The sequence below is a fragment of the Chryseobacterium ginsengisoli genome, from assembly GCF_039542325.1.
Lineage (GTDB): Bacteria > Bacteroidota > Bacteroidia > Flavobacteriales > Weeksellaceae > Chryseobacterium > Chryseobacterium ginsengisoli.
On the sequence record NZ_BAABHX010000003.1, the window covers coordinates 230686 to 346028 of the forward strand.

The following is a 115343-nucleotide window of genomic DNA, read 5'->3' on the forward strand; positions in this document are numbered from 1 at the left end:
AGAAGCAATAACGGAAATATTACAGAAATTACTGAACCTGAAGTTGATAACGAATATGTCTATCAGTTTTCGGATCTAATTTTAAATGATTACACAAAAAAAGTCACACGAGCCGGAGAAGAAATTTCATTGACGTCTACAGAATATAAATTGCTGATGTATTTCCTTAATAATCCCGAAAAAGTAATTTCAAGGACTGAAGTTCTGGAAGCTGTTTGGGGTGTAAACTACGAATTGGGAACAAATGTTGTCGATGTTTATGTAAATTATTTAAGAAAAAAGCTGGATAATCAGGAAGATAATAAACTGATTCATACTGTAATAGGAATGGGTTATGTATTAAAAAAGCCTTAATGAATGTTTAATAGAGTTGTCACAAATCAGACCAAAACAATGGTGCTTCTGATGTTGGTTTTTACTGCTATCATATTGTTGTTCAGTGGATTGGTGTATTTTTCGATTGTCAACTTTTCGCATCAGAGATTTTACGAATTATTAAAAATAAGAACAACAACGATCGTTCAGATTGAAAAAAGCAAAGACGATCTTGATCTTCCGGAAAATTATATTTTAAATAGTTTAAACGACGAAGAGCTTCCGATGGAACGAGATTATGTTTTCGCAATTCCGACAGACTCCAATTATAAACACATTTCTCAGGAGGTTCATATTCCGGACTATTTTTTCAAGAGTATTGTAAAAAACGGAGAATCGAATTATAATGATAAAGAATTTTATTATATCGGTCAGACTTTCAGGCATGATGATAAAAATTATATTGCAATAGCTTCTGCCAAAAACCATTATGTGGTTTATTATTTGGGCTTTTTGAAGCGTACTTTGATAACCTGTATCGTACTTTCTCTGTTTTTCAGTATGATTTTCTCTTTTTATTTATCTAAAACTTTATTTAAGCCAATTCTAAAAATTACAGGAAAAGTAAAACAGATAAGCTCTGAAAACCTTCATTTACGCCTTGAAGCCCAACCGGATAATAAGGAATTAAACGAGTTGATAGACACCTTCAACGGAATGCTGAACCGTATCGAAACATCATTTGAAACGCAAAATCATCTTATTGGAAATGTTTCCCACGAATTGAGAACGCCTTTGACTTCAATTATGGGAGAAGCAGATGTTGCGCTTTCCATTTCCAGAACAAATGGCGAATACAAAGAAACACTGGGAATTATTCTTGATGAAGCCGAGAAATTAGACAAAAAGATCAAAGCTTTATTAATGATTGCCCAAACCGGATTCGATGGAAAAATCCAGAAAATAGATAAAGTGAGGATCGATCAGTTACTTTGGGACGTTATTGAAACATTAAGAAAGATTGATTCGAGAAATAATATCTATCTGGATATAAGCATGTTACCGGATAATCCGAAAAAACTGAAAGTTCAGGGGAATGAACAGTTATTGCATCTTGCAGTTACAAATATTATTCAGAATGGTTGCAAGTATTCTAATTTTCAACAGGTTAAAGTTTCTCTAGGCGCAACAGATACAGATGTTTACATCATCGTAAAAGATAACGGAATCGGAATTCCTGAAGAGGAAATGAATAAAATTTATGACCCGTTTTTCCGTGCATCGAACACTAAAAACTATGAAGGCTACGGAATCGGACTTCCTTTGGCAAGAAATATCGTAAGAATGCATCAAGGCGAGTTGATTGTAAGTTCTCATGAAAATCAAGGGACAACAGTACAATTGCGTTTCCCTAATTTTTACAGTACGCAGACTGAAGAAAAGCTAATGTAATTAAGATGCTTCGACAAGCTCAGCATGACATCGCTAAAAATATTCTGTTTAATCAAACATTTAGTATTAGAGATGTCATGCTGAGCTTGTCGAAGCATTTCACATAAAATTCAGTAGAAATCTTTTCCGCTATATTAACCATCATTAACAGTTTTCTAATCTCATTTTAATCTCATTAATCACATTTTAATTCCGTTCCAAAGGGCTTTTAATCTGGTCGCTTTAGTTTTGTATCATCGAAAAAGATAAATACGAACCTAAATCTTAAAAATATGACCAAAACGATTTTAATAGCCACAGATTATTCTCTTGAGTCTTTAAATATTTTGAAAAAGGTAATGAGAGAGAAAGATGCATCGGAAGACCAAAATCAATATAATGTTCTTTTGGTTTCAGGGTATGATATGGGAGATTCCATCAGAGATCTTTTGTTTAATACGAAAAGTACAATTTTCAACAAGCTTAGACCGCAGGAATTTTGCGATGCTTTTGGAATTATCAAAAATAAATATCCTCAATTGATCAATAAAATTGTCTGCGACATTTTCACGGGAAGCTTCCAAAGAACTTTCAATAATTATGTGAAAGCGGAAAATATTGAGGAAGCTTATTATTCTCCATCTATCAAAAGCAAAGGAAACGGAAAGTTTGACTTAATTCCTTACATCAAAAAATGCAAAGATCTTGAAACTCACGAAATTTCGGTTGAGGTTCGTAAAAGTCTTCCGGAAAAAGGAAGATTGGCGGAGATTTTTGTGGAAGCTTAAAATAATAAACTTTAAAAATTTTAAAAAATGTTAAGGAATTATAGTAACAGCAGAACGTTGGGAGACAACATTAGACTGGGAACGCTGACTGCCTTTACGGCGGGTACTATAAATATTGCTTCTCTACTAATATTTCTTTCGTTTACGTCGAATGTGACGGGACATTACGCCATTTTGGCGGCAGAGATCAGTAAAGGAAACTGGTCGCAGGTTGCAGTGGTGGGATTATGGATTTTTCTCTTCTTTTTAGGAGGTTTTGTATCCAATTTTATTGTTATTACTTTCAATAAAAAAAGTAAATATTTTGCTCATTCGATGCCTTTGATTCTGGAAATCATCTGTTTATTGTTTGTCGGAATTTACGGACAGTTTTATTATCAGAAGACATTGGAGGAAACGGAATATTTGGTTGCATTAATGTTATTCGCAACAGGTTTGCAGAATGGTTTAACGGCAAGTATTTCCAATTTCTCGGTAAAAACTACTCACCTTACGGGTACTACGACCGACTTGGGAATTTTGTTCTCGATGTTTACTCAGAAAAAATTTAGAAAGAATGGTGAATTAGTAGGAAGGGCTAAATTATTGTTGAGTATTATGTTTGCCTATGTTTTGGGAGCTGTTTTCTCGGGATTAACATATTATTATCTTGAATTCAGGGTTTTCTACGTGATTAGTTTGTGTTTGTTGGTTGTGATCGGGTATGATGCTTACAAAATTCACATCAGACATTTCCATACACAATACAGATACAGTAAGATTTATAAAAAGCCAAATTTAATTGCTTATTTGTATGACAAAATCCATGGAATTCCTGAGATTAAAACAACAATTAATGGGAAAAGAGACAAGAAAAGAAAGCTTGTGTTTGAAGATTAGAAATGATGAAGTTCGGGTTTTAGAGTTTTTAGATTTGAGTTTTAAATCACAATAAATCATAAATACTTTTTACACAACTGCATTTTACAAAAGGACAATATTAAATAAGAGATATAAATATCAGTATTAATTTTGTGTAAACTAGCTGTGAATCAATCCTCTAATTGTATGATGCAATTGGGGGATTGTGCTTTTTAGGAAATGTTGATAAACAGGACAATTTGGCTAAAATTGTGGTATGGCTAGGTTGTTGATATGTTGATAATTAAATTTTAATTCAGGCATTTATAGTTTTAATTCTTGTTTTGAATGACTATTTTTGTAAGTTGATTTACGTTTTTTATGTCAGATATTATTCAGCTTTTACCGGATCATGTAGCCAACCAAATTGCGGCAGGAGAAGTGGTGCAGAGACCTGCGTCCATTGTGAAAGAACTTTTGGAAAATGCCATCGATGCGGACTCTACGAAAATTGAGTTGATCGTAAGAGATGCGGGGAAAAATTTGATCCAGGTTGTTGATGACGGAAAAGGAATGTCCGAAACAGATGCTAGAATGGCATTTGAGAGGCATGCTACTTCCAAAATCAGAGGAACAGAAGATATTTTCAAAATTGCTACGAAAGGTTTTCGTGGCGAAGCTTTGGCTTCAATCGCAGCAGTTTCTCAGGTTGAATTAAGAACGAAACAGAAAGATGCAACGATCGGGACAAGTATTTATATTGAAGGAGGAGTTTTCCAGTTTCAGGATCCGACTCAGACCGCGGAAGGTTCCAATTTTTTGGTTAAAAACCTTTTCTATAACGTTCCGGCAAGAAGAAAGTTCCTTAAAAATAATAATATTGAATTCAGACACGTAATTGATGAATTTCAACGAATTGCGCTTGCTCATGAAACGTTGGAATTTTCATTATTTCATGATGATGAAGCGGTTTTCAGATTAAGAAAAGGAAGTCAGATGCAGCGTATTGTGGATATTTTCGGAAGAAAACTGCAGCCGCAATTGATTCCCATTAAAGAAGATATTATTTGGTGTAAACTTCACGGATTCGTTGCTAAACCTGAAGGAGCAAAGAAAACTAGAGGCGAACAGTTTCTTTTCGTTAACGGAAGATATTTTAAAAGTCCATATTTTAATAAAGCAGTTCAGGAAGCATTCGAAGGATTACTTTTGCCGGGATATATTCCAACATTTTTCCTTTTTCTGGAACTTGATCCCGAAAAGATTGATGTAAATATTCATCCGCAGAAAACGGAAGTTAAATTTGAAGATGAACATTTGATTTTCGCCTTACTTCGTTCCACAATAAAGAGATCTTTAGGAATTTATAACGTTTCACCAAGTCTTGATTTTGAAAGAGATCCTGAATTGGATGATATGATGCAAAAAACTTTTCCAAGTAAGGGCAACAGCGCAGGAGGAAGTGGATTTCTCAAAATGCCTGAAATTATCGTTGATAAAGATTACAATCCTTTTTTAGAAGAAAGAGGAGTGAAGCAGGCTGAAATTCAGAATCTTTCGGAAATGTATCATCAAAATATAACTGCGGAACCATCAAAGATCAATTTATTTGAAGATGAGGATTTTGATGAAGATCTTATGAGACTGCCTAACGGATATTGGTTATTCAACAAAGGTGACAGAACGCTGATGCTGGATTTGGGAAGAATGCACAGATTGCTGGTTTCCGAAAATACAAGACCTGTAAAAAAAGGAACAACAAACAGCCATGCATTGCTTTTTTCTTTGGAGTATCACATGAACGAAATTGAGAAAAATAAATACAAATCGATAAAAAAATACCTTCCGGAACTTGGTTTCGAGACAAGTGTTGCTCATGAAAGTGTCTTAAGAATTGATGCCGTTCCTGAAGGATTGAAAGAAACTCAGGTGATGAAATTCCTTGAAAATCTTTTTGAAATTCTGGAATACAAGACGGAAGAAGAATTTTTGCAGTTCTATCAAAATCAGTGGAATAAATTGCAATCAAAATCAAGGTTTGATTTCATATATAAAAATGATGCAGAACAATTGATTAAAGATTTTACAGCATTAGGTTTTCCGGAATTTTTACCAAATGGGAAAAGATGTTTTTTTGAAGTTCCATTTAATGATTTTAAGAATAAATTTTAGAAAATATGTTTAACAATTTGCCACCGCTTACGAGAAATATTATCATTATAAATATTGTTGTATATATCATTACAAATTTTTTCTTGTATGCTTTGAATAAGCCGGAATTATATAATATGCTATCTGCATACTATCCTTTTTCCCCTTTCTTTAAATCCTGGCAGATTATTACCTCTATGTTTATGCATGCTCCGTTTGCTGATGGTTCGGGATTGATGCATATATTTTTTAATATGTTTGTTTTGTATAATTTCTCTTTTTTAGAAAATATTTTAGGTGGAAAAAGATTCCTGATTCTTTATTTTTTGAGTGGAATTGGGGCTTATGCTTTATTTAATGCTTGGGAATTTGTACAGGTGGAAATGTTTGCGAGACAATTAGAAAGTTTAGGATTTAATATTTATGATTATTTTTCAGGAACCAATATGCAACTGAAAGGGTCTTCACAATCAATTGAAACGCAACAAACTTTAATAAGTAATATTATTAAAATAATTTCGAGCCCTCTTTTAGGTGCTTCAGGTGCTATTTTTGGGGTTGTGTCAGCTTTTGCTACAATTTTTCCGAATGCGAGAATGCAGATTTTATTTATTCCTTTTCCTATAAAAGCAAAGCATTTTTTAATATTCAGTGTTATTATTTCTATTTACTTGGGATATAATGGGGATGATAGTGGAACGGCTCATTTTGCCCACGTTGGTGGAGCTTTGGTTGGATTCATTTTGGCAAGAATTTGGAGAAAACATTTAAATAGATTTAATCCTCAATAGGATTTATGAAAATAGTTCGTCTCATTCTCCTGATTTTACATATAGGAATTTTCTTTCTATTGGTAGGAATGTTGCTAAATGCTTATGTTCCACCGAAGGTTTTTCCTTGGTTTAATTTGCTTTCTTTAGCTTTTCCGGGATTAATATTTGGATATGTTGTCATTACACTTTTCTGGATTTTCAGTTGGAAAAAACGGGCTTTTGTATTTCTGTTCTTAGGATTATTTTTTTTCAATTCTACAATGAGGTGGGTGAATTATTCCCCAACGAAGAATGAAACTCCCGATTTGAAGGTGATTTCTTTAAATGCTAAAAATGGAAATCTTGGAGTGAAAAACATTGAATCTTTTGTAAATGCCCAAAAAGCTGACGTTGTTCTATTACAAGAATATGGAGGAAATAGAGATTATCATTTTGAAGGGCTAAAAAGATTTCCTGATACGGCTATAGTTGCTGTTTTTTCAAAATTTAAAATTATTCAACATAAAGGATTGGTTAAAAGTAATTTTGATCATACTAATGTTTATGTAAGCCAAACAGATATTGATGTAAATGGAAACATCTGTCGTTTTATAAATGTTCATCTTCAGCCATTTAGATTTGAAAAAAAAATGATTAATCTTGGGGAAAATGATAAACAGGGAGAAGAAAAGCTGAAAAACATTGTTAAAAGGCTAATTCCTGTTTTCAAGATACATCAAGATGAAGTTGCAAATGTCAAAAAAGCTGTAGAAAATTCACCTTATCCTGTGATTTTGGCTGGAGATTTTAATTCTGTTCCAAATTCTTACGAATATTATCATCTTTTAAATGGGATGCAGGATTGTTTTGTAGAAGCAGGAAAAGGTAGTGCAACAAGCTTTCATGATTATAAATTTCCGATAAGGATAGACTATATTTTTGCTTCGAAATCTATCAAACCAATTAGTTATAAAGTAGATCGATCTGTGAAGATTTCTGATCATTTTCCTGTAATTGCGACTTTTAAACTGGAAAAGTAAATCACAAAAACAGTTAAAGTTTTTACCTTGGTAGGATTTTTGATGAAAAAATATGGTACCCTTAGACTGTATTCATGAAGCCGAGCCAGATATTACTATTCGCACATATTGCCGTTGCTGTTTTACTCCTATGTACATTAGGAAATGCTTGGATTCCGCCCAATTTTTTGGGTAATCTTAATCTTCTTTCTCTTGGGTTTCCCTATTTAATTTCACTTTACGTCATATTTACCCTTTTTTGGATTGTTAAAAGAAAAAAAGTTGCCATTGCTTTTGTTTTTGGGATTTTTCTATTTTATAACCCCATCCGAAGATGGATTAATTTCACACCAAAAACAGAAAATTTAAAGTCGATAAGAGACATTAAAGTGATTACTTTTAATGTAAAATATGGTGATTTTGGTTGGGATAAAGTAAAAAAATACATTACGGATCAAAATGCAGATATTATCCTGGTTCAGGAAAGAGATACGAATCGTGCTTTGAGACAGGATCTTGTGAAATATCCTTCAGTTATTTTAAAAACGAAACATAAGATTGTAAGACAGGAAGAATTAATTACCGACAAATCCAGAGGAAATTCTTTTTATGCAGATGTTGATATCAATGGAAAGATCATAAGAATCGTCAATGTTTATCTTGAGCCATTCAGATTACACAAATCTATGCTTCAGTTTGATGGTTTGGGAAAGGAAGTTGGGAAAATCAATACACTCCTTTCTCATATGACTCCAACGTTCAAGGCTCACGAAGATCAGATCAGGAAAATAAGAAAAGTAGTGGATCTTTCACCATATCCTGTTATTTTAGCAGGTGACTTTAATTCTGTGCCCAATTCTTATGAATATTATAATTTGGGGAAAGACCTACAAGATGCTTTTTTGGTGGCTGGAAACGGAAGTTCTTCAAGTTTTCACGATTATAAGGTTCCTTTGAGAATTGATTACATTTTCAGTTCAAAATCAATCATTCCTTTAAGCTATAAAGTTGATAATTCTGTACAATTATCGGATCATTATCCTGTAATTGCAGAATTTCTACTAAATTAGTTCCATGAAAAATTTACTTTTTGCAGCATTTATTTTTTCGGTATTGATGGTTTCCTGTTCTAAAAAAGAACCAGAAGATCTTTATCCAACCGACAGCGCAAAAGCAAGTTACGATACAGTCGCCATCGATTCTTTTTCAAATGGTGCAACTTCCGTTGATATTGTCCGACAGATCAAAATGTCTTCGCAAAAATATCAGGATTCTGTGAAAGAGGCTTTAAAACTTCAGGAACAAGAGAAAAAGTTGAAAGAAGAACTTGAAAAAGAAAATAAAAAGAAAGCAGACGATGAAAAGAAAAAAGCGGATGACGAGAAAAAACAGAAATCCACTGAAAAACCAACGGCTGCAGAAGTAAAAACCGACTAATATTTATTAAAGAAATACATTTAAAAAATTATAATCGTATGAAAAAAAGCATTTTATCAGCATTAATGATCGCAACTGTAGTTGTATCATGTACAAAATCAACATCAAAAACTGAAAAAATTGAAAATCCGGATGGTTCAGTAACGATTACAACATCTACTGAAAGTCAGACAGGAATTGATGTGGATACTGCAAAAATAAATCAGACAAAAGAAAATGTAAAAGCAAAAGCGGACGAGGCGGGAAATAAAATAGAAGCTGCCACTCAGAATGCTAAGGATAAGATCGATGCTACTGCAGACAAAGCAAAGCAGGATCTTCACAAAGCGGGGCAGGATATTAAATCTGAAGCCGATAAAGTTGGAAAAGATATCAAACAAGGTGCTCAAGACGTAGGAAAAGATGTTAAAAGTACAGCCGCAAAAGGAGCTTCAAAAGTAGAAGAAGGAGCAAAGAAACTGAAAGAAAATTTGAATAAATAATTCATTTTTGATAATAAAAAGAAAACCGCAGTGAATTCTGCGGTTTTTTTATTTGTTTAATTCTAATAGAGGATCAATATATTCTCTGTCATTGCTCAGTCTTGGAACTTTATTCTGTCCGCCAAGTTTTCCTTTGGATTCCAGCCAATTGTAGAATAGTTTTTCTTTGGCAATATGAACAATTGGGCGCTTTAAAGTTATATTATTATAACGCTTTGCTTCATAATCGGAGTTGATGGATTTCAGGTGACCATCAAAGATATCAATAAAACGTTCTAAATCGTGCGGTTTTTCACAGAATTCGAAAATCCATTCATGAGCCCCACCTTCGTTTTCTTTCATGAAAACAGGCGCTCCTGTGAAGTCTGAAACCGCCGAATTGGTAGCTTCACAAGCTTTGGAAAGAGCAGATTCTACATTCGTAATCATTAGTTCTTCTCCAAAAGCATTAATATAATGTTTCGTTCGTCCCGTAATTTTAATTCTGAAAGGATTAACTGATGTAAAAACAACAGTATCGCCAATTAAATATCTCCATAAACCTCCATTGGTAGTAATCACCATTGCGTAATTTTTTCCGACTTCTACATCTTCTAAACTTACAACTTTTGGATTTGAATAATGAAATTGATCCATCGGAATAAATTCATAGAAAATTCCGTAATCAAGCATTAAAAGCATTTCATCACTATTCGGTCTGTCCTGAATTCCAAAAAAGCCTTCGGAAGCGTTATAGATTTCATAGTAATTGATATTTTTCCCGATAATTTGTTTGAACTGTTCTTTGTAAGGCTTAAAGCTAATTCCGCCATGAAAGAAAACCTCAAGATTTGGCCATAATTCTGAAATGTTTTTAACATCGGTTTCTTTTAATACTCTCTGTAAAAGTACCATCATCCAGCTTGGAACGCCCAAAATACTCCCGACATCTTCATTTTTTACTTCTGAAGTGATTGCCTTAAGCTTGCTTTCCCATTCTCCCATTAAAGAAACCTTTTTACTTGGAGTGGTGGTAATTTCTACCCAAAACGGAAGATTATCAATTAAAATAGCAGATAGATCGCCAAATTTTGTATTGAAATCCGCATATAATTCCGAACTTCCGCCTAAACGTAAATTTTTATAATTAAAAAGCTGATTTTCCGGATGATTATTAGCATAAATCGAAACCATATCTTTTCCGGCTTTCATGTGGCAGTATTCCAGACTTTCCGCAGAAATTGGAATAAATTTACTTCTGGCATTCGTTGTTCCGGAAGATTTTGCAAAATGCTTGATATAACCAGGCCAGCTTACATCTTTCTGTCCCTGTCTCGCTTTTTCAATATAAGGCTCCATTTCTTCGTAGGTAACGACCGGAACTTTGTTTTTAAAGTCCTGATAACTCGAAATAGAATTAAATCCATACTTTCTGCCATATTCCGTATCCTCGGCATGAAATAGTTGGGAAAATAAGATACCTTTCTGTGTTTCAATAGGATGATCCATAAAATTCTGAATCTGATCTATCCTTTGTCGGATAAACCAATTGACTACAGTATTGAAAAGTGCTTTTGTTGCCATTTAAACAAATATAATAATTTTTATATTTTGTCAAAATTTAAAAGCGTATTATCTTATCTTTTAAAAATATTAATGAAATTAATCTCAAAGTATTGTTTCAAAAAGAGTTTTCCAAATCCAGATCTTAAATTAATTCATCCCAGGATAATGTCTCTTTATTTGTTTCGCCAGAATTTGTAACTAAAATCTGAACACCATCTTTTGTCATTAAAATCTTAATCATAACATCCGGACTGCCGATAAGATCATCTATATCTTTAATATCATATTTAGAAAGCTCTTCAGTGGTATACATACCTGAAATAATCATAAATACAATGGAATCTACTGTAGAAAGAAAATTATCTCTGCTGATATAGTCTTTATCAGAATCCGCTGTAATGAGTATCTGAACAGATTTGTCGGTTTTATTAGAAAGTAAATTGATTTGTTTAAAGCTGAATTTCTGTGGTGTTACTGTTACTAAATCTTTAAGAAGCTTTTCTTTGTTTTCTTTAGTAAGTTGAGCGTTTCCAAAAGAAAAAAAGAATAAAGAAATTAATAAAATAAATCTTGTTTTCATTATTATGATTTTGAATGTAAATATAAAAAAACCGCTACAAATTTGTAACGGTTTTATATTTCGATTTATTGTTTCTTAGCAATACTCGTCATAAGCAGCCTGAAGGTTTGCGGCAATTGCTCCTGCAGGATTTCCTTCAATGTGGTGTCTTTCAAGCATATGAACCAATTCTCCGTCTTTGAAAAGTGCTACACAAGGTGAGCTTGGAGGGAATGGAGCAAGGTGCTTTCTAGCTTCTGATACAGCTTCTGTGTCGAAACCAGCAAAAACAGTCGTTAAATGATCAGGTTTTTTGTCTCCTGTCAAAGAATATACAACTCCAGGTCTTGCAGCTCCTGCAGCACATCCGCATACAGAGTTGATCACCAATAGAGTAGTTCCTGATTGTTTTAATGCTTCTTCTACCTGTACCGGAGTTGTCAAGTCTTCGAAACCTTTATCTGTAAGTTCAGCCTTCATCGGCAGTACTAAATCTTGTGGATACATATTTTTGTTTTTTGTAAAGTACAAATTTAAGCATTTCTTTACTTTTCATCAATACATAAAAACTATTAATACTTTTGTTAAATAAAATGTATTGAATATTAATTGTTTAATAATATTTGTTTTTTAATACCATTTTTTAGTTAAATATTAAAAATAATTACTAAATTTGAAAAGATTCTGAAAACAATTGACCATGAAAAAACATTTACACTCATCCCTCGATTTTAATCACCCCATTCAATTCTGCCTAAATTGTAGGATTGATTGAATCGTTATCAGAAAATAAATGAAGCCCGAAACTGAAAAGTCTCGGGCTTCTTTAATCAAATCGATATGCAAAGGTTGAATATCCAATATAAATAATTGATAAATGATGATTGAAAATCGATATCAAACATCATTTATAATCTACCAATTATATTATGAAAGCAGCTTCTTCGCCATCTCGGAAATACTTTTTCCGTCTGACTTTCCTGCAAATGTTTTTGAAGCTACTCCCATTACTTTTCCTAAATCTTTCATAGATTCAGCACCGGTTTCAGCGATAATATTTTTCATTTCTGCTTCTAATTCTTCTGCAGAAAGCTGTTTTGGTAAAAATTGCTCAATAATTTTCATCTGAGCATCTTCTACTTCGGCAAGGTCATTTCTTCCCTGTGCCGCAAACTGATCGTAAGAATCCTTACGTTGTTTTACCATTCTCTGAAGAATAGCAATTTCCTGTTCTGCCGTAACTTCTGCTCCTCTAGCTTCTGTTTTCAGCAATAATATTTGAGATTTTACAGCTCGAAGAGAATCCAAAGCAACTTTATCTTTGGCTCTCATTGCTGTTTTTATAGCTTCGCTTATTATATTTTCTAAACTCATGGTTTTGGCTTTAGGCTTTGGGCTATAAGCAATAGGCTAAAAATACTTTTATATAAAAGCTTACGGCTTATTGCTTATCGCTTACTGCAATTTAATCAACGTCTTTATTTAAAAATCTATTTTCTCTGATCTGCATGTTTCCGTTGTTATCAGACAAATAGGTATTAATATTTTGGTCTGATGCATTGTTTCCGTCAATAGAAATATTTTTTCTTTTGAATGCAGGAATAGATTCGAATTCGCTTGAGCTGTCAAAACTCTGATAACGTGAATTGAATTCTTTTAATTTATTTCTTCTTTCGATTACTCTTTCCTGATCAACGGTTTTATTCACAAAAGTGAATTCTTCTTCCGAAGGTTTTGGAGTCTCGATTTCTATTTTATTTTCAACAACGGGTTCTTCCTTTAAATGCTGGAAAAAATGCTCAACTTTTTGAAGAGGCTCTTCTGTTAATTGATTCACTTCATTTGAAGTCGCAAATTCGGCTTTTGGCTGCCCAAAATCAGACTTTGGTTCGTTCTTTACAGGTTCGTTCACAAAGAAGCTGAATTCAACGGGTTTTTCCTCTGAATAAGAGTTGTTGAAAGTATTCGACTGTGGTTCTTCTTTTTTATTATCAAAATCAAACTTGAAAGATTCAATTTCCAAATCATTTGGATCCTCTGCTCCTTCGTCATCAGAAGAGAACAATGTGAAAGACTGATCTTCCTGTTCATCTTCATTTCTCCAGCTCTGATTTGAGTTGTCAGACGTATTTGCTTGTTTATCAAAGAAGTTGATCTCAGTTTTTATCTCCTCACTCTCAATAGTCATTTTTTTTTCAACAGACGTAACACCGAATTTTGGTGTATCGCTATCTTCATCGTCTAATCTGAAAAGGCTTTTTCCGCCGAAATCATAACCTTGTTCGGAAGATGATTCTCTCTGCTCTCTTGTCTTGAAAGGCGATTCTTTCTGGCTGTCAAAATTATCATTTAAGCTGATTCTGATCTTTTCAGTCGGCCCTGCAAACTTTTTATCATCATTTGAAAAACCTGTAGCAATTACAAGAACGCTTACAGAATCTCCTAATTCTTCGTCTGCACCCACCCCAAAAATAATATCAGCAGTATGTCCTGCTTCTTTTTGGATATGATCCATGATTACTCCGATCTCGTCCATCGTCACTTCTTCTGCACCGCTTCTGATTAACAAAAGAACGTTTTTCGCGCCTGTAATTTTGTTGTCGTTCAATAATGGAGAATCCAGAGCTTTTCTTACGGCTTCCTCTGCTTTATTTTCACCTGAAGCAATTCCTGTAGACATCAACGCTGTTCCTGAATTCTGAAGCACAGATTTGGCATCTCTAAAGTCAATGTTTACATCAAAGTAACCTGTAATAACTTCCGCCATCCCTTTTGCAGCGTTTGTTAACACTTCATCGGCTTTTGAGAATCCCTGTTTGAAGCCAAGATTTCCGAATTGCTGTCTTAATTTATCATTGTTGATGACAATTAGTGAATCAACATTATTTCTTAATTTATCAAGACCGTTTTCAGCTTGTTCAAGTCTTCTTTTACCTTCAAAACTGAAAGGAACCGTAACAATACCTACGGTAAGAATTCCCATGTCTTTTGCTACTTTAGCAATAACGGGAGCAGCACCAGTTCCTGTACCACCGCCCATTCCGGCAGTAATGAAGACCATTTTTGTATTCTGTCCCATTGCAGCCTTGATCTCTTCAATGCTTTCAATAGCTGATTTTTCACCAACTTCAGGATCGGCACCCGCGCCAAGACCTTCCGTGATGGTAGTTCCCAACTGTACTTTGTTGGCAACCGGGTTATTATCTAGAGTTTGTGCGTCTGTATTACAAATCACGAAATCTACTCCGTGAATACCTTTTTCGTACATGTGCTTCAGCGCATTGTTTCCACCGCCTCCTACACCGATTACTTTGATGATCGACGAATTTCCTTTTGGCAAATCAAATGAAAATCCTTGTGTACCTATATTTTCCATAACTTTTCTTTTAATAATTGATAATCGATTAATGATAATTGAGCCATCATTCACATCTTATCATTTTATCATTTATATTTTTTACTCTACTTCTTCAAAGAATTTTTTTACTTTTTCCATCAGCGACTGCCCAAAAGTCAGTTTTGCTGCTCGTTTCTGCTGCTGCTCGTTTACAACTTCCTGCTGCTGAAGAGGCTCGGCTTGCTGTACAGGCTGTACCGTTTCAATCGGAGTTGCCACAGTATCAGCTTTTTGTTGCGGCTGAGCTTGCTCCTGAATCATTTCTTCAACTTCAGCAATCTGTTTTTTATCTCTGATCTTCAAACTTTCCATTAATAAACCAATAGAAGTTGCAAATTCAGGTCCTTTAAGATACTGATTTTTATCGTTCGCAATGTATTCATTTGCAAAACCTATTCTACTGTCGAATCCAGTGGTATAATTAGCCAGCTGACGAAGGTGTTTAAGGTTTGATCCACCACCGGTCAGTACGATACCTGCAATTAGCTTTTTCTTCTGTTCAAAGGCTCCGTAGGCTTTTAATTCAGTGTTTACCATTTCCAAAATTTCTTCCACTCTCGCATTGATAATTTGTGCTAAAGTTTTTAATGAAATTTCTTTATCCGGTCTTCCGTGAAGTCCCGGAATGGTAACATATGTACTGTCTTTTTCCAATTCAGGAACTGCAGAACCGAATTTTACCTTTAATTGTTCGGCATGTTTTTCAATAATTGAACAGCCTTCTTTGATATCCTCCGTAATAATTCCGCCACCGTAAGGAATGACGCAAGTATGACGAATGATATTATCTTTAAAAATAGCGATATCTGTTGTACCACCACCAATATCTACAATAGCAACACCTGCTTCTTTTTCTTCTTTTGTAAGAACGGCTTCTGAAGAAGCCAATGGTTCCAAGGTAAGAGCTTCCATCTCCAATCCTGCTTCACGAACACATCTTGCAATATTTCGGATGCTTCCCATCTGTCCAACTACAACGTGGAAATTTGCTTCCAGACGTTTTCCGTGCATCCCGACAGGTTCCTGAATTTCACCTTCGGAATCCACTTTATATTCCTGGGGAAGAACATGGATAATTTCTTCTCCGGGAAGCATGACCAGTTTCTTGACTTGATCTTTTAATGCTTCTATGTCGTCATCTGTAATAAATTTATCAGGATGTTCACGCATAATATAATCGGAGTGCTGCAGAGAACGGATATGTTTTCCTGCAATCCCAACCGTAACTTTACGGATAGGAACTCCAGCGCTGGATTGTGCCTCAGACACAGCAGCTTTGATTGAATTAATAGTTTGCGAAATATTATTCACAATACCTTTGTGAACACCAAGACTCTTAGCTTTTCCAACACCGAGAACTTCTATCTTCCCGTGTGCATTCCTCCTTCCGACAATCGCGACAATCTTTGTTGTCCCAATGTCCAGACCTACTGAATACTCTTGATTTTCCATTTTTTATATCGATTTGATTTTTATTCTATTTTAACTTTTGCCTTTGTCTTCGGCTTTGCTGCCGTTGGTTTCTTCTCTGTTTTCTTGTTTTCTTTTGGCTTGGTTACTGTTTTTGGTTTTGTGTTTTGTTTTGGTTTTAATGGAGTTGAGCTTGGTTTTTTAGTTTCTTTTTTGGGTTCAGACAATTTTGGCTTATCATCTGTTTTTTTTACAGGAATCACTGGCGTTTTTGCCAGTTCTTTGTTTCCTGCTTTTAAAATACTGTCGTTTTCTTTAAAATAAGGATTTAGAGTTGTTACAATCTGATTCTGGTATTTCACAGAAACCATGTTGTATTTTTGCGGATCCTGATATACAAGATATTTCTCTACAAAAGTTTTAAAACCTTTTACTTTAAAGTCGATATTATCTAAATCTCCTATTTCTACTCTGTAATTTCCTTCGCTTGTCAGAAGATTATAATCGCCGTTTTTATCTTTTGAAATTCCGATAAAATATTTTTTGCTGAAATCATCTTTATCGATTTTTTCAACTAATTCTGCCAGTTTTTCATATTCGTCTTTTTTCACATTGCCCGTCACAAGCATACAGGGATGAGAATATGTTTTTGAGATAGGGAATTCGATACCTCTTTCATCAACATAAAAGTCTCTTCCTTCTTTATTTAACCTGAAAATCGGCACTCTTTGCTTAATGTCTAAATTTAGCTTTCCGTTTAAATTTAAATAAACATTTGCGCTGTCAACTGCCGAAAGATTATTAATCTTCTTTTCCAAAGCCGGAATATTTAAATCACCAACTTTTCCTGAAGGATTTTCTTTTTTTACAATCTCACGGATATCTTTTTCATCGATGAAATAGACAGGAGTTTTGTCATTCATTTTTACAGAAATCTCATTGTCCGTAATCTTCTGTCCGCTGAATTTCTTCAAAGAGAAACTCAACAGGAATCCTAGAATGATTACTGTAATGGCAATTTTTAATATTCTGTATTTATTTTTCATTTTGTCTATTAGCTTTTTTAACGCTATGTTCGCAAGGATTTATTTTAATTTTATTACTTATTATTTTCGTTCGCAAAGGCGTTTCACTCAGCAAATGATAACTGAAAATATTTTTACAATTTTAGTTTTTACTTATATGTGATATTTAAATCAATCTTTTTATTCTATAATTTGTTTACTGCTCTTTTTACTCCGTCTTTAAATAAAGTAGAATAAAAATTTAAAATCATTCCCAATTTCATTTCTGTAACTCTTAAATAATTAAGAAGTTGAAAAAAATGATATCTATTAATTTCCGGAACTGCTTTTACTTCTATAATTACTTTATTTTCAATCAATAAATCAACTCTAAATGCTTTATCAACAATCAAACCTTCATAATTGATGCTGATGTCTTTTTGACTTTCAATGCTAAGTCCACTATTTTTCAATTCGTAAATTAAACATTGTTCATAAACATTTTCATAGAGCCCAATTCCAAGTTTACGATGCACTTTCATCCCTGCATCAAAAACTACGTTTGATATTTCATTTTCTGTCATTTGTGTGTTTTTAATTACTCTGAAATGATATTTTCAGTTATCATTTGCTGAGTGAAACGCCTTTGCGAACGAAATTAATACGCCTTCCAAAAAATTTCATTGCGCTCGTTTGCGTTAAATTTATTTTATCTAATTTTTATCCATCCACTCACAAATAGGATCATACAGCGTATCAATATTTCCTGCGCCTACTGTAAGAAGGATATCAAAATCTTTTTCTTTTATTTTATCAAAAGCTTCACTTAAAGTTGAAACTTCCTTTTTATCTAAATTCACTTTTTCCAATAACCAGCTTGAAGTAATGCCTTCAAAATTTTCCTGAAGCTCTCTTGCGGGATAAATATCAAGCAAAATCAATTCATCTGATTGGCTTAAACTTTCTGCAAATCCATCTGCAAAATCTCTCGTTCTGCTGAAAAGATGAGGTTGAAAAGCCACCAATAATTTCTTTTCCGGATAAAAAGTTCGGATTGAGCTCATCACCGCATTGATTTCTGTCGGATGGTGCGCATAATCGTCGATATAAATTTTACCGTTTTCGTATCTGTGTTTGGTATATCTTCTTTTAATTCCTTTAAAATTGGCAATCGCTTTTTTCAAAGTTTCAAAATTGACTCCTAAATTGTTTAAAATAGCTAACGCAACCGTCGCATTTTCAACATTGTGGATTCCCGGAATATCCCAGACAAAATCTTTCACCGTTTCCGTTGGAGAATGAAAATCAAAATAGATCTTATCATTCTCCATTCTAAGGTTATCTGAGTAATAATCAGCTACTTCATTTACAGCATAAGTAAGATGAGGTCTTCCGATTTCGATTCCTTTTCTTACAAACAGCTGTTTGTCATTCGGAACTAAAGCTGCAAATTGTTTAAATCCTTCTTCAATTGTATTTTTATCACCATAAATATCCAAATGATCTGCATCTGTAGAAGTTATCACTGCCCAGTCCGGAGAAAGATTCAGGAAACTTCTGTCATATTCATCTGCTTCAACCACAGAATATTGTGAACCGTTATAAAGGAAATTTGATTTAAAATTCTCAGATATTCCACCTAAAAAGCAAGAAAATGGCAAATCTGCTTCTTTGCACAAATGAGCAACTAAAGTAGATGTTGTAGTCTTCCCGTGAGTTCCTGCAACAGCTATACAATCTGTATTTTCTGTAATTAAACCTAAAACTTTTGCACGCTTTAATACTTCAAATTGATTGTCATTAAAATAATCTAAAATTCCCAGTTTTTTAATTGCCGGAGTATAAATTACCAATGTATTCTCTTTCTGAAGCGAAGTGATTCTTTCATCAATAACATCTTCAAAAACAATATCAATTCCTTCGTTTATCAAAGCCGTTGTCAACTTGGTATTGGTTTTATCGTAGCCCAGAACTTTTTTGCCCGAAGCATGGAAATAACGCGCCAAAGCACTCATTCCGATACCTCCGATTCCAACGAAGTAAAAATTTTGATATGTTTCTAAATTGTTCATTTTTAATTAAAATTTTCATTTTGTCATTCCGAGGAACGAGGAATCTCAACCTTGCAGATAGATTCTTCACTTCACTGCGTTCCGTTCTGAATGACAACCTTTATATTTATTTTATCACTTTAAAAATCTCGTCCACAATCTCTTTTGCAGCATTTGGCTTAGCAAAATATTTCAGATTTTCAGACATTTCCTTTCTTACATTTTCATTTTCGCAGATTTCTAAAAGAGTGTTCCAGAATTTTTCCTGCATTTCAGAGTCTTTTACCATTCTGGCTGCGTTTTTTTCAACCAGATTCATGGCATTTTTGGTTTGATGGTCTTCCGCTGCAAAAGGGAAAGGAACCAATAAAACTGGCTTCTGTGCCACCGCCAACTCTGAAATGGCAATTGCTCCCGCTCTCGAAACAATCACATCTGCTGCAGAATAGGCTGTTTCCATATCTTTAATGAATTCTTTCAACTGAATTTGAGATCCGAAATCCGAAATTCGAGATTCATTGCTTAATTCTTTATAATCCAGTTTGCCAGTTTGCCAGATCAATTGATAGCCTTTTTCTTTAAGGTTTTCTAAATTGTCTTTCCAACCGTTATTTAATGTTCTTGAGCCTAAAGAACCACCGACAGATAAAATAGTCAGTTTGTCTTGAGCCAGTCCCATTTTTTCTTTTGCTTGAGTTGCTTCCTGCATTCCTGAAATGATATTTTCACGAATCGGATTACCCAAAAACTTTATCTTTTCAGCCGGAAAACCTTCCACTTTCGGATAGGCTGTAAAAACGGCTTTTGCTTTTTTACTTAAAATTTTATTCGTTACGCCTGCATGTGCATTTTGCTCCTGAATAAAAATCGGAATTCCCATTTTGCTTGCTTCATATAAAGCGGGTCCACTTGCAAAACCACCTGTTCCAACCGCAAAATCCGGAGCAAAGTTTTTAATAATCTTTTTAGATTTAGATAAACTTTTTAAAATCTTAAAAGGCAGACCTAAATTCGACAACATATTTCCTCTGTCAATTCCGGCAATATCAATTCCTTCAATTTTATAACCAGCTTGCGGAACTTTTTCCATTTCCATTTTTCCGTTGGCTCCGATGAACAAAAACTCTGCATCAGGAAATCTTTTTTTGATCTCATCTGCAATGGCAATGGCAGGAAAGATGTGACCTCCTGTTCCGCCGCCGGATAATAATACTTTTAGTTTTTTGTTCATCTTTACGCTATATCGTTTATTTCTGCTACGCTTTGTTTTTTGCCCATTCCTTCTTCATCATAAATCTGTATTCTGGAGCTTATATTTAAAATAATTCCCAACTGCAAATATGTTACCAACATTGATGTACCTCCGTAACTTATCAAAGGAAGCGGTTGCCCTGTAACAGGGATCAAATTAACAGCAACTGCAATATTCACAGAGAGTTGTATAAAAATCATCACACCAAGACTGAGAACGAGCAAAGACCCGAAAAATGCAGGCATCTTGCTGGCTATCATTACGATACGAATAATCATTATTAAATATAAACTGACCAAAAAAACAGCCCCAATTGCTCCATATTCTTCTACAATAACTGCAAAAATAAAGTCGGATGCAGACTGTGGAAGCATTTGTTTTAAAGCACTTTTTCCCGGTCCCATTCCGGTAACTCCACCGTGAACGATGGCTGCTTTTGCCATCATCACCTGATAATTTTTTGCTTTGACACTTTCATCATCAACATCGGCTGTTTTTGCTTTGCTTGATGTAAATGTTTCGATTCGGCTCATCCATGTGTGAACACGGTTTCCGCCAATCAGGTTTGTATTTAAAGCAACTAATAAAAACAAAACAATGGCTATAAATGATGCAGAAATAAATCCTGCAATATATTTCCAGTGTAATTGTCCGATAATCAAAACGATAACGGAAACCATTAAGATCATTAATGCCGTAGAACCGTTATCTTTTGCAACCAATACGAAAACCAATAAAATAGGTCCGAAAATGTACATGATGTTCTCAATCGGAAGCCTTTCGCGAGTGATTTTCTTGGTTAAATATCTGCACAGATAAATAATCAACATTAAAAAAGCAAATGACGAGGGTTGAAATGAAATCGGCGTCCCTGGAATTTTTAACCATCGGGAAGCACTCGCTCCGTCGATTGTTTGTCCGGTAAACATGGTGATAATCAGCAATACAACCATCAAACCAAGCATAATGCTGCTGAGTTTTCCGATGTACTCGTATTTCACCATTCCAACTACTCTCATGATTCCCAAACCTAAGACTACAAAGAACATATGTTTGATAACGTGACCTGTTGTAGTCCCGTTATTAACGATATATTCCAGATTCGAACTTGCAGAATATACAGGGAAAATGGAGAAGATGGAGATCACAATGATGACCATCCAAAGCACTTTATCGCCCTTTAGAAATTCAAATCTGTTTTCTGTGTCTTGTTCGTTCATGTTTTTTAATGAATAATGAAAAACTAATCATGAAAAATTCGATTTTCACTTTTAATTAATCATTGTTAATTCTTAATTTTTTAGCACCTGCTCTTTAAACTGATTTCCTCTGTCTTCATAGCTTTTAAATAAATCAAAACTTGCGCAACAAGGAGAGAGTAAAACCGTATCTCCTTTTTTAGCTAAAGATTTTGAAATCTCAACCGCTTTTTCCATGCTTGAGGTATCATAAATAAACTCTTTCTTAAAGAAGTTTATAATCTTTTCATTATCAATTCCTAAGCAAACAATTGCTTTTACCTTTCTTTTGACTAAATCCTCAATTTCAGTATAGTCATTTCCTTTATCTAAACCTCCAACAATCCAAACAGTCGGAGTTTTCATGCTTTCTAAAGCGTAATATGTTGCATTTACGTTGGTTGCCTTGCTGTCATTGATGTATTTTACGCCATTAATTTCAGTGACAAGCTCCAATCTGTGTTCAACTGCCTGGAAAGTCATTAATGAATTTCTAATGCTTTCGTTATTGATTTGCAATATTTTACCGGCAATCGATGCAGCTAAGCTGTTTGCAACATTGTGGGTTCCTAAAAGAGATAATTCGTCAATTTTCATTGAAAAATCATCCTTTAATTTTACCTCAATTTTATCTTCATTAATGAAACCTCCTTCAGACAATTTTTCTTTTGTTGAAAAAGGAATCATTTTCGCTTTAATTTCTAATTTCTCAAGAATGTTTTTACTCATTTCATCATCTTTATTATAGATGAAAAAATTATCATTCTCCTGATTTTCAGCAATTCTGAATTTTGCTAACGCATATTCTTCATAATTGTAATTGTACTGATCCAAATGATCCTGTGACAAGTTCAATAATAAAGAAATATAAGGTCTAAAATTCTGAATATCATCTAATTGAAAAGAACTTACTTCTAAAACATAATACTCATGGTTTTCATCGGCAACCTGTTTTGCAAAGCTGTATCCAATGTTTCCGCCCAAACCTACATTTAATCCGTCATTTTTCAGGATATAGTAAATCAAAGACGTTGTTGTTGTTTTTCCGTTACTTCCAGTGATGGCAATAATTTTTGCGTCTGTAAATTCCGAAGCAAATTCAATTTCAGAAGAAAGTCTGATTCCTTTCTCATGAATTTGTTGGATAATTCCTGCTTTTTTCGGAATTCCAGGGCTTTTTACAATCCAGTCTGCGTTTAAAATTCTTGCTTCGTCGTGACTTCCTTCTTCAAATTCAATTTCATTTTCGATCAGAAACTGCTTATAATTATCTTTGATGGCGCCTTTATCCGAAAGAAAAACTTCCAATCCTTTCTTTTTCGCCAAATAGGCAGCTCCACAACCACTTTCTCCTCCTCCTAAAACAACTATTTTCATATTATTTGCTTTATGCTGTAGACTCTAAGCTTTAAGCCTGATGCTTATCGCTTATTGCTTACTGCTGATTTTTATCTCATCTTCAACGTAATCAAGCATACAATTGCCAGCATTACTCCAATGATTATCATTCTGTTAACGATTTTACTCTCATGAAAGCCTCCCTTCTGATAATGGTGATGTAAAGGGGACATTCTGAATAATCTATTGTTTTGGGCATATTCCATCCCGAATTTTCTTTTTCTGTATTTGAAAACCACTACCTGAAGCATTACAGAAATGTTTTCAATCAGGAAGATTCCGCATAATACAGGAATCATTAATTCTTTTCTTAAAATAATAGCTAAAACGGCAATTACTCCACCCAACATCAAACTTCCGGTATCGCCCATGAAAACCTGAGCCGGATAAGTGTTGTACCAAAAGAATCCGATCACGGCTCCTACCATCGCGACAACAAAAATTGTAGTTTCGCCCATATTTGGAAGAAACATAATATTGAGATAATCCGCAAAAATGATGTTACCCGAAACATAGGTGAAAAATGCTAAAGCTAGGAGTATCACAGTGCTTGTTCCTGCGGCGAGACCGTCAATTCCGTCGGTAATATTGGCTCCGTTCGAAACTGCTGTCACGATGAAAATAACAATTGGAATGAAAACAATCCAAGCCCATTCGTGAGCATCTTTATCATTCATCCAGAATAACATTCCGCTGTAATCGAATTCATTATTTTTAGCAAAAGGAACGGTAGAAACGGCAATTTTTTCTGTAGGCATAAAATTCTGCTCTACATTATTTCTGTTAACCACTTTCGCATCTGCATATTTTCTTTTAACGGTAATGTCGGGATGGAAATACATTGTAACTCCGACGATTAACCCTAATCCAACCTGTCCGACAATTTTAAATTTTCCACTTAAACCGTCTTTATTTTTCTTAACCTTTTTTAAATAATCATCTATAAAACCAATTGCCCCCATCCAAATGACAGTAACAATTAAAAGAACAATATAAACATTGGTAATTCTTGTGAATAATAAAACAGGAATCAAAGTTGCTAAAATGATGATAAAACCTCCCATAGTAGGTGTTCCTTCTTTTTGCTTTTGTCCGTCTAAACCAAGATCACGAACCAATTCGCCCATCTGTTTTGCTCTCAGATAGTTAATGATTCTTTTCCCATATACAAGCGCAATGGTTAAAGACAGCAAAACAGCCATTCCCGCTCGGAAGGAGATGTATTTCAACAATCCCAATCCCGGAACGTGAATTCCCATGCTGGTAAGATATTCGTATAGGTAGTATAGCATTATTTCAAATTTTAATAAATGATAATTTTACTTACTCATTAATTTCCAAAGTTCATTGATAGTTTCTTTGTCGTCAAAATGATGCTTTACACCATTAATCTCCTGATAATTTTCGTGACCTTTTCCTGCCACAAGAACAATATCTTTAGGTTCTGAGAATTTTATCGCCATTTTTATGGCTTCTCTTCTATCTGGAATTGAAGTGTATTTGCTGAAGTTTTGAGGTTCAACACCGGCTTCAATTTCTTTTATAATTACTGCAGGATCTTCCGTTCTCGGATTGTCTGAAGTGATGATTGCCAATGTAGATTTTTTCGTGGCAATATTTCCCATTTCAGGTCTTTTTGAATGATCTCTGTCGCCTCCGCAACCGAAAACAGTGATTAATCTTTCATTTTTTGTTCTGATATCATTAATGCTGTCCAGGATGTTTTCCAACGCATCCGGAGTGTGTGCATAATCTACAATGAAGAAAATTCCGCCATCTGATTTGAAAGTTTCAAATCTTCCTGAAACTCTTTTTAATTTGCTGATGGCCTGAAGAATTTCGTCTTGCTCAAAGCCAAGTTCAGAAGCAATTCCGAAAACCAATAATAAATTGTAGACATTGAATTTTCCTGTTAATGTTGTCCAGAATTCTTTTCCATTGAAATTCAATAACATTCCGTTGAAATCAACTTCCAATGATTTTCCGTGAAAATCTGCCATTGTTTTCAAAGCATAAGACTTCTTTGTAGCCTTTGTGTTTTGAAGCATGACATTTCCATTTTTATCATCAACATTCGTAATGGCAATCGCGGTATCTTCTAATTGATCAAAAAATCTTTTTTTCGTTTTTAAATATTCATCAAAAGTTTTGTGATAATCTAAATGATCGTGAGTAAGGTTTGTAAAGCCTGCAACTTTAAAATGAAGCCCTTCAATTCTGTTTTGAGCAATTCCGTGAGAACTTACTTCCATGAAAGCAAAATCACAACCTTCTTCAACTGCCTGAGCTAAAATTTTATTAATTGTAATAACATCTGGAGTCGTGTGAGTTGCCGGAATTATTTTATCTCCAATTCTGATTTCAACCGTAGAAAGTAAAGCTGAATCGTAGCCTAAATTTTTAAATACATCAAAAAGCAGGGTAGAAACAGACGTTTTTCCGTTTGTTCCTGTAACTCCGATTAATTTTAATTTTTCAGAAGGATTTCCGTAGAAATTGGAAGCTAATTGTCCCAAAGTTTTAGAAGAATCTTTTACTTTAACATAAGTAATATTTTCATCCAAATTTTTAGGAAATTCTTCACAAACGATTGCTTTTGCTCCTTTTTCAACCGAAGATGCAATAAATGAATGTCCATCCACAACCGTTCCTCTCATTGCGATGTACAAAGAGTTTTCCGTAACCTTTCTGCTGTCGAAAACCAATTCGGAAATCTCACGGGTATCGTCACCGTGAATTTCTAAAACTGGAATTCTTCTTAATAATTCATTTAGCTGCATTTCTTTGATGCTTTTGTTTTCAAATATTTTCATTTAATAGGACTTCATCCTATTCTATTTTAAATCGTTCCTTCAGGACTCTTTATTTTAATTCTGCAGAGACAAATAAATTCTCTGATTTTTACTTATTACTGTTCCTTCCAATGGGAATTGTTCTGTAATTCTTCCAACCCCTTTGTAATCGACACGATATCCTAAATTTTCCAATTGTGGGATCACGTTTTTACCGATTAATCCTACCACACTTGGCATTTGTTTATTATTAACTGCAACTTTCACATTGGGTTCAACCATTTTGTTTAGGTTTACCTTTCTGTCAACAAGCATTTCTTTTTCTATATTTTGAGGTGTTTTTAGGAATGTTTTTCCTGCAATTTCCTTAAATACCGGCGCTGAAACTGTTCCTCCATAAAATCCTTTTGCGGTATTTGGCTCACTGATCATAACGTAACACGTATATTTCGGATTATCAGCTGGGTAGAAACCTGCAAATGATGCACGATATTTCATCGGACCAGGCAACCAATATTCAAATCTTGCAGTTCCTGTTTTTCCTGCCATTTTTAAATTTGGCGTGAAAATACTTTTCCCTGTTCCTTTTTCAACGGCTTTTGTTAAGGCGCTGGTCATCATTTTAATAGCTTTTTCGGAAGCCATTTTATCAACCATTACTTCAGGTTTTGCATTATACATTACCTTTCCGTCTTTCATGATTTTGTCGATGAACAGAGGTTTTAGCATTTTGCCGCCATTAGCAACTCCGTTGTAGAAAGTTGCTAACTGTAATAAATTTATGTTTGATGAATATCCGTATGCAATTGACGCTAATGTTGCTGCATTCCATCTTTTGCTTTCCGGAGTTACAATTCTAGGTTTTGTAATTCCCGGAAGTTCAATATCCATTTTGTCGAATAATTTCCAGCGTCTTAAATGATCAAGGAAAATCTGTGGTTTTTCAGCGTAATATTTTGTAATTAATTTCGCTGAACCAACGTTGCTCGATTTTGCCAAAACATCACTGATGTCATAAGTTCCTCCACCGTGACCGTCTGAAATTCTCTGTTTTGCATAAACCCAAACTCCGTTTCCAACATCTACAGTTGTATTTTCATCAATAAAACCGTCGTCCATTGCAGCTAAAAGGGAAATTGTTTTGAAAGTAGATCCAGGTTCGATATTATCTTTTAAGGCATAATTGTATGAATCAACATAGTTTCCGTCGTCATCTCTTCTTAAATTAACCATTGCACGAACCTTTCCCGTCCCAACTTCCATCACAATAACAGTTCCGTGTTTTGCCTCGAAATTGATAAGCTGTTTTTGAAGAGCAGAATGTGCAATATCCTGAATTCTAAGGTCTAAAGTCGTATAAACATCTTCACCGTCAACAGGTTCCTGAACTTTCCAGTAATCAATTGGTTTCCATTGAGATGAATTGATTCTTTGCTCTAATCTTTTTCCGTCAGTTCCTTTTAAATATTTTGAAAAAGCCCCTTCAAGACCTGCTTTTACTTCACCTTCATCCATTCCGATAGTTCCGGCTCCGATTTCTGAAGTTGCCAATTCTCTCTTGTAATTTCTGTCTACAATAAAACCTCCTTTATTTTTACCTCTTTTAAAGATCGGGAATTTTCTGATTCTGTCATACTGATCGAAATCAAGACCCTTTGCCAATGTATAATATTGGTTTTTCTTTTTTCTCTGCTCGTCAAATTTTCTTTTAAATTCTAATGATGGCTTTCCGAACATTTTGCTTAAAGAATCCGATAATGCACTGATATTGTTGCTGTAAACTGTATCTTTCATTGTTTTAAAATCAAGATAAATATCATAACGCATCACCGTTGTTGCCAGAATAGAACCGTCTGAAGCGAATAAATTTCCACGAGCCGCCTTTAAAGTTGCAGTACGGTAATTTTTATTGATGTAGTCGTCCTTAATTTCCTGAACATTCGTGTTTTGAAGAATAATAATCCTTGCAAGGAACATTACAAACACGCACAAAGCCACCACTGCAAAGAGGTAGCCCCATCGTAAAGTATTTTTACGCTTATTGTCGTATTCATTTTGCTTTTGCATCTGTACTGTCCAGTTTTATTAGCAATTTATGAGGGTGATTTTCCAGGGTCATTAATGAATCCTTGGCAACTTCTTTCCCCAACTCTGATTCCATTTTTACTTTGATCAGCTTACTTTGAGCGTAAGCGTTTCGTGATTTATATTCTTCTGTTTCTTCTTTTAAAGCGTTGACAATTTTAATCTTTTTATTGACGAGATGATTGCTGTAAATCATTGCCATCATCAAAACAAACAACAGGAGAAAATACTTGTAATGTACTTTTATCTCATCACGGTTCAGGAAATTTCCTTTTATAATATCTATAAAAGTTAATCTCTTCTGAGGACGATTTGTTGTTGCTCTTTTTGCCACGCTTTTTAATAATTGATCAATGATAAAATATAATTGATACCATCACCTATCATTGATTATTTATCATTTATATTTTTATTCCTGTTCTCATTTTAGCACTTCTGGCTCTTGAGTTTTCTTCGATTTCCTTATCGTCTGGAATGATCGCTTTGCTCTTTACCAACTCAAATGCTTTTTTATAATTTCCGTAAATGTCTCTTTGAGGTTCTCCCTCAAACATTCCGTTTTTCAAAAATCTTTTTACAAGTCTGTCTTCTAAAGAGTGATAAGAAATAACAACCAGTCTTCCTTCAGGTTTTAAAATATTATATGCCTGAACAAGCATTTCCTTTAAAACTTCCAACTCCTGATTTACTTCAATTCTAATTGCCTGAAACAACTGAGCATAAAATTTATTCACTTTATGCGGAGGAAGATAGCTGAATAATTTTTTCAGATCTTCTGTTGTGTTAATGCTTTTTGTTTTTCTGTGATGAACGATATCTCTTGCTAATTTTCTCGCTTCTCTCAATTCACCGTAATAATAAAAAATATCTGCAAGCTGCTCTTCATCATAATCATTGATAACTCTTTTAGCATCAAGACCCTGCATTACATTCATTCTCATATCTAGCGGAGCATTGCTTCTTGTAGAAAAACCTCTTTCTGCTTCGTCAAACTGATGCGAAGAAACACCAAGATCCGCTAGAATTCCGTCAACCTGAGGAACTCCGTACATGAGTATAGAGTTTTCTAAGAATCTGAAATTCTGATTAATCAATGTAAATCTCGAATCATCAATTGTATTTTTAAGAGCGTCTAAATCCTGATCAAAACTGAACAGTCTCCCTTTATCCGAAAGTCTGCTCAATATTTCTCTTGAATGGCCACCGCCACCAAAAGTACAGTCCACATACGTTCCGTCTGGATTCGTTACCAAATCATCAACACTCTGCTTCAGCAAAACGGGGTTATGATACATGTTAAGTTGTGTTTTTTTACGCTTTTATTTTAAATATTAATAATCGCGTGGTTATTCTTCATCGAAAGCGCCCATCACATCTTCGGCAAGGCTTGCAAAATCATCTTCATTAATGGAAATTACCTTTTCATAGGCATCTTTGTCCCAAATTTCAAACAATTCTCCTGCACTTGTAATCACAATATCTTTCTGAAGATTTGCGAAAACGGTGAGATCTTTCGAAATCTGGAGTCTTCCAGCATTATCCAATTCTACAGTTTTTACACCTGCCGTAAACATTCTAATGAAATCAGCATTCTTTTTAATGAATCTGTTCAGTTTATTAATCTTGCCCATTACTTTATCCCATGCATTCATAGGGTAAACTTCCAGACAAGACTGGAACACAGATCTTTTGACTACAAATGCCTTGTCGTCGAAGTTTTCCATCTGCTTGGTAAGAGATGAAGGAACTTTTAAACGGCCTTTGTCGTCAATTTTACACTCATATGTTCCAATGAAACTTTTCATTTGGAGCAAATTTATATAATAATTTCCAAATCCTCCCACTTTTTACCACTTTTTACCTTAATGTTAATAAGTTTTATTAAAGATTGAATTTCGGGGCTGTAATTGCTTGATATGTTTGCTGTTGAGAAAGCTATTATTCAGACCATAACAAATAGATTTTCAAAAAAACAGTTAAAAAAGAGTTTGGTATATTATTTTTATTTTAAATTAGGGTAATCAAAATATTTTTGAGGTTTAATTTGTATTTTTGCAAGGCTTTATTAAGGCATTTTATGATATTTAGTACAAAAAAAGAAAAGAAATATACTTTTGTAGAGGCGGGAGAAGGACATCCATTGGTGCTGTTGCACGGTTTAATGGGTGGTTTGAGTAATTTCGATAAGATGGTAGATTTTTTTTCGAACAGGGGATTCAAGGTTTATGTTCCTCAGTTGCCGATCTACGATTTGCCGGTACTCAATACGAATCTTACCACAATTGCAAAATATATTGTCAAGTTTATAGAAAGTAACATTTCCGGACCTGTAACTATTGTTGGAAATTCAATGGGAGGTCATATCGGATTGATTTTAACTCTGGCAAGACCGGATTTGGTTAAAAATCTTGTTCTTACAGGAAGTTCAGGTTTATACGAAAGAACTTTCGGAGATAGTTTTCCGAGAAAGAACGACCGTTCCTATATAAGAAAGAAAACAGAAGAGGTTTTTTATGATCCGTCTGTTGCAACAGAAGATTTGGTAGATGAAGTTTTCGGGGTTGTAAATGACAGAATGAAAGGCATCAAAACCGTAATGTTGGCAAGAAGCGCTATCAAACACAATATGTTGAACGATCTTCCTAAAATTCTGACACCTACGTGTCTGATTTGGGGGAAGCAGGATAATGTAACACCTCCGGAAGTTGCAGAAGATATGCACAAATTTATCCCAAATTCAGATCTTTTCTGGATCGATAAATGTGGTCACGCAGCGATGATGGAAAAACCAGATGAATTTAATGAAATTCTCTATAGCTGGGTAAAAGATAAAGTTTAAAAATAAAACATAAATGACCATTAAGAGCTTTTCTTAATGGTTTATTTTTCTAAAAAAGATTCTAAAAATGGTTATTAAAACAGCAACATTTGTAAAAAGCAGCGGAAAATGGCAGGATTGCCCCGAACCGAATATGGCGGAATATGCTTTTATCGGAAGATCTAATGTTGGAAAATCATCATTAATCAATGCAATGATGAATCATAAAGATTTGGCTAAAACTTCCGGAACTCCGGGAAAAACACAGCTTATTAATCATTTTTTAGTTAATGACAGTTGGTATTTGACGGATTTACCGGGTTACGGATATGCGAAGGTTTCTAAGTCGATCAGAAAAGATTTTGAAAAACTGATCACGAATTATATTTTAAACAGAAAAAATTTAGTTAATCTTTTTGTGTTGGTAGATTCCAGACATACACCTCAGCAAATCGATTTGGAATTTATCCAGTGGTGCGGAGAAAGTGGAGTGCCGTTTTCAATCGTTTTTACAAAAGTTGATAAGTTGAAACCAAATATTGCCATTAAAAACGTAGAAAATTATAAGGCTGAACTTCATAAAACATGGGAAGACTTACCGGAAATCTATGTGACTTCGGCAGAAAAGAAAACAGGCGGTGACGAAATTCTGAACTTCATCCAAAAGACAAACGAATTTTTAACAAATAATCACGTAAGTTTCGATGAGTAATATTATTTGGAAAATCAAAACTTTCGATGAGTTTACGGTTCCTGAATTATATGCCGTTTTAAAAGCAAGAATCGATGTTTTTGTAATCGAACAAAATTGTCCTTATCCTGATTTGGATAATTATGATCAGAAAGCAATCCATATTTGGGCGGAAGAAGACGGAGAAGTTTTAGCCAATTGCAGGATTTTCGACAAAGGAATAAAATATGACGAAACATCAATCGGAAGAGTTTTAACAACAGAAAAAGCAAGGGGTAAAAGTCTTGGGAAATTATTGATAAAATATGCTGTTGAAACCATCGAAAACCGTTTCCATACTTCTGAAATGCGAATTTCTGCACAGGATTATTTATTGAAATTCTATTCTGATTTTGGATTTGTAGATACAGGGAAAAAATATTTGGAAGACGATATTCCGCATACGGAAATGTTGAGAAAATAAAGAAAAGCGAGGAAATTATTCTTCGCTTTTTTTATGATTCATTTATTTCCTTTTATTGAGATAACATTGTTGGATTTTCGCAAAGGCGCAAGGATTTGAAATTATATATTTTATAAAAGGCGCAAAGATTTTATCTTCGATAAAATTGATTGAAAATCTTTAATTTTCTTACGCCTTAAAGCGTTAAATTGATAATAGACCTTGCGTCTTTGCGAAAACCAACAAAAAAGGTTTTATTTTCCGGTAATAGCTTTTAAAATAATAGGTTCAAGATTCGACGGAAGATCAGCTGATTTGATCTGATAGTTTTTGATTTTCATTTCTTTAAACCAGTTTTCCCAGTATTCTTTAATGACAGCTTCTTCAAACGGATTTCCTTTTTCCGGATTGATTCCCAAAACAATTACTTCGAGATTGCTCAGATTATCGTTGGCTTTTACGAAACCGAATTTGTTTTTTTCAATAGTATTTTTAAAATCAGAAGTAGTAAGATTATTTGATTTAATCAATTTGGTTGTCAGATAAGACGTTTTATTTTCTTCTGCAAATTTCGTATTTTCATGATACATATATCCGTCTGTTAAGATGAATAAAATGTTTCTTTTATCGTTTTTTATGCAATAATCATTGACTTTGTTTTTGAAAAATTCCCAAATATCAGAACCTACATAATTTCCGTCGTGAATGGCTGACTGATAAATATTTAAAGGCAATTCAGAATATTTTTTTTCGACAGAGGCGAAATAATCTTTGCTTGTATTTTTATCGAAAGCAACTTTAAGGTCTTTTGTAAACTGATTCATTTTAGGATCCAAAGGTTCGGGATTGAAGAAAACCTGCATCTGATCGTCGTAAGTAATGATCTTTTTTGATTTAATATGATTTAAAAATCCTTTTTCAATGGCTTTGATATATTCCGTATCTCTTTGAAAATATTCCATCGTTGGATTTGGATTGGTTTTAGGATCAATTCTATCGGATAAATCAATTAAAATGCTGACATTGATGTTGTTTCGATCAACAATAATTGAATCTTTTTTACCACCTTCTCCATCTTTTATGGAATCTTTGCAGCAAGAAATCAAAGAAATAATCATTAATAAATAAAATATTTTTTTCATAATCTATGATTTATAAAGATGATAGATAAACTAAATTTTGATTGTCAGAATTTGCTCCTACAGTTTCCAGATTAGTATTATACGTTTCAATACATCCATCAATCATATTCTGTTTTTCAGTTCTTGAAACCGCTATTTTTTCCCCGATAAAAGTTACCCAACCCTGAACATATTCCGATGCATATAATTTATAATCTTTAGTCGGAATGATAACTCCATCGATAATATTCTGCAATTCTTCAATTCTACCTTTTGTTTTGATAATCAGTTCTTTTGTATTTCCAATGTTGGCAAGGATTTCCTCGATTTCATTTTTCAGAACATTTATTTTTTCCTGAAAAAATTCGATTCTTTTCTGTCTGATTTCCTGTTCGTTTTTGATCTTATCTTTTTCTTTATGTTCTTTCATGACAAAGTCAAAAACCAATCCCCAGATAATATAAACAATGAATCCTGCGAAAATAATTTCCCAAAACTGATTTTGGGTAAAAGCGATTTTAAGATCGAATTGAGGAGACTCAATAGTTTTTTCTATGTCATATTTTTTTGTTTCAATTTCATATGCCAAAATCACATCGAAAATAAAAGTCACAATAAGTAATAAACTGAGTTTGATATAATTGGTTCTGTTTTTATTTTCACCGAACATATGAATCAAAAAACCAAATCCAAGAAAGACAAAAGGAATTAAAACGACAAAAGCAGCTTCAGTAAAACCGTCATTCAAAGCTTTATCTAATGCTTGTGGATCAAAGACACTTTGTATCACAGTACTTTTTGGATCAAAAGTTTTAAAAAATGCAGAATAAGAAGTTGAAATGTAAAATATTCCTAAATATAAAGTAATAGGAAACAAAAGAATGAAACCAATCCAAAATTTAGTGGATGCTCCTCTTGTCGCTTTTACATTATATTTTTCAGGATTTCGGGGTAAATCGATGATTTCAGATTTTAAGGTTTCAATGGTATGTTGATGATTTTCAACTTCTGTGTTTTTAGTCTTTAAAAGTTCTTCTTTGGTTTCCTGTGAAACAGTTAAGGCTTTAATTTCTGTTTCTCTGTTTTTTTGTTCGTTAATGTAAGATTCTTTTAACTGATGCTGCTTTTCAACCATTTCTTTTTCCTCATTTTGAAATTTTGAGTAAACAGCATCAAGACAAATTGATAGGGTAGAGTGGTTTCCGCTTGTTCTGGAACTGTCTCTGTAACCCGATTCATGATAGGTTCTCTTTCTGCTTTCTTCAGAAGATTCTTCGTTTGGATCTACTTCATTTGATGAAGGTTGTTCCGGTTTGGGTTCTATCGGAACGGATTTTAGTTTGAATAAGTTTTTTATACTGGTGGTATCCATGGTGTTTTAGTTTTTTAATTCATATAAAATTTCACTTTTATTCTTTCCGATTTTTACGGCTTCTATCAGATAATCAACAATGGCGGTAACGTTTTCTTCCAAAAATCCAAACATCAAGACGTACTTTTCCATCGCAGAATATTCGTTTGGCGAAACTATTCCGTCTGCCCAAATCATTACCGTGAGATCATACAGATAATCTACTTTTTCTTCGATAGTTTGCGGAATCAATGATTTTAAATTGATTGGATTTAAAAGAATCTCGTCCAGATTTTTAGATGAAATTCCTCTTTCCTCGGCACATTTATAAAGCATTTTCAATTCTAAGGCACTGAAATCATCATCACAGATTGCCATTTGATAAAGCCTTAAAAAATGAGCCTTAAGATTTTCAGTTATTTGATTGTTTTCCATGTCATTTTTTTAGTCTTCTTTTGGTTTTTTAGGATTGATAATTCTGTCCCTTGAAACAGTTCTTTGGTGTATTGGTAATGAATGCTCTGATGTTTCTTCGGTAATTTCTTCTTCCTTTTTTTGTTCTAACTTTTCTATGAAATTGATCAACAGAAATAAAATTCCTGTAATCGTATCAATCGGAATCCATACGCTTTTCCGATACAAATAAATTGGGAAAATAGGATTGAAAAGGATGAGTATGACAAGAAAAATTATACTGAAATAATGCTGTTTAGAGCTTAAAGTATTATATAAAACCAATAAAGCTCCGATGGAAACAAGAATTCTGAGAAAAGTATAATATTCGATGGGAAGCCTGAAAATACCGATGAAACAACAGAGCGCACAGAAAGTGAGAAATGGTTTCATATTTAAATTTTTAAAATCCTGTTTTAAAATTGTATTTGTAATTAAAACGGCTTTCAGACATGAACAGAAACGCGAAGAAATCTATAACAGAAATAATGACAGGAATGAAAGTCCAGCAAAATAGCAAGTAAAGAATTCCCATAATGTTCTGTCCCAGATAGAATCTGTGAATCCCTATTCCTCCTAAGAAAAAAGTAAGCAGTACGGTGGTAGATTTTGATTTCATAATTTTTAAACTCTTGATAAAATTTTATTCTTTTTTTCTTCAAATTCTTCCGGAGAAATAATTCCGTTTTCCATTAAACCTTTTAATTTTTGTAAAAGCGCAAATGGATCTTCATTTTCTAGTAGCAAAGGTTTTTGCTGTTGCTGAAATTGTTGGGGATGTGTAATAATCGGAGTTGCATTATTTACTGTAACACCACCGGCTGAAGCTCTTCTGGTTTCCAAATCCTTTTCCCTTCTAACGCCTCTCATTTGTTCCTCAATTTCCTGGGCATATTGATAAAGTTTTCGGGCTTGGTTTTTTGGAAGATAATCCATCATATTGGTGAAATTTCTTGTGGTTTTCATCATAAAAGTTGAACCGACAATTCCTTCCTTAATATGACATTCTGCAACATCTACCCAACTGTAATCCTGAAAATCCATAGAAAACCCGAAATTTTTAGGTCTGCAGAAAATAATTCGCCTGTTGGTAAGTGCAATGCAATCTGGAGATAAATTGAGAATAGGTTTCTTCTGAACCGCAATATATTCTACAGATTCCTGAGAAGTGAGAAGACTGTTGATTCTCCCCAAAAGCTTTTCTACGGCTTTTGGGTCTTGTTCTTCATTTAAAAATTTCTTTAAGTTCATGTTATTTTGTTTTTAGTTATTTTACATCTTTATAAAAAACATATCCTATTTTTCCGCTTTTTTTAATTTGTACTTTGTACCACGAATCCAATTTTGAAAGCTGAATCAGTTTTGTGTTTTTGGGCACACTTGCAATTACTTTAGATTTTATTGACGGTTTTTCATAAATATTGGTTATCGCAATTCCTGCAATATATCTGTTGTTGGAATTGACATTGACGTTCACCTCATCAATAAAAACTTTGGGAGGTTTATTGGATTTTATCTTTGAAGATTTACGCGATTCTGAAGTTTTGTGTTTCTTCGATTTGCTTCTTTTTGAAGAGCTTTCTGAAGAAGAACTTCTTCCCGAAGAACCACCGCCGCAAACTCCACAGGTTCCGCCACCGCTGCAATGTCCGCATCGTGAACAGTTTGAGCAAGCGGTGCAATATGCAGAACCTGTACATCTTCCGTCGTGTCCGATGTTGTCATTTGCTTTTACACAAGAATTTAAAAGAAATAAAGTGAAGGTAATTATGATGAATGGTATTAGTTTTTTCATGGTTAGTTGTAATTTTCTAATGTTTGATGAAGCTGATTTCTGAAATTGTAGATTTCATCGAGAGTATTTAATAAAACCTTTTCTCCCGCTTCTTTGCCGTTGTGAAAAGTTTCCAGATATTTATTAGCGGTATTAAAATGGAGTCTGCAAAGAGGTTTTCTGTTGTTATCATCCAATAAATCCCGAAGTAGGACAAGGTATCTCTGTAAGCAATTCTTGCAGAAGGAATTTTTTCTCTTAGAATAGCTTTTACAATCTGAAATCCTTCTAATTCTTCTTCCGTGGTTACGATTTTAGAATCATTGTTTTCATCGATGGGCTGAGAATTTTTCACATCATCTTCCCGTTTTTCAATTTGCTCATTAATGCTTAAAGCGGATTTTAGCCTGAAACTGATGGATTCATTAATAGAAGTTGTTAATGCTTTTTTCGCATATTCTTTAAAAGAAACCATTCTGTTTGCTGTTAAAGGTTTTTCAAAGAATCGGTTGACCAAAAGTTTTACCAGTTCATCAGATGGATTTTCGATTTCTTTTTCGAATTCTTTTCTGATGGCTTTGATATATTTTAATGCTTCTGCGGAATCCAGAATGCTTTCCAGATTGTAATCTTTTTTGGTAAAACTTTCAAGAATTTTAATCGAACTGTCTTTTAAATCTTCAATATTAATCGTGAAAAAAGGTTTTTCATCCATAATATTGGGCTTCTCAAGATCTGTATAGAAATTATAAACGATTCCGTTGGTAAGAACGCCGAATCTCGTTTTAGAAACATGATAATATCTGTGAAGCTGAGAATTATGAGCGTCCGCACTTTCCTTCCAGTGTTTACATTCTATGATGAAAATAGGCTCGTCATTATTTTTTATAACGTAATCTACCTTTTCACCTTTCTTTGTTCCGATATCGCAAACGTGTTCAGGAACGACCTCTGTCGGATTGAAAATATCATATCCTAAAATTTGAATAAAAGGCATGACGAAAGCATTTTTTGTAGCTTCCTCTGTTCCGATCTGTTCTTTTAAACCAATAACTTTTTGATGCAGTTGCTCAAGTTTTATTTTAAGATCCATAATTTTTAGTTTTTAAGAGTTTCATCAACGATTTCTGCAGTTGGAGCATTAGATTTCACAGAATGAATTCCATTTTCCATCGCTGTTTTCGAAGCGTAAAATTGGCTCTTCCCAATAATCTCTCCGTTTCTGGCTTTTAAGACAAAATAATCTTTACCGTTTACCGCAACTCTTTTATCGTATCGGGAATCGTCCTGAGAATTGATTCTCACAGATTCTATTCCTTTTTGGCAAGATGCTTTCTGAACATAGCCTTCGCTAGTTAAAATGATTTCTCCGTTTCCGGCTTTTAGATTGAATTGATACTCATTGTTGATTCTTTGAGTGATTACAAATTTTCCCATGATTGTTTTTATTTAACATTCCAAAAGTATAACCCTTTAAATTCCAATCCTTACGGTTTTCCGTAAAACCGGCAAAAAACAAAAAAACCTCTCAAAAAGATGAAAGGTTTTAAAATAAAATTTTAGAAGAATATATTTTTATGAAAGCTTGAGATAAGAAAATTCGTCAATTCGAATTTTTTCATGATTAAACAACGTCAAAAAGTCTCTCATGATACTTTTTACCTCTTGCTTGATTCTTTGAGTATCTCGCAAGACTCTTTTTGCTTATCGCTTGACAGTTTTTGTGTCACGCTTGAGTCTTTTAATGTCTCGCGTGATTCTTTTTATATCAAACTTGATACTTTTTGCTTATTGTTTGACTCTTTTTGTGACACGTGTGATTCTTTTAGTATCAAGCAAGATACTTTTAGTATCTTGCGAGACTCTTTGAGGCTATCGTTTGATACTAAAAGAGTCAAATTGTCAGCTTTTTATCTTAATGTTATGATGTTAAATAATCCCGATGTCCTTACAAAATGCAACCAATTGTTCGTTGCTGTTGACTTCAAGATCTTCTTTTAAACTATTTAATTTTTTCTCAACACTGCTCAAACTGTATGGTCTAATATCTTTTTCTTGAAGATGAGTTGGAATGTTTTTCTGCAAAATTCCTTTAGAGAGAAGAGAAACCAGTGTAATATCATAAGCCGAAAATTCATAACTGTTGAATTTTTTTACGTCCTGCTTCATATCAAGAGATAAATAATTTTCGTCGATATAAACAGATGCGATGGATTTTTTCAGTTCCTTAGAATCATTTCTGGCTTTTCTGACATAACCGTTGATTTCATATTCCTTGAAAAGCGAATTAACAACTGCTGATTTATGTTCGGCAGAAAAAACAATAACTTTTAAAGAAGGCTGAATTTCTTTTATTCTCTGAATTAATTCTCTTCCGTCTTTAATTTCCTGCTCCCGATGGTCTTCTTCATAATAAAGGTCGGTAATCAGAAGGTCGTAAGGTTCATTTTCACGGATTGATTTCTGGATTTTTGCCAATGCATCATCACAATAATAGACATAATCAACATTCGGAATGTTGAGATCCTCCAATGTTTTCTGTACAGACAAATTGATGCTTTCGTGGTCTTCGGCAATTAAGATTTTTTTGAACATTGTTTTTAGTTTTTAATGAGCGGGAAATGAAATGTTAATCTTCAGTCCCTTTTCTATTTTGGTGTCAAAAATAATCTCTCCGTCAATAGTTTCTATACGGGAAACCGTAGAAGAAAGTCCGTTCTTATAAATCACATCTCCGGAAATCCCGATTCCGTTGTCGGTATAAAAGATTTTGATGAGGTTATTTTCTCTTTCGAATCTGAAAACTACGCGATCCGCTTTGCTGTGTTTTTTCATGTTGACAAGCAATTCACGGATGACTTGATAAACTTCTTCCTGTGTAGATTCTTTTAATCCTTTCCAGATACTTTCATCATTTCCGGCAAGATAAGTGTTGACATTTTCATTGTTGAATGACCCAATTAAGCCTGAAATTTTTTCGCTAAAATCTTGATCATCATTTTTCGAATCCATTTTTTCGTAGGAAATATCTCTCGATTTTTCGTAGACAAATTCCAGTTCATCAAGTGCTTCATCTTTATCAAAATGTTCCTGATTTTCAATCTTCGTCATTACCTGATAAATCCCGTTAGCAACGACATCATGCACTTTTTTCGATATTTTGAGTTGTGTGTTTTTGACTTCTAGTTCTTTTTCTTGTTCGAGACGTTTTTTTCTTTTTTTGTACCAGAAAAAAGCAACAATTAAAAGAATTGATAAAATTATTAAGACTACATTTCTATATAAAATATCAATTTTATTTTCAGTATCACGAAGTTTTAAGCTTTGATTTTCTGCATTTTTTTGTTCTACGTCATATCTAACTACTGCAAATTGATTCTTTGCCTTACTTCTTGAAATTTGTACAGAATCATTCAATGTTTGAAATCTGACAAAATATTTAAGATAATTTTCTTTATCTAAGTTGATTATTTTTTGTAATGCCTGTAATTGATCTTCTTTGCTGTCGTTTTTGGTTGCAACTTCTAACATTTTTTTTGCATAATAAAGCGCCTTATTTTTGTCCTTTATCAAAAAATAATTGGAGATTGTTGCGTAACTAGAATTCTCTCCATACAAATCGTTTTGTTGTTGCCTAATTTTCAACGCTTCATAAAGCTCGGGTAACGGATCATAATTTGGATTATCATTATATTTGGCTCGAGCTAAATTATTTAATGCTTTTGCATAATTAGATTTCTCCTTCGTTTGAAGAGCCTTTACAAAATTTAATTGTGCTTCTTTATATTTTTTTAAACTTATTAATACATCGCCAAGGTTATTATAATATGTATATTTATTTTCAGGATCATTCGCATATTTAATTGCGCTATTATAGAACTTTACAGAGTTGTCAAAGTCATAAAGGTAGGAAGAGCAAATTCCTATGTTGTTGTAGCTTGCAGCTAATATCCATCTAGTTAAACTATCTTGAACGTTTTTAAGGAATTTATTTGCCTCAAGTGAAGTTTCAATACTTCCGTAATAATCACCTTTATCATGTTGTAAAATAGCCATGTTTACTAATGACTTTCCAACTCCTGCAGAATCTTGTATTTCTAAATATGAATTTTTTGCTAGGTTGAAATAGTAAAATTTAGAATCTTTTTTTGTTTCCTTTGCTTTTTTGTAATAAATATCAGCAATACTTTCTTTTTGATTGTTAATGTTTTTTTGAGCACATGATGAAAGCAATATTAAAAAAATTAATAAAAAGTAGTTTTTCATAGTTGTTGTCAGTTTTATGCTACAAAGTAATAAAAAAGAGCAGATTAAAACAATCTGCTCTGTTATTATTAATTATGGATTTGTAAATGGAGGAGGTGTTTGTCCTGTATTACCTCCTGTACTTCCTCCATTTCCTGGTCCATCTGGATCTACTCCGTTCCCCGGATCAGTTCCGCCTCCTGGATTTGTCAATTGAGTGGTTGGCTGTCCGTTATTATCGTGATTACATGATGATGTATTTGCATTATTATTCCCGAATGCTAATGAAATTAGCATCAATATTAGATTTAGCATTTTTAAAAAATTTTGAGATTGTGAAATTTTTTCTTCCTCTCACGAAGTATTTTTCGTAAGCTGTACACTGTTAAAATTTCGAAGCGCTTCTAAAATTTTTTGGGAAGTTGAACCTTCAAAAACGGAAGAGAAACATCTGCTTCCCAACCCGGAGTTTTCTTCCGTTTTATCTGGTGATTTTTGAAATCAGTTTTGTAAATTTGTTTTTTGTCTTTTGTTTTAATTGTTTGTTTATCAACTGATTTCTGATTACAAATTTCTAGGAATTGGAGGGAATAATTGATGACAAGACAAGGACAGTGAATGACAATGAAGGACAGGAGTTCGTTACGGAAAACCGTAATGCAGTATGATAGAAAATCAAGTATTTTGTATTACCCTTAAAAAAAACTAATTATGTCCAAGAAAAAACTACTAATCCATGAAGTATTTAAACGAATTAGAAAAAACTCAGAAAAAAACACAAAAGGCGGTTTGTCTTCCGACCTTTCTAGCTATCTCGACGAAAAATTAGGCTTTATTATTTCAAAAAGAACACTCATTAGGTATTATGAAGCTTATATAGAAGGCGATGAAGATATTGATATAGAACTATATATACTTAATAGGCTAAGTCAATATTTAGAGTTTGATGATTATGAAGATTTTTCTACGACGATTGAAAAGGAAGGAGAAAATGCTAGTACAACAACCGTGAAAATAGGTGTTGATAATGAAGAAGTTTCTTCAGTAAATGGTATACCAAATGTTAGTGTTATTATCAATAATTCAAACTCAAACAAAAATGATCAGCATTTCAAAATGCCGGAGTTTATAAAACAAAATGGATTAGGCGTTTTAGAAATGACTTTTGTTTTATTTCTAGTTACCGGAGGTGTGGTTTTTTCTAATAATAAAAATTCTCGCCTAGGAATTACGTCAGGTTGGGGTTCTCCCGCCACAGACAAACCTTATATGTATTGGGATAAAGACCGCTACATGGCAACAGACAGCAGTTCACTTCACTCTCGTGTTGAGGTAGTACCCATGAGTGATTTTGCTTTTATTAATCTCAAAAAAATTACAAGACCAGATACGCTTACTGTTGAAAATGCGATGAAAAAAGTTTGGTATAATAAAAGTAACAATCATGTAGAATTCTTTACAAGCTTTGGTAAACATCCGGAAAACGGAAAAGCTTTAAAGGATGTTTCAGAACATATACTCGAAAACTATGCAGGATTAAATGCAGAATTAGAAGAATAAATTTCCTTTACAATTATTTAAAATTTAATTAAAACGATTTGCTGAATATTCCTTTAATTTCGTCTATTTTAAGATGAATAAAGGAATATTCTCATTTTTACTGTTTACTTTTTCTGTATTTTCTGCTCAACAGAAACCTATACAGATTGCTTTTCTTTCGGATGTGCATTTTCAGGATTTGTATGGAAGTTTTTCAGATAATGATTTTAAGGGAACCATCAATCCCAAAACCGGAAAACCAACCATTCTGAGAACGATGGATGCTCAATTGCATTCAACCAGAATCTTCAATGAAAATTATTTTGCTTTCTTAAAAGCGTTAGATGATATTGCAGAAAAAGGAATTAAAATTGTCGCCATGCCCGGAGATTTTTCGGATGACGGACAAGCATATAACATTCGTGGATTGCACAAAATTTTGGATCAGTATCACAAAAAATACGGGATCAATTTTTATATTACGACGGGAAATCACGATCCGGTTGGTCCGTTTCGACAGGATGCCGGAAAAGATGATTTTCTCGGACAGGACGGAAATGCACTGGGAATTTACAGCAAAGAAAATATCGGAAAAGTAAAAAATAATATCATTACAAAAGATATCGCAGAATCAGGATATCTGGAAATTTTGGATGAATTAAAAGACTTTGGTTTTTATCCCAAAAAAGAGGATTTGTTTTGGAGTACACCTTTTGATTCCGATTCTTTTACAAATTACTCTTATGAAAAAGCTTTGCAAAAAGCTGATTATTCCAAAAGAATGTATGAGGTTGCAAAAGGTTTTTCTGTTCCGGATTTAAGCTATGTTGTAGAACCCGTGAAAGGAGTTTGGATGATTGCCATCGACGGAAACACCTATATTCCGAAAAATCTTAATGAAAATCCGAATAATCCTTCAAATTATAAAGGAGCAAGCATTGGTTACAATAACGTCTTGATGAATAAAAAACATCTGATCAATTGGGTGAAAAAAATTACACAAGAAGCAAAAGCTAACGGAAAAACAGTCATCGCATTTACACATTATCCAATGATAGATTTCAATGATGGAGCAACAAATGAAATCAAAAATTTATTGGGCGAAAAAAAATGGCAGTTAGAGCGGGTTCCGGATGAAGAAGTCGCGAAAGCTTTTGCAGAAGCCGGTTTGCAGATTCATTTTGCGGGGCACATGCACATCAACGACACAGGAATTCGAAAGTTTGGAGATAAAATGTTGGTGAATGTTCAGGTTCCGTCATTGGCAGCTTATCTTCCGGCATACAAAATTCTTACTATCAAATCTCCTGAAAAAATGGAAGTCCAAACGGAAGTTTTAAATGATGTTCCCAATTTTGATGAGTTATTTCCATTATATGAAAAAGAATATGAAGCCTTAAAAAAAGATAACGGTAAAATCCTTTGGAATAAAGATATTTTGCAGACGAAAACATATCATGATTTTATGTTGTTTCATTTAAAAGAGCTGGTTCGTTTGAGAATGATTCCGGATGATTGGGACAAAGATTTCATTGAAAAAGCAAAAGCGTTAAATGGACAAGATTTGTTATTATTAATTTTAAATAAAGATCAATTAAAAGAAAAAGAAATCACTCCGGAAGCCTTTCAAATATGGAATTTTGAAGACCTTTTATTAGATTTATATAAATTCCAATCTGCTGATGAGTTAGCAAAAAAAGATGTTCCGAAGGAAAAGTTGCAGCAATATTATATCTTAGAAAAATTGCTTCAAGAAAATCAATCGCAGGATCCGTTTATAGTAAAGCTAAAATCTATCTTTAAGATTCTGTCATTACTTTCCAGTGGAGACCCTTCGAATCATTTTGAAATAGATCTGAAAAAGCAGGAGATAAAAAGATTGTAGTTTTTTCTCACGGATTTTGCAGATGGCGCAGAAGTTTGTATTTTAAATCCTTCGACTGCTTCGCGCTCAGGATGACACCGCTACAAATTTATCGCTAAAAAATGCAGTATAAAAAAACAGATAGTATTAGAAATGTCATCCTGAGCGCGAAGCAGTCGAAGGATCACTAATAAGTAATCCAAAATCAAAATTTCATCATAAAAAATCGTGACCATTTGCGAAAAAATTCGTAAAATTTGTGTTTAAAAATAGAAAAACAGAAAAGACCATCAGAAATCTGACAGCCTTTTCATTATAAATCTAATCGTAAAAAATGTTCTATTTTCCGTTCACAGGATTTTTCCTTTCGTAAGTATTGTTATCAAAACTAATTTTATAGTTTGACTTAAATAATTTACTTGGCTGATAATAATCTGTTGTAATCACTTGCGCACCGCTTTCTTTTGCCTTTTCAAATCTCGAGTAATCTTCTTTTCTTGCTTCCATCGTATCGGCGTCGGCTCTGGTTCTGATGATGTAGCCTTGTTTTACCATTTCAGAAATTTTCGGACTTGGATCATTCATGAATAATACAGCAGATTCAGGAGTTCCAGGATTTGAATTTGTAAAAACCATTCTTCCTTTCAAAGAAGGATGTCCTTCCATATAAATGTCTCTGTTTTCGCTGTTATTATCTAAAACAAACAGAAATTTTCCTTTCGCATCTTTCACTTTTGGCCAGTTTTTATTTAAAACAGCTTCATTTAATGTTTTATAAGAACCTCGAATATCATCGGGAATGATGATTTTATTTTTACCTAAATACTTTTTAAGCTCATTATCCAGATCATCAAAAAGTTTTGAAGTATAATGCTCCGGTTCTGTTCCGAATTGATTGGCTTTTCCATCTTTCGGTTCAAGGGTAATAAAAACAGGATCATGATCGGGATGTGCATCAGACCATTTTTTCAGGTCTTTCAGGCAATCTTCTAATGTATAATATTGAGTTTGATAATCAATATCTGTAATGTGGATCATTTTATAGCCAGGCTTTTTCATTTTTCCTTCAGGATCGAAAGGCTGAGTTGTTTTTACCAGATCTAAAATTTTCGGATGCGCATATTTTCCGCCTTTGCTGTCTGCATAAACATCTATTTCAAGATTTCTCAGTCCCAAATCCAGTTGTCGGGGAATTGGAATGTGTTCATATTGAATTCTCGGAAGAAAATTCAGTGAATCTTTTTTAGATAAATAACTGTAAACTTCCGGAAGGATTGCTTTTTTATAAGAATTGTGAGAACCTATCACCTGAATTTCATTGATTTTCAAATCATTTAGATTCTGAGACTGCGACGAGAATAGATTTAATGAACATAAATATATACCTAAGAAAACTGCCTTTTTCATTACTTCAATTTTTGTAATGGCGAAATTAGTGAGTCTTTATTTTTAAGAGATTATATATTATGTTAAGTCTTTTTTAAGATTGTGTGAATAGTAAAAATCAGCTATTTGTAAGTGTTTGATAATGAATCGTGTTTTATTTTCTCAAAATGGGATATTTATGTTTTATTGACTTTAAGATAATATTATGTTAAAACGATTTCAGGTTAAACGTTTTTACTTTGTATGCCGAAATAAAAACTAAGACGGGCAGAAATGAAAACCACTGTTGCGGGAACAACAGCGGCTTTTTATTAAGCAACGTAAACGTCATACAATTACTTTACTTAATGATATGTACCACAAAATTAATTTTTTTAAGTTTAAAAAACTAATTCCGATCGCATTGATTTTCCTGGTGGCAAACCAGGCTCATGCAGAAGGATTTTCGGCAAACTATTCTGTTTCCTCAAAGGTGAATGAAACGATCACCGGAACAGTAACAGATCAGGATGGTTCTACAGTGGAAGGGGCGAAAGTCACTGTTGTAGAAACCGGCGCTACAACAACTACCGATGCTTTGGGAAATTTCAGTATTTCAGCGAATATCGGACAAACGCTTTCCATTTCTTATGATGGGTATGCGACACAAACAGTAAAAATTTCTAGTACTTCAGTTTCTGTTAATTTAAAGTCTAAAAAAGAAGCTACTTCTATTGAGGAAGTAACTTTGGTAGGTTACGGTTCTCAGAAAAAATCTGATTTAACGGGAGCTATAAGCCAATTGAAAGCAGAAAACTTCAAAGAAGGGATGAATGTTTCTGTTGATAACCTGATGCAGGGAAAAGTCGCAGGTGTTCGTATCGTTCAAACAAGTGGTGAACCAGGAGCAGGTGTAAATGTTTCGATAAGAGGTATTGGATCCATCAGAAGCGGAAGTACGCCTTTATTCGTTGTAGACGGTGTTCCGTTGAATAATGATCCGGTGAGTGCATCAAGTCCGAATGTAGGTTTAGGAAATACAACCGCAAAAAATCCTTTGAACTTTTTAAATACAAGCGACATTGAATCAATCACTGTATTGAAAGATGCTTCTGCAGCAGCTATTTATGGAGCGAGAGGTTCAAATGGTGTTGTTTTGGTAACGACAAAAAGAGGGAAGAAGGGAGAGCCTATGTTTACGTATGATACCTATTTAGGCTTTTCTTCTGTCATTAAAAAATTAGATTTATTAACTGCTGATGAATACAGATCTGCAGGAATTGATAAATTGTACGATCACGGCGGAAATACAGATTGGCAGGATGAAATTTACAGAAATGCAGTTTCATCGAATCATTCGGTTTCATTTTCAAAAGCTACAGAAACGGGAAGTTATTTTGCGTCTCTTTCTCACATGGATCAGGATGGTATCGTTCTGAACAGCAGTTTCAAAAGAACGACAGCTCGTATTAACGCAGAAGAATCTTTTCTTGATAATAAGCGATTAAAAATTAAAGTAAATCTTACAGCAAGTGATATCAGAGAAACAGGAATTCCAAATGGTGGAAATGCCGGATCTGATGGTCAGCTGATTATCCATGCATTGATGGCGAATCCTACGCGTTCTGTGTATGATGAAAACGGAAATTACACCAATTTCAACATGAATGCTCACTACAATCCTTTGTATTTATTGAGTGTTTATAAGGATAAAACAAATACATTCCGTGTATTGGGGAATACCGAAGCAACCTTGAGAATCTTACCGGGATTGAATTATAAATTTAATTTAGGGATAGACAAAACAATGTCTGAAAGAAATACAACAATGTTTCCTAATATTACAGACAGAACACCTAAAGGTGCATATGTTCAGGCAAATTTAGATTCTTATAATGTGCTGTTGGAACATTATTTAACGTATGATCTTAGCTTAAATAAACACAATTTCAGTTTATTAGGAGGTTTCTCTTATCAGAAATTTAAAAATAACGCAACGTATTTTGGAGTAAGAAATTTTGGAGATCAGGGATCAGGAATTCCACCGGAAATTAATCCCGGATATTCTGGAGAGGCTTTCATTCCGGGAGCAGGAACATCTCAGGAAAACGAATTACAGTCATATTTTGGAAGGGTAAACTATAATTTTGATAAAAAATATTTCTTAACGGCTTCATTAAGAGCCGATGGTTCTACGCGTTTTGGAGATAACAACAAATACGGATATTTCCCTTCTGCTGCTGTAGGATGGACAATCTCAAAAGAAAATTTCCTGAGAGATTCTCAGATTATTAATGAACTAAAATTAAGGGGAAGTTGGGGACAAACCGGAAATCAGGAAGTTCCGAACAAAATTACAAAGGCAAGTTATTCATTGGCACAGTCTGCGGGATATTATTTGTATGATAATTTAAATTTGATCAACGGAGTTTTGATCAACAGAACAGCATATCCTGATCTGAAATGGGAAACTGTGGAACAATCGAATGTAGGATTAGACTTTAGTTTGCTTAAAAATAAGCTGTATGGATCTTTGGAATATTATCATAAATCAACCAAAGATGCAATTTTAAATATTCCGTCTCCTGTATTGAGTCCAACAACTATGATTTGGAAAAATTCTGATGGTACTATTGTGAATAAGGGTATTGAATTCTCTTTAGGCTATGAAGTTATCAAAAATGAAAATTTCACATGGAATCTTGATGTAAACGGAGCAACGGTAAATAATAAAATTACAGGTCTTCCGGTTTCAGAAATTTATTCAGGAGAAGTTTCAGGACCGGGACTTTCAGGAGTTACAGCAAATATCTATAAAAATGGATATGAAGCAGGATCTTTTTATATGCTGAATTATTTGGGAGTTGATGCCAACGGAAAATATATTTATGAAGATGTTGACGGTGACGGAACAATCGGTCAGAAAGATAAAAAGATATTTGAAGGACCTATTCCGAATTTTACTTTCGGGATCAATTCTTACATGAAATACAAGAAGTTTGATTTTGCTTTCTCATTCATTGGGCAAACGGGAGGTTATCTGGTGAATAATACAGCGTTGGATTTAAATATCAATAATTTAGCTTCAGACAGAAACGTTTTGAAAAACTTTTACGAATCAGGAGCAAGCCCTACAAACCAGCCGCAATTATCTTCTTTATATCTTGAAAAATCAGACTTTATCCGTTTGAACAATGTAAGACTGGGATATACTTTTGATATGAATCAATTGAAATTCCTGAAAAGTATTAATCTTTACGTAAGCGCACAGAATTTATTTACGATTACCCACTACAGCGGTTATGATCCGCTTGTTGATACAAGCAAGCAGGTTGGAGGAAACCAGTCTTTGGGAATTGATTATACGACGTATCCGTCTGCAAAAACTTTCATTTTGGGAGCAACTGTTAAATTTTAATTTAAGTTAAAAGAAATCATGAAATATAATTTTTTAAATATTAATAAAATTGTTTTATCCATTGCTGTATTATCTTTAATCGGCTGTACAAATTTGGAAGAAAAACTACTTGATGAGGTTCCGAGTTCTGTAAATGCAGATCCTGAAGCTTCTCTTGCTGCAGCCTACGGACAGCTTGGTGACGGAACTTTTGTAGATCACGGAAGTGTATTCGCTTTACAGGAATATTCTACTGATGAGGCAATCTTACCAACAAGAGGAAGCGACTGGGGAGATGGCGGAAAATGGAGAGCAATGCACGAGTTTACTTGGGATGCAAATAATGATGTGGTAAAAACAACGTTCAACCAATTAACTTTAGGGATTACAAAATCTTTAACGGCAATCGGAAGTATCAACGCAAGTAATATCAGTAACAAAGCTTTATTTTTAGCTGAAGCAAAAGGATTATTGGCATTTTATACCTATTCAACAATCGATTTGTATGGACAAGCTCCTTACAGAGATCCGAATAATGTAAATGCACCCATTGAGATCAAAAAAGCAGAAACGACTATTGATGCTTTAATTACTGAAGTGGAAGGGCTTATTCCAAATTTAGCAGATATCAAAACTCAAAATACCCACGCTGGAAGATTTACAAAACAGGCAGCTTATGCTTTATTGGCAGATATGTATCTGAACAGAGCGGTTCTAAAAAACAAAACAGCAAGTAGTTTCAGTTTTACAGAACAAGCAATTAATGGAGGAGGAACTGATATGGATAAAGTAATTCAATATTCAAATTTATTGATCAATAATCCACTTTTTAGCTTAGAATCAAACTATTTCCACAATTTTGATATCAATAATGATACAAGCAAGGAAATGATCTTCACAATTGTTCAGAAGAAAAACTCCAATAGAAATGCGGATAATGATTTGGCTTATATGTCAATGGAAAGAATCCAGAAGCCATCTCCTGATAACAGAGGTACGAACGCAAACTGTGTTACTCCCGAATTCTATTATTCATGGAACGGAAATCACGATGATCCACGCTTCCAAAGAACATACCAATATGAAGACGGAACATGGTTTAGAAATGACGGAACAGACGTAAGCGTACCATCAACAAGCAAAGTGGAAGGAACAGGAAAACCTTGGTTCCATTTCAACAGAGGATTGCAGGTTGGTCAGCAATACGGACCAAAAATTCTTGCCAGTGGTAACTTTGATGTGACTGCAGACGGAAGAATTAAAGTATATAAATTATTCACTGAGAAAACGCCGACACTTGCTGCAGATTTCACTCCTGAATTGAACTTTGATAATCCTTCAGAAGCTGTATTTACACAAGCTCAGATCAACAGAGGAGTAAGAAACTTCAAGTTTGAATTTGATCCGGGTTACGGAAACAACGGAACAAGCGGAATGGATGTGCCATTATACAGATTAGGAACGATTTATATGATGAGAGCGGAAGCTTATTTCCGAAATTCAAACATTGCTGCGGCTTTAGCAGATATTAATAAATTGAGAACCAGCAGAACCAACGACGCTTTGAAGGGTAATGCGCCTGGTGTTGCTATTACTTCTTTAGATGCGAATACAATGATTAGAGAATCAGGTTATGAATTGTATTGGGAAATGTACAGAAGAAAAGCGATGATCAGATTCGGAAAGTTTGATTTGGCGGGAACAGCAAAACCTGCAACTCAGCCTTACAGAAGAATTTTCCCGATTCCTCAGGCAACGCTTGATGCTTCTAAAGAGTTCTCACAAAACCCTGGATATTAAATTTTTTCCTCTTTATAAAACGATTATTTTTTACAACAAAGCGAAGAGAAAATCTCTTCGCTTTTTGTTTTTGAATACATTTTTGTAAAATATGTAAGCCTTTGTCTGAAATGTATAAGCCTTTGTCAAAAGTATATAAGACCTTGTCCGAAATAGATATGATATCGTCCAGAGTAATTAAGCCCTTGTCTCAACTTGATAAAGCTTTGTCTAAAGTATATAAGACATGGGTAAAAGTATTTATGACATTGTCCAGACTATATGAAGCCTCGTCTAAAGTACATAAGGCATGTTTTAAGATAATTAAAAAAGCTGTCTCAAATGTGAAACAGCCTTTTAATTATTTATTCTTCATTCAACATTCCAAGTTCTCCGAAATGTTTTTTAAACTTCTGGATTTTCGGACCTACAACCGCGCTGCAATAAGGCTGTGTCGGATTTTCATTGTAATATCCTTGATGATATTGTTCGGCTGCCCAGAATTTGTCGAATTTCGTTAATTCGGTCACATAAGTTCCTGCCCATCTTCCTGATTCCTGAGATGTTTTGATGGCTTCTTCTGCTTTTGCTTTTTCAGCATCATTTTTATAGTAAATAACAGAACGGTATTGCGTTCCGATATCATTTCCCTGTCTGTTTAATTGTGTCGGATCATGAAGGAAAAAGAAAACATCCATCAATTGTTCATAAGAAATTATTGCCGGATCATAAGTGATCTGTACGACTTCTGCATGACCTGTTTCTCCTGTACAAACTTCCTTGTAAGTCGGATTATCTTTATGTCCTCCCGAATATCCTGAAATTGCAGATTTCACACCTTTCAGCATATTGAAACAGCTTTCCACACACCAAAAACATCCACCTCCGAAAGTAATCTGTTCTAAATTATTGTTATCCATTTTAAGTTAATTATTGTATTTAAGTGTTTTTCTCTTTTAATGATTCTTTAATTGAGAAAAAGTCAATCAAAAATAAGGAAAAGTTTTTCATTTGATGATTCCTTAAGCCTTCTAAACTGAAATTACACGTATAGATTTAACAAATAATTACAATAAAAAAACAAACAATCCCAAGAGTGGAATTGTTTGTAATTTTTGGTTTCTGTTTAAAGCGCTGAAATTTTTTACATTTTTATTTGATGATTTGGGCTTTTAATACAGTATGAATTAACCAATTTCTGTTTAATTTTTTAATTACTAACTTCACACTGATTCTTGTGGCAATTCCATTTGTATCCTTCAGGACAACTGGTATCACCTAAATAATAGCTAGCTTCTTTACAGTCGTCCAAATCCTTTATAACTTGTAGAACCGAACGCTCACCACCCAAGATGCTTTTTTTATCCTCTCTGTTTAATAATTTAATTCCTTTTAGATTTTTAAGATTTTTCATTTTGTCTAGATTTTAAATAATAAAATATCTCAAACATTTTAAGACAATTGAGATTTTTGTCTGACGGATTCTTGCAAGAAATCTTTGACAAATATTGAATAATCTGACAGAAAAAAATAATAAACAAACTGATTTTATAAAAATTGTAAGTGATTTTTTAGAAATAATCAGTCGAAAGTTTATCCGTAAGTTATTGGTTTTTAATTTTTTGTTTTTGTTTTGAGCTTTTTAAGATATGTATTTGTAAAAACTGAAGATTCCGAAGAAGGAAAAATTAATTTTACAGCAAATAATTTTATATCACGATGAATAAAAACAATTCGAATGTAAACGGACTAAAGAATGCGTCTGTTTTGTCAAGAGAAAAATGTTCAAAAATTATGGCAGGACTGGTAAAAGAGTTGCCGACTATTCCTGAAGAAGGCGGACCTTCCGGTTCTGCTGCAGGAGGAAGTGGTGGATCGGGACAAACTACATGTGGTGTTGCTCCGCCAATAGATGACCCATTGTATCCATTGTGGGTTCAATGTATGTGGGATCGTGCTCATCCTTTACAAGCAGGATATTGTGTTCTTCCTTAAAATTATTCTTTATTAAGCTGCTCAATAAACTGATAAGGCGTAATACCTTTTAAGCTTTTAAAAATTCTGGAAAATGAAGTTCCGTTTTTATACCCGGTCATTTCTGCTAAAGACTGGATCGTGTAATTACGGAGCTTTTTATTTTCTATAAGTTCATTTACAATATGATCTACTCTTAGTTGATTGGTGTAATCTCCGAACGACACTTCTTTGTGCTTATTAATGAAGCTTGAAAGATAGCTTGTGTTGGTTCCTATTTTTTTCGCAACACTATATTGGTCGTATTCCTGTTTTAGAAAATACTTTTCTTTTTCTAATTTGGTAAGCCCGTCCTGTATTTTCTTCTCATTTTCGTCCGTTAATATTATTTGTTGTTTCGAAATAACAGGAGAGTTGCTGACTGTAATATTTTCAATATTGTTGTTCTCTTCATATTGCTCAATGATTTTATGAAAATTTGCAATTGCCCTTTTCTTTGTTTTTATCTGATAATAAATAATTCCGGAAAGAACAGCTAAAATCAGACATGAAATAATAATCCAGAAGAGAATATTTCTTTCATGATTGTCTATTTTTTCCTTTAAATGGATAACCTCATCGTTAATATCTTTTTTATGCAATTCTTTGTAAAGTGTTGCGAGATCATTTTTTTCATGAGCATTTTTTTTCTCATACAACTCAATAAAAAGATTGGAATAATATTGCGCAGAATCCTTTTTGTTTTCCTTTAAATATATTGAGGATAAAAAATTTTGACTGAAAATGTATTCATTATTTATGATTGAATCCTTCTCTAAAGTTCTCGTGAAATCGAGAAAGTATTTTTTAGAATTTTTAAAATCATTGGATTCGTAATACGTTGAAGCGATATTATATTTAAGTTGATCTATATATTCCTTGGATTTCAGACTGTCGTAAATTTTCAGGCTTTTAAAATAATAATCGTTTGCAGTTTTGTACTTTGATTGATGCTCATACAATGCTCCAATCTTTAAATAAGTCGTTGCGGTAAGGTTTACGTTTTTGGTTGCTTTTAAGAGGGTATTAAAGTTCGCCAAAGCACTGTCGGCATACTTTTTATGATTTGTTGGATTTGAGATGAATTTATTCAGATATAATAAACCCAGATTAGAAAAGTTATTTTCATAAAGGATCGGGTAATAATCTTCAGCGTATAATCTTTTGTTTTTTTCTAAAAGCAATAATACTTCTTTGGTTTCTGTAATAGCTTCGTCTGTTCTTTTTAAGTTGGTTTTAATTGTCGCGATATTTCCTTTTACCTTAATAATCTGCTGAATATCTTTATTCTTTTGAGCGAATTCATGAGCTTTTATAAAGTTTTTTAATGCTTCAATGTTCTTCAGATTGGTTTTGTCGGTATTTCCTAAAATATTGTAAATATTGGATAAATCCTTGTAATTGTTTTTATCAGTAGGCGAAACCTTTTTCAGAAAATTATTGATATGATTTACATATTCTTTATCGTTGAAATTTGAGTTGGTAACTGTTAATAATTGTCTTTTCGCGGTATATGCAAAAGCAAGATCTATCGGTTCCTTAGAAGAAAAAACTTTATTCACGTATACTAAAGCGCTATCTGTTCCTATCGTTGGGTAAAGAAAAAATTTATTTTTATAAAGAGCAATTTCCTGTCGTGTTTGTGAGAATGAAAATATGATAATTAAAGAAAAAAGGAATGTGAAAAATCTTTTCATCATGGATTGTTTCCGGCAAATGTAATAAAAATCATTCCTTCAAATAATTTTAATAATTCATATTTATCTAAAATTGATTTATAATAGAGAATTTCAATATACTGAAAACAAAAAAGCAACCTTAAAGAAGGATGCTCAATGTTATTTGAAACAGGATTCAGTTATTTTTCCCAAACTAAAGCACTTGCGCCAAGAATAGCTGCATCTGCTTCGTCCAGTTCACTGAAAACCAATTTTACTTTATTTCTGAAAATCGGAAGAAGATTTCTTTCCATATGAAGTTTTGCAGGCTTTAAAATAAAATCTCCTGCCTTGATAACTCCACCAAATAAAAGAATCGCTTCCGGAGAAGAAAACATTACGAAATTCGCCAATGCTTCTCCTAATTTCTGACCTGTATATCTGAAAACTTCAATAGCAATTGGATCACCTTTTACAGCGCACTCATAAACCGTTTTAGAATTGATTTCTTCTTCAGGAAACTGACTCAACATCGATTCCGGGAATTCCGCTCTCATTTTCTTTGCCGTGATCGCGATTCCTGTTGCAGATGCATACGCTTCAAGACTTCCTTCAGAACCTGTACTCCAGTGTTTTCTTCCACCTGGCTTTACAATTGTGTGACCCAATTCTCCTGCGAATCCGTCATGTCCGTAGATCAGTTTTCCACTGGATACGATTCCGCTTCCTACACCTGTTCCCAGAGTGATCATGATGAAATCTTTCATCCCTCTTGCAGCTCCGAAAAGCATCTCACCAAAAGCAGCTGCATTAGCATCATTGGTCATTGTCGCAGGAAGACCGAATTTTTCAGTCATTAATTTTCCGAAAGGAATTACGCCTTTCCAAGGTAAGTTTGGAGCCTGTTCGATTGTTCCTGTATAATAATTGCCATTAGGAGCACCGATTCCGATTCCGTCGAAGGTCCTCTCTTTACTGTGCCTTTCAATCAGGGGATTGATATTTTCGTACAAAGCATCAATATACTCTTCTACAGTTTCGTAGGCATCTGTACGCAGATGTCCTTTTTCAAGAACTTCACCTCGGTGGTTTACAACTCCAAATTTTGTATTCGTTCCGCCTATGTCAATACCAAGGGCAACGTTTTTTGATAAATCGATTAATGACATTTCTATTCTAAAATTCTAAAAGGTTAAAATTATAAAAAAGATTGTATTCTGAGACGATTAACCAAATATTTATTGAAAAAAAATATTATGTTGTTTTTAGGGTTTTCTTTTTTCTTCTTCCCCACCAAACTAAAAAGCCAGTGACTGGTAATGAGGCACATATCAAACTTACAATGAATGCAATGATCTTTGTTGGAAGTCCCAAAATCGATCCGACATGGATATCATAATTCGCTCCCACAGTTTTTTCACCGAAATTTTTGTCTTTCATGTCGTGAGTATGAAGCAATTCGCCTGAGTTTTCATCAAAAATTAAACTACTGCTTTTGTGATAAGAATATGATAAGTGTTTTACGTAAACCTCAAAATTCGGATGCTCGTGATCGTCCATATGTTCATGACCAAGATCAATAGAGAAACCATAAGAATTCGGATATTTAGCTTTAACAGTATTGCTTATTTTATCCAAAGTTCCTTCTGTCCTTAATTCAATCGGAGCTTTTGTTTTAATAGAAGAGAAATCAGGATAAGCTGTTTTTCCACCTGAGAAAATAAAATAAAATGCTGCCTGAACAACAAAAAATGCATAAAAAAGTCCTGTCAATGAGAAGATTAATGCAAAAATAGAAGCGTAAAATCCTAAGATGTTGTGAAGGTCGTAATTTTTTCTTTTCCAGCTTTTTACGTTCTGCCATTTGAAAGAGAAACGTTGTTTTCTTGCTGCTTTATTTTTAGGCCACCAAAGAATAATCCCTGAAATTAGCATAATAACAAAAATAATTACAGGAATTCCGACAACATAGGTTCCCCATTCCTGTTTTAATAAATAACTCCAATGGATCATTTTTACGATCTGGAAAAAGCCGTTTTTCTCATCATAAACTCTTAAAACCTTTCCGTTGTAAGGATTTACATAAGCTGCTTTATAAATAGGAAATTCATCAAAATAATTCCAGCCTTTCGGGTTGTGTTCGTACCAATAAAAAAGATAAGACATCTTTTTGTCAATCGGAATATTCACCCAATGAACAGGATATTTTTCTTTCACCTGCTCTACGACAGATTTCTCTAAAACACGGATTGGAAGAACCTGTTTTTGCTCGATATTCTGTTCGTTGTGATAGATGACATCTTTACGGGTAATATTTTCAATTTCATCTTTGAAAACATATAAAGCTCCTGTAATGGAAATAATGAAGATTAAAAACCCAATACCCAGACCAAACCACAAATGCAGTTTTCCTGTCCATTTTTTGAATGTGCTTGGCTTTTTCTTGTAATGCTTCTTCTTCATAGTTTCTTTAAGTTTGGCAAAGATAAGATTTTAATTTTTATTTAGAATGTTTATAAATTGGGTTAGGCTTTTTCTTTAAAGGCAAGGTGGGACAATGTCTTATTGTAAAAGCTTGTGTTTGATTTTAAGATTGATAAAGACGTTTTATTTAATTTCGAAATACAAATTGTGGGTCTGTTAAATGAAACGCCTTTAGTTTTTATTACTTATTTTCTTCAAACTATTTCCGTCCACTTTGTCATCCCGTAGGGATCTAAGCATAGTATTAGAAATTTAAATGAATTATTTGTGCCTAGATCCCTACGGGATGACAAAGTGGATGGGTATTTAGATTTAAAAAACTCAATTAAAATTTATATTCAACCATAAAAGTCCCTCTCATTCCCAATGCATTGGTAAAATCGGCATCTCTTGCTCCCCACCAAGCAATGGCAGGCTGATAAACTTTGTTGAATACATTTTCAACGCCTAAGGAAACTTTCCAGTTTTTGTTGACGTCGTAGCTCGATTTAAAGTTGAAAACCGTGTATTCCGGAACTTCTCCTTCTCCGTAAACATACAATCCAGTTTTTGCATTCGGATCGAATCTATCCTGTCCGAAAGCATGAAGCATATCAAGTCCGACAGATAGTTTTTGGATAGGTCTTACCTGAACGTATGCCAAAACTTTTGGGGCAGAAATTCTGCTATTGTTAATCTTTGTTGAATAATCCCCGTCGTCTTTTGGAGAAGTAATTCCTTCCATCCAGCTGTAACTTCCACCGAAATTAATCCAATTTGTCGGGTTGAAATGTAAGAAACCTTCAACTCCATACACAACTTCTGGTGCTCTTTGAATCGTCAATGCTCTGTCCGGACTTTGGATGAAAGTTGCTCCTAATTTTGAAGTACTCACATAAGAAGTTACTTCGTAATTCAGCCATTTTGTGATCTGTCCTGTTGCTCCCAATTCGTAATTATTAACGATGATTGGTTTTGTTTCAAGATTAGAGATCGTATCGGAAGTTGATGTTCTCAAAATTCTTCCCAGTTCATTAATTGAATAAGCCTGAGAAAAACTTCCGAAAATATTGATCATCGGATTGATGTTGTAACGAAGTCCAAGGTTTGTAACCAAAGCATTATATTCAAGATTTCCTCCTGTCACGAAGATACTTTTTGTAAATGTTCCGTCTGATTTTACGGTTGAAAGAGTGTTGAAATCGTCGACTTTCACCTTCATATTTTCATATCGAAGACCTCCTTTGATGGTAATTTTCTTTAATAAATCAATTTTAACCAAAGCAAAAGGTGCGATGTTTGTCATATTCATATCGGGAGTCCAGTAACGACCGTCTTCCAGCTTCTGAACAGTTTGATCATTCAGAATATCAACCCCGTAGATAACTTCTGCCTGAGAATTCTGTGCATTCCAAAGTTGGGTGTCAAAATTGGCTCTTGCTCCATATTTTTTAGAAATTACATTAGACTGACCTCCATTTAGGAAAGTATCGCTGTATCCATAAACGGTTCTGAAATCCTGCATGTAAAGATTTATATTCAAAGAAGTTCCTTTCCAGATATTTTTATTGTCGTAGCTTACTTTTAAGTTATGATTTCTCGGCGTTCCTTGTGGAGTTGTTTCCAACCCTTTTCCTAAGCCCTCTCCGATTGTAGGAGTTACGCCATATTTTCCTGTTTTTAAACCTAAATTTAAATCAGATTTTGATGCGTAGCCAATGTAAGAGGCTTCAATTCTTTGATTATCATTAATGTTATAGCCTAACTTTAACATTCCGTTGTAGTTGTCCATTTTTGCGGTGCTGTACGTCGGACTTAAATTCACACCATTTGCATCTTTCATATAACCTGTTCTTTCATAAGCGAATGAAGCAACGTAATCGAACTTTTTAGCAAAACTTCCGGAAAGCAATTGGCTCGCTCTGTAACCTAAAGTTCCCCCGTAAGTTTGTCCTGTAATACCAACCTGAGAAATTCCGGAGATTTTTTTATCAGAATTATTTTTTCTTGTGATGTAATTGATGATTCCTCCGTCGGCTCCGTTTCCGTAGATTGATGAAGCACCTTTAATAACTTCAATTCTTTCGATAACGGAAGGATCAATGGATCTTAAATCTCTCGCTCCGTTTCGAAGTGGAGTAGACTGTGGAATTCCGTCAATTAAGACCAAAACCTGACGTCCTCTCAACGTTTGCCCAGTGTTTGAAGTCTGTCCGGAACTTGTCGCCAAACTCGGAACTGTATATTGTAAAATGCTTGTAATGTCTGAATTTACCGTCAATTGTGACTGAATTAGCTTTTGATTGACAATCGTTACAGAACTAGGAATTTCTTTGATGTTTTCTCTTTTTCTGGAAGCCGTTAAAACAACCTCATCCACGTCTTTTACCTGTAAAGAATCTTTTTGCTGTGCAAATGTGGTGATTGTAGCTAATGTGGCTACGGATAGTATTATTTTCTTCATTTTTTAATTCCTTTTTTCTTCTTTCCTAACCATACTAAAAATCCTGTTACGGGCAATGAGGTGCAGATTAATCCTGCGATAAACCAAATAATTTTTCCAAAGATTCCAAAGTATGAACCCGTATGAATGTCATAATTGGCATTGGCATATTTTTCTGCTGTATTAAGTTCCTGATGAGGTTTATTTGATAATAATTTTCCTGAATATTTATCGAAAACCAATTGATTTCTGATGGCAAATTTTCCGTCTTCGCCATATACGGAAACCGGAATATTTTTTAAATCTTTTCCTTTTTTATTTTTTCCGTTCAATGGAATTCTGAAACTCGATAAGGTTGAATATAATTTTCTTGTTTCTTCTGCCGTAAGATCAAATATTGCGTTATTCTTTGTTAAAAGTGAGTCGGGAGATTTGATTTCTTTTTCTTTCGGAAGTTCCAAAGAGCCTGAAAGTGTAATATTAAAAGCATTTTTTACCCAAGGATAAGCAAAGTAAATTCCTGATAAACTCAATATTAAAGCAATAAATGAAGCATAAAATCCCAAAATATTGTGAAGATCATAGTTTTTGCGTTTCCAGATTTTTACATTTTTCCAGTCGAATGAGAAACGACCTTTCCTCATTTTTTTATTCTGAGGCCACCAAAGAATGATCCCTGTAATCAACATAATGATGAACAAAACAACCGGAATTCCAATTACATATTTTCCCCAGTCTGCTTTTAACAATAAACTCCAGTGAATGGCTTTTAAAATAGGGAAGAGGTCATATTTTTCATTATAAATTCCGAGAATTTCGCCTGTGTACTGATTAACATAAATTAATTTGTTGATTTTAACTTCATCAAAATAATTCCATGCTTTTTTATCTTTTTCGTAATATAAAAACTCGTAAGATTTGTTTTTATCTAAAGGAATTTCAACCGAACTGATCGGATATTTCTCATTAACCTCCAACGAAACTTTTTCCTTTAAAACCTCAATAGACAAAGGTTGTTGAGAAATCGTTTCCGGTTTTACAAAAATGGCATCTTTTCTAAGCTGATTCTGAATTTCATCCTTAAAAACATACATCGTCCCCGTTAAAGAAACAATAAACACAATGAGCCCAACGGACAAACCAAACCACAAATGCAGTTTGGCAGACCATTTTTTTGTAAAAGAAGGTTTCTTTTTATGATGATGCTTCTTCTTCATAGTAAAAAGCTAACCTTTTTGAGGGCTAGCTTTTGTTTTATTTATTAAAATTTATATGCAATTGTTCCTAAGAAATTCGCCAACTTTTGCGGATTCGCTGTAGAATATCCTGTCCAGTAATGTTCATTCGTGAAGTTATCAACTTTAACTCCGATTCTGAATTTCTTGGCATCGTAAAACGCATTAGCATTCAAAACAAAATATTTTGGTAATATGAAATCTCCTGTTACATTATTGTCACTGGCATAATTTCCACCAAATCCGAATCCCAGACCTTTTAATTTTCCATCAACAAATTGATAAGCTAAGTTGAAATTTGCATTCCAGAAAGAACCAGCTGTTGTTGGTCTTAAATCTGTCGCTTCGTCTACTGTATCATTATAAGCCAAACCTCCAACTAAAGAGAACCCTTTTACAAGGTATGCATTAACTTCCAGCTCGAACCCTTTACTAAGTGTAGAAGCGGCTTGTTTTTGAACTGAAGCAAAAGCTGGGGTATATTCTCCGGTGTAAAGCAATTGGTTTTTCACTTTGATGTTGTAGTAAGAAACCGTTGCATTGAATCTGTTTTTAAATAAGCTTGCTTTAAAACCACCTTCAAACTGATTTCCTCTTTCAGGGTCTGATAAAGTTGTATTTCCTGCTACATCAGATGTATAATATCCGTTAGACTTGAAAGAGTTCTGGTAGTTTCCGAAAACCGAGAATTTATCTTTTACAATTTCATAAACAATTCCAGCTTTTGGGGAAAATGCAGATTGGTTGAATGCTTTTTCAGGAGTTGCTCCTGTTGCAGGTCCTACAAGTCCTCCCAGGTAATCGTTATTTTCATAACGAAGTCCTGCCATAATATGTAAGTTGGCAATAGGAGTAAATAAGTTGGAAATATATCCTGAATACGTATTTAAATCTCTCAAATAATCCCAAGTTGAAAATTTACTTGTATCCGCATACAGTGCAGACAAAGCAGCGTCATTCATTCCTGAATAATCTGCACCTGAAGCGGCTACAGTATCAAAATCACCGTTCAAATATTTGTATTTCAATCTTTCCGTTGTTCTCATATAATCAAAACCAACAACCGTTTTGTTTTTCATTCCGTTGGAGAAATCATAATTGAAGTTGAAGTTTTGTTGAACTTGAAACCAAGATTTTTTACTGTCGTTTGTAGATTGGTCTGCTCTGTTAACCAAATATTGTCCTCCTGTGTAAGAAATCGAAAAATACGGATTATAACCGTCGGAATAAGAATCAGAATTATTGATATAAGTATTCGAGGTAATGTTATCGTTGATTTTCCATTTTACGTTTCCGAAAACATTAGAATTTCTTGCCGTCATGTATAAATCTTTTCCCGTGTAAGATTCTTTATAATCTAAACCTGCCACTTTTTCCAAATCCTTCATATTATCAATTCCGTTCAAAGTTTTCGGTGAAAGATAGAAGAAATAAGGATTTGCTGTTACTCGGTTGCTGAACAATTCATAATCTACATTTAGCTGAACTTTGTCGGAAACATTCCAAGTCAGACTTGGTGCGAATGTTGTATATTGGTTTTTAGCATCGGGTTTCGTGAAGTTTCCTTCATTTGTATAAGCCGTATTGATACGGAAAAGCAAGTCTTTTGTAATCGGAGCATTAATATCCGCAGTTGCTCTGTAAGTATTGTAACTTCCCGCAGAAGCTGAAACTGCACCAAAGAAGTTTTGCTGAGGCTTTTTAGTGACTCTATTGATAAGACCACCATAAGAAGCTACATTACTTCCGTAAAGTGTTCCAACAGGACCTTTTAGAAATTCCAATGTTTCCACATTTATTGCATCAATTGTAGAAGTAACGGGAGCAACCACACCATTTCTTGTAGAAGCTTGTGACGGGAAACCTCTCAAAACAAAGAATGAACCACCATCTCCGGCTCTTCCTGTAGGATTCCACATTTTCTGCAATCCTGTTACATTTCTGTAAGCATCATCAACAGTAAAAATGTTTTCATTTTCCAAAATCCCTTTGTCGATAGAAGAATAAACTTGTGGATTTTCTATGAACTTCACCGGCATTTTATTGGAGGATTCAGTATCAAGTTTTTTCACCATTTTATTGATGATAACTTCTTCTATACTTTTAGTATTTGCAGAATCTTTTTTCTCTTGCGCAAACGTTAGCATAGAGCCCAACAATGAGGCGCAGATCAGTACATTTTTCATGAAAGTCAAAATTTCTGCAAATATATTGTTTTTAATTATTCTAAATTAGAAATAGAATTGATATTTATCATATAATTGTTATACACTAAATAACAAAAACCCGCAACAATGTGTATTGATGCGGGTTTTATATTATGAATTAATTATTTTCTTAGGCAGGAATTTCTCCTTTGTACAAGAATGAAATAATTTCTTTGTTTAATTTATCGATCATTTCACTGAATAAGTGGAAAGATTCCTGTTTGTAAATTACCAACGGATCTTTTTGTTCGTAAACAGCTCCCTGAGAAGATCTTCTTAAATCATCCATTTCACGAAGGTGAAGTTTCCAGTTTTCATCGATGATGGATAAAGTAATATTCTTTTCAAAATCATTGATTAAACTTTCACATTGTGTATCGTAAGCCTCTTTAAGATCTGCAACGATTGTCATTGTTTTGTGACCGTCCGTGAAAGGAACCTGAATCATTTTAAACATCGAACCTTGATTTTGATATACATTCTCAATAATCGGGAATGATTTCTCTTTCAATAAGTTCAGTTTCATTTGATAGTCTTCCTGAGCCGCTTTAAATAAAATATCCGTTAATTCCGGAACTTGCTTGTTACCAAAATCACTTTCAGAAACAGGAGAACCCATTGTGAAATGTTTGATAATTTCAAATTCGAAATCTTTATAACTTCCGTTAGCTTTTCCTTTCGCAACGATAGAATTAGCAACATCGAAAATCATATTTGTGATGTCATATTTCAAGTGATCTCCGAACAATGCATTCTTTCTTCTCTTGTAGATTACGTCACGTTGTTTGTTCATTACGTCATCATATTCAAGAAGTCTCTTTCTTGTTCCGAAGTTGTTTTCTTCTACTTTTTTCTGTGCTCTTTCGATAGATTTAGAGATCATAGAATGCTGAATAACTTCACCTTCTTTATGACCCATTCTGTCCATCATTTTAGCGATTCTTTCAGAACCGAAAAGACGCATCAAATTATCTTCCAAAGATACATAGAACTGAGAACTTCCAGGATCTCCTTGTCTTCCCGCTCTACCTCTCAACTGTCTGTCAACACGTCTTGAATCATGTCTTTCTGTTCCGATAATTGCTAAACCTCCTGCTTCTTTTACTTCTTTAGTCAGCTTAATATCGGTACCACGACCCGCCATGTTTGTTGCAATTGTCACAACTCCAGGCTGTCCTGCTCCTGCAACGATTTCTGCTTCCTTCTTGTGAAGTTTCGCGTTCAATACCTGGTGCTGGATTTTTCTTAACTGTAATGCTTTTGAAAGCAACTGAGAAATTTCAACAGAAGTAGTACCAACCAATACAGGTCTTCCAGCTGCCGTTAATTTTTCGATTTCTTCAATTACAGCGTTATATTTTTCTCTGTTAGTTTTGAAAACTAAATCTTGTCTGTCGTCTCTTAAAATTACACGGTTGGTAGGAATTACCACAACGTCTAATTTATAAATTTCCCAAAGCTCACCCGCTTCCGTTTCAGCAGTACCAGTCATCCCCGCAAGCTTATTATACATACGGAAATAGTTCTGTAAAGTAACGGTTGCAAAAGTTTGCGTTGCAGCTTCGATTTTTACGTTTTCTTTAGCTTCAATTGCCTGGTGAAGACCGTCAGAATAACGTCTTCCTTCCATGATACGACCTGTCTGCTCGTCAACGATTTTTACTTCACCATCAATTACCACATATTCATCATCTTTTTCAAATAATGTATATGCTTTAAGCAATTGGCTCATCGTGTGAACTCTTTCAGATTTTTCAGCAAATTCTGCGAAAAGTCTTTCTTTAGCTTCGAATTCTTCTTCTTTGGATAAATTTTTAGCCTCAACTTCAGCGATTTCAGTTCCGATATCCGGAAGAACGAAGAAATTGTTGTCCGAGTTTCCTTGAGACATGTATTCAACACCTTTGTCCGTCAAATCAACCTGATTGTTCTTTTCTTCAATAACGAAGTAAAGATCTTTATCTACAATCGGCATGTCACGGTTGTTGTCCTGCATATATTGAGCTTCAACTTTTTGAAGCAATGCACGATTTCCGCTTTCCGATAAAAATTTAATTAATTGTCTGTTTTTAGGAAGACCTCTGTAAGCCTGAAGCAATTTAAATCCTCCTTCTTTTGTGTTTCCTGCAGCGATTAATTTTTTAGCCTCATTAAAAATTGTGGAAACAGTTTTTTTCTGAACATCAACAATTCTGTCGATTGAAGGTTTTAGAACATCAAATTCCTGTCTGTCACCTTGTGGAACAGGACCGGAAATAATCAAAGGTGTTCTTGCATCATCTACCAAAACTGAGTCAACCTCATCCACTATTGCAAAGTTCAATTCTCTTTGTACCAATTCTGAAGGCGAAGTTACCATGTTATCTCTCAAATAATCGAAACCGAATTCGTTATTTGTTCCATAAGTGATATCTGAATTGTATGCTTTTCTTCTTCCGTCTGAGTTAGGTTGGTGATTATCGATACAGTCGATGCTCATTCCATGGAATTGGTACAATGGTCCCATCCACGCCGAGTCTCTTTTTGCAAGGTAATCATTCACTGTTACAACGTGAACTCCTCTTCCCGGAAGTGCATTTAAGAAAATTGGAAGTGTACCTACCAAAGTTTTACCTTCACCGGTTGCCATTTCGGCAATTTTACCGCTGTGAAGAATAACCCCTCCGATAAACTGAACATCGTAATGTACCATATCCCAGTTTACAGGCGTTCCGGCAGCATCCCATGAGTTTTTCCAAACAGCTTGATCTCCCTGAATTTCTACGAAATCTTTTCCTGCGGCAGCCAATTGTCTGTCCCAATCGGATGCTGTGATACGGATTTCGCCATTCTGTGCCCATCTTCTTGCTGTTTCTTTCACTAATGAAAATACTTCAGGAAGAATTTGTAGAAGAACTTTTTCTTCGATTTCGTATGATTCTTTTTTTAGAGTCTCGATTTTTGAGAAAAGAGCCTCTTTTTCGTCAACGTTTTTCGAATTTTTTATCTGCTCTTGTGTCTGTTCTATCTGAGCTGTGATTTTGCTGGTTGCAGATTTAATATTTTCTTTAAACTCAGCAGTTTTCTCTCTCAAACCATCATCAGACAATTGCTGAATACTTGGTTCAACAGCTTTGATTTTTGTTACAACTTTTTTTACTTCTTTTAGGTCCTGCGCTTTTTTGTCTCCCAAAAACCCTTTTAGAACTTTGTTTAAAAAACTCATAAATTTTTTGCTTTATGCCTAAAGGATATCCTTTAAGCGTTTTTAATAACACTTATCGTGTAAAAATTGATATTTAAAAAAGGGCAAAAAAGCTCTAAGCAAGGCCTAAAGCTTAATGCTTCTAATTAATATTCGTCTTCGTTCCAAAGATAATCTTCGTCCGTAGGATAGTCGCTCCAGATCTCGTCGATTGCATCATAGATTTCTCCTTCATCTTCGATTGCCTGAAGATTTTCTACCACTTCCATAGGTGCACCAGTTCTGATTGCGTAGTCGATAAGTTCAGACTTAGTCATTGGCCAAGGTGCGTCACTTAAATATGAAGCTAATTCTAATGTCCAGTACATAATTTTCTAATTTTTTGCAAAAGTATAAAAATAGCTTATATTATATGCTTTTTTATACCTGATTTTCAATTCTTTTTATTAAATTTTGTTCATCGTATGCCAAAAGAAAGTATTAGAGCGACTTTCTAGGGCTTACTTGAGGTCATTTTCTCAAAAACCATTCCACAAATTTTTTTATGCCATTTTGGAAGTTTGTGTCAGGTTTGTAGCCAATTAATGTCTTGGCTTTTGTAATATCTGCATTGGTTTTCATGACATCTCCGGGCTGCATTGGCAGATTTTTTCGGATGGCAGATTTTCCTAATGTACTTTCTATGGTGGAAAGCATTTCATTTAAATTAATAACTTCACTTTCGCCAAGATTGATAATTTCGTACACATCGGAATTATTTTCCAGATATTGAATAGATTTTAAAATTCCATCAATAATATCATCAATAAAAGTATAATCTCTGGCCGTTGTTCCATCTCCGTAAAAAGGGATTTCCTGATTTTCTGAAATCAATTTTGTGAATTTATGAATGGCAAGATCAGGTCTTTGTCTTGGTCCATAAACCGTGAAAAACCTTAATTGAATCATATCAATTTTATATAAATCATGATAAACATGACCTAAAATTTCTCCACATTTTTTTGTTGCAGCATAAGGAGAGATTGGGTTGTCTACATTGTCAGTTTCAGAAAAAGGAATTTTTTCGTTATTTCCATAAACGCTTGAAGATGATGCGCAAACAAATTTATTAATATTAAAATCTTTACACAATTCCCAAAGATTCATTGTTCCGCGTATGTTGACTTCTTCGTATTCCAAAGGTCTTTCGATCGAAGGACGGACTCCGGCAAGTGCGGCAAGATGAATAATTAAATCAATTTTATGATTTTTAAAGATTTCCTCCAGTCCTTTTTTATCGCGAATATCCTGATAATATAATGTGTAATTATTTGATTTTGAGAGAAGAATTAATTTTTGGATATCATTCTCCTTATCAGAAAAATCAAAAGTGGAATTTTCACCAATTGACTCTAATGTGTTTGCAATTTTTATCTGATAGTTGTAGAAATCATCAAAATTGTCAACGTTTATGACAGAATGTCCTTTTTTTAATAATTGCTCGACCAAGTGGGAACCAATAAAACCGCTTCCGCCAGTTACAAGATAATTCATCCGTATGTTTTTCTTACCACAAAAATATAAATTTACTTTGTGAAAAATATAATTGTTAAATTTACTTAAAAAAGTAACATAAAATTAATATATGCAGTTTCAAGGGCAAATTTTAAAGATGACGAGCTTCAATGATGAGCCGATTCAATATTATCTTAATCTTTCGGGAGATCTTATTCACATGAATGAACTGTTCGGAAAAGAATTAACAATAAAACATACAGGTTTTCAATGTGTGAACTGTCAGTTGAATAAGCCAATCTACAGAATGGGATTTTGTAAAAGCTGCTTTTTTGAAAGTCCTTATGCAAGTGATACAATTATTCGTCCGGAACTTTCTACAGCACATTTGGGAATTGCGGAACGGGATTTGAATATAGAAAAAGAAATTCAGTTACAACCACACACAGTTTATTTGGCTTACACGGGAGAAGTGAAGGTAGGAGTGACGAGAAATACGCAGATTCCTACAAGATGGATCGATCAGGGAGCGACTTTTGCGCTTCCGATTGCAAGAACCGAAAACCGTTATGAAGCAGGAATGATAGAAGTTGCATTAAAACAGCATGTTGCAGATAAAACAAGCTGGAAAAAAATGCTTCAGGATGATTTTGAGGGAGAAATTGATCTTGTTGATTTTCAGCAAAAGATTAAAGAATATTTTCCGGATGATTTTCAGAAATTCTACAGTAAAGGAGAAAATCTTTGGAAATTTGATTATCCTTTTGAAAAACCTGAAAAAGTTACCTCTTTCACTTTAGATAAAAAACCGGAATTTACAGGAAAATTGACGGGAATTAAAGGTCAGTATCTTGGTTTTGATGGAGGAAATTTTATGAATGTAAGAGGACATGAAGGCTATGTGATTGAATTGAGTATAAAAAATCAGCTTTATTTTAAAATGAATTAAATCAAATCACAAATATGAAAAAATGGGTTAAAAAGTTAATGATTAGTCTTGGAATTTTGTTGGTAATCATTTTACTGGCAAATTTTGCACTTAATATTTGGCTTAAAACCCAACTTCCGAATTACATCAAAAACAATACAGATTACAAAGTTTCCTACAAATTGTTGGAAGTTGATCTGATGTCCGGAAATATTCTTTCGACAGGAATTACGGTTAACAGTAAAAATCCTCAAAATGTTAATGTTATCGGTCTTCAGGGAACGATTGATACTTTGAAGATCAGTCGTTTTGGCATTTATGATGCGATTTTCAATAAACAAATAAGTTCATCGGATTTATTATTATCAAAACCACATTTAAATATTATTCTCGCAAAACCTGTCGATACAAAAACAGGCAAAAAAAGAAATCCTGTCAAATTTGAAAATATCAGAATTAATGAAGGAAATATCAGCATTTTCAGGCATACAAAACAGAAGTTTTTTTCTGTTCAGGATCTGAATTTATATGTTGAAAATCTTCAGATGACGGAAGAGTCTGTTGAAGATAAGCTTCCTGTTGTTTTTGATAAATATGATATTAAAGGAAAGAATTTTTTTGTTCAGCCGGATAATGTTTATGCATTGAAAATAAGTGCGATACAAACATCGAACGGAAGAATGTCGATTGATAATTTTCAGTTGATTCCTTTAATGAGTTTTGATCAGTTTAAAAAATACTATCCTAAAAAAAATAAACTTTTCCAATTCAATATTCAGAAAATGGAATTCACGGATATTGTTTTGAAAAAGAATAAAGTCTCTCTTGCCAATGCTAATTTCTACAATTCTGATCTTTTAGTTTATACTACAAATGCGGTTCCGATAAAGGCTAAAAAACCTCTTAATTTTCAACTCAATCTTGAGGATGTAAAATTAAATAACGCAACGGTACAGGTGATGAAACCCGACGGAAAAAAGCTTTTGTATGCTGAGAAACTTAATTTAAATATCAATGAATTAAGGTTTGACAAGGAAACGCGGGAAGAAATGATTCCTGTAGGTTACAAAAATTTTCAGTTTTCCGGGCAAAATATTTTGTATTCCAATCATCAGGATTTTAACATTGGAAGTTTAACATTAAATCCTAAAAAGGGAGAACTGAGAAATATTTCCGCTGTTCCAAATGGTTCTTCAAAAGGTAAAACTTCGATGGATCTTACAACAAATTATATTGGTTTTAATATTAATAAATGGGAATTTATTGATAAAAAGCTGAATCTTGATGTAAAAGATGTTTTTGTAGATAATGTAAAAGGAACGATAAAAGCGGGTGAAGTTAAAGACAATAAAAAACCAAACCTTGCCGGAATTCAGTTTCCAATTTTAATAAGAAAAGTTACGCTGAAAAATTCTAATATTACATACGATAAAGGAAATCAGCTGTTGATTTTTAATGATCTTAATGCAACAATTAATGATATTCAGCTTACTTCGAAACCTGACAATTCGGGAATGGCTGTCAATGTGAAAGATTATTTTGTAACGACTAAAAACTTCGCTTACAAAACCCAGTTTTACAATATGACGGTCGGATTCTTGAAGTTGAATAAAAATAATATTCAGATTTCTCAATTTGCAATGAAACCCCTCGTTTCGAGAGCTCAGTTTATCAAAATGATACCTGTTGAAAGAGATTTGTATGATATTAAAGCAAATCAAATTACCGCTGATGGAAATTGGGACTTATTTTCTCAAAATAAATCGATCAATGCATCGAATGTGACAATTCAATCTGCAGATGCCAATATTTTCAGAAGTAAAATTCCGAATGATGATCCGAAAGAAAAACTGTTGTATTCTGCGTTGCTCCGATCTATAAAAATCCCAATGAATATCAGCAATCTGAATCTGAAAAATTCAATATTGGTTTATGAAGAAGATACGCCCGAAAGTGCAGGTCCCGGAAAACTTACATTCAGTAATTTTAATATGAATGTTAAAAATCTGAACTCGGCAAAAGCAAAAGGAAAGCCTACGAGAGTTGATATTAAAATCAATTGTTCTTTCATGAATTTGGCTCCGCTTTCTGTCAACTGGAATTTTGATGTGGCAGACCGACGTGATATTTTTAATATTTCAGGAAGAGCAACGAATCTTCCTGCGCAGGGAATTAATCCGTTTATTCGTCCGTATTTGCATGTAACGGCAACAGGAACGATTCAGGAAATGCTTTTCAATTTTAAAGGAAATCCAAGAGGATTGAATGGCAGTTTTAATCTTCGACACAAAGATTTAAAGATTGCGATTTTAGATAAAAACAATCAGGAAAAGAAAGGCTTCTTAACGGCTGTTGCGAATTTACTGGTAAAAACAGATTCGGGTAAACTTCCTGAAGATGTACAGGTTGAAGATGTGGAAAGAGATCCTACGAAGTCGTTTTTTAATCTTTTCTGGAAAGGAATTGAGCAAGGCTTAAAGAAAACTTTAATCGGAATTAATATTGATAAAGCCAAAAAGACTGTTGATAATGCCAAAACTACCGTAAAAGAGGTGAAAAAAGATGTGAAAGGTATGAAACAGTCTGTAAAAGAAATTGGCAAGGAAATTAAGAAAACTTCAAACGAAACCAATAAAGAACAGCCTAAAGAAGGAAAAGAGAAAAAGGGATTCCTGAAAGGGATTTTCAATAAAAAAGAAAAGTCCGAAACTGAATAATTTCGGACTTTTTATATATTTAATAATTATAATCTTCAATTTCCTCAACAGGAATATCTCTTAAGAATTTATCAAAATCCTGACCTGGATAATTACTGTCTGCGCCGTAAGAATCAATAATCATTCCCATATTTCCTGAAGTATCTTTTACGAGATAAAGAACTGCGCTGTCATCCGGATTACTGTCTCCTTCGAAACGGTAAGTTTTTAATATCGTTAAATCGGCAGGTTTATAATTTTTATCTGAATTTTCGAATTTCATCTCACAGTTTTCATTCATTCTGAACTCTCTGTGAATGCCTCTTTCTTTAAGTCTTTCCATGACCTGACTTAGTGTTGTCATATTTTCTGAATTTTCCATAATAATATTTTCTTTTAAAAATACAATAATTAAACCATTGAAAGTAAAAAAGTGGTATTTTAAGGAATTATATTTAAGCAGGAAAACGAGGCAATGTTAACAAAATTTATAATGATATAAAATCGGTTGGGTACACTTTTTGCAATAATGAAATAAATAAATCAGACAAAATATGAAAAAAGAAGTCGGCGTTTTACTGGCGGGAGGAGTTGGTCTTTTGGCAGTATTAAGCATCATAGGAATTAAGAAGATATTAAATAAAAAAGATAAAAAATATAGTGATACCTATTCGGATTATCACAGACACTTTGACGGAAAAAACCACGAGGATGATTATCACGGGGTTGAATTTTATGCACTGAAGTAGTTAAAAAATATATCCAATCATGTAAAATCCAACACTGTCACGGTGTTGGATTTTTTTGTGGAAAACTTTAATGTTAAAACTCATTATTTTATAAAATTTCCGTTCTAATTTTACATCAGAAATGCAGAACGAAAATATCATAAAAGGTCAGGGAGCTCAGAGAAATGTTATCAATCGTTTCGACAGATATACCTATGAACCAGAAGATGAAGATTTTGAAACGGTAAAAACGTCTTTTACTGAAGTGTTTCCTAAAACCATTGTTAATCAGGTAAAAAGCGAAGATCTGCCAATGGAATATTCCATGAATCCTTACCAAGGTTGTGAACATGGATGTTCTTATTGTTTCGCAAGACCCACTCACGAATATTGGGGATACAGCGCAGGAATTGATTTCGAAAGGAAGATTATGGTTAAGAAAAATGCGCCGGAATTATTAGAGAAATTTTTTCAAAAAAGAGGCTACAAACCAGCGTCGATTTTACTTTCAGGAAATACAGATTGTTATCAGCCTGCAGAACGACAATTCGAAATTACACGAAAAATATTACAGGTTTGTCTGGATTACAGACATCCTGTCAATGTTCTGACAAAAAATGCTTTGGTGTTGCGGGACATTGATATTTTAAAACCAATGGCTGAACAGAATCTTGTCTCAGTTTCTTTAAGTATTCCTACAATTAATGAAGATTTGCGAAGAAAAATGGAGCCCAGAACAAGCTCTGCAAAAAATAAATTAAAAGCCATAGAAGTTCTTTCTGAAAATAAAATTCCTGTAAATGTGATGGTGGCGCCAATTATTCCGGGACTAAACAGCGATGAACCTTTAACTATTTTAAAAGCAATTTCAGAAGCGGGAGCTCAGAGTTTCGGATATACTTTGGTGAGATTAAATGATACTGTAGAACCTGTTTTTATCAATTGGATTGAAAATGCTTTTCCAGATCGCGCACAAAAAGTCTTAAATTTAATTCGTTCGATGCGAGGAGGAAAACTGGGCGACAAAAGATATTTTGACCGGCAAAAAGCGGAAGGAAATATCGCGGAAATGATTCACAATACTTTTAAAATCGGAAGAAAAAAGTTTTTTGACGGCAAAGAATTTCCAAAACTTTCTACGAAAAATTTTACAGGAGCAAAAGATCAGCAATTGCGGTTGTTTGATTGATTTGAAATTTTAAATACTTATAATAAAACCGCTCTAAAAAGGAGCGGTTTTTTATAAATTGTAGATAATAATCTTACATTGTATCATCAGGACATTTGAAATCATCACTACAGGTTGCGCAAACTATCGTACCGTTTGGACATGCATACATGCAGAATTCAGGCTCTGGAAGCGTTTTGATTCCTCCAGCTCCAGTAATGCTTTTTAATTGACCTTTGCTTAGTTTTTTTAGATTTTTCATATTGTTTTAGTTAAAAATTTGATACTAATGTAAAGATAATCAAAAAATTAATAAATCAATCAACTGTGGTATATTTTTGAAATTATTTTTTAGTAAGGATGAAAATTTATTTACAAATTTCATATCTTAGTGAATAATACTCGATAAATATCTGATTATTAAATTGAAAAAATAATTAAAAATAAAGCGGTATCCGAAAAGCGGATAGAGTAGGAAACATCAAAACCAAAAACTATGAAAAATTTAAAAAAACTTTCAAGAGAAGACAAAAAGCAAATTTCTGCAGGTGCTCCTCCTGCACTCTGTTTTGAAGGAGAAGGACCTGGATCGGGCGGTTGTGGATCAACTGAAATCTGTTCAGGTGGAAAATGTGTACCTTATACTGGTTCAGGAGGAGGTGGAACTCCGGGAAATCCTGGTGGGGGAGACGTTTATACATGTATTTGTCCTTGGGGAACTTTTACACAATCGACTCCTTGTCCGGAATTTTACTGTATCACCGGATAAATTGCGGATTGATCTGTTTTATATTCAATTCAGATTAGTTACTGGGCTTATATTTTAATTTAAAATAAATAATGGTTTGTTCAGACATTACGAAAGTATAAATCAAAGAAGGAGGGTATTGATTATCCTCCTATTTTCATGTTTTTATTCGGCTCAAAATATAACGATCGATAATAAAAATAACTTCCCTGTAGAAGTTACCTATTCACATAAGACAATAGAAATTGGAGTTAATCAAAAGAAAATAATTAATGAAACAAACAGAATAAAAACAATTTCCATCTCTTCTAAAAATGGTGGAAAACTCAAGAGAGGTATTTCATTGTTTTTAAACCCTAAAGAATCTTTAAGCATAAACCTTAAACAGGATACCGTTAAATTTAAAGGGGATAAAGATGGGCTCCATGATTATGTTAATCATCATACCTTTGAAGGTTATCTTGCTTATAAGATTACTGAATACCAAAAGTATAATCAAAATAACGATGCAAAAGGATTTATTCGTACTTCAGAAATGTATTTGGCGGATGTGCTCAAAAAAATTGAAAAATTAAATAATTCGCCATTGGGAAGAGAAGATTTTTATTACAAAGAAATTGAAAAGCTTGCCAAAGAACAATGGCTTTTTACTGTTTTTGTAAGCTTTAACGGTAATAAATTAGATAATACAGGAAAAGAATTGATGCTTTATTACTTTGAAAAATATTTTAAAAAAGATATTGAGACTTTTTCATGTAATTCGTGGGTGGATTATGATATTATCCATAAATATTCTTTGAATAATAAATTGCTCAATCTAAAGCTTCCAAAATACGAAATTGTAGAACATACTGATGACGATGATATCAATCAATACATGTCTGCGAAATGTCAGGAATATTATTTCAGCAGTTCTTATAAATTTTTAGTGAACAAAAAAGATCTGGTTAGAGCAGAAAGATATAAGAAGATTTTAATAGAAAAGTTTCACGTGAAACTATAAAAATAAAAAACCGGGCAAAATACCCGGTTCCATTATTATTTTTTGATCAATCCTAGTTCGATCAGTCTTTCATGTAGAAATTCACCTGCTGTTGTATCTTCATACAATTTAGGATTATTTTCATCAACACAGTTTTCCAATGCATTTAAAGACATTGAACTTACTGGATGCATGAAGAAAGGAATTGAATATCTTGAAGTTCCCCACAATTCTCTTGGCGGATTTACCACTCTGTGAATCGTAGATTTCAATTTGTTGTTGGTATGTCTTGATAACATGTCTCCAACGTTGATCATCAATTCGTCCGGTTCAGCAATGGCATCGATCCAGTCTCCGTTATGATTCTGAACCTGAAGACCTTTCCCTTGAGAACCCATTAAAAGAGTAATCAGATTAATGTCTCCGTGTGCTGCAGCTCTCACTGCATCGTTCGGTTCTTCTGTGATTGGCGGATAATGAATTGGTCTTAAAATAGAATTTCCTTCTGCGATTTTGTCGTCAAAATAAAATTCATCCAAACCAAGATAAATTGCTAAAGCTCTTAAAACATACTGTCCTGTTTTCTCAAGCATTTGATAGGCTTCTTTACCTACCTCATTGAACTTTGGAAGTTCTTCAACGATTACATTGTCAGGATATTCACTTTTGTATTTTGAATCATCAGACACGTATTGTCCGAAGTGCCAAAATTCTTTCAAATCTCCTTTTTTGAAGCCTTTTGCAGTTTCTTTTCCGAATCCTACATAGCCTCTTTGCCCACCAATTCCCGGAATTTCGTACTTCTGTTTCGTTTCCGTTGGTAATTCAAAAAAGTTTTTTACCTCTCCATACAATTCACTCACTAGCTTGTCATCCAGAAAGTGCCCTTTTAAGGCTACAAATCCGATTTCTTCATAAGCTTTTCCGATTTCATTTACAAATTTCTGTTTGCGTTCCGGGTCACCCGAAAGGAAATCACGCAGGTCTACACTAGGTATTTTATCCATTTATAGCGAAATTTTACGTAAGGCTAAATTACATATTTTAAATTAAATTTTTTTCGTGTTAAGTATATATAAATTAAATTTGTATTATGAAAAAATATTCTTCCAAAAGAAGTATTCAGATACTTGCACATCTTCTTCAGCAATACGGAATTTCAGATATTATTATTTCTCCCGGATCAAGAAATGCTCCTTTGGCGATTCATTTTTCGGAAATAGACAGCTTCAACTGTTTCAGTATTGTGGACGAAAGAAGTGCTGCTTTTGTAGGAATGGGGATGGGAATGAGTGAGAAAAAACCTGTTGCGATTACATGCACAAGTGGTTCCGCATCAGTAAATTACTATCCTGCTATTACAGAAGCCTTTTATTCGAATATTCCGATGTTGATCTTAACAGCCGACAGACCAACAGATTATGTAGATATTTTTGACGGGCAAACCATCAGACAGAATAATCTTTTTCATCAGCATTCTTACGGAGATTTCCAGCTTTTGGAAGACAGTAAAGAACATGCAGAAGATATTAATTTTGATATCATAAAAAAAGCAATTGAACTTTGTATTGAAAAGCAAGGTCCCGTTCATATCAATATTCCTCTAGAAGAGCCTTTATATGAATTGGTTTCGGAGCTTCCGACTTTTCCGACAGTTGAAAAGACAATTAAGCATAAAGAATATGAAATTCCTTCAAATCTTGTAGCAGACTGGAATACTTCACAAAGAATTTTAATTCTTGTAGGAACAAAAGAGCACAGCCCTGAATTGGAAAATCAATTAACACAATTGGTTAAAAATCATTCGGTTGTAGTTTTAAGTGAAGCGAATTCAAATTTATATCACGAAAAATTCTTCAGACATATCGACCGCTATGTTTTCAACTTTACAGAGGAAGATTATAAGACTTATGCTCCTGATTTACTGATTACTGTAGGGCAAAATGTAGTTTCTAAAAAAGTAAAACAATTTTTAAGAAGTGCGCGTCCGAAACAACATTGGCATCTGGATGAAGTTTGGCAGCCGGATACTTATTTTGCATTAACAGAAAAAATTGAAGTTAAGCCTGAACTTTTCTTTTCTAAATTGTTGAAATTCGTTAGTTTAGAGCCAAAGCCATACTTCAACCTTTGGGATGTTTTAAGAGATAAAAAAGATGCAAAACACGAAAAGTTTTTAAACACGGTTGAGTTTTCAGACTTTTATTTCTTCAATAAAACGTCACACACCATTCCTGAAAATTATAATATTCATTTCAGCAACAGTTCGGCGATTAGATATGCTCAGTTGTTTGATTATGGCAAAAGAAAAATCTATTGCAACAGAGGAACGAGCGGAATCGACGGTTCAACTTCTACAGCAATGGGATTTGCTATTAAAAATGCGAATCCGACTTTGCTGATTACAGGAGATTTGAGTTTTTTCTACGATATTAATGGTCTTTGGAATCAATACATCCCGCCGTTTGTAAGAATTATGATCTTTAATAATGGTGAAGGAAATATTTTCAAAATTATTCCGGGACCTGGAAATGCCAATCCAAATACGTTGGATGAATTTATTGCAACAAAGCATCATAAAAATGCAGAACATTTAGCAAAACACTTCGGATTCTCTTATACCAAGGTTGATGAAGAAGCTACTTTAGACAGGGTGTTGGAAAATTTCTTCAAGCCGGATGCTCAACCTAAAATATTGGAAGTCAATACACACGGAATGAGCAATGCTGAAGTACAGAAAGCTTATTTTAACTTTTTAAAAGAAAGCTAAAGGTCTAAATATTCTTCATTTCCCGGCAGATTGGTAATTCTGTCAAGCGGATAAATAAAATTTTCGTCAAAATCATTTAAAGCATTAATAAGTTGAAAATGAGAAAATTGCTTTATGTTCTGTAAGGTAATCTCTGTTTCTTTCACTTTTTTATGTTTTAAAAGATTTTGTCGCTGTACACCATTCAAAAGATATGTTGCAGGTGTAAACCAGTCTTTACCTTTCAGAAATAAAAGATTAGAGAATGATGTATCTGTAATGTGATTGTTCTTAACAATAATGATCTCTTCAGCCTTAGATTTCATCTTCATTCTTTCCAGTTCCTTTCTGTCTTCAAATTTGAAAGAATAGTCGAAGCTGTTATTCTCAACCAACTGAAAATCTTCAATTTCGGGAATCGCATAAGGAATCATCTGAGTACGGACTTTTTTATCAAGATCGTAAACGATTCTTAATTTAAAAAGACCATCTTCATCATGTTCAAGATGTTTATAAATTTTTAAAATATCAATAGAGCCTTCTTTCCCAAAATGGGCGAAAGTCTGATTCACGCGTTTTTGATGGAAATCCAATAAGAAAATTTCCTGATCTTCTACCTTAATACTTTCAATAAATTGGGACATAGATTTTATTTTTCATTTCTTGATATTCGTCTTCTGACTTGCTCATGTGAGTAATTCCGCCTCCGCTTTTGAAATAAAGTTCATCACCTTGTTTTTCGATAAAACGAATCATTACACAGCTGTCAACGTTTTCTCCGTCAAACCAGCCGCAAACTCCTGTATAATAACCTCTTTCGTAACCTTCTGCATTCAGAATAATTTCTAATGTTTTTGGTTTCGGAGCTCCTAAAATAGAACCTGCGGGAAGTAATTTTTTCATAATACTTCCCAGTTTTCCATCAAATTCGGGCTTTAAGTTTCCTGAAATCTCAGAGCTCATGGCATACAGATCCATTTGCTGTGTTTTGATGAAATCAATGTGCTGGAATTTATCTACCTTCACATCATCTGCAACCATACTGAGATCATTTCGAAGCAAATCGACCACGGTATAATGTTCCGCTTTTTCCTTTTTATCGTTCTTCAGAACTTCCGCCGCGTTATCCAATGATGCATCAATAGTACCTTTCATAGGATAAGTCAGGATTTTTCCGTCAATGATCTTCACAAAAGTTTCAGGAGAAAAAAATACAAAAAAATCTTTATAATAAACTTTATATTTTGCACTTGAATGATAAAAAATTTCTTCAAGCGTTAAATTGGTTTCGATTTTGGTTTTTCGGGTATAATTTACAAGATATGAATTCCCGAAGCGAATATTTTTCTGAACCTCATCAAAGCCTTTTTTGAAGCTTTCTAATGTCTCGGGAAATGATTTCCACTCAGTTTTTTTGTTTAATTCATGCTTGCTTTTCGTGTTTGAAAAGTTTTGAAAATCAATTAGTAAGCCTGATTTTTCAATTTCATTTTCTTTAAAGATCTCAACGTTTTCCGCAAGGAAGTCGATAATGAAAAAAAAGGGAATCTTCTGGATCGAAAGTTCGTCCATTTCCATAAATTTTTGATGATTCACTGAAAACATTCCGCAAAAGTAATTATTGATGTTTACTTTTGCACAAAATTTTTTTAATGGAAAACAAATATCCACAGAAACCGGGATTAGATTTTATACTGAAGCAGGCATTTTTCTATTGGAATAAAACATTGGTTTTCCAACTGATGTTTTCAATAATTTATTTTGCGATATTTTTTACATCGATGTTTTTCTTTGCATCAAGATTCGGAATCTTTGATCAGCAACAGGAATTGATTGATGCTTACAAAATAAGCATGGATGCATACATTGCAAAGGCAGCAGAACTTGGAAAAACAGAGAATTCCCGATATTTCAGCTATGCTTTATTAGCAACATTAATTTTCTTATATCCTTTAAACCTTGGCTTTTTTCAGATTTTCAGAAAGCTTGATTTAAAGGAGAATATTGAGATCGGAGATTTGTTTACCGGATATAACGGAACTAATTTTTTCAGATACATATCTTATGCGTTATTTTGGTTTGTAATTTACGGAGTTACGATTAATACACTTATTTTACCTTTTGTTTGGGTTTGTATTACAATTTTTGTTGCACCAATCATGTTTTTTATGAATAAAACAATCTTCGAATCTATTTCTTTAAATTTTAAAGCATTGAAAATGTATTTTCTGGAAATAGTTGTCTGTGTGATGGTTGCAGTTATTTTTAAATACATCGGTTTTGCTTTATTCTTTGTGGGGGCATTATTTACTTTTCCATTTTGGAATGCGATGATTTACTCTTTATACAAGACAATCTTCTCGGAAAAAGAATAAATTTCATTGATTTTTAATGTTTTAAAAGCCAAAAAAAGTTAAATTTGGTAAAATCAACATTAAAATATAAACACCATGTCAGAATTTAATGAATTTGACCAACAAGGATCGGTTCCGGAAAGGAATACGGGATCGATTATTTCTCATGCTTTCGAAATGTACAAAGGCGTTTTTCTTTATGCAATCGTAGCAATGATCATTTACAGTATTTTGGGAGCTATTATTCAATCACTTGTAGGAGTTGATTCTTCAGCAATGATTGAAGAGATGAAGGAAACAGGCAATTATAACAGTTTTTCTGCCTTTAGCGCACCCGGAATGCCTTTATATTTAACATTATCAGGAGTTTTAGGACTTTTACTTTCTCCTTTGTATGTTGGATTAATTTACATGATTAATAAATACAACACGAAAAATCCAATTGAATTTTCTGATCTTTTCATAGGATACAAACAAAATTTTGCTAATATTTTGATTTATGCGTTATTAGCAGGTGTAATTTCTACTATTGCACTTTCGCTTTGTGTGTTCCCGATAATTTTCGTGTATCCGTTTTTAATGCTTGGATATCCTATTTTATTATTCGAAAATGCTTCTGCAACAGAGGCTTTGGGGAAATCTTATAATATCGTAAAAGATAACTACGGCATTTTTCTTGGCGTAACATTTGTAGGTTTTCTTTTATCAATGGCTGGAATAGTTCTTTGTATTATCGGAATTATTTTGACAGCGCCATTCATCTTTGCAGTGATGTATTCTCTGTATTGCGCTTATTTAGGAAAACCAAGACAAATAATATTAAACAAATAAATGAATAAAGATCAACAAATTAGCAGTGTTAAAATAAAGCAGGTTTCTTTACTTGTTATTATTTTGGTGTTAGCGGGTTTAATCTGTTTTAATCTTGCACTTTTTATACCTTCCGTTTTAGGAGCGATTACTATTTATGTAGTTTGCCGAAAGTATAATTTTTATCTGCAGGAGGAAAAAAAATGGAAACCCTGGCTTTCATCATTGGTTTTAATGCTTGCAAGTTTGATCGTTCTTATTCTTCCGATTTATTTTATCGGAGATCTTTTAATCGATAAATTAGGAAATGCACAGGCTTATATGGCTAAATTTAATGTATTTCTGGAAAAAATACATACCTATATTTATTCAAAAACAGGTTTTGATATATTAAGCAATGAAAATACTGCTAAACTGAGAAATTCAGTAGGACAGTTTTCGACAAAGGCTCTTAGCGGGACATTTAATACCTTGACAGTTGTAATGTCAATGTATTTTATTCTTTATTTTATGTTGGAAAGACCGCGTTTTTTTGAAAGAATTTTATCATCATCTGCACCTTTAAAAAGAGCGAATGTTTCTTTGATTGGAGAAAAGATGAGAAAACTGATTATGGCAAATGCTATTGGGATTCCGGTCGTTGCTCTTGGGCAAGGAATTGTTGCTTTAATCGGATATTTTATTTTTGGTGCGCCAAGTGCTGTTTTGCTTTTTGCTTTAACAGCAGCGGCATCGATGGTTCCGGTTGTAGGAGCGGCGATTATTTATATTCCGGTTTGTATTTATATGATTGCTGAAGGAAATACAGGAATGGGACTAGGATTGGCAGCTTACTGTTTGGTTGTTGTTGGTTTAACGGATAATGTCCTGCGATTTACCCTTTTGAAAAAGTTGGAAGATATTCATCCTTTAAATACTGTTTTCGGAATTATTATGGGAATGAATTTATTTGGCTTTATGGGGCTTATTTTTGGCCCGATTTTGATTTCTCTTACTCTGTTGCTGATTCAGGTATACAGAAACGAGTTTTCCGACGATGATACGCCTGATCTGAAACTTCCCAACAGTAATGATGATTTGGATAATAAAATTGATTTAATAATATAAAATGGAGGACGGAATAAACCCGGAAATATTAAAAGAAATCTGTGTCATGAAAATGCCTTTCGGAAAATATGAAGGTACGGTTTTGGCAGACTTACCAATAAGTTATCTCGAATGGTTTTACCGAAAAGGAATGCCAAAAGGTAAACTAGGAATGCAGTTATCGACAATTTATGAAATAAAATTGAATGGTTTAATGGATCTACTGACTCCGATTCGTGGAGGAGCTGTAAATTATGAAAAACCTAAAACAAAGATTTATAAGTTTTAATATAAAGTTTCGGCGACATCAAAGATGTCGCCGAAACTTTTTTTATAAGAATTTTAGGTCAATTTAAATTTACATCGGTTCCCAAAGCTCAACGTTATTTCCTTCAAGATCAAGGATGTGAATGAATTTTCCGAAATCATATACTGCAATTTCGTCCAAAATTTCAACATTTTCTTTTTTCAGTTCTTCAACCAAAGCTTCCAGATTATCAACCGTATAATTGATCATAAATTCTCTTGTTGAAGGCTCGAAATACTTTGTCGTTTCAGGAGAAGGGCTCCATGTTAAAGATCCTTTTGGATTGGATTCGGCAATGTCTTTCCATTCGAAAGTGGCTCCATATTCATTTACATCTACTCCAAGATGTGTTTTATACCATTCTTTCAAAGCTTTCGGATCTTTGCACTTGAAAAATATTCCGCCAATGCCTGTTACTTTTTTCATTGTTGTTATCTTTAGTTTTAATTGGGTTTTATGCTTTCAAAGCGGCAATTTCGTCTCTTAATTTAGCCGCTTTTATAAAATCAAGATTTTTTGCAGCCGCTTCCATTTCTTTTTGCTTTTGTTCGATTACTTTTTCCATATCTTCACTCGTATAGGTTGCTTTTGCTTCAGCAACTTTCTGGAGGATTTCTTTCTGAGTATATTTTTCGTCAGGGAAATCTTTACTTCTTCCCACCAGATTTTCAGAAATCTTTTTATTTAAAGCAACAGGAACTTTGCCATGCTCTTCGTTATATTGTATTTGTTTTGCCCGACGATATTCGGTCTCATCAAGAGTTGCCTGCATCGATTTTGTAATCTTATCGGCGTACATGATAGCTCTTCCGTTAATATTTCTTGCAGCACGACCAACTGTCTGAATCATTGATCTTCTGCTTCTTAGCATTCCTTCTTTATCTGCGTCGAGAATGGCGACCAAAGAAACTTCGGGTAAATCCAAACCTTCTCTCAATAAATTGACACCAATTAATACATCAAAAAGCCCTAAACGAAGATCCTGCATGATTTGGATACGTTCCAGTGTTTCAACATCGGAGTGAATGTATCGTGTCCTGATTCCGAATTTGACGAAGTATTTCGTTAATTCTTCCGCCATTTTTTTAGTTAAGGTTGTCACTAGAACTCTTTCATCGGCATCGGCTCTTTTTTGAATTTCTTCCATTAAATCATCGATCTGATTCAATGTTGGACGTATTTCAATAATAGGATCTAACAATCCTGTCGGACGAATAATTTGTTCAATATAAGCTCCTCCGGTTTTTTCCAGTTCATAATCTGCAGGAGTTGCGGAAACATAAATAACCTGATTCTGAATATCCTCAAATTCATTAAATTTTAAAGGTCGGTTATCCATCGCAGCAGGAAGCCTGAAACCATATTCAACTAAAGATTCTTTTCGGCTTCGGTCACCTCCGTACATCGCGTGAACCTGCGGAACTGTCACGTGACTTTCATCAATTACCATTAAGAAATCTTTCGGAAAATAATCCAACAGACAAAAAGGTCTTGTTCCTGGTAATCTTCCATCTAGGTATCTCGAATAATTTTCAATTCCTGAACAGTAGCCTAATTCTTTGATCATTTCCAAATCAAGTTCTGTTCTTTCCTGTAATCTTTTGGCTTCTAAGGGTTTTTCAATCGAATTAAAGAAATCCACCTGTTTCACCATATCATCCTGAATTTCTCTGATCGCGCCGTTCAATGTTTCCTTTGATGTTACAAAAAGATTTGCGGGATAAATTTGTATTTGCTCAAAAGCTCCGGTTACATTTCCTGAAACGGGATCAAAACTTTGGATCTTTTCAATTTCATCGCCAAAGAATTGAATTCGGATCGCATTATCTGCATAAGCCGGAAATACATCAATCACATCTCCTTTTACACGGAATGTACCTCTTTGGAATTCATTTAATGTTCTTGAATATAAGGCGCTTACCAAAGCGTGAAGAAGTGCGGTTCTGGTTACTTTTTCACCAATTGCGATAGAAATTAGTGATTTATGAAATTCTGTCGGGTTTCCGATACCGTAAATGCATGAAACTGAGGCAACAATCAAAACGTCTCTTCTTCCGGAAAGTAAGCTTGCCGTTGCAGAAAGTCGTAATTTTTCGACTTCTTCGTTGATGCTCAAGTCTTTTTCAATATAAGTTCCGGTTGTAGCGATATAAGCTTCCGGTTGATAATAGTCGTAATAACTTACAAAATATTCAACAGCATTTTCAGGAAAGAATTCTTTAAATTCCATGAAAAGCTGTGCTGCTAAAGTCTTGTTGTGGGCTAAAACTAAGGTAGGTTTCTGAACATTGTTTACAACATTCGCTACCGTAAAAGTTTTCCCCGATCCGGTAACTCCCAATAAAGTCTGATATTTTTCCCCGATTTCTATGCCTTCGGTTAATTTTTCAATGGCTTTGGGTTGGTCTCCAGTTGGTTTATATTCTGATTGAAGTTTGAAATTCATAGAAAAAAGTGATCTTATACAACAAAAATACGAAAGAAATTTTTGACATTAGATGTATTTGATACCTCAATTTTCTGTTTTTCAGACAAATCATAAAAAATAAAAAAAGCACTCTGTTTGAGTGCTTGCATGTTTATTCGAAAGACATGGTTAATGGAATTCTCATTCTGTAACGAGCGGGTTTCCCATCTTTTTCTGCGGGTTTCCAGGTTATATTTTCATTTGCTCTTTTGAAAGATGCTATAGTTTCAGCATTAAAAAGCTCATTATTTCCGGCAGCTTTTATGTCTGCCACGGATCCATTTTCTGTAATGGTATACGTAAGATCGGTTTGGTACATTTCTTTTGTCTTACTCGAGTTAATTTTCGATCCGTCAAATGATTTTGAGATTTTAGTTCTCAATTCATTAATGCCTCCCGGATATTGCGGAAGCAATGTCACATCGTCCTTTGTTACATTTTCATTCGTAGTTTGTTGTGCAGTTGTCTGGTTCTGATTTGTGTTTTTACCTTCTTTTGGACGAATGGTGTCTGAAACTTTTTTCTCTTTAAGTACTGTTGTTAAAGGCTCTTTTTCTGTTGTAATTTCCTCAATTGACTTAGATTCTTGAGTCACTTCAGCAATGGCTTCCAGAACAGATTTTTTTTCAGGTTCAGAGATTTTCTCCTTTGTTCCTTTAATAACTTTTTCTATCGTATTAGCATACGTTTTTTGTACAAATAGTCCGAAAGCAAGCATTAAAATTGGGATACTGATCACTTTTTTTAGATTCGTCATCTTAGACTTTTTGGCGTTCATCATAATAAATCGTTTTTTAGTGTTCTTGAAATTGAATGTATGTGTAAGATTGTAGTTTTGGCTCGAAATAATTTCCTGAAGAATAAGGTTTTGATAATCTTTTACATTAAAATCATTTTTTAAGACAAATTCATCCGCCAGAAATTCATGATTGGTAACGATCGCTTTTTTATAAAAATAAATTGAAGGATTGAACCATGTGAAAATTTTTAAGGCTTCAATAAATAAAAGATCAATACTGTGTTTTTGCTCCAAATGGCTCTTTTCGTGAAGAAAAATCCTCGAATCTATTTTATTGTTGACCAAATAGCTTTTTCCTAAATAAATGGTTTTCCAAAAACTAAAGGGAGACACATTTTCTTTTATAATTAAAATATTTTGATTTTGGTAAATGATTTTCTCTCCTTTTAAGCTTTTTATTTTTAAAACTGACAGAATTGCTTTCAGTAAAAATAGTAAGGTCACAATTCCGTAAATGATCCAAATAAGATTTTGCCAGTTAAAACTTTGATGATTGGGAGTAAGGTCTAGAACCTGTTGTGTTGCTTCGATCGTTGTTTGTAAACGGTTTGCCGGTTTGGGAGTTTCTGTTTTAATGGAGATGAATGGAGCAGAATAAGAAAATATTAATGAAAAAATTAAATAAAATCTGTTAAACTGATGCATTTTTTCCTTTTGCAGAAACAAATTGTACAATGCAAATAATAATGAAGAACACAAAATAATTTTTAAAAGAATAATCATTTTTCGTCAATTTGCTGATCAATAATTTCACGGAGTTCTTTCAACTGCTTTTGTGACAGTTTTGCGTTTGAAGTAAAAAATGAGGCAAATTGCGTCACGGAACTGTTGAAAAAACGGTCAATCATAGAAGACATTTCTTCCTTGAAATATTCCCCTTTTGCTATCTTTGGAAAGTACTCGCGGGAATTTCCATACAATTTGTATCCGACAAAATCCTTATTCTGCATTCTTTTCAGAAGTGTAGCGATTGTTGTAGTTGCCGGTTTCGGTTCCGGATAAGATTCCAGAATGTCCTTCATGAAAACTTTTTCTTTTTCCCAAAGAATTTCCATAAGGTCTTTTTCGGAATCGGTAAGTTTTATTTCTTTCATATTCTACGAATTGATAATTTGTTCTACAAATGTAGAGTAAAAATTTAAACTACCAAATTTTATGGCATTATTTTTCCATTCATCGTATCACCATTTAATCCTAATCCTATGAAATTCAATAAATTTTATATTTCAGCAGTTAGTTTATTATTAATTTTTTCTTCTTGTAAAGAAAATAAAGTCAATGCACAGCAACTCGGAAAAGACGGAAGCGTGGAAACCGAAAAACCAAATTCTCCGGATTATAAACCAGCTTTTGCCGGTCAAACAAGAATAAAAGCGGTAAAAACAGCAACACCTTACAAAGTTGAAATCTTAACGAAAAATCTGGGACGACCTTGGGGAATTATCAATTTACCGGACGGAAGATTTTTAATTACCGATAAGAATGGTCATATGAACGTTGTTTCTACTGATGGGAAACAGATTTCAAAAATTGAAGGCTTTCCCAAAGTCGATTCAAAAGGGCAGGGCGGAATGTTAGATGTTGCTCTTGATCCTGATTTTAAAGCAAACAACATTATTTATTTCAGTTTTTCAGAACCTTATGAAAAAGGAAATCATACTGCCGTTGGAAAAGGAAAACTCTCTCAGGATTTAAAAAATATTTCAGAAGTAAAAGTAATTTTTCATGCGATTCCAACTTATGACGGTGATAAACATTACGGAAGCAGACTGGTTTTTGATAAAGGCGGAAATTTATTTGTGAGTACAGGCGAAAGATCAGATAAGCAAACAAGAGTATATGCTCAAAGAACGGATAATTATTTAGGTAAAATTTTAAAAATAACTAAAGACGGACAACCTGCATCCGGAAATCCTTTCATAGGAAAAGCCGGATTTAAGCCCGAAATTTATGCTTATGGAGTCAGAAATCCTCAAGGTTTAGCTATCGATCCAAACGGAAATCTTTGGGATGTCGAAATGGGACCGAGAGGAGGCGATGAAATTAATTTAATCAAGCCCGGAAAAAATTATGGTTGGGGAGATGTGACCTATGGAATCGAATATTCAGGAGATAAAATCAACAATGGAACAACCCAAAAAGCTGGAACAGAACAACCTGTTTATTATTGGGATCCAGTAATTTCTCCAAGCGGAGTTACATTTTATACCGGAAATATTGATGAATGGAAAGGGAACTTAATGATTGGCTGTTTAAGTGGTGAACATATTAACAGAATCGTCATGAAAGATAATAAAATTGTCGGTGAGGAACGTCTTTTAGTAGATCAGAAAGAAAGATTCCGCGATGTTTTGAATGGTAGTGACGGGAATTTGTATGCTGTTACGGATAGTGGAAAATTGTATAAAATTTCGAAAAAATAAAAAGTGTTGAAGAGATGATTTATAGGATGCAATCCTGTCAGAAAAATAAAACAATAAATAAGTTTCGGGCAAAATCGAAGATTTTGCCCGAAACTTATTTAAAAACTATTAATAATTCTATTCAAACCTTCAGTCAGAATTTCCTGTGAAGTAGAAAAACAGATTCTTACGTGTCCTTCAGCGCCTTTTCCAAACCATCTTTCCGAGCCGGGAACGATTGCTACTTTTCCGTCTTTCAAAACATGTTGAGCAAATTCGTCACTCGACATTCCGTTGTTTATTTTAGGGAAAATAACGAATGTAGCTTCCGGAAGATTTGGCGTTAAAATTCCTGAATTACTAAGCATACTATGAGCTAAATCCCTATTATGCTGTAAGTGAGTCAGAAAATCATTAAACCAAGTTTTTGCTTTGTCAATTGCAACACTTGCGGCGATTTGCGATAGAGTAGAGACGCCTTCAATCGTAGAATTGAATTGAGATTTTTCTGTAAAATCATCCAGTAATTCCTGATCATTACATAAAACGGCACCAATTCTCAATCCTGCAATTCCAAAAGATTTTGAGAACCCGAAAACCGTAAAACTTTTCTTTTTTGCATGTTCAGAAACAGAAGAATAGGTGTTGAATTCCTTTTTATCATAAACAATATCACTCCAGATTTCATCACTCATTACCCAAAGATCGTGAGCTGCGGCGATTTCTGCAATTTTTTGTAAAATTTCTTTAGAATAAACTCTTCCAACCGGATTGTGAGGATTGCAAACGCTGATCAGTTTTGTTTTTGGCCCGATCAAAGAAACTAGCATTTCAAAATCTATATCTCCTGTTTTTGAATCAACAGCGCATAATTTGATATTTCCACCAACTGCATCCACTGTTTTTTTGAACAGGAAATCAACTGGATCGAAAATAATTGCTTCATCTCCAGGATTCAAAACGTATTTTGCAACCATAAACATTCCCATTGCGGCACTGTTTACAGCTAATACATTTTCAGGAGTAAAACTTCCGTTTTTTCCTGTGTTAAAATGCTCTGCAACACTTTTCTTGAATTCAGGAAGTCCTGAAAAAGGACCGTAACTTAAATAACCATCCTTAATATATTCAATAATTCCGTTTTCGATTTCCGTTGACATTCTGAAGTCGGGATCTGCCGCTGTTAAAGGGATTATTCCATCTTCCAGAGTTGCCCATCTTCCGTTGTAAGCTTTTCTTTTTAAGGCTTCGAAATTGATATCTTTATTTGTAAACATTTTTATTTATATGAAATTGGTAATGTGTTTTTCGGTTGTTCGCTTAGTGGTAAAAGGAATTGCTCTAGCAAAGCTCTTCCATTTTTGATGTGAATATCGATTTCAGGTCTTCTTTCTTCTTCATATTTTCTGAAAGTTTCCTGAATAGAATTTCCTTCGACTAAAAGATTCGTTAAAGTAAAAGAATCTTTCATAGCAGAAGTTACTCCCTGACTTGTAAAAGGAATCAGCGGATGTGCTGCGTCGCCGATGAAAACTACATTTTCATGATGAAAAGGATTTAATTTTTCCAATTCGTAGACTCTCCAAATGTGTGCGTTTTCATAACTTGAACCTTCAATAATAGACGAAATCAAAGGATTCCAGTCTCCGAAATTGTCTAACATAAATTGTTTGATACAATCCGGAGTATAATCCTCATTAATGAAAAATTTAGTGATGTCAAACTGGCAATACCAAAGGATTTTTGATGGTGAAAGTTTTAATACGCCAAAAGTTAAACCTCCGTTTTCATGATGAAATTTAAGGAAATTGCTTTCAATTTGGCTTGCTAACTCTTCGTTTTCGATGATATTTACCACTTCATTTTCTAGAACTGCTTTCATGATTTCATCCTGAAAAATTGTTCTTCTGATTCGGCTTCTTGATCCGTCTGAAGCTACAACAATATCTGCGTCAAGCGGTGTATTTCCATCAAGAACAATATCTGCTTTTCCGTTTGAAAATCCATTTAAAGCTACTGTAGAATTGTAAGAAATCTTGTCTGTGGGAACTCCTTTAGCTAAAATTTCAATTAAAGCGCTTCTGGAAACCACAAAAACATCTTCAAGATCCTTTTCAGAGATAATTTTTCCGGCTTGATTATAATGATAGTACTTTTTCAGGAAGCTTCCTTTTGCGTAAAGATCATTAATATCAATAATGCTTGAAAGATGCTCGATTCCTTCTTTCGGAAGGATAAATCCGTGTCCTTTCAGATCATTTTGAGTTCTTCTTTCGTAGAGGTGATAGTCAATATTATTTTTTTCTAAATAATTTGCCATACTCAAGCCGGAAACTCCGGCTCCTATGATTGCAACTTTGCCCATCTTTTATTCGTTGTTAGTTTTATTTGTTTTTAATCTGTAATTTTTTCATTAAAATTGAATAAACTGCGAAAAATATTTTTTAAATCAACGGATTATTCTCTTAATGAAATGCAAAATGTGTTTTCTCTAACCGAAATATTGTAAAATCAAATTGAGAAAAATATGAAAGATAATATCTTAAGTTTGATATTATTTTAAAGTAAAAAGAAAGGCTATTCCGGTGCCTTGAAAATGTTATCATCAGAATGGAATCCTGCAACACCGCCACTTACCGCAAATTTCATTGCAGAAGCAGCTGTCATACCTACAACAGGTTTGATGTTTTTTTCTTCCGTCACGATTACCCAACCGGAAATCGCATAAGAATGGGGAAGATATACGGCGACATAATTGTGTTTTTCAACGTCTGCCATTTCCTTTTGAGTTAAAAATCCGATTCTCCAGATTTCCGGATTTTCATTGGTCTTTACCCAAACAGGATCATTGAATTTTTTCTTGTCTCCAACAAATGAGGACATTACGTCTTTTGTCGGAGTGTAAATATGTTTTACACCCGGAGTTTTTTCCAGTAAACGATCCATGGAGTCGAAAAAGAATTTCCCAACCACAAATTTGTTTCCTAAAAATCCTAAAAGTGCTGTAATTAAGATAGTTGAAATAAAAACCAACCCCGGAATTTCTTTGGCAACCGAAGGAATGATATTGTCAATTGACGTCACAACATACCAAATAACGAAAATCGTCAATCCGATAGGACCGATGATGACTAATCCCTGAAAAAAGTTTTTCAGGAAAAAATTGGCAATATTTTCAGACGTCAGTTTTTTCAACGCAAATTATTTTTTATCCGTGAATAGTTTCACCTTTTCCGTAAGACTGAATGATTTTTGCTTCATATTCAAGCCATTCTTCCCAACGTTTGTTTACTTTTTCTTCATCTCCAAGCTGTCTCGCGAAACCGATGAAAGTTGTATAATGATTGGCTTCGGAGATCATTAATTCTCTGTAAAAAGTTTTAAGCTCTTCATCTTTAATGTTTTCAGTCAAAACTTTAAATCTTTCGCAGCTTCTTGCTTCGATCATAGCGGCGAAAAGCATTTTATCAACAATCAGATCATCTCTGTTGCCGCCTTTTTGGATGAAATTTACCAATTCGTTTACATAATCATCTTTTCTGGTACGCCCGAAAGTGTATCCTCTTTTTTTGATGATTTCATGAACCTGATTAAAATGATCCAGTTCTTCCTGCGCGATCGCAAGAAGTTCAGTCACGATTTCCGGATATTCAGGAAGCATCGTAATAAGCCCGATAGCGTTTGTAGCGGCTTTCTGCTCACACCATGCGTGATCTGTCAAAATTTCTTGAATGTTTTCTTCAGCAATATTTGCCCACCTTGGATCGGTAGGAAGTTTCAACTTAAACATGTTTTAAAATTTTGTGTAAAATTAAAATAATTTGCGATATGATTGAAGTTTTATTTTTGGATTAAGGTTTTAAACTTAAAGTTCCTGATTTCATTTAAATAAATAAAATTATTGGTATTTGTTTTGTTAATAATTAATTATCACTAAAATATTAATTATGAAAACAATTACAAATTTTAAAAGTAGAGTGAATGCTTTATTATTATTAATGTTCACTGTCTTTATGTCTGTTTTTACCTTTGCTCAGGACACAACCGGAGTTGTTACCAAAGAAAACAAAACAACGACTACAACCACAACAGAATGGTACACCGATCCGATGTATCTTATAGGTGGGGCAATTCTTTTAATAATTATTATTGCTTTAATTGCAAGAAGCGGAAGACGTAGAGATTAAATTTAAGAAGCTGTTTTTTTCCTTAAAAACTCTAAAGTTTTCCAACCAAGATCATCAATTTTTTTCAAGCCAGCTGAAATGATGAAAGCTAAAATGATATTAATAACATAAATTAAGATCATTAACCCCCACCAAGGCATATTTTCTTTCAATGAAACGACTAAAAAGTACACTAAAGAAGAACTAAGCCCTTGTGCGAAGTAGAAAAATATAGCATTTTTTCCGACGTATGTTACAAAATTTTCTTTTGTGATCTTCAATCTGTTGTAAAAAACGAATAAAGTAACCAAAGAAAATAATGACCAGATAATATAAGGTGTCTGTGGCGGAAATTTATTTTTATTGATTTTAAAGAATATTTCGCTTCCATAATACCAAAACATCCAGATTAACGCTGTAGCAACAATTCCATACAAAACAGGAATTATTTTTGTCGGGATTTTTTTGCCTCTCATTTTATTGGCAACTAAGAAAATTGCCATGTAAAACGCAACGTAACCAACCTGTCCTGAAGGATAAATTGCCGGGAAAAGATTAAATATCAAGGTTAAAGAAATACAAAGTCCGATAAACCAATTAATGTGTTTTGGAAAAAATCTTAAGATGAGAACTCCGAAAACCGTTAAAATATAATAGACTTTCAAATACCAGAAACTTCCCATCACTACGGGAAAAGTATCGGCATTGGTATATTGATGAAGATACCAATTGCCCAAATTTTCCCATTGTGGAATTGTTGAGATATTTGTTGTAGCGTATTTTGATCCGAATGTTGAATAAAAACTTTGTAGCCACTCCAAAGAAAAAAATGTTAAGCCGAAAACTTTAAAAAAGTAATCTAAAAAGAACAGAAAAGTAACAAAGATCATATAGATGATCTGTAATTTTAATAATCTGTAAAATGTTTTTTCAATATTTGAGCCTGAAGTAATTCCGCTTAAAGCATAAAATAAAGCAACATCAAAAACTAAAGAAAATACTCTTACTTCTGCCGGAATATAAAATTGTCCCGACCAAAAAGCAGTGTGGATAAATATAATGGAAAGCGTTGCCAATCCTTTTGCGAAATCAATATAAAGGTCTCTGTTCATTTTTTAGATATGATATTTCAAAAGTAAATAAACTTTTTCTAATATTCAGATAAAGAAAAAGAGGCAGGACAAATGCCCTACCTCTTGAGAATGATATGTCAAAAATGATGATTACTTTAAATCTTTAAATTCTTCGGCAGAAATTTCTCCATTCTGAATTTTTTTCAACTCATCCAAATATTGAGTCATATAAGCATCAAGCTCAGGATATTGAGTGTTTTTTGCCATTTTGTAGGTTCCGTTCAAAACTCCTTGATAATAATAGAAGAAATTATAATCGAAAGCTGAAGCCGAAAGATCATATTGACCCAATAAGAATCCTAAACGAACAGCGGATCTTCTCTGTGGCGGAGTTCCATGATGTCCGGAACTTGTTGTCTGATAATCTCCAATGCTTTGCGCAAACTCGTAAGCTGCTGCAATCTGTGCAAAACTTGTCTGATTGTATCCGTTTGGTCTTCTTAAATAATATCCGGCAAAACCATCTGCTTCCAGTTCGTTTGGTCTTGCAGTAGATTCACTCACAGAAGGCAACCCGAAAATGTATTGCAGTTGATGACCATATTCGTGAGCCAAGATCATTGCGTTGACGATATTTCCGCCCTTGTTCTTTGCATCTGCATAAATTGCATAACCGTAATAGATTTTCCCTGTTGAATAAGAAATCGCATTATACGTTGAATTAGGATTTGACGGATCATTTACAAATCTCAAAGTCGGAGCAGTTCTTCCCCACATACTTGCAATATTAGTCATTTGAGAATTCATAAAATTGGTGTCAGTGGAATTAGACAGTGTGGTTGTAAGAACTGCAGATGAACTCCAATATTGATCTACATAATAACATACTTTTTCAAGTTCGTTTGGCTGGTCAATCTTTAGATTGTCTGTCTGTTGTTCCTGCTGAACAGGAGTTTCCAGTGTGTCGTCGTTACATGCTGATAATGAAAGTACAGCAATTGCTCCCAATACAATTGGGAAATGGAATTTTATTTTCATATATATAAATATTTTGGTGTAAACGAAGTTATTAATTTAAACGAAATATATTATCACTTTATTGTGAAAAATTATTCAGAACATAGTTGAAAAAAATCTTTAAAAAAGATTGGGTTGAATTTGAGTTGATTAGAAAATAATTCATATATTTGCACCTCGAAATAACTAAAAATTTATAAACAATGTTTGCAATTGTAGAAATAGCAGGGCTTCAATACAAAGTTGAGCAAGACCAGAAGTTGTTTGTAAACCGTTTAAAAGGAGACAAAGGAGGAAAAGTATCTTTCGATAAAGTACTTCTTACTGTAAACGGTTCAATCACTGTAGGCGCCCCAGCTGTAAGCGGAATCACTGTAGAAGCAGAGATCCTAGACCACGTAAAAGCTGATAAAGTAATCGTTTTCAAAAAGAAAAGAAGAAAAGGTTACCAAGTAAAAAATGGTCACAGACAATCTTTAACTCAAATTCAGATTACTGGTATTACAGGATTTGAAGGAGCTAAAAAAGCAGAAAAACCTGCTAAAAAGACAACTAAAAAAGCTGACGCTGAAGCAGCAGAAAGCGCAGAATAATTTTAAACCAAAAAACCTTAAAATAAAATGGCACATAAGAAAGGAGTTGGTAGTTCCAAAAACGGTAGAGAATCTCACTCTAAAAGATTAGGTGTGAAGATTTTCGGAGGACAGGACGCTATTGCTGGAAACATTATTGTTAGACAAAGAGGTACTCAGCACCACCCAGGTGAAAACGTGGGGATCGGTAAAGATCACACTTTGTTTGCATTAGTAGACGGTAAAGTAGTTTTCAGAAAGAAAGCAAATAACAGATCTTTCGTATCTGTAGAAGTAAACGCATAATTTTAGCGTTTCATAAAATTAAACCTCAGCAATTTTGCTGAGGTTTTTTTTGTGTGTTTAAATTTTCATTTAAAAAGTTAAAGTTTTTATAATTATTCTATTTAATGTGAATTATTTATATATTTGGAAAAAATCAAATAACAAATAAATTGCGGAAGCCGAAAAGCAAAGAGAGTAGGCGGCAAATTAAAACAAAATCTATTATGAAAAACTTAAAAAAATTAACGAAAAAAGAGTTGAAAACAATTGGTGGTGGATCTGAAAGATGTCCTGTACCTGCTTCTTGGTGTACAGAGTGGTGTACTTGGACAGCTTGGCAAAAGCAATTTTGTCTTAATGCAGTTCTTGATGTAATGCCTTGTGACTGCTAAACATTTTCATTACTCATTATATCTCAGCCTCATTTTTATGGGGCTTTTTTCATGAAATGCTATTTGAAATATTATTCTTACATTTATCAGACATCAAATTAAAAATCAATTAACATGAAAAATTTAAAGAAAATTAACAGAAACGAATTGAAAAACGTAATGGGAGGAGCATTGCCTCCAAAAAATTGCCCTCCTTGCGAAATCTATTGTAGTCTTCCGGAAGGGGATAGACCTTCTTGTTTTGAAATCAATATTGTAGCACATTGCAACAGCTGCAAAGATTATCCAGAAGCATCTTAATTTTTGAAAGCCAAAAAAAATCTCCTTCGATTTGAAGGAGATTTATATTTTAAAATCCAACCTGGAATCCGGCTTTTACTCCGAAGGTTGAAATATCAGGTCGATCCAGATAATTTCCTCGCCAGTTGAAATCTACCCTGAAAATTCTAAGGTTTCCAAAACCAATGTTTTCAATTCCGAAACCGTATTCATAGTAAATATGTTCACTTGGTGCAGAATATTTAAGACCTTCTACATTAATTGCTTTAGAAGCATCACTTAAAGTTCCGTAAGCTCCTCTTATAAATGCAATTTCTCTTAATTTTAATTTCTTAATCAAAGGAATGTAAGAAAGGATTTTTCCGTTAAAATGATGCTCCAAATGAAGTGTTGTGTAAGTATCTGCAACAAATTCATAATAATTAAGCTGTGCAAAAGTATTCTGTGCTAAACTGTAAGACTGGTTTCCAGGAATCACATTCTGTAAAGCTAGTGGAACCGTATCAAAGTTTTTTCCTGCTTCAAAATTAATTAAAGTTTTTCCCCAACTGCCAATCAAAACGGGTTTGTAGAACATGAATTGTAACTTGTTATAATTAAAATCCGAACCGAATAATCCTTCAACTCCTCTTGTATATTTTAATACGATTGTAGGAGCTAATGTTCCGTGTTCGTATCTGTCGATTCCTGTTTGAGAGAATTTTGCACCCGGTCTTGCGATTAAGCTTAATGTAAAGTGAGAATCATTTGTTGTTTTTCTCAAGTCACCATTTTTGTAGTACATTAAATTGAATCCTTCAGGATTAGCAGATTTTATACTTTGCATTGTTCCGTCCAATCTTATCTGGAAGTTTTTCCATGGCTCGATTGATGTGAAAACGTTGGTTTGGTTTACTGAACTTAAAGACGCGTTTTCACCTCTCGCAAAAAGCGTCGATGAAGCAAATGTTCTTGCCATAATTCCGTCATCATTCGTTAATTGAACTCCCAATTGCAAAATGTCTCTTCTCGTTCCTGCTCCAACCGTAAAACGGTTAACTCTGTTAAACATAAATCTTCCTTCTGCACCATATTTTACCTGCTGATCTTTGAAACCATATGCAGTGTAAAACTGGACTCTCCAAGGATCATTTCTTGTGAAATATGTTCTCGCTCCCAATCGAATTCTGTCTCCTTCGATTTCATTTTTACCGTAAATTGAAAAAATAGGACCTAAATCAATACCTAATTTCTTAACGTTATAATATCCTGAACCCAAAGTTTCATACAATTTTACAATTCTATTGAATTTTGGTGTTTGTTGAAGCTTATCAAGCATATCATAAATTCCCTGTTCGCTCTTTGATAATGAATCGGGTCTGGCTTTTAACCAATAGGCATCGTCTTTATCGACAAATTTATCGCTGTATTCCTCTTCTGTTCTCTTGAAAATTTTATCCTCAAGAGGTTTATTAAATTGATATTCCGAATAATCTACAGATCTTTTAGCAATAATGCTTTTTGAAGTTTTCTTTTTCGAAAAGGGTGTCATTTCAATTTCCGTGACGAATTTTCTTGGTAAGAAAGTATTTTCATCAGGATTGTCATATTCCAGTTCTGTTGAAATTCCATTAATGAAATTAATATTGATCTTTTGTGTAGATTTTAAAGTTGCTCCTAAAACCGCATAACTGTCGGTGTCAATATAAAGATACCCCTGAAATGCTAAAACCTCGGTTCTTTTTGGCTGGTAACGTATTTTAAAGGCATTTTCTCCACGCATGGAAATCGTATCCACTAAGTTGTAATCGTATGTACTGAACCCTGTTTCTCCAACCGGGCTCGGAAATCCGATATCGAAATAATTTAGTGTATTATCATAAATATTAATATCACGGTAAAGGTTTTTTGCCGTTAATGTAATGATCTGATTATCCTGAAAACCTGAAGTCTTTTGAGCAACTAAAAGTCTTTTTGATCTTTTTGAAGGTTTATTTTCACCATAATTTTCATAAACCGCTTCGTTTAAGAAAACTGGAAGCCCGATTTTTCCACTAGCAGTAGAATCTTTATAATCAAAAATAAATTCAAGTTTATTAAAGATTTTTTTCTTCATGAATGCGCTGTCCAGATTATTCGCATCAAACTGAATTTTTTCGTATTCTTTGTAAGTATAAGTATCGAATTTATCTAAACCGTTGTTTCTTTTTCTTTCCCAAACTTTCTGCATGATTGCATAGGCGGGATTTTCTTTTTTGTTTTTGTACTTCGGTTTTTCGTTGTGAATGACAACTTCCTGAATATTACTTACTTTGTCCTGAGAAAGCCTTACGAAAATATTTGTGGCATTTTCCGGAGTGACATCCACACTTTCTAAAGAATAATTTTTGCGTAAAAATTTTAATTTATAAATAATACTGTCGGACTGAACCATAAAGTTTCCCGAAGTCGTCGTTAAAACAGGTTTATCACTTTCATTGATAAATATATCTACACCACTGATTTCTTTATTTGTTTTTGCATCTACGATCTTTCCGTTGGCTGTATTTTGTGCGTAGACAGACTCTATGAAAAAAAGCAGAAAAAAAAGAGGGTAGTATTTAGAATTATTAATTAACATTTGTTGTTTCTTCAAGCTATTGCATAAACAAAAAGTATGCAGTTTTATTATAAAATATAAATAATATTTAAATTTTTAAGAATTTAAATACAAAACTGCAAATTTAATAAAATAACACCATCGTTTTGATAGTGTTATAGTTATTGTTTTGTTAAAATATAAGGGTCTTTGGATAAATTGTTGATGGGAAATTAGTCCTTAATATTAAAGAAGAAAATTAATGAGAACTTCCCAAGGCTTTTCGTTGTTTATTTACATTTTCCAATGATTGTATCTGGGTGATAAAAATTTCCATATTTATCATTATAATATCTTAATTCTCCAACTAATTTTGTCGTATCATTTTTACATTTGCTAAGCATAAATACTGCTATTTGTGCATCAGTATAAAATTCTAGTTCCTCTCCAGAAGATCTTCTTCATGATCTATAAAATATTCAGTTCGCCATGTATATTCATAGAAGTAAGTATCTGCTTTAGGAGAGTTTTTTAATAAAAAATTTCTTATCATTTTTTTTGCTGAGAGACTATCTAATGGAAGATTCTTTAACAAAAACATATTTGGTATTGCTTTAGACTGAACAAATTCTGTTTTTTCTTTTCTTGTAGAAAAGAAAACAAGCAAAATGAATATTCCTATTATTTTTTTCATAAGATTAAAATTTGGGTCCACTCATTATTTCTCTCATTCTCTCTGCTTTTTCTCTGTCTTCTTTTCTGTCACGGCAAATATTATTTACATTTATAAATAATTGTATCTATTTCTTTTTGTCCATCATTTGATCCTTTTAAACCATAAAAATGAAAACGACCAACTTTTTTAAGTGTATCATTTTTACATTTAGAAATTATAAATGCGGCTAATTCATCTTCTGGATAGTAATCTAAATATTCTCTAAAATAACCTCCTGGTCTTTCTTCTTCTATGAAGTCTTCTGTATTTGATGTATAATTATAGAAATCCAAATGTCCTATTTTTTCTGGCGAATATTCTTGAGGATTTTTTATTAAAAAAAGATTTCCTACTGCTTTTGACTATATAAATTCTGTTTTTTCTTTTTCACAAGAAAAGAAAATAAGTAAAAGGAATATTCCTATTATTTTTTTCATAAAATTAAAATTTAGGTCCACTCATTATTTCTCGTATTCTTTCTGCTTTTTCTCTATCCTCTTTCTGTTCAGTTTCAATTCTTTGCTTTCTTTCAGGATTTTCGATTGCTTTATTTTTATTAAGATTACCTTTAAATTCCTGTGTAAATGTCATTTTAGTTAAAAAGGGTTTAAATCCTTTGATGTGTTGTAATACAAACCAGCATATTAAAGACTTCTTCAACACTTGGAAAATTAAGAATAGTCTAAACCGAAATGATAATTTTGTTAATTGCATTTATAAATTAAAGTATCGATTTCACCCAAATCATTTTTAATTCCAGCATTTCCGTAAAAATGAAGTCTGCCAACAAATTTTGTTGTATCATTTCTACATTTTAGTACCGTAAAAATAGCTAAGTTATCATCTTCATTTTTAGATAAAATTTTAGCTCCAAAACCATCGTAGTTTGCGTTATTTAAAAAATAACTTGTCCCCGAAGTGTATTTATAAAAAGATAATCCGTTATCTTCTTTTTTTAATTTTTTTTTCTTATGTTTAATAAAATTGATTATTTCCTTTTTTAAAATTAAATCATTCTCTAATGGATTTTTAATTAAAACTAAAGTAGAATCTATTTTGGACTGTATAAATTCTGTTTTTTCTTTTTCACAAGAAAAGAAAATAAGTAAAAGGAATATTCCTATTATTTTTTTCATAAGAATATTTTATTTACACTTATAAATTAAAGTATCTATTTCTTTTTGCCCATCATCAGATCCTTTTAAGCCGTAATAAAATAATTCTCCTACTAACTTTGTAGAATCTTTTTCACATTTTGAAATAATAAAAGCACCTAAAAGATCATCATTATGAGTAGATAATACTTTAGCACCGAATCCATCATACTCTTCATTTTCTATAAAATAACCCATATCCAAAGTATATTTATAAAATTCTATGTTATTATAATTATTATTCTGTTTATAATTGTATAAGTAAGAATTCTTTATTAAAAAAAGTTTAATATCTCTTTTTAATAAAGAATCTTCTTCTGGAAAATTTTTTATTAAAAAAAGAGACGGAATAGCTTTTGACTGTATAAATTCTGTTTTTCCTTTTTCACAAGAAAAGAAAATAAGCAAAAGGAATATTCCTATTATTTTTTTCATAAGAATATTTTATTTACACTTATAAATTAAAGTATCTATTTCTTTTTGCCCATCATCAGATCCTTTTAAGCCATAAAAATAAAGTCTTCCTAAAAGCTTTGTAGAATCTATTTCACATTGTTCTATCGTAAAAGTTGCAAATTGATCCTCACGATAATGATCTAAATATTCCCGAAAATAACCTCCTGGTCTCTCATTTTCTATAAAATCCTTAGTATTTGATGAATATTTATAAAACATTTTATATTCATTCTTATTTTTTGAATGATTTTTTATTAAAAAAAGAGAAATTTCTTTCTTCAATAAAAAATCATTTTCAGGAGGATTCTTTATTAAAAAGAGACTTTTAGTTACTTTTGATTGTACAAATTCTATCTTTTTCTTTTTATCTGTACAAGAAAAAAAAAGCAATAAAATAACTATTAATATAACTTGCTTCATAATATCAAAATTTAGGTCCACTCATTATCTCTCTCATTATTTTTGCTTTTTCTCGGTCTTCTTTTCTGTCAAGGCAAATATTATTTACATTTATAAATAATTGTATCTATTTCTTTTTGTCCATCATTAGATCCTTTTAAACCATAAAAATGAAAACGACCAACTTTTTTAAGTGTATCATTTTTACATTTAGAAATTATAAATGCGGCTAATTCATCTTCTGGATAGTAATCTAAATATTCTCTAAAATAACCTCCTGGTCTTTCTTCTTCTATGAAGTCTTTTGTATTTGATGTATAATTATAGAAATCCAAATGTCCTATTTTTTCTGGCGAATATTCTTGAGGATTTTTTATTAAAAAATCTTTTATAATATTTTTTAATAATGAATCACTTTTTGGGGGATTTTTTATTAAAAAAAGATTTCCTACTGCTTTTGACTGTATAAATTCTGTTTTTTCTTTTTCACAAGAAAAGAAAATAAGTAAAAGGAATATTCCTATTATTTTTTTCATAAAATTAAAATTTAGGTCCACTCATTATTTCTCGTATTCTTTCCGCTTTTTCTCTATCCTCTTTCTGTTCAGTTTCAATTCTTTGCTTTCTTTCAGGATTTTCGATTGCTTTATTTTTATTAAGATTACCTTTAAACTCCTGTGTAAATGTCATTTTAGTTAAAAAGGGTTTAAATCCTTTGATGTGCTGAAGAATAAACCAAGCTCTAAAACCATTTTCAAAATAATAAGGTTTTGTAAGTTTTGGATCTTGTACATCTGGAATATCTAATCCGAAATGATCCCATAAAAACACTTCATATTTAGCTAAATAATCATCTCCTGTGAATTTAACTTCCTTTAAATAAATTTCTGTTGACCAAATATCATTTAGAGCTAATGTTTTTCCTGAAAATAAGTTCCCTGCTAAGTTTTTTTTATCCCAATAAGTGTAAGATGGATTTTTAAATTCCTTTCCTACATCTTTTCTATCCCCCTTTAGATTATTAAAATATATTCTTTCTTTACCAACAAGTTTCTCAAAATACGGTTCAGTATCTTCAACTTCTTCTAGTTTTGCAAATTTTGTGTTTAGTTGCCCAGCAATATAGTCTTCTACTTTTTGTAAATATTCGTCAGTATTTACACTTTCTTTTATAGCTTTGGTAAGAGTGGGACTTTCATAGATACCTCCCTCATTTCTCTGGAACTTGTCTATCATTTCATCTAAAACAGGAGATAATTCACCCCAAGCTAATATTGCTTTAAGAGTTCTTAAATTAAACCAAAGTCTAAAATCAGTTTCCATAGAAAATTTCATCATGTTCCCCAGATTTTCTATCTCTTCCTTAGAATAGATTGCTTTTACATTTTTGTTTCTTACCCGAATCTGTAAATTAATCTTGTCTATAGGATCTATCGGGTCTTTGGCTATTGTAGCATTATCTATAGGAATTTTGTATATCTCTTTTATAGGATCTTTCGGCGTTTCGGGCTCTTTTTCCATAAGTGGCTCATACAAAATATCATCTGCAGCATCTGCAAATAAGGCATGCTTAGTCATATCAAAACCAAAGGTTTTATATTCTTCTTTATATTTTGATACCCTGTCTGCGGAATATATCAGCTTTTTATGAGGATGTCCTGTTCCATAGGTCATGTCATCTGCAATATCCGATCCGTCAGGTTTCAATCCCGGCATTTTATAACGGTCTATTACCAAAGTTCCCAATTGCAGATAATCGTGAAAATTATAAGGAAGTTCCACATGCTCGGTTCCTCCTTTGTTTACATAAGAACACCGGAAGTACAGTTCAAAAATTTTGTCCTGATCTAGTTTACTCGTCCATTGCTCCAGATTATCGGTAGTGGAAAATTCAATAATTACTTTATTCTCACTATTTACTTTTTCGTAAGTGTATGGTTTGTGACTGCCGTCTTTATGCTCCAAACCAATAGGGTCATCTGCTTTTACGACATCGTTTCCAAATGACCGCATATCACTGTCAAACATCTCAAAGTAAACAATATCCCCCGGTTTAGCATAGGTTTTATCCATCTCTATGTGAAATCGCAGAAACTGACCATAAACTGCTCTTTTTATAGGCTGATTTTTATGATTAGTCCACCATCCTTTCACAAAATATTTCCCTGCTTTGGGCTCTTTTTCAGGCTTTCCATGGTTGGTGGTTTTTGCTTTAAAAGCATTATTATCACCTGCGGTCATAGATAATTTTCGGTAAAATCCTTTAAAATCACCTTCGACGTCTGTTGTAGATTTTTGAAGAACTACTCTTGTAATTTTTCCGCCTGCCATACTTACTTAATGAGATTTAGAGTTTTGTCCACTATTGTTATTAAATTCTCCTTGTGTGTGCCAGTTATTATTTCCCTGCACCGAAACTTCCTTATTCTCTGCGCTCTCATTCATTTCTTTCGCTTTGGAGTTTCTTTCTCCCTGTGCCACTTCCATAATATTAGCAGCCATTAAAGAATAATCAGCAATAGCATTCTGCATCATCATGGCTCCTGCAAAACTACTGTGATTCAAACCTGCAGTCTCGGAAATATTTGCTCCTGCCGAGGCTGTAATGTTCATGCCCGCAGTTATTGTTACATTCTTCCCCGCCGTAAAATTCATATCATTGGGCGCATTGACATTAATATTCCCCTGTCCATCCATAAGATACGTATTCCCACTCGGATCCTCAATAAAAACAGAACCCTCCGCATCATTCAGAATAATCTTCGTTCCTGATCTCGTATGAATCACCTTCTTATCATTTCCACTTGTGTGATAAGAACTCGTCTCACTTCCGTTGTAATGCGTTCCCATCACAAAAGGCTTTTCTGCATTTCCGCTTTCATGTCCCACTAAAACCTCTTCACCAATTTCAGGGATAAAATGAAACCCTTTTCCGGCTCCCGAATGAGGCTGTATCAGTCTGATCCACGGCGTTGTCTGATTCTTGTCCTCCTGCCACGGAAACTGAACCTTTATTCTTCCGCCTCCTGTCGGATCATTATTATCCATAACTCTTGCAGGCTGTTCTTCGCCTTTCGGGACAGCTTCAGTGTCAATATACGGCGCTGCATTGAACAGATCCGGAACTCCCACAAACTCGTTGTAATAGTCACCCGGCTCGTAAACATGCCTGATTTCTATAATTCTATAGGTTTCCATCGCCTTGCCGTTGATATCGGAAAGCTCTGCTCTTCCGCCTATTTTCAGTTCAGGAGTTTTGCTTCTGCCTTTTACCTGCATCAGATTCTCGCGTTTTTCTTTCTCCAAACGAACGGCTTCTGCCAATTGACCTTCTGATCGGTCTTGGATTCCCGTATGGTTGAAGTGCATTTTGGGCTTCTTTCTGAAAATATTTTTGGAAGCATTTACCGCAATACTCTGAAACGGATTTTCCTTGAACTCGGATTTTTCGCTTCCGCTGTCTCTTTCTATTTTCGAACCGCTTTGTGTATCGTAACCTGTGAATACAAATTCCTGAGCCTGCATCCACATTTCAAATTCCACATCGATAAGATCTATATTTTCTCCTAATTTCAAAATAGGCTGTACCGCATTTCCGAAAATGAGCTTTTCTCCGTTGTAATAGAAAAACTCTCCGTGACGAATGGCGAGTCTCTTTAGAAATTCATAATCGGATTCTTTGTATTGAACCGTATAAGGTAGAGGATTTTTATTGTAGGCATTCAGATAGTTAGATGATATTTCTACTTTGGCTTCCTGCGGATAATCTTCGGTAACCTGTTTTACAATCTGCTCCAGTGTTTTTTCTTCAAAACTCTGACAGTCTTTACCATTTTCCAGTAAAATACTGGGAGCGTATCCTGTAATGTGCAAATCTCCGTAACCTCCGCCTTCATCTTTTCTGTTTCTGATTTTCCCTATGATTCCTTTGAAATAGTGCTGAGTTTTACCAAAACGCCAATAAGTGATCTCGATCTCTTTCCCTAAAAGATTTTTGGAGTTTTCCATGACGTATCCTTCAAAACTGTCCAGAGAATCATCAGGAACGGTAATGCTGAAACTGTCATGATTGAGAGTTTTCTGATGAAGTTCTACCGTGTAGCTGTTTTTTGCCAGAAATTTTTTCCCGTCCAGGGTTAGCAGGCAATATACCAAAGGATTGGTTTTGTCATGAAGCCAATCTTCAAATCCGCGTGAAGTTCCGAATATAGAAGAGTCAAAGTGTACGTTTTCCATTTTTTTGTGATGTTATGAATGAGGATTTACGATTGATGAGGTGAAAACAAGCAGTAATGTATTTTTTAGAATAAACTGTTATTATCAATAATTAATTATTCATTAATAGTACCAGTTATTCCAACCACTGTTTTTCGTGAGTTGCCCCATTGATATTGAATTTCTTGGCGATCAGACGCATTTCTATCTGCAGAGGCTGACTGTCGAGCCCATTGAAACATTCGGAAAACTCGATACAATACGCTTTCTCGAAAATCAATTCCTGAAGCTTGCTCATCGCATCTCTTCTGTAGAAGATGATCTTTCCGTTCTTTACCTGATTGTGATCCAGCATCCATCCTAAAAGTTCAGGGTTTCCTGTACTTTCAATTTTAATGATGATATCTCCGCCTTTAGGCATTCCTTTTGGTTTTCCGGTTCCGTCAACAGGTTGAATGAAATTATATTTACACTCCAAAATATTGTAGGTATTGCCGTCTAATTCTAGTTTTGATAAAAAGGACATATTTTTTATTTGTTAATTGATGGTTATCGGTTGATCGGTATAAACTGAATGTTGTTTTTAATCTGTGCATTTTGTGAAAGCAAAGCAGAATCATTCAGACAAAAGCAAAAAAATGGGCAATAACTATTACCCATTTTTTAGCGATGATTTATACCCATTCATTAGTATAGTCACCTTCTCCCATTGAGATGGTTTTTGCCGAAATGGTAAAGGTTTCGGTAAGCGGATTGTCTCCCGATGCATCAAATTTTTCTTTGTGCTTTACCAGGTACGCTTCTGTAAATTTCAGCTCTTTCAAAGTAGCTTCACTGTCTCTTTTGTAGAAAACGACACTTCCGTCTTTTCTTTCAAACGAATTGGTCATCCATTCGAAAAGATCGGTCTCTCCGGTACTTTCTACCGTAACGTCTATTTTACCGCCTCGGGTAATGGTGGAAGGTCTTCCTGTAGCATCAGTTTCCTGAAACAAACCGTAATTAAGGTTTAATACGTTATAATTTTTTCCTGATACTTTTAATATGGATTTAAATGACATAATTGTAAAATTTTAATTGTTATGAATAGATTTGTGTTTTTAAATTTCTTCAAACCTCTGAACCTGTTAAAAACGACAAGGATATTGCTAGAATAAATTAATTTTAATCCCTACCTAAATAAATAAGATAAAATCAGTCCAAAGGAAAAAGAAATTTAATTGGATGTGTGGAATAAAAAATTATACCCACTCATTTCGATGGGAAGCATTCCCCATTCCTATTTCTTTTGCTGAAAGCACAAAAGTTTCGGTTAGCGGGTTTTCTCCTGATGCATCGAAGTTTTCGTTGTATTTTACAATATAGGCCTCTGTGAATTTCAGTTCTTTCAATGTAGCATCACTGTCTCTTTTGATAAATCTGATCACTCCGTCCTTTCTCTCGAATGAATTGGTCATCCACTCAAAAAGATCGGTTTCACCGGTACCTTCTACTGTTAAATGAATTTTACCGCCACGGGTAACGGAAGAGGGTCTTCCTGTTTTGTCGGTCTCCTGTAGCATACCGAACTCTACTGACAATACGTTACGCTTTTTTCCTGCGTACTCTAAAATGGTTTTGAATGACATAATAAATATATTTTAAGGTTTAAAATTTAATAATACCAATAATGGAATATATTTTTTGACAAATATACAGCTGTTCAATAATCAATGTTCCAATATGGATGTATTCTGTTTCAAATCTATAAATAATTTTGGCTCGTGCAATTATTATTTTTTTATGTTAAATAGCAAAAAGACAATTTGTTGCAGGAGATTATTACAAAATATTTTACGAAAACCAGACTTGTTTTTTCATTTTAATAGAAATGTGTGATTATTATTAATTAATAAAACATTACCATTGATTTATTCGTAAATTTTAAAACATGGTATTCAATACGATTTGTAGAAAAATATCTACAGATTTCTTCTGAATGAGGATTTTGTCCCTTGAAATACTTCTGATTTTAAATGTTGGGGTAAAAGAGGAGAAGAGGGATTAGAAAATTGTATAAAAAAAGACCTACATTTTTGTAAGTCTTTTTGCTCCTCCTGCTGGGCTCGAACCAGCGACCCTCTGATTAACAGTCAGATGCTCTAACCAACTGAGCTAAGGAGGAATTTCCTATTGTTTTAGTGGTGCAAATATAATATGAATATTAATATTATGCAAATTTTTATTTTAAAAATATTTAAATTTTTCCTTTGTTGATGGGTGTTTAGGGCTTATTTTGTTGTTTGTCAGATAATTAATCGTAGAATTTTTAAGTGTTTAGAGAGGTTTTTTTGTGATTGTATAAGTAGCAAAAACGATTGGATTTAAAAATTTTGATAATTGCCTTTTATGTTTAAAAAAATTAAATTTGAATAAAAACTAAGTTTATGAAAGAACAGAAACACGAAAGTCTTGATGAAGAAACAGAACGATTATTACGGGAAATTGGAGAATCACAAAAAGAGTTTGAAGAAACATTTTCGGAAATTGATAAAACAATGGCATCATTAGAAAAGAAGGCTTATGATGGTGTTCGTGATGTTTTTAAATATTTTGATAGGATCAATGATAAGCTTTTTACTTTTAATAATATTTTAATTGCTGGATTTTTTGCAATAGGTAAACTTAAGGATGATGTTCCGATGTGGATGATTATTTTTCCAATAGTAAATTTAGGAGTCTTTATTTTTATTGAATATATGATTATGGAGAAAAGTAGAATGGAAGCTTATATATTGGAAAATTTTAATGAAGAGAGATATCGAAAAAACATCAATAAAACAAATTTATATTCATTAGTAACAATTTTTACAACTTCAATAGTTACAATTGTGTTTTTATATAATCTCCTAAAATAAAAAAAGACCTACATTTCTGTAAGTCTTTTTGCTCCTCCTGCTGGGCTCGAACCAGCGACCCTCTGATTAACAGTCAGATGCTCTAACCAACTGAGCTAAGGAGGAATGTCCTTTGTTTTAAGTGGTGCAAATATAGGACGAATATTTATACCGTACAAATATTTTTATTAAAAAATTCAAAAATATTATAACTTACCTGCAAAGATCTTGAAGATGTCGCTTCCGAAAATTACTAACATCAAGCCTAACAGAAAGATAACTCCAACCATCTGTGCATTTTCCAAGATCTTTTGAGGAACAGGTTTTCCAACAATCATTTCATATAATGTGAAAATTACGTGTCCGCCATCCAATCCTGGGATAGGAATTAAGTTCAAAAATGCTAACCAAACGGAGAACATTGCTGTAAATCCCCAAAACCAAGTCCAGTCAATAGATAAACTTCCGTCCTGAGCTTTATTAACCTGCATATTTTTAATAATAGCAATCGGACCGCCAACATTTTTATATCCTTGAATTTTAGAATTAAACATAATTTTAAACTGTTTAACCTGCATTGTTAAAGCCTCAATAGATCTTTCAAAGCCTCTTGGAATTGCTTCTCCGAAAGAATATTTTTTATTCGTTGTTACGGATTTTACGATGTCTTTTGTTGCGATTTTTACTCCGAATTTCCCATCTTTATCTACAGAAACAGTTGGTAATGTTTGTACAGTACCATTTCTTTCAACGTCTACAGAAATCGTTTTTCCTTTGTTTTGACCTAAAATAGTATTTACTTCATCAAAATAAGCAGCCTTTTGTCCATTGATTCCAACTATTTTATCACCCACAGCAAATCCTGAAGCCTTTGAAGCAGGGGATGCCAAAGAATCAATAACCATAGAAACTCTTGGACTTAGATATAATTTTGCTTCTTTTTGTTTTAAAACCTCCGCAACTCCATCGGTATTTACAGGGAAAGTTACTTCCTGTCCGTTTCTAAGAACCGTTACGTTATCTCCTAAAAGAATGTTAATAGCCGTGTTTTCTAATCTTTCAGCCGGTTTTCCGTCAACTTTTACAATTTTATCACCGTTTTGGAAGCCCATTTTCTTTCCGGCAGAAGTTACTTCGATACCGTTTGTGAATTTATTCAAATCTGTATAGGTCTCACCGTTGAAAAGTGAAAGACAGCTATAAATTAACCAAGCTAAGAAAAAGTTTACTGTAACTCCGCCCAACATGATGATCAATCTTTGCCAAGCCGGTTTTGCTCTGAATTCCCAAGGTTGAGCCGGTTGTTTCAATTGTTCGGTATCCATGCTTTCATCTACCATTCCGGCGATTTTTACATATCCTCCGAAAGGAAGCCAGCCGATTCCGTATTCCGTTTCACCGATCTTTTTCTTTGCAATAGAAAACCAAGGATCGAAGAAGAGATAGAATTTTTCAACTTTGGTTTTAAAGTATTTTGCTGGTAAGAAATGCCCCAGTTCATGAAGGATTACTAAGATAGAAATGCTCAATATAAATTGAAACAGTTTGATTGCTATTTCCATTAATGCTTTTTATGTTTAATTTGCAAAGGTAACAATTATCAAAACTATGCCAAATAAAAAAGCTCCCCGAAACGAGAAGCTTTGTCATATAATATGATGATTTATTATAAATTAATAGAAATTCCGAGACTGCCATTGTTGCCGACTTCTGCGAAAACTCCAATTTTATCAGTGAAAAAGTATCTTGCACCGATGTGAGCGCCCAATCCAAAGTTTTTTCCTACAACTCCAACGTCGGCTCCCGGATAAATGTCCAGTTTTTCTGGCAGTTGTAAGGCATCTTTTAAATGAAAATTAATTCTTCCAAAAGCAAAAACACGGTTTTTATCGTCGTTATCTTTATAATTATCGAAATAAACATTCAGACCAGCTCCGACTGATATTAATTTATTTAAACCGTAATCATAAGTTCCTGTAATTCCTGTTCCGTATCCCCAAGCGCTTAATCCCGCGTTGATTTTCTGATCTCCTTTTCCTGTCCATGCTTGTGCATTTGCGGTTGCTCCTGCAAAAATGAGCATAAACATAAAAACCAATTTCTTCATAAATTTTACTCTTTTACTAATTATTAAAATAATTTAAAATTTTCTTTTAAAGTTGGTTAATCGCAAAGGCGCAAAGATTTTATCATCAATAAAATTTAATACTGTAAAACTTACTGGAAATCTTTGATTTTCTTGCGTCTTAAGCATCATGATGGTCAAAACCTTGCGTCTTTGCGATTAACCAACCAAAAAAAATATCCTCAACAAAAATAGAACCGAAATCATTGAAAAATCGTATTTTTATTGAAGTTTTTTAACAAAGTTTATGAAGATCGCAGGATTGAATCTAGATATTATCTGGAAAAATAAAACAGAAAATTTTCAATTAATTGAAAGGGAATTGCAGAATCAGCAAGCTGATCTTTTCCTTTTGCCGGAAATGTTTTCGACCGGTTTTTGTATGGACGCTTCCGAGGTTTCAGACAGGAATCACGAATCTTTGGAATTTTTAAAAAAAATGTCGAAAGAAAAAAATGCGGCATTTTGCGGAAGTGTTCCAGTTGAAGAGAATGGCAGTTTTTATAATAGAATGTATTTTGTACAGCCAGATTCTACAGTTAATTTTTATGATAAAAGACATTTGTTTTCGTTTTCAGGAGAAGATAAAGTTTATACTCCCGGAAAAGAAAGAGTAATTGTTAATTACAACGGCTTCAGGATTTTACTGCAGGTTTGTTATGATCTTCGTTTTCCTGTTTTTGCAAGAAATAATGATGATTATGATGCAATTTTATACGTTGCAAATTGGCCTGAAAAAAGAGTAGGAGCTTGGGAACATTTACTGAAAGCCAGAGCAATTGAGAATTTATCTTTTGTTTTTGGGCTAAACAGAATCGGAACAGATGGAAATAATCTGTTTTATCAGGAAAGTTCGCATTGTTTTTTTGCGGATGGAAAAGAAATTTCTAAGAAAAACGGTAATCTCGTAACTACAGAATTAGACATAGAAGAATTGAAAGATTTCAGAAATCATTTTCAATTTTTAAATGACAGAGATTCTTTTTCGATTGAATTTTAAAATAAAAATTAAGGCTAAAGTTTTCTTAACTTTAGCCTTAATCTTAATATTTAAACATATTGTTGTAAAAGTTGTGTAAGTGTATTCACGTCATGAACACCACTTTCTTTCCAAAGCATTTCTCCTTTTTTGAAGATCGCTAAAGTTGGAACTCCTCGCACTCCATATTGATTGGCAAGAGCAGGATATTGATCTACATCTACTTTGATGATTCTTGCGTTTTCGCCAATTTTTTCTTTTACTGTTGTTAAAACCGAAGACTGTACTTTGCACGGTTGACACCAGGTTGCAAAAAAATCGATTAAGACTGGTCTTTCGGAGTCTATGATTTCCTGAAATTTTTGTGACATAGTTTGGCTTTATTAAAAACACTTTAGTTTAGAAAGTTGTAAAGCTAAAATTTAAAATCACTTAAAAGAATAATCGAAGGGTATCGAAGCTTTGTGTCTTTAAAAAATGCTTTTACTCAGTAAACTAAAGTGCGATGATTTGTTACATTAAAATTATTGCAATAATAATTCCAAAGATTATTAAACTGTTTTCGATTGGCAGACAAAATCTGAAGTCGGGAATTTTTCCGTTTTCTTGATTCCGTTGAAACCTCCGTCGATTTCTGTAAAGTTTCTGATTCCGTGAGAATTTAGAATGCTTGCTGCAATCATACTTCTGTATCCTCCTGCGCAATGAAGAAAGAAATGTTCCGAATCATCAATTGTATGTACCCAATCGCTGATTGTGTCTAAAGGTTTGTTGTATGCGTTGTCAATATGTTCTGCAGAATATTCTGTCAGTTTTCTTACATCGATTACTTTTGAAGTTTCTGTGAATTGTTCTGCAAATTCTGCCGGAGAAATTCTTTTCACCTCATCAGTTTCTTTTCCTGCGTTTTTCCATGCTTGAAAGCCTCCCTGTAAATATCCTACAACGTTGTCGAAACCCACACGGCTTAATCTTGTGATAGCTTCTTCTTCGATTCCTTCATCAACAATTAATAATAGAGGATGTTTTACATCAACGATTAATGTTCCTACCCAAGGTGCAAAATCGCCTTTTAGACCGATATTTACAGAGTTTGGAACAAATCCTTTTGAAAATTCGCTGGGACTTCTTGTGTCCAAGATCAAAGCTCCGGTTTCTTCTGCATAGGCTTCAAAATCCTCAACGGAAATTGGTGTAAGTCCTTTATCCATTACAATGTCAAGACTTTCGTAACCGCCTTTATTCATGGCTACATTCATACCGAAATATTTAGGTGGAGCTGTTAATCCGTCTAAAACTTCTTTAATGAAAGATTCTTTATCCGGTTGATTAAGAGCATAATTTGTTCTTTTTTGATTGCCTAAAATATCCACTGTTTCTTTCTGCATATTTTTTCCACAAGCAGAACCTGCGCCATGAGCCGGATAAACTGTAATGCTGTCATCCAAAGGCAAGATTTTGCTGTGCAGACTGTCGTATAAAATACCGGCAAGATCTTCTTGGGTAAGAGCACCCGCCTTTTGTGCAAGATCCGGTCTTCCGACATCTCCTAAAAATAGAGTGTCTCCGGTGAAAATAGCTGTTTCTACTTCGTTTTCGTCAATCAAAAGATACGTTGTGCTTTCTAATGTATGACCGGGTGTGTGAAGAACTTTTATTTTTACTTTTCCAATTTCGAAAATCTGGTTGTCTTCCGCGATTGTCGCTTCAAATTGTGGCTGTGCGGTTGGTCCGTAAACAATTGGAGCACCTGTTTTTTTGCTTAAATCTAAATGTCCCGAGACGAAATCTGCATGGAAGTGGGTTTCAAAAATATATTTTAAAGTTACATTGTCTTTTTCCAAACGATCCAAGTAGGGTTTTACTTCTCTGAGAGGATCGATAATCGCTGCTTCATTTTCAGATACGATATAATACGCACCCTGAGCCAGACATCCTGTGTATATTTGCTCGACTTTCATTATGTGATTGTAACCGTTTTAATGTTTTAATTGAAATACAAAAATCGTGTTTATTTTTTTAAAATAAGCTAAAATAAAGAATCTATGCCAATAGAATAAATCTATAAAGTGCAAATTATTCCAGCTTATAGAAGATTTTATAGAAAATTTCGTTCGTGTCTTCGGAAATATTTTTATCAATTTTAAACTGAACGTAATCCTCTTTTCTGGATTCACCTTCTGGATAATCAATCAAACCATGATATTTTTCGTAGATATGATCTTTTAATCTTCCGTTTTCTGCAATTCTCATTATTTCATCAAAATATTTTTTGGTATCAGGATTTATTTTCCAGTCTTTTTCGTGTCTTTTATAATAATCGATCATTTTTTCATCTGAATAAATTTCAGAATCGATCTTCATATCATGGAAACCTGTTAAAACTTCTTTTTTCTCTAAATGTTGCGATAAATACACAATTTTGGCTTGTGCGGCTTCCGAAACTGCATGTATCATCATAGAATCTCTTTTCACGGAAGCTGACAAAATAATGTCAGGAACTTTGTTGATAGGTAAATTTTTAACAGAAGCTACATTTAAAATACCAAAATAATTTTCAACTTTATTTTTTAATTCCTTTAGCTGATCTTTAGTCATGTCATCGCTTGATACTCTTGTTTTAAAAGTCCATCCACCACATTCATAAATTGAAAGTAGAGAATTTTTATCAACATATTTTACTCCTTTGAAAAAATCGGGCTTTCCCATCGCATTATTGAAAACAGAATAAATATAGCTTATCTTCAAATTATCGTCAGAAAGATTTCCGAAAGATGGCTTTACGTCAACATTGCTGTTGGAGTTTTGATTTAAAGCATAACCGTAAGAATAAAATTCATCCCTCAGAATCTGATTGTCTATGTATTTTTTAGGATAAAGATAAATGGTAAGAACCGTTTTGTTTTTCTTTGAAGTCTCTTGTACATAGCTTACGCCAATGTGTGAGTTTTTTATATCATAAGAAATCACAGCTTCTCTTTGAAAACCCGACCAAAGCTCCGGAAAATTTGTTTTTGTTGTAAGATGAGTATAGTCTCCCTTTATTTTTAAATCAACGGGCTGTTTCCTATTTTGAGAAAAAAATGTCGCGAAAATGAAACAAAATAGCAATAATAAATTTTTCTTCATGATGTTGGCTTCGATGTTAATGATATTGTGACAAAAATATCTATAAAAATTAATAACAAAAGCGTATTAATATTATTTCTTTGATGAATGAATATTTTACAAAAACTTTTATATTTATCAGTTAAAAAAATCAAATGGCAGACAAAAAACAATTCATTGAAGAATTAAATGCAAGATACACTCCAAAAGGAGATCATATTATATTAGGAAAAGGGATGTTGGATGGCGAAGTTGTTCCTGAAGTAAATGTAACCATTCCTTTGAAAACCATCAACCGTCACGGGCTGATTGCAGGAGCAACAGGAACGGGGAAAACCAAGACTTTACAAGTTTTTGCAGAACAGCTTTCTCATCAGGGAATTCCTTCTTTGGTTTTGGATATTAAAGGAGATTTTTCAGGAATTGCAGAAGCAGGAACAGAAAATCCGGCGATTCAGGAAAGATATGCGAAAACACAGCTTCCTTATGATCCGCAGGCTTTTCCAGTGGAATTAATGACGATTTCTGGGGAAAGAGGGGTAAAGCTGAGAGCTACAGTTACAGAATTTGGTCCTGTTTTATTAAGTAAAATTTTAGAATTGAATGATACTCAACAAAGTATTATGTCAATTGTTTTTAAATATTGTGATGATAAAGGGTTGCCTTTAATTGATTTGAACGACCTTAAAAAAGTTCTTCAATATGTCACAGAAAATCCACAAGGAAAAGCTGAACTTTCTTCTAATTACGGTTCGATTGCTTTGGCTTCGTTGGGTGCGATTTTAAGATCAATTGTTGCTTTAGAACAGCAAGGTGCTTCAACTTTTTTCGGGGAATTAAGTTTTGATGTTCATGATTTACTGGAAACAAGAGATGGAAAAGGAGTTGTAAATATTTTGCGAGTTGCTGATATACAAAGCAAACCTCAATTATTTTCTACATTTATGCTTTCTCTTTTTGCTGAAATTTACATGACTTTTCCTGAAGAAGGAGACAGCGGAAAGCCAAAACTGGTTCTTTTTATTGATGAAGCTCATTTAATTTTTGATGAATCTTCAAAAGCATTGGTTTCGCAGATAGAAACAATGGTAAAACTGATCCGCTCAAAAGGAGTTGGGATTTATTTCATAACACAAATTCCAGGTGACGTTCCTGAAGCGGTACTTTCTCAATTAGGGTTAAAAATTCAGCATGCGTTGAGAGGTTTTACCGCAAAAGATAAAAAAGAAATTTCAAAAGCAGTAGAAAATTATCCGACAACAGAATTTT

At 33.6% G+C, this 115343-nt stretch carries 111 protein-coding genes, 2 tRNA genes and 2 pseudogenes (2 of these 115 only partly in view); 38 read left to right on the top strand and 77 right to left on the bottom strand.

Features of this window, described 5'->3' with window-relative positions; all coding sequences use genetic code 11:
• The 10 genes from ABD940_RS10205 to ABD940_RS10250 all read left to right on the top strand — a co-directional run.
• Positions 1-354, top strand: the final stretch of a protein-coding gene (locus tag ABD940_RS10205; RefSeq protein WP_345203202.1) for a response regulator transcription factor. The gene continues 354 nt to the left of window position 1, outside the view; only the last 354 of its 708 coding nucleotides appear in the window; its start codon lies beyond the left edge, outside the window; the stop codon is at positions 352-354.
• 3 nt (positions 355-357) lie between these two features.
• A complete protein-coding gene (locus ABD940_RS10210; RefSeq protein ID WP_345203204.1) occupies positions 358-1767 on the top strand; it encodes a sensor histidine kinase in 1410 nt (469 codons plus the stop codon).
• A gap of 272 nt (positions 1768-2039) precedes the next feature.
• Complete coding sequence (locus tag ABD940_RS10215) at positions 2040-2534, top strand: hypothetical protein (protein WP_345203207.1); 495 nt, start codon at positions 2040-2042, stop codon at positions 2532-2534.
• Positions 2535-2561: 27 nt separating this feature from the next.
• Entirely contained in the window at positions 2562-3413 is an 852-nt protein-coding gene (locus tag ABD940_RS10220) for a YoaK family protein (protein ID WP_345203209.1), read from the top strand.
• 342 nt (positions 3414-3755) lie between these two features.
• Positions 3756-5546, top strand: a complete 1791-nt coding sequence (gene mutL / locus ABD940_RS10225) for a DNA mismatch repair endonuclease MutL (protein ID WP_345203211.1) — start codon at positions 3756-3758, stop codon at positions 5544-5546.
• 5 nt (positions 5547-5551) lie between these two features.
• Complete coding sequence (locus ABD940_RS10230) at positions 5552-6316, top strand: rhomboid family intramembrane serine protease (RefSeq protein ID WP_345203213.1); 765 nt, start codon at positions 5552-5554, stop codon at positions 6314-6316.
• Positions 6317-6321: 5 nt separating this feature from the next.
• Positions 6322-7317 carry an endonuclease/exonuclease/phosphatase family protein gene (locus tag ABD940_RS10235; protein WP_345203215.1) on the top strand — a complete coding sequence of 332 codons (996 nt, stop codon included), beginning with the start codon at positions 6322-6324 and terminating at the stop codon, positions 7315-7317.
• Positions 7318-7391: 74 nt separating this feature from the next.
• Entirely contained in the window at positions 7392-8366 is a 975-nt protein-coding gene (locus ABD940_RS10240; protein ID WP_345203217.1) for an endonuclease/exonuclease/phosphatase family protein, read from the top strand.
• 4 nt (positions 8367-8370) lie between these two features.
• A complete protein-coding gene (locus ABD940_RS10245; protein ID WP_345203220.1) occupies positions 8371-8733 on the top strand; it encodes a hypothetical protein in 363 nt (120 codons plus the stop codon).
• Between the two features lie 38 nt (positions 8734-8771).
• Positions 8772-9215: a hypothetical protein gene (locus tag ABD940_RS10250; protein WP_345203222.1), complete on the top strand. Its 444-nt coding sequence runs from the start codon at positions 8772-8774 to the stop codon at positions 9213-9215.
• Between the two features lie 48 nt (positions 9216-9263).
• Here the strand turns inward: ABD940_RS10250 and ABD940_RS10255 are convergent, their stop codons facing one another.
• The 18 genes from ABD940_RS10255 to mraZ all read right to left on the bottom strand — a co-directional run bounded on the left by ABD940_RS10255 (position 9264) and on the right by mraZ (position 29751).
• A complete protein-coding gene (locus ABD940_RS10255) occupies positions 9264-10778 on the bottom strand; it encodes a GH3 auxin-responsive promoter family protein (RefSeq protein ID WP_345203225.1) in 1515 nt (504 codons plus the stop codon).
• Between the two features lie 124 nt (positions 10779-10902).
• Positions 10903-11340, bottom strand: coding sequence for a hypothetical protein (locus ABD940_RS10260; protein ID WP_345203228.1), 438 nt, complete (start codon positions 11338-11340; stop codon positions 10903-10905).
• A gap of 75 nt (positions 11341-11415) precedes the next feature.
• Complete coding sequence (locus tag ABD940_RS10265; protein ID WP_345203230.1) at positions 11416-11826, bottom strand: BrxA/BrxB family bacilliredoxin; 411 nt, start codon at positions 11824-11826, stop codon at positions 11416-11418.
• Positions 11827-12246: 420 nt separating this feature from the next.
• The gene (locus ABD940_RS10270; RefSeq protein ID WP_345203232.1) at positions 12247-12693 is read right to left on the bottom strand and encodes a GatB/YqeY domain-containing protein; all 447 of its coding nucleotides are present in this window, start codon (positions 12691-12693) and stop codon (positions 12247-12249) included.
• Positions 12694-12784: 91 nt separating this feature from the next.
• On the bottom strand, positions 12785-14695 hold the full coding sequence (ftsZ, locus tag ABD940_RS10275; protein WP_345203234.1) for a cell division protein FtsZ: 1911 nt from the start codon (positions 14693-14695) through the stop codon (positions 12785-12787).
• A gap of 81 nt (positions 14696-14776) precedes the next feature.
• Positions 14777-16168 carry a cell division protein FtsA gene (gene ftsA, locus ABD940_RS10280; RefSeq protein WP_345203236.1) on the bottom strand — a complete coding sequence of 464 codons (1392 nt, stop codon included), beginning with the start codon at positions 16166-16168 and terminating at the stop codon, positions 14777-14779.
• Between the two features lie 20 nt (positions 16169-16188).
• Entirely contained in the window at positions 16189-17172 is a 984-nt protein-coding gene (locus tag ABD940_RS10285) for a cell division protein FtsQ/DivIB (protein WP_345203239.1), read from the bottom strand.
• A 164-nt stretch (positions 17173-17336) separates the two neighbouring features.
• Positions 17337-17714: a GxxExxY protein gene (locus ABD940_RS10290; RefSeq protein WP_345203241.1), complete on the bottom strand. Its 378-nt coding sequence runs from the start codon at positions 17712-17714 to the stop codon at positions 17337-17339.
• A 129-nt stretch (positions 17715-17843) separates the two neighbouring features.
• The gene (gene murC, locus ABD940_RS10295) at positions 17844-19202 is read right to left on the bottom strand and encodes a UDP-N-acetylmuramate--L-alanine ligase (RefSeq protein WP_345203243.1); all 1359 of its coding nucleotides are present in this window, start codon (positions 19200-19202) and stop codon (positions 17844-17846) included.
• A gap of 106 nt (positions 19203-19308) precedes the next feature.
• Positions 19309-20412, bottom strand: a complete 1104-nt coding sequence (gene murG / locus ABD940_RS10300) for an undecaprenyldiphospho-muramoylpentapeptide beta-N-acetylglucosaminyltransferase (RefSeq protein WP_345203246.1) — start codon at positions 20410-20412, stop codon at positions 19309-19311.
• 2 nt (positions 20413-20414) lie between these two features.
• A complete protein-coding gene (locus ABD940_RS10305; RefSeq protein WP_345203248.1) occupies positions 20415-21653 on the bottom strand; it encodes an FtsW/RodA/SpoVE family cell cycle protein in 1239 nt (412 codons plus the stop codon).
• A gap of 72 nt (positions 21654-21725) precedes the next feature.
• Positions 21726-23048 (bottom strand): UDP-N-acetylmuramoyl-L-alanine--D-glutamate ligase, encoded by a 1323-nt coding sequence (gene murD / locus ABD940_RS10310; RefSeq protein ID WP_345203251.1) that lies wholly within the window; start codon positions 23046-23048, stop codon positions 21726-21728.
• Positions 23049-23119: 71 nt separating this feature from the next.
• A complete protein-coding gene (gene mraY / locus ABD940_RS10315) occupies positions 23120-24361 on the bottom strand; it encodes a phospho-N-acetylmuramoyl-pentapeptide-transferase (RefSeq protein ID WP_345203254.1) in 1242 nt (413 codons plus the stop codon).
• A 27-nt stretch (positions 24362-24388) separates the two neighbouring features.
• Complete coding sequence (locus tag ABD940_RS10320) at positions 24389-25849, bottom strand: UDP-N-acetylmuramoyl-L-alanyl-D-glutamate--2,6-diaminopimelate ligase (RefSeq protein ID WP_345204703.1); 1461 nt, start codon at positions 25847-25849, stop codon at positions 24389-24391.
• An 87-nt stretch (positions 25850-25936) separates the two neighbouring features.
• The gene (locus ABD940_RS10325; protein ID WP_345203258.1) at positions 25937-27928 is read right to left on the bottom strand and encodes a penicillin-binding transpeptidase domain-containing protein; all 1992 of its coding nucleotides are present in this window, start codon (positions 27926-27928) and stop codon (positions 25937-25939) included.
• Entirely contained in the window at positions 27912-28280 is a 369-nt protein-coding gene (locus ABD940_RS10330; RefSeq protein ID WP_345203260.1) for an FtsL-like putative cell division protein, read from the bottom strand. Before ABD940_RS10330 ends, ABD940_RS10325 begins: the two co-directional genes overlap by 17 nt.
• A gap of 67 nt (positions 28281-28347) precedes the next feature.
• On the bottom strand, positions 28348-29241 hold the full coding sequence (gene rsmH / locus ABD940_RS10335; RefSeq protein ID WP_345203262.1) for a 16S rRNA (cytosine(1402)-N(4))-methyltransferase RsmH: 894 nt from the start codon (positions 29239-29241) through the stop codon (positions 28348-28350).
• A gap of 51 nt (positions 29242-29292) precedes the next feature.
• Positions 29293-29751, bottom strand: coding sequence for a division/cell wall cluster transcriptional repressor MraZ (mraZ, locus tag ABD940_RS10340; protein ID WP_345203264.1), 459 nt, complete (start codon positions 29749-29751; stop codon positions 29293-29295).
• Between the two features lie 272 nt (positions 29752-30023).
• On the opposite strand from mraZ, the gene ABD940_RS10345 reads away from it, so the two are divergent.
• The 3 genes from ABD940_RS10345 (at position 30024) to ABD940_RS10355 (ending at position 31918) form a co-directional block, all read left to right on the top strand.
• Positions 30024-30785: an alpha/beta fold hydrolase gene (locus ABD940_RS10345; RefSeq protein WP_345203267.1), complete on the top strand. Its 762-nt coding sequence runs from the start codon at positions 30024-30026 to the stop codon at positions 30783-30785.
• Between the two features lie 67 nt (positions 30786-30852).
• Positions 30853-31476: a ribosome biogenesis GTP-binding protein YihA/YsxC gene (gene yihA / locus ABD940_RS10350; protein ID WP_344833020.1), complete on the top strand. Its 624-nt coding sequence runs from the start codon at positions 30853-30855 to the stop codon at positions 31474-31476.
• Positions 31469-31918, top strand: a complete 450-nt coding sequence (locus ABD940_RS10355) for a GNAT family N-acetyltransferase (RefSeq protein WP_345203270.1) — start codon at positions 31469-31471, stop codon at positions 31916-31918. Before yihA ends, ABD940_RS10355 begins: the two co-directional genes overlap by 8 nt.
• Positions 31919-32151: 233 nt before the next feature.
• On the opposite strand, the gene ABD940_RS10360 is transcribed toward ABD940_RS10355, so the two are convergent.
• The 12 genes and pseudogenes from ABD940_RS10360 to ABD940_RS10415 all read right to left on the bottom strand — a co-directional run bounded on the left by ABD940_RS10360 (position 32152) and on the right by ABD940_RS10415 (position 41156).
• Entirely contained in the window at positions 32152-33039 is an 888-nt protein-coding gene (locus tag ABD940_RS10360; RefSeq protein WP_345203273.1) for a hypothetical protein, read from the bottom strand.
• 10 nt (positions 33040-33049) lie between these two features.
• A complete protein-coding gene (locus tag ABD940_RS10365) occupies positions 33050-34390 on the bottom strand; it encodes a beta-carotene 15,15'-monooxygenase (protein ID WP_345203276.1) in 1341 nt (446 codons plus the stop codon).
• Positions 34391-34396: 6 nt separating this feature from the next.
• A complete protein-coding gene (locus ABD940_RS10370) occupies positions 34397-34804 on the bottom strand; it encodes a hypothetical protein (RefSeq protein ID WP_345203278.1) in 408 nt (135 codons plus the stop codon).
• A gap of 9 nt (positions 34805-34813) precedes the next feature.
• Positions 34814-35215, bottom strand: a complete 402-nt coding sequence (locus ABD940_RS10375; RefSeq protein ID WP_345203280.1) for a DUF6804 family protein — start codon at positions 35213-35215, stop codon at positions 34814-34816.
• A 10-nt stretch (positions 35216-35225) separates the two neighbouring features.
• Positions 35226-35441 carry a TM2 domain-containing protein gene (locus ABD940_RS10380; RefSeq protein WP_345203283.1) on the bottom strand — a complete coding sequence of 72 codons (216 nt, stop codon included), beginning with the start codon at positions 35439-35441 and terminating at the stop codon, positions 35226-35228.
• Positions 35442-35446: 5 nt separating this feature from the next.
• Positions 35447-36073, bottom strand: a complete 627-nt coding sequence (locus ABD940_RS10385) for a PH domain-containing protein (protein ID WP_345203285.1) — start codon at positions 36071-36073, stop codon at positions 35447-35449.
• A 16-nt stretch (positions 36074-36089) separates the two neighbouring features.
• Positions 36090-36617 (bottom strand): SH3 domain-containing protein, encoded by a 528-nt coding sequence (locus ABD940_RS10390; protein ID WP_345203288.1) that lies wholly within the window; start codon positions 36615-36617, stop codon positions 36090-36092.
• A 2-nt stretch (positions 36618-36619) separates the two neighbouring features.
• Positions 36620-37689 (bottom strand): annotated as a pseudogene (locus tag ABD940_RS10395) (type I restriction endonuclease).
• A gap of 5 nt (positions 37690-37694) precedes the next feature.
• Complete coding sequence (locus ABD940_RS10400; protein ID WP_345203290.1) at positions 37695-38033, bottom strand: YegP family protein; 339 nt, start codon at positions 38031-38033, stop codon at positions 37695-37697.
• A 492-nt stretch (positions 38034-38525) separates the two neighbouring features.
• Positions 38526-39191: a response regulator gene (locus tag ABD940_RS10405; protein WP_345203293.1), complete on the bottom strand. Its 666-nt coding sequence runs from the start codon at positions 39189-39191 to the stop codon at positions 38526-38528.
• Between the two features lie 12 nt (positions 39192-39203).
• Positions 39204-40862, bottom strand: coding sequence for a tetratricopeptide repeat-containing sensor histidine kinase (locus tag ABD940_RS10410; protein WP_345203295.1), 1659 nt, complete (start codon positions 40860-40862; stop codon positions 39204-39206).
• Positions 40863-40934: 72 nt separating this feature from the next.
• On the bottom strand, positions 40935-41156 hold the full coding sequence (locus ABD940_RS10415) for a hypothetical protein (protein ID WP_345203298.1): 222 nt from the start codon (positions 41154-41156) through the stop codon (positions 40935-40937).
• Between the two features lie 396 nt (positions 41157-41552).
• Here ABD940_RS10415 and ABD940_RS10420 point away from each other — a divergent pair, with 396 nt between their 5' ends.
• A complete protein-coding gene (locus ABD940_RS10420) occupies positions 41553-42401 on the top strand; it encodes a hypothetical protein (protein WP_345203300.1) in 849 nt (282 codons plus the stop codon).
• A gap of 73 nt (positions 42402-42474) precedes the next feature.
• Complete coding sequence (locus ABD940_RS10425) at positions 42475-44265, top strand: metallophosphoesterase (RefSeq protein ID WP_345203302.1); 1791 nt, start codon at positions 42475-42477, stop codon at positions 44263-44265.
• Positions 44266-44583: 318 nt separating this feature from the next.
• Here ABD940_RS10425 and ABD940_RS10430 read toward each other — a convergent pair whose 3' ends face one another.
• Positions 44584-45651 (bottom strand): phosphatidylinositol-specific phospholipase C1-like protein, encoded by a 1068-nt coding sequence (locus ABD940_RS10430; protein WP_345203304.1) that lies wholly within the window; start codon positions 45649-45651, stop codon positions 44584-44586.
• A 331-nt stretch (positions 45652-45982) separates the two neighbouring features.
• Between ABD940_RS10430 and ABD940_RS10435 the strand changes: the two genes are divergently transcribed.
• Complete coding sequence (locus ABD940_RS10435; protein ID WP_345203306.1) at positions 45983-49027, top strand: SusC/RagA family TonB-linked outer membrane protein; 3045 nt, start codon at positions 45983-45985, stop codon at positions 49025-49027.
• Between the two features lie 18 nt (positions 49028-49045).
• The gene (locus ABD940_RS10440) at positions 49046-50806 is read left to right on the top strand and encodes a RagB/SusD family nutrient uptake outer membrane protein (protein ID WP_345203309.1); all 1761 of its coding nucleotides are present in this window, start codon (positions 49046-49048) and stop codon (positions 50804-50806) included.
• Between the two features lie 344 nt (positions 50807-51150).
• Here the strand turns inward: ABD940_RS10440 and msrA are convergent, their stop codons facing one another.
• Entirely contained in the window at positions 51151-51705 is a 555-nt protein-coding gene (gene msrA, locus ABD940_RS10445) for a peptide-methionine (S)-S-oxide reductase MsrA (RefSeq protein ID WP_345203311.1), read from the bottom strand.
• A 290-nt stretch (positions 51706-51995) separates the two neighbouring features.
• Positions 51996-52199: a hypothetical protein gene (locus ABD940_RS10450; protein ID WP_345203314.1), complete on the bottom strand. Its 204-nt coding sequence runs from the start codon at positions 52197-52199 to the stop codon at positions 51996-51998.
• Positions 52200-52504: 305 nt separating this feature from the next.
• Between ABD940_RS10450 and ABD940_RS10455 the strand changes: the two genes are divergently transcribed.
• Positions 52505-52780: a hypothetical protein gene (locus ABD940_RS10455; protein ID WP_345203316.1), complete on the top strand. Its 276-nt coding sequence runs from the start codon at positions 52505-52507 to the stop codon at positions 52778-52780.
• Between the two features lie 2 nt (positions 52781-52782).
• On the opposite strand, the gene ABD940_RS10460 is transcribed toward ABD940_RS10455, so the two are convergent.
• From ABD940_RS10460 to ABD940_RS10500, 9 genes are all read right to left on the bottom strand, one after another.
• Positions 52783-54495, bottom strand: a complete 1713-nt coding sequence (locus tag ABD940_RS10460; RefSeq protein ID WP_345203319.1) for a helix-turn-helix domain-containing protein — start codon at positions 54493-54495, stop codon at positions 52783-52785.
• A 161-nt stretch (positions 54496-54656) separates the two neighbouring features.
• Entirely contained in the window at positions 54657-55625 is a 969-nt protein-coding gene (locus ABD940_RS10465; RefSeq protein ID WP_345203321.1) for an ROK family protein, read from the bottom strand.
• Positions 55626-55710: 85 nt separating this feature from the next.
• Positions 55711-56919, bottom strand: a complete 1209-nt coding sequence (locus tag ABD940_RS10470) for a PepSY-associated TM helix domain-containing protein (protein WP_345203324.1) — start codon at positions 56917-56919, stop codon at positions 55711-55713.
• A 346-nt stretch (positions 56920-57265) separates the two neighbouring features.
• Positions 57266-59383 carry a TonB-dependent receptor gene (locus ABD940_RS10475; RefSeq protein WP_345203326.1) on the bottom strand — a complete coding sequence of 706 codons (2118 nt, stop codon included), beginning with the start codon at positions 59381-59383 and terminating at the stop codon, positions 57266-57268.
• The gene (locus tag ABD940_RS10480; RefSeq protein ID WP_345203328.1) at positions 59380-60579 is read right to left on the bottom strand and encodes a PepSY-associated TM helix domain-containing protein; all 1200 of its coding nucleotides are present in this window, start codon (positions 60577-60579) and stop codon (positions 59380-59382) included. Before ABD940_RS10480 ends, ABD940_RS10475 begins: the two co-directional genes overlap by 4 nt.
• Positions 60580-60623: 44 nt before the next feature.
• Positions 60624-62783, bottom strand: a complete 2160-nt coding sequence (locus ABD940_RS10485; protein WP_345203331.1) for a TonB-dependent siderophore receptor — start codon at positions 62781-62783, stop codon at positions 60624-60626.
• Between the two features lie 151 nt (positions 62784-62934).
• Positions 62935-66009 carry a preprotein translocase subunit SecA gene (gene secA, locus ABD940_RS10490; RefSeq protein WP_345203333.1) on the bottom strand — a complete coding sequence of 1025 codons (3075 nt, stop codon included), beginning with the start codon at positions 66007-66009 and terminating at the stop codon, positions 62935-62937.
• A gap of 125 nt (positions 66010-66134) precedes the next feature.
• Entirely contained in the window at positions 66135-66356 is a 222-nt protein-coding gene (locus ABD940_RS10495; protein WP_047399050.1) for a DUF2795 domain-containing protein, read from the bottom strand.
• A 142-nt stretch (positions 66357-66498) separates the two neighbouring features.
• Positions 66499-67521 (bottom strand): GDP-mannose 4,6-dehydratase, encoded by a 1023-nt coding sequence (locus ABD940_RS10500; RefSeq protein ID WP_345203336.1) that lies wholly within the window; start codon positions 67519-67521, stop codon positions 66499-66501.
• A gap of 91 nt (positions 67522-67612) precedes the next feature.
• Here ABD940_RS10500 and ABD940_RS10505 point away from each other — a divergent pair, with 91 nt between their 5' ends.
• Both ABD940_RS10505 and ABD940_RS10510 read left to right on the top strand, forming a co-directional pair.
• Entirely contained in the window at positions 67613-68431 is an 819-nt protein-coding gene (locus ABD940_RS10505; protein ID WP_345203339.1) for a DUF2797 domain-containing protein, read from the top strand.
• 14 nt (positions 68432-68445) lie between these two features.
• Positions 68446-71127 (top strand): hypothetical protein, encoded by a 2682-nt coding sequence (locus tag ABD940_RS10510; RefSeq protein ID WP_345203342.1) that lies wholly within the window; start codon positions 68446-68448, stop codon positions 71125-71127.
• A gap of 19 nt (positions 71128-71146) precedes the next feature.
• On the opposite strand, the gene ABD940_RS10515 is transcribed toward ABD940_RS10510, so the two are convergent.
• A complete protein-coding gene (locus tag ABD940_RS10515; RefSeq protein ID WP_345203347.1) occupies positions 71147-71488 on the bottom strand; it encodes a hypothetical protein in 342 nt (113 codons plus the stop codon).
• A gap of 172 nt (positions 71489-71660) precedes the next feature.
• Between ABD940_RS10515 and ABD940_RS10520 the strand changes: the two genes are divergently transcribed.
• Together ABD940_RS10520 and ABD940_RS10525 are read left to right on the top strand one after the other, a co-directional pair.
• Entirely contained in the window at positions 71661-71855 is a 195-nt protein-coding gene (locus ABD940_RS10520; RefSeq protein WP_345203349.1) for a hypothetical protein, read from the top strand.
• A gap of 121 nt (positions 71856-71976) precedes the next feature.
• Positions 71977-73023, top strand: coding sequence for a PA0069 family radical SAM protein (locus ABD940_RS10525; RefSeq protein WP_345203352.1), 1047 nt, complete (start codon positions 71977-71979; stop codon positions 73021-73023).
• A 73-nt stretch (positions 73024-73096) separates the two neighbouring features.
• Here the strand turns inward: ABD940_RS10525 and ABD940_RS10530 are convergent, their stop codons facing one another.
• Positions 73097-73264: a bacteriocin-like protein gene (locus tag ABD940_RS10530; RefSeq protein WP_345203354.1), complete on the bottom strand. Its 168-nt coding sequence runs from the start codon at positions 73262-73264 to the stop codon at positions 73097-73099.
• A 234-nt stretch (positions 73265-73498) separates the two neighbouring features.
• On the opposite strand from ABD940_RS10530, the gene ABD940_RS10535 reads away from it, so the two are divergent.
• Both ABD940_RS10535 and ABD940_RS10540 read left to right on the top strand, forming a co-directional pair.
• Positions 73499-73771, top strand: a complete 273-nt coding sequence (locus ABD940_RS10535; RefSeq protein ID WP_345203357.1) for a bacteriocin-like protein — start codon at positions 73499-73501, stop codon at positions 73769-73771.
• A gap of 118 nt (positions 73772-73889) precedes the next feature.
• Complete coding sequence (locus ABD940_RS10540; RefSeq protein ID WP_345203359.1) at positions 73890-74753, top strand: hypothetical protein; 864 nt, start codon at positions 73890-73892, stop codon at positions 74751-74753.
• A 35-nt stretch (positions 74754-74788) separates the two neighbouring features.
• Here ABD940_RS10540 and ABD940_RS10545 read toward each other — a convergent pair whose 3' ends face one another.
• Positions 74789-75739, bottom strand: a complete 951-nt coding sequence (locus tag ABD940_RS10545) for an isopenicillin N synthase family dioxygenase (RefSeq protein WP_345203363.1) — start codon at positions 75737-75739, stop codon at positions 74789-74791.
• A gap of 86 nt (positions 75740-75825) precedes the next feature.
• On the opposite strand from ABD940_RS10545, the gene menD reads away from it, so the two are divergent.
• Positions 75826-77502, top strand: coding sequence for a 2-succinyl-5-enolpyruvyl-6-hydroxy-3-cyclohexene-1-carboxylic-acid synthase (menD, locus tag ABD940_RS10550; RefSeq protein ID WP_345203366.1), 1677 nt, complete (start codon positions 75826-75828; stop codon positions 77500-77502).
• On the opposite strand, the gene ABD940_RS10555 is transcribed toward menD, so the two are convergent.
• Both ABD940_RS10555 and ABD940_RS10560 read right to left on the bottom strand, forming a co-directional pair.
• Positions 77499-78125, bottom strand: coding sequence for an aminotransferase class IV (locus ABD940_RS10555; protein ID WP_345203370.1), 627 nt, complete (start codon positions 78123-78125; stop codon positions 77499-77501). The two genes, menD and ABD940_RS10555, sit on opposite strands and share 4 nt — an antisense overlap.
• On the bottom strand, positions 78109-79086 hold the full coding sequence (locus ABD940_RS10560; RefSeq protein WP_345203374.1) for an aminodeoxychorismate synthase component I: 978 nt from the start codon (positions 79084-79086) through the stop codon (positions 78109-78111). Before ABD940_RS10560 ends, ABD940_RS10555 begins: the two co-directional genes overlap by 17 nt.
• A gap of 47 nt (positions 79087-79133) precedes the next feature.
• Here ABD940_RS10560 and ABD940_RS10565 point away from each other — a divergent pair, with 47 nt between their 5' ends.
• From ABD940_RS10565 to ABD940_RS10580, 4 genes are all read left to right on the top strand, one after another.
• Positions 79134-79856 carry a hypothetical protein gene (locus ABD940_RS10565; RefSeq protein WP_345203376.1) on the top strand — a complete coding sequence of 241 codons (723 nt, stop codon included), beginning with the start codon at positions 79134-79136 and terminating at the stop codon, positions 79854-79856.
• Between the two features lie 75 nt (positions 79857-79931).
• Entirely contained in the window at positions 79932-80666 is a 735-nt protein-coding gene (locus ABD940_RS10570) for a beta-carotene 15,15'-monooxygenase (RefSeq protein WP_345203379.1), read from the top strand.
• Positions 80667-81752 carry an AI-2E family transporter gene (locus ABD940_RS10575; RefSeq protein WP_345203382.1) on the top strand — a complete coding sequence of 362 codons (1086 nt, stop codon included), beginning with the start codon at positions 80667-80669 and terminating at the stop codon, positions 81750-81752. It abuts the gene before it with no gap.
• Between the two features lie 13 nt (positions 81753-81765).
• Complete coding sequence (locus tag ABD940_RS10580; protein ID WP_345204707.1) at positions 81766-82020, top strand: DUF3820 family protein; 255 nt, start codon at positions 81766-81768, stop codon at positions 82018-82020.
• Between the two features lie 69 nt (positions 82021-82089).
• On the opposite strand, the gene ABD940_RS10585 is transcribed toward ABD940_RS10580, so the two are convergent.
• The 4 genes from ABD940_RS10585 to ABD940_RS10600 form a co-directional block, all read right to left on the bottom strand.
• Positions 82090-82464, bottom strand: coding sequence for a VOC family protein (locus ABD940_RS10585; RefSeq protein WP_345203384.1), 375 nt, complete (start codon positions 82462-82464; stop codon positions 82090-82092).
• 28 nt (positions 82465-82492) lie between these two features.
• Positions 82493-84484 (bottom strand): excinuclease ABC subunit UvrB, encoded by a 1992-nt coding sequence (gene uvrB, locus ABD940_RS10590; RefSeq protein ID WP_345203388.1) that lies wholly within the window; start codon positions 84482-84484, stop codon positions 82493-82495.
• 133 nt (positions 84485-84617) lie between these two features.
• Positions 84618-85949, bottom strand: coding sequence for a M56 family metallopeptidase (locus ABD940_RS10595; protein WP_345203393.1), 1332 nt, complete (start codon positions 85947-85949; stop codon positions 84618-84620).
• 74 nt (positions 85950-86023) lie between these two features.
• On the bottom strand, positions 86024-86398 hold the full coding sequence (locus ABD940_RS10600) for a BlaI/MecI/CopY family transcriptional regulator (RefSeq protein ID WP_345203396.1): 375 nt from the start codon (positions 86396-86398) through the stop codon (positions 86024-86026).
• A gap of 108 nt (positions 86399-86506) precedes the next feature.
• Here ABD940_RS10600 and ABD940_RS10605 point away from each other — a divergent pair, with 108 nt between their 5' ends.
• On the top strand, positions 86507-87727 hold the full coding sequence (locus tag ABD940_RS10605; RefSeq protein WP_345203398.1) for a PQQ-dependent sugar dehydrogenase: 1221 nt from the start codon (positions 86507-86509) through the stop codon (positions 87725-87727).
• 98 nt (positions 87728-87825) lie between these two features.
• Here ABD940_RS10605 and ABD940_RS10610 read toward each other — a convergent pair whose 3' ends face one another.
• The 4 genes from ABD940_RS10610 to ABD940_RS10625 all read right to left on the bottom strand — a co-directional run bounded on the left by ABD940_RS10610 (position 87826) and on the right by ABD940_RS10625 (position 91496).
• A complete protein-coding gene (locus ABD940_RS10610; RefSeq protein ID WP_345203401.1) occupies positions 87826-88983 on the bottom strand; it encodes a pyridoxal phosphate-dependent aminotransferase in 1158 nt (385 codons plus the stop codon).
• A 2-nt stretch (positions 88984-88985) separates the two neighbouring features.
• Positions 88986-90071, bottom strand: coding sequence for an FAD-dependent oxidoreductase (locus ABD940_RS10615; protein ID WP_345203403.1), 1086 nt, complete (start codon positions 90069-90071; stop codon positions 88986-88988).
• Positions 90072-90283: 212 nt separating this feature from the next.
• Entirely contained in the window at positions 90284-90901 is a 618-nt protein-coding gene (locus ABD940_RS10620) for a DUF502 domain-containing protein (RefSeq protein ID WP_345203405.1), read from the bottom strand.
• Positions 90902-90914: 13 nt separating this feature from the next.
• Entirely contained in the window at positions 90915-91496 is a 582-nt protein-coding gene (locus ABD940_RS10625; RefSeq protein ID WP_345203408.1) for a MiaE family protein, read from the bottom strand.
• 157 nt (positions 91497-91653) lie between these two features.
• On the opposite strand from ABD940_RS10625, the gene ABD940_RS10630 reads away from it, so the two are divergent.
• The gene (locus ABD940_RS10630) at positions 91654-91893 is read left to right on the top strand and encodes a hypothetical protein (protein WP_345203410.1); all 240 of its coding nucleotides are present in this window, start codon (positions 91654-91656) and stop codon (positions 91891-91893) included.
• Positions 91894-91895: 2 nt separating this feature from the next.
• Here the strand turns inward: ABD940_RS10630 and ABD940_RS10635 are convergent, their stop codons facing one another.
• Positions 91896-92984 carry an acyltransferase family protein gene (locus ABD940_RS10635; protein ID WP_345203413.1) on the bottom strand — a complete coding sequence of 363 codons (1089 nt, stop codon included), beginning with the start codon at positions 92982-92984 and terminating at the stop codon, positions 91896-91898.
• A 111-nt stretch (positions 92985-93095) separates the two neighbouring features.
• A complete protein-coding gene (locus tag ABD940_RS10640) occupies positions 93096-93983 on the bottom strand; it encodes a neutral zinc metallopeptidase (RefSeq protein ID WP_345203415.1) in 888 nt (295 codons plus the stop codon).
• A 182-nt stretch (positions 93984-94165) separates the two neighbouring features.
• Between ABD940_RS10640 and rplU the strand changes: the two are divergent.
• From rplU to ABD940_RS10660, 4 genes and pseudogenes are all read left to right on the top strand, one after another.
• Positions 94166-94528 (top strand): annotated as a pseudogene (gene rplU / locus ABD940_RS10645) (50S ribosomal protein L21); the annotation flags it as partial.
• Positions 94529-94582: 54 nt separating this feature from the next.
• Complete coding sequence (gene rpmA / locus ABD940_RS10650; RefSeq protein WP_345203421.1) at positions 94583-94840, top strand: 50S ribosomal protein L27; 258 nt, start codon at positions 94583-94585, stop codon at positions 94838-94840.
• Between the two features lie 203 nt (positions 94841-95043).
• Complete coding sequence (locus ABD940_RS10655; protein ID WP_345203424.1) at positions 95044-95211, top strand: bacteriocin-like protein; 168 nt, start codon at positions 95044-95046, stop codon at positions 95209-95211.
• 114 nt (positions 95212-95325) lie between these two features.
• The gene (locus ABD940_RS10660) at positions 95326-95511 is read left to right on the top strand and encodes a bacteriocin-like protein (RefSeq protein ID WP_345203426.1); all 186 of its coding nucleotides are present in this window, start codon (positions 95326-95328) and stop codon (positions 95509-95511) included.
• Positions 95512-95560: 49 nt separating this feature from the next.
• On the opposite strand, the gene ABD940_RS10665 is transcribed toward ABD940_RS10660, so the two are convergent.
• The 14 genes from ABD940_RS10665 to ABD940_RS10730 all read right to left on the bottom strand — a co-directional run bounded on the left by ABD940_RS10665 (position 95561) and on the right by ABD940_RS10730 (position 107150).
• On the bottom strand, positions 95561-98089 hold the full coding sequence (locus ABD940_RS10665; protein ID WP_345203429.1) for a DUF5686 family protein: 2529 nt from the start codon (positions 98087-98089) through the stop codon (positions 95561-95563).
• Between the two features lie 394 nt (positions 98090-98483).
• A complete protein-coding gene (locus ABD940_RS10670; protein WP_345203432.1) occupies positions 98484-98741 on the bottom strand; it encodes a hypothetical protein in 258 nt (85 codons plus the stop codon).
• Between the two features lie 80 nt (positions 98742-98821).
• Positions 98822-99055: a hypothetical protein gene (locus ABD940_RS10675; protein ID WP_345203434.1), complete on the bottom strand. Its 234-nt coding sequence runs from the start codon at positions 99053-99055 to the stop codon at positions 98822-98824.
• Between the two features lie 148 nt (positions 99056-99203).
• Positions 99204-99353 carry a hypothetical protein gene (locus ABD940_RS10680; RefSeq protein ID WP_345203436.1) on the bottom strand — a complete coding sequence of 50 codons (150 nt, stop codon included), beginning with the start codon at positions 99351-99353 and terminating at the stop codon, positions 99204-99206.
• A gap of 113 nt (positions 99354-99466) precedes the next feature.
• Positions 99467-99898: a hypothetical protein gene (locus ABD940_RS10685; protein WP_345203438.1), complete on the bottom strand. Its 432-nt coding sequence runs from the start codon at positions 99896-99898 to the stop codon at positions 99467-99469.
• 9 nt (positions 99899-99907) lie between these two features.
• The gene (locus tag ABD940_RS10690; protein WP_345203440.1) at positions 99908-100351 is read right to left on the bottom strand and encodes a hypothetical protein; all 444 of its coding nucleotides are present in this window, start codon (positions 100349-100351) and stop codon (positions 99908-99910) included.
• A 9-nt stretch (positions 100352-100360) separates the two neighbouring features.
• On the bottom strand, positions 100361-100792 hold the full coding sequence (locus ABD940_RS10695) for a hypothetical protein (RefSeq protein WP_345203442.1): 432 nt from the start codon (positions 100790-100792) through the stop codon (positions 100361-100363).
• A gap of 80 nt (positions 100793-100872) precedes the next feature.
• Positions 100873-101307, bottom strand: a complete 435-nt coding sequence (locus tag ABD940_RS10700) for a hypothetical protein (RefSeq protein WP_345203444.1) — start codon at positions 101305-101307, stop codon at positions 100873-100875.
• 4 nt (positions 101308-101311) lie between these two features.
• Entirely contained in the window at positions 101312-103102 is a 1791-nt protein-coding gene (locus ABD940_RS10705; RefSeq protein WP_345203446.1) for a DUF3289 family protein, read from the bottom strand.
• Positions 103103-103108: 6 nt separating this feature from the next.
• Positions 103109-105007: a type VI secretion system Vgr family protein gene (locus tag ABD940_RS10710; protein WP_345203449.1), complete on the bottom strand. Its 1899-nt coding sequence runs from the start codon at positions 105005-105007 to the stop codon at positions 103109-103111.
• Positions 105008-105122: 115 nt separating this feature from the next.
• Positions 105123-105512, bottom strand: a complete 390-nt coding sequence (gene tssD, locus ABD940_RS10715; protein WP_345203451.1) for a type VI secretion system tube protein TssD — start codon at positions 105510-105512, stop codon at positions 105123-105125.
• Positions 105513-105660: 148 nt separating this feature from the next.
• The gene (gene tssD, locus ABD940_RS10720; protein ID WP_345203453.1) at positions 105661-106047 is read right to left on the bottom strand and encodes a type VI secretion system tube protein TssD; all 387 of its coding nucleotides are present in this window, start codon (positions 106045-106047) and stop codon (positions 105661-105663) included.
• A gap of 180 nt (positions 106048-106227) precedes the next feature.
• A complete protein-coding gene (gene tssD, locus ABD940_RS10725; protein ID WP_345203456.1) occupies positions 106228-106614 on the bottom strand; it encodes a type VI secretion system tube protein TssD in 387 nt (128 codons plus the stop codon).
• Between the two features lie 462 nt (positions 106615-107076).
• Positions 107077-107150 (bottom strand) — tRNA-Asn (locus ABD940_RS10730).
• Between the two features lie 262 nt (positions 107151-107412).
• Between ABD940_RS10730 and ABD940_RS10735 the strand changes: the two genes are divergently transcribed.
• Positions 107413-107883, top strand: coding sequence for a hypothetical protein (locus ABD940_RS10735; RefSeq protein WP_345203458.1), 471 nt, complete (start codon positions 107413-107415; stop codon positions 107881-107883).
• 31 nt (positions 107884-107914) lie between these two features.
• Here the strand turns inward: ABD940_RS10735 and ABD940_RS10740 are convergent.
• The 3 genes from ABD940_RS10740 to ABD940_RS10750 form a co-directional block, all read right to left on the bottom strand.
• Positions 107915-107988, bottom strand: a tRNA-Asn gene (locus ABD940_RS10740).
• Positions 107989-108068: 80 nt separating this feature from the next.
• Positions 108069-109424: an RIP metalloprotease RseP gene (rseP, locus tag ABD940_RS10745; protein WP_345203461.1), complete on the bottom strand. Its 1356-nt coding sequence runs from the start codon at positions 109422-109424 to the stop codon at positions 108069-108071.
• Between the two features lie 104 nt (positions 109425-109528).
• On the bottom strand, positions 109529-109969 hold the full coding sequence (locus ABD940_RS10750; RefSeq protein ID WP_345203464.1) for a DUF6646 family protein: 441 nt from the start codon (positions 109967-109969) through the stop codon (positions 109529-109531).
• 265 nt (positions 109970-110234) lie between these two features.
• Between ABD940_RS10750 and ABD940_RS10755 the strand changes: the two genes are divergently transcribed.
• Entirely contained in the window at positions 110235-110987 is a 753-nt protein-coding gene (locus tag ABD940_RS10755) for a nitrilase family protein (protein ID WP_345203466.1), read from the top strand.
• Positions 110988-111037: 50 nt separating this feature from the next.
• Here ABD940_RS10755 and ABD940_RS10760 read toward each other — a convergent pair whose 3' ends face one another.
• From ABD940_RS10760 to ABD940_RS10770, 3 genes are all read right to left on the bottom strand, one after another.
• On the bottom strand, positions 111038-111337 hold the full coding sequence (locus tag ABD940_RS10760; protein WP_345203468.1) for a thioredoxin family protein: 300 nt from the start codon (positions 111335-111337) through the stop codon (positions 111038-111040).
• 180 nt (positions 111338-111517) lie between these two features.
• Positions 111518-112927, bottom strand: a complete 1410-nt coding sequence (locus ABD940_RS10765; RefSeq protein WP_345203470.1) for an MBL fold metallo-hydrolase — start codon at positions 112925-112927, stop codon at positions 111518-111520.
• Between the two features lie 115 nt (positions 112928-113042).
• Positions 113043-114095, bottom strand: a complete 1053-nt coding sequence (locus tag ABD940_RS10770) for a hypothetical protein (RefSeq protein ID WP_345203473.1) — start codon at positions 114093-114095, stop codon at positions 113043-113045.
• Positions 114096-114229: 134 nt separating this feature from the next.
• Here ABD940_RS10770 and ABD940_RS10775 point away from each other — a divergent pair, with 134 nt between their 5' ends.
• Positions 114230-115343, top strand: partial view of a helicase HerA-like domain-containing protein gene (locus ABD940_RS10775; RefSeq protein ID WP_345203475.1) — the 5' portion only. The gene runs 413 nt beyond the window's last position; only the first 1114 of its 1527 coding nucleotides appear in the window; it begins with the start codon at positions 114230-114232; its stop codon lies off the right edge, out of view.

Bases quoted from the DNA above. Each gene is read 5' to 3' on its own strand.
- ABD940_RS10210 (WP_345203204.1), top strand. From the start codon at position 358: ATGTTTAATAGAGTTGTCACAAATCAGACCAAAACAATGGTGCTTCTG.
- ABD940_RS10215 (WP_345203207.1), top strand. From the start codon at position 2,040: ATGACCAAAACGATTTTAATAGCCACAGATTATTCTCTTGAGTCTTTA.
- ABD940_RS10220 (WP_345203209.1), top strand. From the start codon at position 2,562: ATGTTAAGGAATTATAGTAACAGCAGAACGTTGGGAGACAACATTAGA.
- mutL (WP_345203211.1), top strand. From the start codon at position 3,756: ATGTCAGATATTATTCAGCTTTTACCGGATCATGTAGCCAACCAAATT.
- ABD940_RS10230 (WP_345203213.1), top strand. From the start codon at position 5,552: ATGTTTAACAATTTGCCACCGCTTACGAGAAATATTATCATTATAAAT.
- ABD940_RS10235 (WP_345203215.1), top strand. From the start codon at position 6,322: ATGAAAATAGTTCGTCTCATTCTCCTGATTTTACATATAGGAATTTTC.
- ABD940_RS10240 (WP_345203217.1), top strand. From the start codon at position 7,392: ATGAAGCCGAGCCAGATATTACTATTCGCACATATTGCCGTTGCTGTT.
- ABD940_RS10245 (WP_345203220.1), top strand. From the start codon at position 8,371: ATGAAAAATTTACTTTTTGCAGCATTTATTTTTTCGGTATTGATGGTT.
- ABD940_RS10250 (WP_345203222.1), top strand. From the start codon at position 8,772: ATGAAAAAAAGCATTTTATCAGCATTAATGATCGCAACTGTAGTTGTA.
- ABD940_RS10255 (WP_345203225.1), bottom strand. From the start codon at position 10,778: ATGGCAACAAAAGCACTTTTCAATACTGTAGTCAATTGGTTTATCCGA.
- ABD940_RS10260 (WP_345203228.1), bottom strand. From the start codon at position 11,340: ATGAAAACAAGATTTATTTTATTAATTTCTTTATTCTTTTTTTCTTTT.
- ABD940_RS10265 (WP_345203230.1), bottom strand. From the start codon at position 11,826: ATGTATCCACAAGATTTAGTACTGCCGATGAAGGCTGAACTTACAGAT.
- ABD940_RS10270 (WP_345203232.1), bottom strand. From the start codon at position 12,693: ATGAGTTTAGAAAATATAATAAGCGAAGCTATAAAAACAGCAATGAGA.
- ftsZ (WP_345203234.1), bottom strand. From the start codon at position 14,695: ATGGAAAATATAGGTACACAAGGATTTTCATTTGATTTGCCAAAAGGA.
- ftsA (WP_345203236.1), bottom strand. From the start codon at position 16,168: ATGGAAAATCAAGAGTATTCAGTAGGTCTGGACATTGGGACAACAAAG.
- ABD940_RS10285 (WP_345203239.1), bottom strand. From the start codon at position 17,172: ATGAAAAATAAATACAGAATATTAAAAATTGCCATTACAGTAATCATT.
- ABD940_RS10290 (WP_345203241.1), bottom strand. From the start codon at position 17,714: ATGACAGAAAATGAAATATCAAACGTAGTTTTTGATGCAGGGATGAAA.
- murC (WP_345203243.1), bottom strand. From the start codon at position 19,202: ATGAACAATTTAGAAACATATCAAAATTTTTACTTCGTTGGAATCGGA.
- murG (WP_345203246.1), bottom strand. From the start codon at position 20,412: ATGAACAAAAAACTAAAAGTATTATTATCCGGCGGCGGAACAGGAGGT.
- ABD940_RS10305 (WP_345203248.1), bottom strand. From the start codon at position 21,653: ATGAACGAACAAGACACAGAAAACAGATTTGAATTTCTAAAGGGCGAT.
- murD (WP_345203251.1), bottom strand. From the start codon at position 23,048: ATGAAAATAGTTGTTTTAGGAGGAGGAGAAAGTGGTTGTGGAGCTGCC.
- mraY (WP_345203254.1), bottom strand. From the start codon at position 24,361: ATGCTATACTACCTATACGAATATCTTACCAGCATGGGAATTCACGTT.
- ABD940_RS10320 (WP_345204703.1), bottom strand. From the start codon at position 25,849: ATGCAGCTAAATGAATTATTAAGAAGAATTCCAGTTTTAGAAATTCAC.
- ABD940_RS10325 (WP_345203258.1), bottom strand. From the start codon at position 27,928: ATGCAAAAGCAAAATGAATACGACAATAAGCGTAAAAATACTTTACGA.
- rsmH (WP_345203262.1), bottom strand. From the start codon at position 29,241: ATGTATCATAACCCCGTTTTGCTGAAGCAGAGTGTTGATGATTTGGTA.
- mraZ (WP_345203264.1), bottom strand. From the start codon at position 29,751: ATGAAAAGTTTCATTGGAACATATGAGTGTAAAATTGACGACAAAGGC.
- ABD940_RS10345 (WP_345203267.1), top strand. From the start codon at position 30,024: ATGATATTTAGTACAAAAAAAGAAAAGAAATATACTTTTGTAGAGGCG.
- yihA (WP_344833020.1), top strand. From the start codon at position 30,853: ATGGTTATTAAAACAGCAACATTTGTAAAAAGCAGCGGAAAATGGCAG.
- ABD940_RS10355 (WP_345203270.1), top strand. From the start codon at position 31,469: ATGAGTAATATTATTTGGAAAATCAAAACTTTCGATGAGTTTACGGTT.
- ABD940_RS10360 (WP_345203273.1), bottom strand. From the start codon at position 33,039: ATGAAAAAAATATTTTATTTATTAATGATTATTTCTTTGATTTCTTGC.
- ABD940_RS10365 (WP_345203276.1), bottom strand. From the start codon at position 34,390: ATGGATACCACCAGTATAAAAAACTTATTCAAACTAAAATCCGTTCCG.
- ABD940_RS10370 (WP_345203278.1), bottom strand. From the start codon at position 34,804: ATGGAAAACAATCAAATAACTGAAAATCTTAAGGCTCATTTTTTAAGG.
- ABD940_RS10375 (WP_345203280.1), bottom strand. From the start codon at position 35,215: ATGAAACCATTTCTCACTTTCTGTGCGCTCTGTTGTTTCATCGGTATT.
- ABD940_RS10380 (WP_345203283.1), bottom strand. From the start codon at position 35,441: ATGAAATCAAAATCTACCACCGTACTGCTTACTTTTTTCTTAGGAGGA.
- ABD940_RS10385 (WP_345203285.1), bottom strand. From the start codon at position 36,073: ATGAACTTAAAGAAATTTTTAAATGAAGAACAAGACCCAAAAGCCGTA.
- ABD940_RS10390 (WP_345203288.1), bottom strand. From the start codon at position 36,617: ATGAAAAAACTAATACCATTCATCATAATTACCTTCACTTTATTTCTT.
- ABD940_RS10400 (WP_345203290.1), bottom strand. From the start codon at position 38,033: ATGGGAAAATTTGTAATCACTCAAAGAATCAACAATGAGTATCAATTC.
- ABD940_RS10405 (WP_345203293.1), bottom strand. From the start codon at position 39,191: ATGTTCAAAAAAATCTTAATTGCCGAAGACCACGAAAGCATCAATTTG.
- ABD940_RS10410 (WP_345203295.1), bottom strand. From the start codon at position 40,862: ATGAAAAACTACTTTTTATTAATTTTTTTAATATTGCTTTCATCATGT.
- ABD940_RS10415 (WP_345203298.1), bottom strand. From the start codon at position 41,156: ATGCTAAATCTAATATTGATGCTAATTTCATTAGCATTCGGGAATAAT.
- ABD940_RS10420 (WP_345203300.1), top strand. From the start codon at position 41,553: ATGTCCAAGAAAAAACTACTAATCCATGAAGTATTTAAACGAATTAGA.
- ABD940_RS10425 (WP_345203302.1), top strand. From the start codon at position 42,475: ATGAATAAAGGAATATTCTCATTTTTACTGTTTACTTTTTCTGTATTT.
- ABD940_RS10430 (WP_345203304.1), bottom strand. From the start codon at position 45,651: ATGAAAAAGGCAGTTTTCTTAGGTATATATTTATGTTCATTAAATCTA.
- ABD940_RS10435 (WP_345203306.1), top strand. From the start codon at position 45,983: ATGTACCACAAAATTAATTTTTTTAAGTTTAAAAAACTAATTCCGATC.
- ABD940_RS10440 (WP_345203309.1), top strand. From the start codon at position 49,046: ATGAAATATAATTTTTTAAATATTAATAAAATTGTTTTATCCATTGCT.
- msrA (WP_345203311.1), bottom strand. From the start codon at position 51,705: ATGGATAACAATAATTTAGAACAGATTACTTTCGGAGGTGGATGTTTT.
- ABD940_RS10450 (WP_345203314.1), bottom strand. From the start codon at position 52,199: ATGAAAAATCTTAAAAATCTAAAAGGAATTAAATTATTAAACAGAGAG.
- ABD940_RS10455 (WP_345203316.1), top strand. From the start codon at position 52,505: ATGAATAAAAACAATTCGAATGTAAACGGACTAAAGAATGCGTCTGTT.
- ABD940_RS10460 (WP_345203319.1), bottom strand. From the start codon at position 54,495: ATGAAAAGATTTTTCACATTCCTTTTTTCTTTAATTATCATATTTTCA.
- ABD940_RS10465 (WP_345203321.1), bottom strand. From the start codon at position 55,625: ATGTCATTAATCGATTTATCAAAAAACGTTGCCCTTGGTATTGACATA.
- ABD940_RS10470 (WP_345203324.1), bottom strand. From the start codon at position 56,919: ATGAAGAAGAAGCATTACAAGAAAAAGCCAAGCACATTCAAAAAATGG.
- ABD940_RS10475 (WP_345203326.1), bottom strand. From the start codon at position 59,383: ATGAAGAAAATAATACTATCCGTAGCCACATTAGCTACAATCACCACA.
- ABD940_RS10480 (WP_345203328.1), bottom strand. From the start codon at position 60,579: ATGAAGAAGAAGCATCATCATAAAAAGAAACCTTCTTTTACAAAAAAA.
- ABD940_RS10485 (WP_345203331.1), bottom strand. From the start codon at position 62,783: ATGAAAAATGTACTGATCTGCGCCTCATTGTTGGGCTCTATGCTAACG.
- secA (WP_345203333.1), bottom strand. From the start codon at position 66,009: ATGAGTTTTTTAAACAAAGTTCTAAAAGGGTTTTTGGGAGACAAAAAA.
- ABD940_RS10495 (WP_047399050.1), bottom strand. From the start codon at position 66,356: ATGTACTGGACATTAGAATTAGCTTCATATTTAAGTGACGCACCTTGG.
- ABD940_RS10500 (WP_345203336.1), bottom strand. From the start codon at position 67,521: ATGAATTATCTTGTAACTGGCGGAAGCGGTTTTATTGGTTCCCACTTG.
- ABD940_RS10505 (WP_345203339.1), top strand. From the start codon at position 67,613: ATGCAGTTTCAAGGGCAAATTTTAAAGATGACGAGCTTCAATGATGAG.
- ABD940_RS10510 (WP_345203342.1), top strand. From the start codon at position 68,446: ATGAAAAAATGGGTTAAAAAGTTAATGATTAGTCTTGGAATTTTGTTG.
- ABD940_RS10515 (WP_345203347.1), bottom strand. From the start codon at position 71,488: ATGGAAAATTCAGAAAATATGACAACACTAAGTCAGGTCATGGAAAGA.
- ABD940_RS10520 (WP_345203349.1), top strand. From the start codon at position 71,661: ATGAAAAAAGAAGTCGGCGTTTTACTGGCGGGAGGAGTTGGTCTTTTG.
- ABD940_RS10525 (WP_345203352.1), top strand. From the start codon at position 71,977: ATGCAGAACGAAAATATCATAAAAGGTCAGGGAGCTCAGAGAAATGTT.
- ABD940_RS10530 (WP_345203354.1), bottom strand. From the start codon at position 73,264: ATGAAAAATCTAAAAAAACTAAGCAAAGGTCAATTAAAAAGCATTACT.
- ABD940_RS10535 (WP_345203357.1), top strand. From the start codon at position 73,499: ATGAAAAATTTAAAAAAACTTTCAAGAGAAGACAAAAAGCAAATTTCT.
- ABD940_RS10545 (WP_345203363.1), bottom strand. From the start codon at position 75,739: ATGGATAAAATACCTAGTGTAGACCTGCGTGATTTCCTTTCGGGTGAC.
- menD (WP_345203366.1), top strand. From the start codon at position 75,826: ATGAAAAAATATTCTTCCAAAAGAAGTATTCAGATACTTGCACATCTT.
- ABD940_RS10555 (WP_345203370.1), bottom strand. From the start codon at position 78,125: ATGTCCCAATTTATTGAAAGTATTAAGGTAGAAGATCAGGAAATTTTC.
- ABD940_RS10560 (WP_345203374.1), bottom strand. From the start codon at position 79,086: ATGTTTTCAGTGAATCATCAAAAATTTATGGAAATGGACGAACTTTCG.
- ABD940_RS10565 (WP_345203376.1), top strand. From the start codon at position 79,134: ATGGAAAACAAATATCCACAGAAACCGGGATTAGATTTTATACTGAAG.
- ABD940_RS10570 (WP_345203379.1), top strand. From the start codon at position 79,932: ATGTCAGAATTTAATGAATTTGACCAACAAGGATCGGTTCCGGAAAGG.
- ABD940_RS10575 (WP_345203382.1), top strand. From the start codon at position 80,667: ATGAATAAAGATCAACAAATTAGCAGTGTTAAAATAAAGCAGGTTTCT.
- ABD940_RS10585 (WP_345203384.1), bottom strand. From the start codon at position 82,464: ATGAAAAAAGTAACAGGCATTGGCGGAATATTTTTCAAGTGCAAAGAT.
- uvrB (WP_345203388.1), bottom strand. From the start codon at position 84,484: ATGAATTTCAAACTTCAATCAGAATATAAACCAACTGGAGACCAACCC.
- ABD940_RS10595 (WP_345203393.1), bottom strand. From the start codon at position 85,949: ATGCATCAGTTTAACAGATTTTATTTAATTTTTTCATTAATATTTTCT.
- ABD940_RS10600 (WP_345203396.1), bottom strand. From the start codon at position 86,398: ATGAAAGAAATAAAACTTACCGATTCCGAAAAAGACCTTATGGAAATT.
- ABD940_RS10605 (WP_345203398.1), top strand. From the start codon at position 86,507: ATGAAATTCAATAAATTTTATATTTCAGCAGTTAGTTTATTATTAATT.
- ABD940_RS10610 (WP_345203401.1), bottom strand. From the start codon at position 88,983: ATGTTTACAAATAAAGATATCAATTTCGAAGCCTTAAAAAGAAAAGCT.
- ABD940_RS10615 (WP_345203403.1), bottom strand. From the start codon at position 90,071: ATGGGCAAAGTTGCAATCATAGGAGCCGGAGTTTCCGGCTTGAGTATG.
- ABD940_RS10625 (WP_345203408.1), bottom strand. From the start codon at position 91,496: ATGTTTAAGTTGAAACTTCCTACCGATCCAAGGTGGGCAAATATTGCT.
- ABD940_RS10630 (WP_345203410.1), top strand. From the start codon at position 91,654: ATGAAAACAATTACAAATTTTAAAAGTAGAGTGAATGCTTTATTATTA.
- ABD940_RS10635 (WP_345203413.1), bottom strand. From the start codon at position 92,984: ATGAACAGAGACCTTTATATTGATTTCGCAAAAGGATTGGCAACGCTT.
- ABD940_RS10640 (WP_345203415.1), bottom strand. From the start codon at position 93,983: ATGAAAATAAAATTCCATTTCCCAATTGTATTGGGAGCAATTGCTGTA.
- rpmA (WP_345203421.1), top strand. From the start codon at position 94,583: ATGGCACATAAGAAAGGAGTTGGTAGTTCCAAAAACGGTAGAGAATCT.
- ABD940_RS10655 (WP_345203424.1), top strand. From the start codon at position 95,044: ATGAAAAACTTAAAAAAATTAACGAAAAAAGAGTTGAAAACAATTGGT.
- ABD940_RS10660 (WP_345203426.1), top strand. From the start codon at position 95,326: ATGAAAAATTTAAAGAAAATTAACAGAAACGAATTGAAAAACGTAATG.
- ABD940_RS10665 (WP_345203429.1), bottom strand. From the start codon at position 98,089: ATGTTAATTAATAATTCTAAATACTACCCTCTTTTTTTTCTGCTTTTT.
- ABD940_RS10670 (WP_345203432.1), bottom strand. From the start codon at position 98,741: ATGAAAAAAATAATAGGAATATTCATTTTGCTTGTTTTCTTTTCTACA.
- ABD940_RS10680 (WP_345203436.1), bottom strand. From the start codon at position 99,353: ATGACATTTACACAGGAATTTAAAGGTAATCTTAATAAAAATAAAGCA.
- ABD940_RS10685 (WP_345203438.1), bottom strand. From the start codon at position 99,898: ATGAAAAAAATAATAGGAATATTCCTTTTACTTATTTTCTTTTCTTGT.
- ABD940_RS10690 (WP_345203440.1), bottom strand. From the start codon at position 100,351: ATGAAAAAAATAATAGGAATATTCCTTTTGCTTATTTTCTTTTCTTGT.
- ABD940_RS10695 (WP_345203442.1), bottom strand. From the start codon at position 100,792: ATGAAGCAAGTTATATTAATAGTTATTTTATTGCTTTTTTTTTCTTGT.
- ABD940_RS10700 (WP_345203444.1), bottom strand. From the start codon at position 101,307: ATGAAAAAAATAATAGGAATATTCCTTTTACTTATTTTCTTTTCTTGT.
- ABD940_RS10705 (WP_345203446.1), bottom strand. From the start codon at position 103,102: ATGGCAGGCGGAAAAATTACAAGAGTAGTTCTTCAAAAATCTACAACA.
- ABD940_RS10710 (WP_345203449.1), bottom strand. From the start codon at position 105,007: ATGGAAAACGTACACTTTGACTCTTCTATATTCGGAACTTCACGCGGA.
- tssD (WP_345203451.1), bottom strand. From the start codon at position 105,512: ATGTCCTTTTTATCAAAACTAGAATTAGACGGCAATACCTACAATATT.
- tssD (WP_345203453.1), bottom strand. From the start codon at position 106,047: ATGTCATTTAAATCCATATTAAAAGTATCAGGAAAAAATTATAACGTA.
- tssD (WP_345203456.1), bottom strand. From the start codon at position 106,614: ATGTCATTCAAAACCATTTTAGAGTACGCAGGAAAAAAGCGTAACGTA.
- ABD940_RS10735 (WP_345203458.1), top strand. From the start codon at position 107,413: ATGAAAGAACAGAAACACGAAAGTCTTGATGAAGAAACAGAACGATTA.
- rseP (WP_345203461.1), bottom strand. From the start codon at position 109,424: ATGGAAATAGCAATCAAACTGTTTCAATTTATATTGAGCATTTCTATC.
- ABD940_RS10750 (WP_345203464.1), bottom strand. From the start codon at position 109,969: ATGAAGAAATTGGTTTTTATGTTTATGCTCATTTTTGCAGGAGCAACC.
- ABD940_RS10755 (WP_345203466.1), top strand. From the start codon at position 110,235: ATGAAGATCGCAGGATTGAATCTAGATATTATCTGGAAAAATAAAACA.
- ABD940_RS10760 (WP_345203468.1), bottom strand. From the start codon at position 111,337: ATGTCACAAAAATTTCAGGAAATCATAGACTCCGAAAGACCAGTCTTA.
- ABD940_RS10765 (WP_345203470.1), bottom strand. From the start codon at position 112,927: ATGAAAGTCGAGCAAATATACACAGGATGTCTGGCTCAGGGTGCGTAT.
- ABD940_RS10770 (WP_345203473.1), bottom strand. From the start codon at position 114,095: ATGAAGAAAAATTTATTATTGCTATTTTGTTTCATTTTCGCGACATTT.